Origin of the sequence: Streptomyces sp. WAC05374 (assembly GCF_004353505.1) — a bacterium.
GTDB lineage: Bacteria > Actinomycetota > Actinomycetes > Streptomycetales > Streptomycetaceae > Streptomyces.
The window spans coordinates 1-94593 of record NZ_SMNQ01000024.1; the positions used below are offsets into that span (position 1 = coordinate 1).

The following is a 94593-nucleotide window of genomic DNA, read 5'->3' on the forward strand; positions in this document are numbered from 1 at the left end:
CACCGCGCCCGCCGCGGGCGCGGTGCGCGGGGCGTCCTCGCGGGGCGGGACGGCGTCGGCGTACGGGCCGGCGGCGCCGGTCGCCCGGCCGGTGTACGGCACGGGGGCCGGCTCGTACGCCCGGGCCCCGGCATCGGCCCCGCCGCGCCCGTCGGAGCCCCTGCCGTCGGAGCCCCTGCCGTCGGAGCCGCGCCCGTCGGAGCGGCCGTCCGGGCCCCGGGCGTCCTGGCCCCGGGCGTCCTGGCCCCGGCCCTCGTACCCGCGACCCTCGTAGCCGCCGCGACCCTCGTACTCGCGCGGCCGTCCGGTCTCCGCGTACGCCCGCAGGAGCCGCTCCGCCTCGGCCGCGCCCATCCGCCGCTGCGGGTCACGCTGTAACAGCCCGCGTACGACGGGCAGGAGGGGCCCCGCCGCCGCGGGCGGTCTGAAGTCCTCCTCCACGACCGCGTGGAGCACCCCGCCCAACGAGTCCCGGTGGAAGGGCGACTGGCCGGTCAGCGTCGCGCACAGCAGCGCCCCGAGCGACCACAGGTCCGTCTCCGGACCGGCCTGCGCGCCCCGCATCCGCTCGGGAGCGGTGTACTCGGGCGAGCCGACGAACATCCCCGCCTCGGTGATCGTCGTCGAACCGGCGAGCTGCGCGATGCCGAAGTCCGTGAGGACGACCCGCCCACTGCCCTCCTCCAGCAGGACATTGGCGGGTTTCAGATCCCGGTGCAGCACGCCCAGGGCGTGCGCGGCGCGCAGGGCGCTCAGCAGCGCCAGTCCGACGCGGGCCGCCTCGCGCACGTCCAGCGGGCCGTGGACGGCGATCCGCTCGGCGAGCGAACGCCCCTCGACCAGCTCCATGACGATGTACGGGACGTCGTCCTCCTCGACCACGTCGTGGACGCAGACGATGTGCGGGTGGTGCACGCGCGCGATGGCCCGCGCCTCACGGAGGGTGGGGTACACGGCGGTGCCCACGTCGACGTGGAGCTCCTTGACGGCGACGCGACGGCCGAGCAGCTCGTCGTACGCCCGCCAGACCGTGCCCATGCCTCCTCGCCCGAGCCGGGCATCCAACCGGTAGCGTCCGACGATCCGCCGTTGCTGCCCCGATCCGGACACGGCACATCCCCTCTGCTCGCGCCGAGGGTCACTCCTCGGCGGGACGCCAGCCGCGCAGCATGATGTCGAACTGCTCCCGCGTCACCGGCCAGTCGACCGCGGGGGCGGACATGTACAGCGCGTACTCGGTTCCGTCGTCCGCGTAGTACACCTGGTCGATCGCGCGCCGCTCGCCCGCATGTGCGTTCTTCTCGACCCAGGTGAACTCCCACAGACACGATTCCAGTTGATCACGGAACGTGTTCGCGTGCAGCTCCTTCCGCTCATACCGGGGAAGCCGCTTCTTCAGCCCTTTCTCGATATCGAGCATGTGAAGGCAGGGATTTTCGAAGTCGGGTGAGGCGTCGACACTGATACGGATGAGGTGGCGGCCGTTGTCGGGGGTGTAGTCGATCTGACCGCCTTCCGTCCGGCGCTTCCAGCCCTGAGGCACGAGAAGGCTGAAACCCGACGGGTCCTCGACCCGCTCCCAGCCATCCGGAACGGTCCGCACCGGCCCGTCCAGGCCGGCGGCCGCCCGGGCCGTGTCGTCGTTCCCGTACCGCATGACGGCGAAACCCGCGGCGCTGCCCACGACGGCGGCGAGGACGGTCACGAGCAGGGCCGTGCGCCAACCCCGCCGGGGGTGTGGCGGGTTGTCGGCGCCCCAGTGGCCCCGCGGGCCCGCCGGGCCGGCGGCGCCCGGGCCGGCGGCGGCGCCCGGGCCCGGGGCTCCGTCGCTGCCGGGGCGGGGGTGCCCGGCGGTGCGGGCCGGGCCGGCGGCACCGGAGGCCGCGGGGTGCCCGGCCGCGCCGGCGGTCCCGGCACCGGAGGACGCGGAGGACGCGGGGTCCCCGGCGGACGGGGCGGACGCGGCGGTACGCGACGCGGAGGACGCCGTGGAGGGCGTGGCGCCCGCGGCGGCGTCCTGCTCGGACTCCGGCAGTCGCACGGTGACGGCCGCCAGCTCCTCCCGGCTGATCGACCGTGTCGGGACGTACGCCTGCGCGGCGGCCGGGGCGCGGCCCTCCATGGCCTCCAGCAGCATCCGCTCGGCCTCGGTGGCGTCGGGCCGGTCCGCCGGGTCCTTGCGCAGCAGCGCGATGATGACCGGCCCGAGGGCGCCGGCGTGTTCGGCGGGCGGGGGCTCCTCGGTCACCACGGCCTGCATGACGCTGATCGGCGAGGTGCGGTGGAAGGGCGAGGTGCCCTGGACGGCGGTGTAGAGCGTGGCGCCGAGGGACCAGAGGTCGGAGGCGGGCCCGGGGTCGCCGCCCCGTACCCGTTCGGGAGCCAGGTAGTCGATGGAGCCGACGAGTTCCCCGGTACGGGTGATGGTGGAGTCGCCCTCGATGGCGGCGATCCCGAAGTCGGTGAGCAGGACGCGGCCGTCGTGGGCGAGCAGCACGTTGCCCGGCTTGACGTCACGGTGCAGCACTCCGGCGGCGTGCGCGGCACGCAGCGCGCTGAGGACGTGCAGACCGATACGCGCCGCCTCGCACGCGTCGATACGGCGATTTTCAGCCGCCTTCGCGGCGTCGGCGAGGGACGGGCCGTCGACGTACTGCATCACGATCCACGGGCGGTCGTCGTGCTCCAGCACGTCGTGCACGGTGACCACGCCGGGGTGGGTGATGCGGGCGGCGGCGCGCGCCTCCTTCTGCGTCCGGGCGTGCAGGACGGCCCGGTCGGCCTCCGAGACGTACTTACCGGCCGTGAGCTCCTTGACGGCGACGGTCCGGTGCAGCACTTCGTCGTGGGCGCGCCAGACCTTGCCCATGCCGCCGCGGCCGATGACCTCGCTCAGCCGGTAGCGACCGGCCAGTACGAGTCCCGCGCCCATGCCTTGAGAGTGTTCCACTGTCCCCCGCTCTTCCTTCGGAGGCCAGGTTACGGAGGGTTGTGCCGTGGCCGAAACCTCGGGGTTGCCAAGGAGACCGCTCCGTGATCCGTTTCAGCGCGTGGAGCGGTAGGCCTGCACGGCCTGTTGATAGATCTCGGACACCTTGTCACGCTCGCTCTCCGGGCCGATGACCTGGATGACGTGGTAACGGTCGGCTACCACGAGTGCCAGGTTACGGACGTACACCTCACGGCCGTTGACGTCCGACCAGGTGAACTGGCCCTCCGCCATGACCTGTCGGCCCACGTCGATCCGCCGCAGCCCTGATGCGGTGGCCCAGCTCGAGTCGCGCCAGGGCTGGAGTTCGCGCTCCTTGGTGCGCTGGTACTCCAGGGGGTCGCTGCCGCCCTCCCGCACGGTGTCCCGGCCGGGTACGACGACGAGGGTGAAGTCCCCGCCGGTGTAACGGACCTGGCCCACGTCGTTGATGGGGCTGCGCCGCCAGGTCTTGTCGACGCCGACGCGGAAGCCCTCCGGGTCGTCGCGCACCGTGTACCCGGCCGCCACGCCGGGGCTCGTCCCGCCGGGGTCCGTCCCGCCGGGCGAACCGGGCGTGACGGTGTTGGTCGAGGGCGCCTGGCCGCCGGGGCTGGGGTGCTGCTGCTGGGGGTCCTGCGGATCGGTGGACTGCTGCGGCGGGCCCGGCTGTTGCGGCCGCGGCGACTGCTGGGGGGCCTGGGGCGCCTGCCCCCCGTTCCGGGTGTCCGCCTTGGGCATGAACATCACGGCGTACGCGATGGCGGCGGCCAGCGCGAGCAGTATGACGAGCAGGAGCGTCCGGCCGAGGGCGCGCGGGGTGCGGGAGCGCGACGCGCGCTCGGCCTTCCTGGAGTGGCGGTGGCGGCCGTGCGTGGTGCCGGGCGCGCCCGCGCGGCGTCTGCGCACCAGCTCGCCCCGGCGGCGCACGACGGGCAGGCGGGCGGCGTCGACGGACGGCATCGGCACCACCTCGGTGCCCGCGTCGGGCTCCGGTGCCGACCGGACGAGCGAGCGGAGCCAGCCCCGCAGCTCCTCGAAGTCCGGCCGCTCGGTGGGGTCCTGGCGCAGCAGCGACTCGACGACCGGGCGCAGCGGACCGCACTCCTCGGCGAACGCGGGCGGCTCCGAGCACACCATCTGGACCAGTTCGGCGGCGCTCTCCTCGGGGTACGGGGCATGCCCCTGGACCGCCCGGTAGAGCAGCGCGCCGAGCGCCCACAGGTCGGTGGCGGGGCCGATGGGCGGTGCGAGCTGCCAGGTGTCGTGGACCGGCCCGGCCTGCTCGGGCGCCCAGCGCTCGGTGACGGCTCCGACGACGGCGATCCGGGCCTGGCGGGCCCGCTCGGCGGCGAGGGGCGTGGCGGGGCCCTTGTAGCGGGGGGCGGTGGCCCGGGTGTCCTCGACGACGTCGTCCCAGCGGCCGCCCGGTTCGACGGGTGCGGTGGGGCCGGTGGGTGCGCCCGGCCCGGCGCCGGAGGGGGCGTGGGCACGGCGCTGGGCGTCGGCGCGCAGGGCGTCGCGGGTGCCGTACGGGGAGACGCCGCCGCCCGCCGGGACGGAGCCGTGCCCCGTGCCCGGCCCGTCGCTCCAGGTGCCGGTCAGCAGGGCGCGCCGGGGTGCCTCGCCCCGGCCGCCGGTGTCGTCGTCCTCGCCGTCGTCGCCCTCGTCGTCCTCCAGGTCCGCGGTCTGCGACCACCACTGGGGCTCGTAGTCGTCCGGGGTGCCGCCCGCCGGGGCGGCGGGGCCCGTCGGCGGGGGCGGCAGGGGGAGGGCGGCGCCCGCCTCGTCGGCCCGGGCGACGGCTCGCATCCCGGCCCGGTAGGCGGCGATGGCCCCGGCCGCGCCGGTGGCTCCGGTGCCCTGGGGCGTGCCGGCGGGGCGGGGTGCGGTGGCCGGGTGGGGTGCGGTGGTGCGGCCCTCCGGCGCGTACGGCTCGGGGCGCGTCGGCGCGTAGGGCTGCGGGAGGGTGGGCGCGGCCAGTTCGTAGCCGGGCGCGAGGGCGGGCAGCGGGGCGGGCGGGAGCCCGGGAGGCGGCTCGGGTGTGCCCTCGGGGCCGGCCGGTGCGTACGGGACGTCGTCGTCGGCGTCCTGGTCCGCGTCGGGGTCCGGCACGGGCGCGTACCCGCACAGGGCCTCCTCCGCGGCCCCCGCCGCGAGCCCCGTCAGCACGACCCGCCCGTCGTCGCAGACGAGCACCGTACGGACCGTGATGTTCCGGTGGACCCAGCCGTGCGCGTGGAGCGCGCGCAGCGCGGTGAGCACGTCGGAGCCGATCTCGGCCGCCCGGTACGGGCTCAGCGGCTTCTCCGCGAGCAGTGCCGCCAGCGGCCGGGCCGCCACCAGTTCGCTCACTATCCACAAGGACCCGGCCTCGGCGAAGACGTCGAAGACCTGGTCGAGCCGTGGATGGTCCGGGATCTGCGCCGCCGCCTGGGCGGCCTCGATCGCCCGCCGGACGGCCGGGTCGGAGGACCGGCGGACGGCTCGGGCGGCCGGCGCCCTGCGCGGTGGCACCCGCGCCCCGGAGGCCCCGGCAGGCCCGCCCGGTGCCCCGGCCCCGGGCTCCACGACCTCGGCGTCGACGACCTCCGGCAACGGCAACTGCCGGACCAGGACTTCCTGGCCGCTGTAGGTGTCGAAGGCGCGCGTCTCCACGAGCTCGTACTCGTCGGAGGGCGGCAAGGGCAGGCGGTAGCGGTCGGCGAGCACCCTTCCCGCGTAGTCGTCCACGACGCCGCCTCCCCACGAGCGCGCTGTCCCCCGGCTTCACAGACCGTACGAACCCGTCAATTCTGGTCGTCTCGCGTGCAGTTACCCGCTGATTCCGGCTGCGTACGGTCTACGAGCTCTCACGATACGTGGCCCTGGTCAGTCCTTGGGGCTGAACGTCGCGAACGCCGTGTCCCGCAGCGTCTTGCACTCCGCGCCGTCCCACTCGGCGGACTTGCACGTGATCATGATCGAGTACCCGCGCTTCGCGTCGACCTTGAAGCCACGGTTGAGCACGCGTACCCGCTCCCCGCTCTGGTCGCGCTCGAACTGCCAGTCGGCGACCGTCGGATAACCCTTGTAGTCGACCTTGTCGATTCCATGATGCCGGTAGCCACTGACACTCGCCTTCAGGCCGACCCACGCGGCCGCCCAGGCAGCGGCGGCATCGTCACCGGGGCTGTCGGTGAAGTCGACCTGGACGCGCGGGAACCCGCCGCTCTGGCTGAATATGCCGCCCGAGTTCTGTCCCGCTATGCCGGTCATGCGGAAGTTCGACGGCATGGCCATGGTGAAGTGGAACCGGTCGTCGCTGACCATGGCGTACCCGCTCGGCAGCGTCGCCGCCCCGGTGCCCGTCCCGGCTCCCGTACCGCCGGACGGCTTGACGCCGCCACCGCCGTCGCCGCCACCGGTGCCGGGCTGCGCCCCGCCGCCCTGCTCCTTGCCCTGCTCGCCGTCGGGCTTGCCGTCGTTGCCCCCCGAGCCGCTCGGGCCGGCCGTGGAACCGGCCGACGCCGTACGGTCGCCGCCCGGCGTGCCCTGGCCCTTGGCGCCCGGCTCGTCGTCGCCGCCCAGGCTGAGCGCCAGCACGGTGGCGATCACGGCCAGCACGACGACGACCGCGATCACCACGAGCGTGCGGCGCGACACCACGTCCGTGAGCGGTGCCCGCACGGGCGCCGCCGGACCGGAACGCTCCGCCGACCGCGGGCGGGGACCCGGCCCCGGCTCCGCCTTGGTGGACGCCGCGGCGTTGCGCACGGAACGCAGCGCGCCGCGCATCCGCTCCGCCGCCGCGTCCGCCACCTCCTGGGGCTTGGTGGCCGGGCCCTCGCCCGGCAGCGGCAGGAGCGGCACGATCCGCGTGACCTCGGGCGACGGCTCGGCGGCCGGCGCCACGGACTGCTCGGGCGCGTGGATCACGTCGTTGAGCAGCGCACGGGCGCCCGCGTCGTCGAGCCGCTTGGCCGGGTCCTTGTGGAGCAGGCCGTAGATGACCTCCTCCAGCGGACCCGCGTTCTTCGGCGGGTCGAGCTGCTCGGTCATCACGGCGGTCAGCGTCGCGATGGCGGAGCCCTTGTCGTACGGCGGGCAGCCCTCCACGCACGCGTACAGCAGGCCGCCCAGCGACCACATGTCCGCCGCCGGGCCCGGCTTGTGACCGCGGGCCCGCTCCGGCGAGATGTACGAGGGCGCGCCGACGAGCATGCCGGTCGAGGTGATGGACGGGTCGCCCTCGACCTGCGCGATGCCGAAGTCGGTGAGCACGACCCGGCCGTCGTCCGCGATGAGGACGTTGGACGGCTTCACGTCACGGTGGAGGATGCCCTCACGGTGCGCCGAGCGCAGCACGTCGAGGATCGCCAGGCCCACCTCGGCGGCGCGCCTGGGCGTGAGGACGCCGTCCTCGCGCACGGCGTCGGCGAGCGACTTGCCCTCGATCAGCTCCATGACGATCCAGGGGCGGTCGTCCTCGTCGACGACGTCGTAGACGGTCACGGCGCCGTTGTTGCGGATGCGGGCGATCGCCTTGGCCTCGCGGAGGGTACGCGTGATGAGGCGGCGCTTCTCGTCCTCGTCGATGCTGCTGGGGAAGCGCAGTTCCTTGACGGCGACGGTACGGCCGAGCGTCTCGTCGACCGCCCGCCACACGGTGCCCATGCCGCCGCGCCCGAGGACGCCGCCGAGCCGGTAGCGGCCCGCGAGCAGCCGTCCCTCGCTGGTCGGCCGCGCCCCTGACGCCGTGTCGGCCCGGCCGTCGCCGCGCGCGGCCCCGGCTGCCGGCTTCGCCCCGGAGGTTTTGGTGTCCTTCGGCTCCTTGGACTGCGCGGGCTTCCTGGCACCCTCGGGCGCCTTGGAGCCCTTGGCGGCCCTGGCGCCGGCGGGGTCGCCGGGGGCGGTGGGGCTCGCGGAGCCGGTGGGGCCTGCGGAGTCGGTGGGGCTCGCGGCGGACTTGGGGCTGGTGGGGCTCGCGGCGGACTTGGCCTTGCTGAGGCTCGCGGGGTCCTCGGAGTCCTTACGGGCCGCGGGCTCCTTGGAGCGCTCCTGACCCTTGGCCCCCTCCGGAGCCTGCGCACCCTCGGCGGCCTTGGCTCCCTCGGCGGTGCCGGACGCGCCCGTGGACGGCGGCGTCACCGGCGTACCCGACGCCTCGTCACCGCTACCGGTACCGGCGCCGGTGGCACCGCGCGGGTCGGCGTCCCGCCGCGCGTCCGCGTCCTTGCCGGACCGGGGCCCGGGAACGGTGCCGTCCGCGTCCTTGCCCGAGGGGCCGCCGGACTCGCCGGCCGCCTTCTGGGGCCGGCCCGCGCCCAGCTTGATGGTCGCGTCCTTGACCGGTTCGGTGCCCGGCGGGACGGAGGCGTCCCCGGCCGCTCCGGCGCCCGGTTCCGTGTCCGGCCCGTCCGTCCCGACGCCCGGCTTCGCCGCGTCCCGCTGAGGTTCCCGAGCCGCGTTCCGCGACTGCTCCGCTCCCGACATGCGTCCCCTCTGCGATCCCTGATCCTCGCCCGCGCCTGCCGCTTCCGCGCGATGCGGTAACCCGCCCTGGAAGAGCGTCCATTGTCTCTCACTCCGGGACCGGCGAATCTCCCGGGTCCTTCGTCCGTCAGTATGGGCCCCGAAGAAGGGACGCCACCATGCCACTGCCCCGCGCGCGGCTCGCCGTTCCGCTGGTCACCGCCCTGGTCGCGCTGGGCGCCGGCCCGCTGTCGGGGGAGCCCTCCCCCGCCCCTCCCTCCCCCGTGCTGCCCCGGCTGGTCGCGGAGGGCCACGCTCCGGCCGCCGCGATGCTGTCCGCCTCGCCCTCCGGGTCGCAGTTCCAGACGGCCGGTCACGGCATCCGGCGCGCCGACCGTTTCCGCGCGGGCAGCATCACCAAGACGTTCGTCGCCACCGTCGTGCTCCAACTGGACGCCGAGGGCAGGCTGGACCTCGACGACCCCGTCGGCCGCCACCTGCCCGGCCTGGTCCGCGGCGAGGCCGCCCGGCGCGTCACGCTCCGCGCCCTCCTCACCCACACCAGCGGCCTGCCCGACTACGCCCCCGGCACCACTCACGCGTCACCCCCGGCACGCACCAGTGCGCGTGAGGCCGTGCGCCGGGTGCTGGCGGGGCCGTGGCGGCCCGTCGGGCACTACGCCTACTCGAACACCAACTACGTCCTGCTCGGTCTCGTCATCGAACACGTCACCGACCGCCCCTACGCGACCGAGGCGCTCCGACGCATCATCAGACCCCTCCGCCTCACCGGCACGTCGTTCCCCGGCACCCGTGCGGCCCTTCCCTCACCGCACGGCCGGGCATATGACGCCGCCGGCCGGGACGTCACCGTACTGGACCCCCGCACCGCCGACGCGGCGGGCGAACTGGTCAGCACCCTCGACGACCTGAACCGCTTTTACGCCGCCCTCCTCTCCGGCCGCCTCCTCCCCCCGCCCCAGCTCCGCGAGCTGCTCAGCACCCGGCCGGCGAGCGGCCCCTACGGCATGGGCATCTACCGCCACACCCTGTCCTGCGGCACGACGGTGTGGGGCCACAACGGCCTCATCACCGGCAGCTACGTCCGCTCGGCCACGAGCCCGGACGGCCGACGCACCGTCACCTTCCGGGTCAATACGGACGCCGTTCCGCGCGGGACCCTCGCGGAGCTGGAACCCGCGCTCCTCGACGCCGAGTTCTGCCGCGGCGCGCAAGGCCGGCGCGGCCACGAGACGGCGCGGCCCGCCGCGTTCCGCGCCTCGTAGAGCCGCACGGTCCGGGGCGCGCACCGGGCGGTCGCGCACGGTGGTTACTCTCGTCGTCCCATCGATCGCGACTCCAGGAGATCGGACTGTGCGCAGCGTCGCCGTAACGCCCGAGGGTGACCGCATCCGCTGGGTGGAGCTGCCGGGGCAGGAGCCGCCGCGTGTCTACGTGCACGGCTTGGGCGCCACCTCGCCCGCCTACTTCACACAAGTCGCGGTGCATCCCCTGCTGGCCGGCCGCCGGTCACTGCTGATCGACCTGCTGGGCCACGGCATCAGCGACCGGCCGGCGAGCTTCGACTACACGCTGGAATCGCACGCCGACGCGCTCGCCGCCGCCCTGACCGGCGCGGGTGTCACGGGTGCCGAGTTCGTCGCGCACAGCATGGGCGGCTCCGTGGCCATCGTCCTGGCAGCCCGCCACCCCCACCTGGTCTCCCGGCTGGTGCTGATCGACGCCAACCTCGACCCGGTTCCGCCCATGCGCCCCGGGGAAGGCAGCAGCGGCATCGCCTCCTACTCCGAGGAGGAGTTCCTGGAGGGTGGCTGGGAAGAGGTCCGCGACCGGGTCGGTGCCCACTGGTGGTCCACGATGCGCCTGGCCGGCCGGGAGGCCCTGCACCGCAGCGCGGTCCACCTCACCCGCGGCACCGTGCCCACCATGCGTGACCTCCTGCTGGACATGCGGATGCCCCGCACCTACCTGCTGCCCGAGGCCGCAGGACCGCTCCCGGGCACGGACGCGCTCACCGAGGCCGGGGTGCGTGTCGTCGCGATCCCGGACTGCGGACACAACATCATGCTGGACAACCCGGAAGCCTTCGTGCGGGCCACCGCGGCGGCCCTCACGGACCGCGAACCGAGCGCGTCACGCCCCGCGTGAGGCCGCGGCCGTGCCGCCGGTGGCCGAGGCCCTGACGGGCCGGTGGCCGAGGCCCAGACGGGCCGGTGGCCGAGGTGACCGCCGGGCACGCGCCCGGCGGGGCGGGCGACCGCCCGCACGAAGCGGGGCCGCACGCTCAGAGCGGCACGATGTCGGGTGCGCCGAGCCGGGCCGCGTCCGCCGTCAGGTCGTCCGGCTGGAGCTGCGACTCGCGCTCCGCCTCCACCCGCTTCGCGTAGTGCTCCACCTCCTTCTCGATGTGCGCCTCGTCCCAGCCGAGTACCGGTGCCATCAGTTCGGCGCACTCCCGCGCGCTGCGCGTGCCGCGGTCGAACGTCTCGATCGAGATGCGGGTCCGCCGGGTCAGCACGTCGTCCAGGTGCCGGGCGCCCTCGTGCGACGCGCCGTAGACGATCTCGGCCCGCAGGTAGTCCTCGGCGCCGCCCAGCGGTTCGCCGAGCTTCGGGTCGGCGACGATCATCTCCAGCAGCTCCTCGGCCAGGGAGCCGTACCGGTTCAACAGGTGCTCCACGCGCGCCACGTGAAGCCCCGTCCGGGCCGCGATGCGGGCGCGGGCGTTCCACAGGGCGCGGTACCCCTCGGCGCCCAGCAGGGGCACGTCCTCGGTGACGCAGGCGGCCACCCGCGTGTCGAGGGCGTGCACCGCCTCGTCCACGGCGTCCTTGGCCATCACCCGGTACGTCGTGTACTTGCCGCCCGCGACGACGACGAGGCCGGGCACGGGGTGGGCCACGGTGTGCTCGCGCGACAGCTTGCTCGTCGCGTCGGACTCGCCGGCCAGCAGGGGCCGCAGTCCCGCGTACACGCCCTGCACGTCGTCGCGGGTCAGCGGCACGGCGAGCACGCTGTTCACATGCTCCAGCAGGTAGTCGATGTCGGCGCTCGACGCCGCCGGGTGGGCCTTGTCCAGGTCCCAGCCGGTGTCGGTGGTCCCCACGATCCAGTGGCGCCCCCAGGGGATGACGAAGAGGACCGACTTCTCGGTGCGCAGGATCAGACCGGTGCTCGAGTGGATGCGGTCCTTGGGCACGACGAGGTGGATGCCCTTCGACGCCCGGACGTGGAACTGCCCCCTCTCCCCGATCAGGGCCTGTGTGTCGTCCGTCCACACCCCGGTCGCGTTGACGACCTGCTTGGCGCGGACCTCGTACTCGCCGCCCCCTTCCACGTCCTGGACCCGGGCGCCGACGACCCGTTCCCCCTCGCGCAGGAAGCCGATCACCCGGGCCCGGCTGGCGACGTGCGCGCCATAGGCGGCGGCCGTCCGCACGAGCGTGGCCACGAACCGGGCGTCGTCCATCTGCGCGTCGTAGTACTGCAACGCCCCGACGAGCGCGTCCTTGCGGAGCGCGGGTGCCACGCGCAGCGCCTGGCGCCGTGACAGGTGCCGGTGCACGGGCAGCCCGCGCCCGTGGCCGGACGAGACGGACATCGCGTCGTACAGCGCGACGCCCGAGCCGGCGTAGAACCGCTCCCAGCCCCGGTGCTGGAGCGGGTAGAGGAACGGCACCGGTTTGACCAGGTGGGGGGCGAGGCGCTCCAGCAGCAGGCCGCGTTCCTTCAGCGCTTCCCGTACGAGCGCGAAGTCCAGCATCTCCAGGTAGCGCAGCCCGCCGTGGATGAGCTTGCTGGAGCGGCTGGAGGTGCCCGACGCCCAGTCACGGGCCTCGACCAGCCCGGTGGCCAGCCCGCGTGTCACCGCGTCGAGAGCCGTCCCCGCGCCGACCACTCCGGCGCCGACGACCAGCACGTCCAGTTCGCGATCGGCCATGGCCGCCAGCGCCTGCACGCGCTCGGCGGGTCCCAGTGTCGCTGTCCTCACCGCTGCCTCCCGTCGCCCCCGGTGTGGTCGGGCTCACAGACTCGATTCTGTCCCGGCCCCCCGACTTCAGCCACCGCCTGTGGACAACACTCGGCCGAACCACAGCCCGCAATGCCGCATAACGGTCATATTTACGCCTAGTCTGACATTGCATACCGCTCGTTCTGTCCACAGGACTTGCGTGCCTCGTCCACTCCGGCTACTGGGAAGGACGGCATCACCCATGCCCGCAGACCTCGCCGTCATCGGCCTCGGCCACCTCGGCCTGCCCCTCGCCCAAGCCGCCACAGCCGCCGGTATCGACACCATCGGCTACGACACCGATCCCCGTCCCGTGGCGGAACTGGCGGCCGGCCGGCCACCGGTCGACGGCTCGCTCACCGCCTCGGAGATCCGCCGGATGCTCTCGGGGGGCTTCCGGCCGACCACCGACACCGCCGAACTCGGCCGCGTCCGCACCGCCGTCATCTGCACCCCCACCCCCGCCGGTGCCGACCGCACCCCGGACCTGACCGCCGTCACCGACGCGGCACGCGCGCTCGCCGCCCGGCTGCGCCCCCACACCACCGTCCTGCTCGAATCCCCCGTGCATCCCGGCACCACCGAGGACGTACTGCGCCCGCTGCTGGAAGCCGGGTCGGGGCTCAGGGCCGGACGCGACTTCCACCTCGCCTACTCCCCCGGCCGCCTCGACCCCGGCAACCGCGCCCACGACTTCGCCCACACCCCCAAGGTCATCGGCGGCCTCACCCCCGCCTGCACGGAGTCGGCCGCCGCCTTCTACGGCCGCCTCACCGACAAGGTCGTACGGGCCCGGGGCCTGCGCGAGGCCGAGACCGTCAAGGTGCTGGAAACCAACTTCCGCCACGTCAACATCGCCCTCGTCAACGAGATGGCGGTGCTCTGCCACGAACTCGGCGTCGACCTGTGGGACGTCATCCGGTGCGCCGAGACCAAACCCTTCGGGTTCCAGGCGTTCCGCCCCGGCCCCGGCGTCGGCGGCCACGGCGTCCCCGTCGACACCATCGGCCCCCACCGCCCGCTGCGCCTGGTGGAACTGGCCGGCCAGGTCAACGAACGCATGCCCCAGTACGTCATCCAGCGCTGCGCCACGCTCCTCAACGAGCACGGCAAGTCGGCCCGCGGCGCCCGCGTCCTGCTGCTCGGCGTCACCTACAAGCCGGACCTGGCCGACCAGGAGGCCGCCCCCGCCGCCGAGATCGCCCGCCGCCTGATGGACATGGGCGCGGCGGTCAGCTACCACGACCCGTACGTCGCCGACTGGCGCGTCCGCGACCTGCCCGTCCCGCGGGCGGACTCCCTGTACGAGGCGGCGGCGGCGGCCGACCTGACGGTGCTGCTCCAGCACCACCGCACCTACGACCTCCAGGGGCTGGCCGTGAAGGCGCAGCTCCTGCTGGACACCCGGGGCGTCACCCCGGCGGGCGCGGCGCACCGCCTGTGACAGCGGAAAGGGCCCGCACCTGCGAAGGTGCGGGCCCCTGGCGAACCCGATCGGCTGCCCCTGCTCGGGCAGGCGGCGCGAAGGCTCAGCGCTTGTGCTCGGCGTCCGCGACCGTGACCTCGACGCGCTGGAACTCCTTGAGCTCGCTGTAGCCCGTGGTGGCCATCGCCCGGCGCAGCGCGCCGAAGAAGTTCATGGACCCGTCCGGCGAGTGCGAGGGACCGGTCAGGATCTCCTCGGTCGTGCCGACGATGCCGAGGTCGACCAGCTTGCCGCGCGGCACGTCCTCGTGGACGGCCTCCATGCCCCAGTGGTGGCCCTTGCCGGGCGCGTCGGTCGCGCGCGCCAGCGGGGAGCCGATCATCACCGAGTCGGCACCGCACGCGATCGCCTTGGGCAGGTCGCCCGACCAGCCCACACCGCCGTCGGCGATGACGTGGACGTACCGGCCGCCGGACTCGTCCATGTAGTCCCGGCGCGCGGCCGCGACGTCCGCGACGGCGGTCGCCATCGGGACCTGGATGCCCAGCACGTTGCGCGTGGTGTGCGCGGCCCCGCCGCCGAAGCCGACGAGGACGCCCGCCGCGCCGGTGCGCATCAGGTGCAGGGCGGCGGTGTAGGTGGCGCAGCCGCCGACGATGACGGGGACGTCGAGCTCGTAGATGAACTGCTTCAGGTTCAGCGGCTCGGCCGCGCCCGAGACGTGCTCGGCGGAGACCGTCGTACCGCGGATGACGAAGATGTCCACACCGGCGTCGACGACGGCCTTGGAGAACTGGGCGGTGCGCTGCGGGGAGAGCGCGGCCGCGGTGACCACGCCCGAGTCGCGCACCTCCTTGATGCGCTGCCCGATCAGCTCCTCCTGGATCGGGGCCGCGTAGATCTCCTGCAGACGGCGGGTCGCGGTCTCGGCCGGCAGCTCGGCGATCTCGTCCAGCAGCGGCTGCGGGTCCTCGTACCGGGTCCACAGGCCCTCGAGGTTCAGGACGCCGAGGCCGCCGAGCCGGCCGATGCGGATCGCGGTCTGCGGGGAGACCACCGAGTCCATCGGAGCGGCCAGGAACGGGAGCTCGAAACGGTAGGCGTCGATCTGCCAGGCGATCGAGACCTCCTTCGGGTCCCGGGTGCGCCGGCTCGGTACGACGGCGATGTCGTCGAACGCGTACGCCCTGCGGCCGCGCTTGCCGCGCCCGATCTCGATCTCAGTCACGATGTGTGGCCTTTCCCTCTACGTCTGCGCCTACCAGTATCCCCGACGCACGCCTGAGGGGCGGTTCCGGCCGGATGCCGGACCGCCCCTCACGCGCGCGTGGATCACTTCCTGCTGTAGTTGGGCGCCTCGACGGTCATCTGGATGTCGTGCGGGTGGCTCTCCTTGAGGCCCGCCGACGTGATCCGGACGAACCGGCCGCGCTCCTGGAGCTCGGGGACGGTCCGGCCGCCGACGTAGAACATCGACTGGCGCAGGCCGCCGACCAACTGGTGGACGACCGCGGAGAGCGGGCCGCGGAAGGGCACCTGGCCCTCGATGCCCTCGGGGACCAGCTTCTCGTCGGAGGCGACGCCCTCCTGGAAGTACCGGTCCTTGGAGAAGGACCGCTGCTCGCCGCGGGACTGCATGGCGCCGAGGGAGCCCATGCCACGGTACGACTTGAACTGCTTGCCGTTGATGAACATCAGCTCGCCCGGGGACTCCTCGCAGCCCGCGAGGAGCGAGCCGAGCATCACCGTGTCGGCGCCCGCGACCAGGGCCTTGGCGATGTCGCCGGAGTACTGCAGGCCGCCGTCGCCGATGACCGGGACACCGGCCGCCTTGGCGGCGAGGGAGGCCTCGTAGATGGCGGTGACCTGCGGGACGCCGATGCCGGCGACCACGCGGGTGGTGCAGATGGAACCGGGGCCGACACCGACCTTGATGCCGTCGACGCCGGCGTCGATCAGGGCCTGGGCGCCGTCACGGGTGGCGACGTTGCCGCCGATGACGTCCACCGCCGCGTTCGACTTGATCTTGGCGACCATCTCGCCGACCAGCCGGGAATGGCCGTGCGCGGTGTCGACGACGATGAAGTCGACGCCCGCCTCGATCAGCGCCTGGGCGCGCTCGAAGGCGTCGCCCGCGACGCCGACGGCGGCGCCGACGAGGAGCCGGCCGTCCTTGTCCTTGGCGGCGTTCGGGTACTTCTCCGCCTTGACGAAGTCCTTGACGGTGATGAGGCCCTTGAGGATGCCCGCTTCGTCGACGAGCGGCAGCTTCTCGATCTTGTGGCGGCGCAGCAGCTCCATGGCGTCCACGCCGGAGATGCCGACCTTGCCGGTGACCAGCGGCATGGGCGTCATGACGTCGCGCACCTGCTGGGTGCGGTCGGTCTCGAAGGCCATGTCGCGGTTGGTGACGATGCCGAGGAGCTTGCCCGCCGGGTCGGTGACGGGGACGCCGCTGATGCGGAACTTGCCGCAGATGGCGTCGGCCTCGGCGAGCGTCGCGTCCGGGTTGATGGTGATCGGGTCGGTCACCATGCCGGACTCGGAGCGCTTGACCAGGTCGACCTGGTTGGCCTGGTCCGCGATGGAGAGGTTGCGGTGGAGCACGCCGACGCCGCCCTGCCGGGCCATGGCGATCGCCATGCGGGACTCGGTGACCTTGTCCATCGCGGCGGACAGCAGCGGGATGTTCACCCGTACGTTCTTGGAGATGTACGAGGAAGTGTCGATCTGGTCGGGCGCCATGTCGGACGCGCCCGGCAGCAGCAGCACGTCGTCGTAGGTCAGCCCGAGTGTCGCGAATTTTCCGGGCACTCCGTCGACGTTGGCAGTCATGACACCTTCCCCAAATGGCCTTGATCGGTGCGGATGTCCATGCTAACGGCCTGCGGCCGTGTCTCATTCCACGAGCAAGATCACCCGGAAGGTTTGTACGTTCACACGTACGGCCGTACACGGACGGACGCGCGGGCGGGTGCGTGTCCGGTCCGGACGGGCGGCCGGTGCGTGCCCGCGCGGTGCGCGGGCCACGCGTCACTGTTCGGCCAGCGCCCGCAGCCGGCTCAGCGCACGGTGCTGGGCGACGCGGACCGCGCCGGGGGACATGCCGAGCATCTGGCCGGTCTCCTCGGCGGTCAGGCCGACGGCGACCCGCAGGACCAGCAGTTCGCGCTGGTTCTCCGGGAGGTTGGCGAGCAGGCGCTTGGCCCACTCGGCGTCGTCACTGAGCAGCGCCCGCTCCTCGGGGCCGAGGGAGTCGTCGGGGCGCTCGGGCATCTCGTCGGAGGGCACGGCGGTGGAGCCGGGGTGCCGCATGGCGGCCCGCTGGAGGTCGGCGACCTTGTGGCCGGCGATGGCGAAGACGAACGCCTCGAAGGGCCGTCCGGTGTCCTTGTAGCGCGGGAGGGCCATCAGGACGGCGACGCACACCTCCTGGGCGAGGTCCTCGACGAAGTGCCGCGCGTCACCGGGCAGGCGGTTCAGCCGCGTACGGCAGTAGCGCAGGGCCAGGGGGTGGACGTGGGCCAGGAGATCGTGCGTGGCCTGCTCGTCGCCTTCGACCGCACGGTGTACGAGTGCACCGATGGCCCCGTGGGCATGGGCCGCCTCGTCGTCGCGCATCGGTCCATGGTGCCCTGGCGTCCGTCCGTCCGCGGCACCGCGTCCACTGTTGTGCACCGAAGCGTTATGAGCAGGTGCGCCGGAACTCATCTCCTGCGCCCTCCCCTCCCGCTCGATCGACTCGTCCCCGAGGAACTCCACCCTTCAAGGATGCGGCATCGCGCCGGAAACAGATATCGCGCCTCCGCCGCCCCGTCCGCCGGGCGGCGGACGGGGATCGCCACGGTCACGTGCTAGCGCACCAGGCCCCAGCGGAACCCGAGCGCGACGGCGTGCGCCCGGTCCGATGCGCCCAGCTTCTTGAACAGCCTCCTGGCGTGCGTCTTGACCGTGTCCTCGGAGAGGAACAGCTCACGCCCGATCTCCGCGTTGGACCGGCCGTGGCTCATGCCCTCCAGCACCTGGATCTCGCGCGCGGTGAGGGTGGGCGCGGCGCCCATCTCGGCCGAGCGCAGCCGGCGCGGGGCGAGCCGCCAGGTCGGGTCGGCGAGCGCCTGGGTGACCGTGGCCCGCAGCTCGGCGCGCGAGGCGTCCTTGTGCAGGTACCCGCGGGCGCCGGCGGCGACGGCGAGCGCCACGCCGTCGAGGTCCTCCGCCACGGTGAGCATGATGATGCGGGCGCCGGGGTCCGCGGACAGCAGCCGTCGGACGGTCTCCACGCCGCCCAGACCGGGCATGCGTACGTCCATCAGAATGAGGTCCGAGCGGTCCGCGCCCCAGCGGCGGAGGACTTCCTCGCCGTTGGCCGCGGTCGTCACGCGCTCGACGCCGGGTACCGTCGCGACGGCGCGGCGGAGCGCTTCTCGGGCAAGCGGGGAGTCGTCGCAGACGAGGACGGATGTCATGGCCGTCCTCCGCAGCTAGTGCGCGTCACCTTGAGCCTCCAGGCTGGTTACGTTTCGTCACCTGTGCGGTTGACGCCCCCGGACATCTGCCCGAGCGCTTGTTCTTTCAACCGCCTCCGCACTCTCAACGACGGTCACTCGAAAGAGTTACGGGTCCGCCCTCCCCCTTCGGCACTCTACGTGAGGGAGCGCGTACGGAGCAGAGCGACGCAGGTCACCGTTCCTTCACTCAGAGCTATGCCCCATTTAGCGGCTTTTCCTTCACTTTGTCGGTGTCTGTAGCTAGATTCGCAATGAGTCATATTTACATCTACTAAGACAGTAGTTGTACGGTCGTGGCTGTATCAGCCCACTCACCAGCTCAGTACCGGAACCAAGGGGACATGCGCCATGGCAGATTTCTCCCGCCTTCCCGGACCCAACGCCGACCTGTGGGACTGGCAGCTCCTCGCGGCCTGCCGGGGGGTCGACAGTTCGCTCTTCTTCCACCCCGAGGGGGAGCGCGGCGCGGCGCGGAGTGCGCGCGAGAACTCGGCGAAAGAGGTCTGCATGCGGTGCCCGGTCCGCGCGGAGTGCGCGGCCCACGCACTGGCCGTGCGGGAGCCCTACGGCGTATGGGGCGGCCTCACCGAGGACGAGCGCGAGGAACTCATGGGACGAGCCCGCAACCGTCTCATCACCACATCGTCGGGAACTCCGGCCAGCGCCTGAAGGAACGTTTCTTCTGTTGACTTTCCCGCCGAGCCTCCAGGGGCGGCCGCCCCAGGCCGCCCCTTTGGTACGTCCACGGGCGCCTGTCCCCGGCGCGGTCCTTCACGCGCGGGCGCGTGCGGTCACACCAGGGCGGCCGCGCGGGTGAGCTGGTCGAGGGTGGCGGCGACCGCCGGGACCTTGGCCAGGTCCGGCAGGGTGAGGGCGACGATCTCCCGCTCGACCGCCGGCTCCACCGACACGGTCCGGGCGCCCCGGGGGCGTACCGAGCGGATGGCCAGCTCGGGCAGGACCGCGACGCCGAGGCCCGCGCCGACCAGGCCGATCACCGCCGGGTAGTCGTCGGTCGCGAAGTCGATGCGCGGGGCGAAGCCGGCCCCCTCGCACACCTCCACGAGCTGGCGGCGGCAGCGCGGGCAGCCGGCGATCCAGGACTCCTCGGCCAGTTCCCCGATGGACACGGCGTCGGCGTCCGCGAGCCGGTGGCCCTCCGGGACGAGCCCGACCAGGCGGTCCGCGAGGAGCGGGCGTACGACGAGGTCGTCCCACTCGGCGACGGCCGGCCGGTAGCGGAAGGCGAGGGCCACGTCGCAGTCGCCGTCGCGGAGCATCTCGACCGAGCGGGGCGGCTCTGCCTCGACGAGGGAGACCCGGGTGCCGGGGTGGGCCGCGCGGAGGGCGGCGAGGGCGGTCGGGACGAGGGTGGAGCTGCCGCTCGGGAAGGAGACGAGCCGGACGCGGCCGGCGCGGAGGCCCGCGATGGCGGCGATCTCCTCCTCGGCCGCCGTGAGGCCCGCGAGGATTCCGGAGGCGTGGCGCACCAGTGCCTCGCCGGCCTGGGTGAGGCGCATCTCGCGGCCCGTGCGGATGAGCAGCGGCGTGCCGGCGGACGCTTCGAGCGCCTTCATCTGCTGGCTGACGGCGGGCTGGGTGCAGCCCAGTTCGCGCGCGGCGGCCGAGAACGAGCCGGTGGCGGCGACGGCGCGGAAGACGCGCAGATGACGGGCTTCGATCACCCTTCGACTATAAGGCGCGCTTGGATGCCGCGCGAAATATCGATGCGGCGCTTTGAGCGGCTCCTTTAGCGTGGCGGCATGAGAGTTCTGACCGTCAATGTGGGCCGGCCCAAGGCCGTGGGGTACAGCGACAGCGCGAGCGGCATGACGGGGATCGACAAGCGGCCGGCCGAGGGCCCGGTACGCGTGGCCGACCCCGGACCCAAGGGCGAGGGCGGGAGCGGCGTGGCCGGGGACACGGTCTGCGACCTGCGGCACCACGGCGGGACCCACCAGGCGGTGTACGCGTTCGCCCGCGAGGACCTCGACCACTGGGAGGCCGAGCTGGGGCGTCCGCTGGCGAACGGCTCGTTCGGGGAGAACCTCACCACGGCGGGGTACGACGTCAACGGCGCCCTCATAGGCGAGCGCTGGCGGGTCGGCTCGGCCGTGCTGGAGGTGGCGTCCGGGCGCATCCCGTGCCGTACGTTCGCGAGCTGGCTGGAGCAGAAGGGGTGGGTCAGGCGGTTCACCGCGCACGCCGCCCCGGGCGCGTACCTCAGGGTGGTGGAGGCGGGCGAGATCCGCGCGGGCGACGGGATCGAGGTCGTGCACCGGCCGGACCACGAGGTGACGGTCGCCTTCGCCTTCCGCGCGTTCACGCTCCGGCGGGAGTTGCTGCCACGCACGCTCGCGGCCGGCGAGGCGCTGGACCCGGACGTGCGGGAGGCCGCGCTCGCGTACGCCGAGCGGGCGACGCGCCCCCGCTGAACGCCGCCTGACGGGGCGGCGGATACGGATACTCCGTACATGTACGGCCACCCGTCCGCCACCCCTCGGGACCGGCCGCCGTGATGTCGGCGCGGGGCACTAACGTGCGCGTATGACGACTGCACTGATTACGGGCGCGACGGCGGGAATCGGGGCCGCCTTCGCGCGGCGGCTGGCGGCGGACGGCCGCGACGTGGTGCTGGTGGCCCGGGATGTGAAGCGGCTGCGCGAGCAGGCGACGGAGCTGCACGACCGGCACGGGATCGAGGCCGAGGTCCTGGCGGCCGACCTCGCCGAGGAGGACGGCATCGCGGCCGTGGAGGCGCGGCTGTCCGACCCGAAGCGGCCCGTGGACCTGCTGATCAACAACGCCGGGTTCGGCAACAAGGGCCGGTTCCTGGACGTGTCGATGGCGGACGAGCTGCGCATGCTGAAGGTGCATTGCGAGGCGGTGCTGCGGCTGACGTCGGCCGCCACGGCGTCGATGCGGGAGCGCGGCCGGGGCGGCGTGGTGAACGTCGCGTCGGTGGCCGCGTTCGTGCCGCGCGGCACGTACGGGGCGTCCAAGGCTTGGGTCGTGCAGTTCACGCAGGGCGCGGCGCGGGACCTGGCGGGCAGCGGGGTGCGGCTGATGGCGCTGTGCCCGGGGTTCGTGCGGACGGAGTTCCACGAGAGGGCCGGGATGGGCACGGACAACATCCCGGGCTGGATGTGGCTGGACGCCGACAAGCTGGTGGGTGCGGCGCTGACGGATCTGGCGCGGGGCAGGACCCTGTCCGTTCCGGACCCCCGGTACAAGGCCCTGATGGGTGTGGTGAAGCTGGCGCCGCGCAGCCTGCTCGGTGGCGTGAGTTCCCGGGCGGGCCGCAAGTACGGGCCGCAGTAGCCCCCCGGACCGCTGCCGCCCGTCCCGCGTCGCCGGAAAGCACCGGCGCGTGCCGGAAGCATGGGGCTCCGGCGATCGGGCGTCAATGGGGGCGGAGCGAATGATCGAAACTCCGCCGTTCGATCAGACGGCCTCCCGGGGTGGATTAGGGTGCGACGACGGGCACCGCTCGACCGAGCCACCACACCTCGAGGGGGACTTCCGCCGTGCGCGAGAGTGCTGTTGTACGTCACGACCGACTGCTGGCCCTGGTACGGGAGCGGGGCACCGCGCGGGTCTCGGACCTCGCCGCGCAGCTCGGCGTCTCCCCCGTGACCGCCCGCCGGGACGTGGAGGCGCTGGCCTCCCGGGGCCTGCTGGACCGGGTGCACGGCCAGGTCTCGTGGCCGGGCGGGTCCGGCGGGCCGGGCGCGGCCCCGGGCGCGGCGGGCCGGGGCGCGGCCGGGCGGGCGGGGGCCGAGTGGCGGCCGGGGGGTGAGCCGTCCGGCGCCGCGCCGGGCACCGGTCCGGTGCTGGGCCTGCTCGCGCCGTCGGCGACGTACTACTTCGCCGAGGTGATCCGGGGCGCCCGCGAGGCGGCGGCCGCGGCCGGGGCGCGGCTGGTCCTGCGGATCTCCGACTACCGGCCGGAGGACGACCGCGCCCGCACCGAGGGCCTGCTGGCGGCGGGCGCGGAGGGGCTCCTGGTGGCGCCGGGCTGGCGGGCGCCGGGCGACCAGGCCGAGCACGGCGACTGGATCGCCGGGCTGCCGGTGCCGGCCGTGCTGCTGGAGCGGCGCGCCACGCCGGGTTCGGCCCTGGACGCGCTGGACCGGGTGTCCTCCGACCACCGGCACGGGGTCGTCCTGGCGGTGCGCCACCTGGTGGGGCTGGGCCACCGGGCGCCGCTGCTGGTGGCCCGCGCGGACAGCCCGACCGCGCTGGCGGTGCGGTCCGGGTACGCGGAGGCGCTGGGTGCCCTGGGGCTGGAGGAGCCGGGGCCGGTGATCGATTCGGTGCCGGCCGAGCTGGACCCGGACGGGTTCGAGGCGGCGGTCCGGGCGCTGCACTCGGCGGTCGCGTCGGGCCGGGCGACCGCCGCGCTGGTGCACAACGACGTGGACGCCATCCAGATGGTGCAGCGCCTCGCCGAGCTGGGCGTGCGCGTGCCGGGGGACCTGGCGCTGATCGCGTACGACGACGAGGTGGCCGCCCTGGCCGACACGCCGCTCACGGCGGTCGCCCCGCCGAAGCGGCAGGTGGGGCGGCTGGCCACGGAGCTGCTGGTGGAGCGGCTCGCCCGGGCGGCGGCAGCGGGTGGCGAGGGGGATGACGACGGGTCCGAGAACGAGCCCCGGCGGCATGTGACGCTGCTGCCGCGGCTGCGGGTGCGCGCGTCGTGCGGAGCGGCCGAGGCGAAACCTGTCTGATCTATTTTCGATCAATCAATCTTTCGCTCTTGACTTCGCTCATGAGGGGCTCAATCATCACGGCCACACCATCCGTGTCGCCGTCCGTCCAGGAGCCCCGCCATGAGCCGCAGCATGCGCCGCAGCACCAGCCGCAGCCGCAGCCGGACCGGAACGTCCCCCGCCCTGACCGGCACCGTCGCCGCCGTCGCCGCCCTCGCCCTCCTTCCCGCATGCGGCAGCGGTGGTGACGACCCGTCAGCGAGTGCCACCGGCGGCGGAAAGCCGGTGACCATCACCTTCTGGGGCTGGGCCAAGGGCTCCCGGGAGGTCGTCGACGCGTTCAACGCCGCGCAGAAGGACATCCGGGTCAGGTTCGAGGAGATCCCCTCCGGCAACGCCGGCGGATACGCCAAGATCTCCAACGCGGTGAAGGCGGGCAACGCCCCCGACCTGGTGTCCGTCGAATACCCGTCGCTCCCCGAGTTCGTCAGCCAGGGCGCGCTCCAGGACATCGGCGCCCACCTGCCCGAGGACGTCCGCGGCCAACTGCTGCCCCAGGCCGTGGAGCTGACCACCCTCGGCGGCAAGAACTGGGCCGTCCCCTTCGACGCCGCCCCACAGGCCTTCTACTACCGCAAGGACCTGTTCGCCAGGTACGGCGTCGACGTGCCCACCACCTGGGCCGAGTTCGAAGCGGCGGCCGAGAAGGTGAGGAAGGCCGACGCCAGGGCCCGGATCGCCACCTTCTTCCCCGACGACCCGACCACCTTCGAGGCGATGGCCTGGCAGGCCGGCGCCCAGTGGTTCAAGGCCGAGGGCGACACCTGGAAGGTGAACACCACCGACGCCGCCACCAACAAGGTCACCGCCTACTGGCAGGGCCTGCTCGACGACGGCCTCGTGCACGACGACGCCTCCTTCAGCCCCGAGTGGACCAGCTCCCTGAAGAACGGCACCACCCTCGGCTACCTCGGCGCCTCCTGGGGCGCGGGCGTCCTCAAGGGCACGCTGCCCGAGCAGAGCGGCAAGTGGGCCGTCGCCCCGGTGCCCACCTGGGACGGCGGACCCGCCAGCGGCATGCTCGGAGGCTCCACCTTCGCGGTGCCCAAGGGCAGCGAGAAGGCCGGTGCGGCGGTCGAGTTCGCGACCTGGATGGCCACCACCGAGGAGGGCGTCAGGGCACGGATAGCCTCCGGCACCTCCAGCGCCTTCCCGGCCGCCACCGCCCTGCGCCCGGTCGCCAAGGAGGCGTTCGACGCCGGCTTCTACGGCGGCCAGGACATCTACCGGCTCTTCGAGGGGGCCGGCGCGTCCATCAACCCGAACTGGGCCTGGGGGCCCGCCACCGGCACCACCAACCTCGCCATCAAGGACCGGCTCGGCAAGGCCGCCCGTGGCGGCACCACCCTCGCCGACGCCGTGCGGGCCGGGCACGACGCGACCGTCGCCGAGCTGAAGAAGCGCGGGCTGAAGGTCGAGGGCTGACCGGCGATGAAGGCCCGCGTCACCCCCGCCGCGCCAGCCGCCCGTCGCCGTACCGCCGGCGCCCCTGCCCGTACCGGCGGACCTGCCCGTACCGGTGCCCGTGCCCGTACCGGTGCGGCCGCCGTCCTCCTGGCCCCCTTCTTCACCCTGTTCACCGCGGTGATGGTGGTGCCGATCGGATACGCGCTCTGGCTCAGCCTGTTCACCGAGAAGCAGTCGGGGCTGGGCTTCGGCGGCACCGAGACCGTCTTCAGCGGCCTCGACAACTACCTGGCGGCACTGGGCGACCGGGCCTTCCGCGAGGGCTTCGGCGTCCTGGTCGGATACAGCCTGCTCTACATCCCGCTGCTGCTCGCCGGGGCCCTCGCACTCGCCCTGCTGCTCGACTCGGCCCTCGCCCGCGCCCGCCGCTTCTTCCAGCTCGCGCTGTTCCTGCCGCATGCCGTGCCCGGCATCATCGCCGCGCTGATCTGGGTGTACCTCTACACACCCCAGCTCAGCCCGGTGGTGAAGGCCATGGAGTCCGGCGGCATCGGCTTCGACTTCTTCTCGCCCGAAGGCGCCCTCCCCTCCGTGGTCAACATCGCGCTGTGGGAGTGGCTCGGCTACAACATGGTCATCTTCTACGCGGCGCTCCAGGCCATCGACCGCTCCGTCCTCGAAGCGGCGACGGTCGACGGGGCGGGTGCGTGGCGCACCGCGTTCGCCATCAAACTCCCGCTGATCCGCGCCTCCTTGACGATGGTCGCGCTGTTCACGGTCATCGGCTCGCTCCAGCTCTTCACCGAGCCGCTGATCCTCAACAAGGGCACCGGTTCGGCCGTCACCTCCACCTGGACGCCGAACATGTACGCCTACAGCGCCGCCTTCGACCGCAACGACTACGGACTCGCGGCGGCCGCCTCCGTCCTCCTCGCGCTCACCGCCGCGCTGCTGTCCTTCGCCGTCACCCGCTTCACCGGCCGCCGGAAGGGGAAGCACGCATGAGTGCGACCGCCACCACCGCGCCACCCGCGCGCACCGCCCCCACGCCCGCCCGTGGCTCCGCCCGTGCCCACCGTCCGCCGCGCCGCCGGCTGTCGAAGGCCGCCGTCAACGGGGCCCTGCTGCTGTCCGCCGCCTACATGCTCTTCCCCCTGGTCTGGCTGGTCACCGCCGCCACCAAGGACGCGGGCGGGCTGCTGGCCGGGAACGCCCTCTCCTTCGACGGCTCCGACCTCGCGGGCAACCTCGCCCGGCTCGCCGACCACGGCGACGGCGTCTACTTCCGCTGGTACCTCAACAGCCTGCTGTACGCGGGCGGCGGGGCGCTGGTCTGCTCGCTGATCTGCGTCGCCGCGGGGTACGCCTTCGACAAGTACGAGTTCCGGGGCAAGGAGAAGCTGTTCGGCGCCGTCCTGATGGGCGTCCTGGTCCCCACCACCGCGCTCGCCCTGCCCCTGTACCTGCTCGCCAGCACGGCCGGCCTCGTCAACACCTACTGGGCCGTGCTCGTCCCCGTCCTGGTCAACCCGTTCGGCGTCTACCTCGCCCGGGTCTTCAGCGCCGGCTACATCCCCGACGAGGCCCTGGAGGCCGCCCGTATCGACGGGGCCGGCGAGCTGCGGGCCTTCTGGTCGATCGGACTGCGCATGATCATGCCCGGCCTCGTGACCGTCTTCCTCTTCCAGTTCACCGCCATCTGGAACAACTTCTTCCTCCCCCTGGTGATGCTCTCGGACCAGCGGCTCTTCCCCCTGAGCCTCGGCCTGTACGCATGGAACAGCAACGCCCACGCCGAGCCGGACTTCTACCCCCTCGTCGTCACCGGCTCCCTGCTCGCCGTCGTCCCCCTGGTCATCGCCTTCGTCTCGCTCCAGCGCCACTGGAAGGCCGGTCTGACCGCCGGCAGCGTCAAGTGAGGAGCGCACCTCCCACCATGCACCACACCACTGACAACCGGCCGCCCGAGCGCCCCGCCCTGCTGCTGGCCATGGCCCCCGGCATCGCCGGCCGCCTGCTCACCGACGCCCACCGCACCCGGCTGGCCGCCCTCGCGCGCACCGACCCGCACCTGGTCGCCCACGACCTGGCCGCCCCCACGCCCCGGATCGCGGCCGCGCTCGAGGAGGCCGAGGTGCTGTTCACCTGCTGGGGCGCGACGCCGCTCACCGCGGCCGTCCTGGACCGTGCCCCGCGCCTGCGCGCCGTCGTGCACGCCGCCGGATCGGTCAAGCACCACATCACCGGCGCCTGCTGGGACCGCGGCATCGCCGTGACCTCGGCCGCCGCGGCCAACGCCCTGCCGGTCGCCGAATACACGCTCGCCGCCATCCTCCTGGCCGGCAAGCGCGTCCTGCGCGCCGCCCGGCGGTACGCGGAGCTGCGCGCCGAGCACGACTGGCTGAGCGAGCTCGCCGACAGCGGCAACCACTGCCGCACGGTCGGCATCGTGGGCGCCTCGCGCATCGGGCGCCGTGTGCTGGAGCTGCTGCGCCCCTTCGACATCCATGTCCTGCTCTACGACCCGTACCTCACCCCCGGCGAGGCCGCGGCGCTCGGCGCCGTACCGGTGGGGCTCGACGAGTTGTGCTCCCGCGCGGACATCGTCTCCGTGCACGCCCCGCAACTGCCGTCCACGCGCCATATGATCGGCGCCCCGCAGCTCGCCCTCATGCCGGACGGCGCGACGCTCATCAACACCGCCCGGGGCTCCCTCGTCGACGAGGGAGCCCTGCTCCCGCACCTCACCGCGGGCCGCCTGCACGCCGTGCTCGACGTCACCGACCCCGAGCTGCCGCCCCCCGACTCACCGCTCTACACCCTGCCCAACGTGCTGCTCACCCCGCACATCGCCGGCTCGCTCGGCAACGAGCTGCACCGGATGGCGGACCATGCGCTGGACGAGCTGGAGCGCTACGCGAAGGGGGCGCCGTTCCGGGACCCGGTGCGCCCCTCGGAGCTGGACCGCTCGGCGTAAGCCCCCGCACAACGCACCGGCCCGGTGCCCCCGCGACGGGGGCACCGGGCCGGTGTGCGACCGACGTGCGTCAGTGGGCGTGGCCGTGACCGTGGCCGTGGCCCGCGTCCGCCGGCTCCTCTTCCTTCTTCTCGACGACCAGGGTCTCGGTCGTGAGCAGCAGGGAGGCGATGGAGGCGGCGTTCTCCAGGGCGGAGCGGGTGACCTTCACCGGGTCGATGACGCCGGCCTTGACCAGGTCGCCGTACTCGCCGGTGGCGGCGTTGAAGCCCTGGCCCTTGTCGAGCTCGGCGACCTTGGAGGTGATGACGTAACCCTCCAGGCCGGCGTTCTCGGCGATCCAGCGCAGCGGCTCGACGGCGGCGCGGCGGACGACCGCGACACCGGTGGCCTCGTCGCCGTCCTTGCCGAGGTTGCCCTCGAGCACCTTGACGGCGTGGACGAGCGCGGAGCCACCACCGGAGACGATGCCCTCCTCGACCGCGGCGCGGGTCGCGGAGATGGCGTCCTCGAGACGGTGCTTCTTCTCCTTCAGCTCCACCTCGGTGGCGGCGCCGACCTTGATCACGCACACGCCGCCGGCCAGCTTCGCGAGGCGCTCCTGGAGCTTCTCGCGGTCCCAGTCGGAGTCCGTGGTCTCGATCTCGGACTTGATCTGCGCGACGCGGCCGGCCACGTCCTCCGACTTGCCACCGCCGTCGACGATCGTGGTGTCGTCCTTGGTGACGGTGACGCGGCGGGCGGTGCCCAGCACGTCCAGACCGGCCTGGTCGAGCTTGAGGCCGACCTCCTCGGCGATGACGGTGGCGCCGGTGAGGGCGGCCATGTCGCCGAGCATCGCCTTGCGGCGGTCACCGAAGCCGGGGGCCTTGACCGCGACGGCGTTGAACGTGCCGCGGATCTTGTTGACGACCAGGGTCGACAGGGCCTCGCCCTCGACGTCCTCGGCGATGATCAGCAGCGGCTTGGAGGAGCCGGCCTGGATGACCTTCTCCAGCAGCGGGAGCAGGTCGGTGATCGCGGAGATCTTGCCCTGGTGGATCAGGATGTACGGGTCGTCGAGGACGGCCTCCATACGCTCCTGGTCGGTGACCATGTAGGGGGACAGGTAGCCCTTGTCGAAGGCCATGCCCTCGGTGAAGTCCAGCTCCAGGCCGAAGGTGTTGGACTCCTCGACGGTGATGACACCGTCCTTGCCGACCTTGTCCATCGCCTCGGCGATGAGCTCGCCGACCTGCTGGTCCTGCGCGGACAGCGCGGCGACGGCGGCGATGTCGGCCTTGTCGTCGATCGGGCGGGCGGAGGCGAGAAGGTCGTCGGAGACCGCCTTGACCGCGGCGTCGATGCCCTTCTTCAGGGCGGCCGGGGAGGCACCCGCGGCGACGTTGCGCAGACCCTCGCGGACCAGGGCCTGGGCCAGGACGGTGGCGGTGGTGGTGCCGTCACCCGCGATGTCGTTGGTCTTGGTCGCCACCTCCTTCACCAACTGGGCGCCGAGGTTCTCGTACGGGTCCTCGACCTCGACCTCGCGGGCGATGGTGACACCGTCGTTGGTGATGGTCGGCGCGCCGAACTTCTTGTCGATGACGACGTTGCGGCCCTTGGGGCCGATCGTCACCTTGACCGTGTCGGCAAGCTTGTTGACGCCGCGCTCAAGGGCGCGACGGGCGTCCTCGTCGAACTTCAGGATCTTCGCCATGGGAGCGATTCAGCCCTCTCGGAAACTCGGGTTAACGAACCGCGCCCCTCGCCGCCCGGCAATGTGTCATCAGCGGGGGCCAGGGGCGCAGCTCAGAAGCAATCTCTGCGGTGACTTACTTCTCGACGATCGCGAGCACGTCGCGAGCCGAGAGGACGAGGTACTCCTCGCCGCTGTACTTCACCTCGGTGCCGCCGTACTTGCTGTACAGCACGATGTCGCCGGTCTTGACGTCGAGCGGCAGACGCTCGCCGTTCTCGAAGCGGCCCGGGCCAACGGCCAGGACGACGCCCTCCTGGGGCTTCTCCTTGGCGGTGTCCGGGATGACCAGGCCAGAGGCGGTGGTCTGCTCGGCGTCGAGCGGCTGGACCACGATGCGGTCCTCGAGCGGCTTGATGGCAACCTTGGAGCTGGTGGTCGTCACGATCCGACCTCCCCCTTCGGAGATCTCACGGGGTTAACTGTCTGAGGTGGCGACCAGGTGGATCCGTCGTCGCGGGTGCCGGACCTGCCCGTCGCTGTGTTGGCACTCTCCAGTGGGGAGTGCCAGAGCCGAGACTATGACCGCGATTAGCACTCGGTCAAGCGGAGTGCCAATTCACCGCGGGCCGTGGCGTGCACCGGCCGTTCGCCGGCGGTCCGCGGAGGGCGGCGCGGGCCGGCGGGCGGGCCGGGGCGGGCGGGTCAGACGTAGTCCTCCAGCCGGGCCACCGCGTACCCCTTGGCCGTGACGACGTCCATCACCTGCCGGATCATGTCCGGCATGGTGCCGTTCCAGTCCTCCCGGCCCCGGAAGTGCGTGAGGATGATGTCGCCGGGGTGCAGGTCCCGGTCCCATTCGCGCCACTCCATGTGGTCGGGGAAGGCCTCGGCGGCCCACAGGGGCACGGCGGTGACCCCGCACGACCGGGCGGCCCGCAGGGTGTCGGCGTTGTAATTGCCGTAGGGCGGGCGGAAGAGGGTGGGGCGCTTGCCGTACCGCTTCTCGATGGTGGCCTGCTGGCCGCAGATCTCGTGCTTCTGCTCCTCGTACGACAGGGCCGGCATGTAGCGGTGGTTGAGGGTGTGGTTGTGCAGCGCCACCCCCTGGTCCTGCATCCGCTTGAAGTAGCCGTAGTCCTCCTTGACCAGGTAGTCGCTGAGGAAGGCGCTGTAGGGGATGCCCAGTTCGGCCATCATGCGCAGCAGCCGCGGGTCCTTCTCCGCGCCGTCGTCGATGGTGAGGAAGACGACCCGGTCCGTGGTCGGGACGGTGGTGAAGACCGGCGGCAGGGTGGGGTCGCCGACCTCGAAGCCCCGGCGGAAGGTGATGTGCGGCTTGTCGCCGGGCGCCGGGGGCGGGGGCGCGGCCAGGGGGGTCGCCCTGAGCCCCCACTTCCTGGCGGCGAGGACGCGGGCCGCCTGGGCGCGCCGGGTCCTCTCCACGTACGCCGTGAGGGCGTCGGAGGCGTTGGGGGGCCGCTGGGCCTGCTGTCCGGCGGCGGGCCCGGCCCGGCCCCCGGCGCCCGCCCCGGCACCTCCGGCACCGGTTTCGGCCGCGCAGGCGGTGCCGAGCGCCGCGACCAGCAGGGCGCCCAGGACGATCCGGGCCCGCTTACTTACCCTTTGACCTTTTTGTCGTACTAGCTGCATGGCGCCGCATCCTGTCAGCGCACCGCCCCCGCCACCGGCCGACACCGCCGCCTGACGCGCACCATCCCCCGCCTGGCCCACAATGGGCCGGGTGACCGATCTCGCCGCCTTCTCCGCGCTCCTCACCGACGAGGGCCAGGCCCTGCTCGCCGCCCTGCGCGACTACACCCCCTCCCAGGAGCTGGCCGTCGCTTCCCGGCTGCGCCGCGACCACCCGGCGGACCTGGTCACGGCGGCGCTCGGGCAGGCGCGGCTGCGGCAGCGCGCGGTGGCGAAGTTCGGCGAGCGGGACGCGCACCGGATGTACTTCACGCCCAACGGCGTGGAGCAGTCGACCCGGGCCACGGTCGCGGCGTACCGGGCCGCCCGCTTCAGGGAGCTCGGCGTCCGTGGCGTCGCCGACCTGTGCTGCGGGATCGGCGGGGACGCGATCGCGCTCGCCCGCGCCGGGGTCCGTGTCCTGGCGGTCGACCGTGACCCGCTGACGGCCGAGGCCGCCCGCGCGAACGCCGCCGCGCTCGGCCTCGCCGACCTGATCGAGGTGCGCTGCGCGGACGTCACGGAGGTGGACACCTCCCCGTACGACGCGGTCTTCGTCGACCCCGCGCGGCGCGGCGGCCGGGGCCGCGTGTTCGACCCGGAGGCGTACTCACCGCCCCTGTCGTGGGCCATGGACGCGGCCCGCAAGGCCCCGCACGCCGCGCTGAAGATCGCCCCGGGCATCCCGCACGAGACGGTCCCGCCGGAGGCGGAGGCCGAGTGGGTCTCGGACGGCGGCGACGTGAAGGAGGCGGTGCTCTGGTTCGGCACCCGCCCCGGCGCGGTCACCGCGACCCTCCTTCCCGGCCCGCGCACCCTCACCGGGCGGGGCCTGCCGGACCCGCGAGTGCGCCCGGTCGGCCGCTTCCTGTACGAGCCGGACGGCGCCGTCATCCGCGCGCACCTGGTCGCGGAGGTCGCCGACGACCTCGCGGGCGGCCTGGTCGACGAGACGATCGCGTACATCACGGCGGACGAGCTGCGCCCCACGCCGTACGCCACCGCGTACGAGATCACCGACCAACTGCCCTTCAACCTCAAGAGGCTGAAGGCCCTGCTGCGCGAGCGGGAGGTCGGCACCCTGACGGTGAAGAAGCGCGGCTCGGCGGTCGAGCCGGAGGAGCTGCGCCGCAAGCTCAAGCCCAAGGGCCCGAACGCGGCCACGGTGTTCCTGACCCGCGTCGCCGGTGCCCCGACGATGCTGGTCGGCCGGCCGGTCTAGGGGTTGCGCAGTACCAGGCGGCGGTGGCCGAGTGCCTTGGTGGCGGCGATCAGGCCGCTGATCCAGAAGATGAGCCCGGCGCCCAGGGCGTAGGCGACCTCCGTGTACGTCGTGGCGCCGGGGCGGGCGGTGGCCGGGACGACGAACGAGAGCCACAGGCCGGCCACGCACTGCGCGAAGCCGAGCAGCAGCCACGCCAGGCTCGCGCCCGGAGCCCGGAAGCGGGCGTCGCGGACCGGGGCCGGGTCCAGGGCCACCCACTGGAGCAGCCGGGCGCGCAGGGTGCGGTCGCGGCGGACGCCGAGCACGACCACGACGACCAGCGGCACCACGACGGCCAGCCCCAGGCAGGCGGCGAGGGCGCCCGCCATGGCCGTGAGCGGGTCACCGGGCCCCTCGAACGCGAGGAGCCCGCCGCCGACGCAGGCCCAGCCGAACTGGAGCCCCAGCAGCGTCAGCAGGGACAGCGTCAGCCGCTGCCCGCCCACCATCCGCCGCACCAGTTCCCCCACCGCCAGGGCCCGGTCGGCGAGCAGTGCCTCGCGTCCGGGCCAGGTGCGCAGGTGGACGGGCGGCGGAGGCGGGGGCAGGACGTTACGGCTGGGCATGGTCCGAGGCTAGCGCCCGTGATCGTTCCTCCAGCATGGCCCTCTCACGGGCGTCGCGGGTCCCGTGTCCTCGGGAGCGCGGGGACTTCGGGGACTTCTCCGCGGGACGCCGGTGCGCGCGGGGCGCGGTCCTCAGACGTAGTCCTCCAGGCGCGCGACCGTGAAACCCTGCTCCTGGACCCGGCGGAGCATGGTGGCCGTCATCTGCGTCATCGTCGTGCCCTTGAGGTCCTCCGGGCCCCGGAAGTGGGCCAGGATGATGTCGCCGGGCCGGAGCTTGTGGTCGGCGCGCTGGTACTGCATGTCGGTGATCTGCATGGACTCGCGCCACAGCACGATCGCGTCGACACCGCACTGGGCCGCCGCGGCCCGGGTGTCCTCGTTCCAGTTGCCGTAGGGCGGGCGGAAGAGGCGCGGGGTGGTGCCGTACGCCCGCTCGAGCCTCTCCTGCTGGCCGCATATCTCCCGCTTCTGGGCGGCGGCGTCCAGGGTGCGGAGGTCGGGGTGGGTGAGGGTGTGGTTGGCGACCCCGGCGCCCAGTGCGGCCAGCGGCGTGAAGTAGCCGTAGTCCCGGCTGATGGCGGAATCCGTGAGGAACATCGTGAAGGGCACCTTCAGGTCCCGCATCATGGCGACGAACTCCGGATCCTTCTCGGCGCCGTCGTCGAAGGTGAGGAAGACGACCTTGTCCTTGGTCGGTATCTCGCTGATGACCGGAACCGGGCCCCCGTCCGCCCTCTTCACCGGCTTGACGGCGGGCGGCGCGGGCGGGGCGGCGAAGGGCTTCAGCCCCCATTTCGCGTACGCCGCGGAGGGGTCGGGCGCCTTGTCCGGCGCCTTGGGCGGCACCGCCGCGACGGTGGTGGGCGCGGGCTGCGGTGCGCTCTGCGTGTCGCACCCCGATATGAGCAGGGCCACGGCGGTCAGCGCCGCCGCCCCCACGATGTACTTCCCCACCCGTGCCCCCGTCCGAACGCCTGATCAGCTCCGTAGTGCTTGAGGGCCGATCGGTGCCGGGGGTTCCGTCAGGCGGTCCCGTGTGACGTGAAACGCCACCGGTGCACCGGGCGGGTGACCAGTTCCGCGGCGGGCTCCGGGAGTTCGGGGAGGTCGGCGTCGTTGGGGGCGTCCCACCAGGTCAGGACCAGCACCCGGTCACCGGGGGCCGTGAAGGTCTCGCGGCGGAGCGGCTCGGCGGGCAGCGGCTGGGCGCGGGCCCACTGCAGCAGCTCGCCGCCCCGGCCGTCCGCCGCGCGGGCCTCCCACATGAGGGTGACCGCGGTCATGAGTAGAGGTTGTCCTTGCTGATCTCGTGGACGTGGTCGTGGTCGTGGTTCCCGGGCACGTGCGGGTCCGTCACCGGCAGGGACGAGTCCGCCGACAGCTCCAGGTCCGAGGCCGGCCGGTTGCGGGCGACCATCTCGGCGCCCAGGGCCGCGACCATCGCACCGTTGTCGGTGCACAGCCCCGGGCGCGGCACGCGCAGCCGGATGCCGGCGCGTTCGCACCGCTCCTCGGCCAGTGCCCGCAGCCGGGAGTTGGCGGCCACGCCGCCGCCGATCATCAGGTGGTCGACGCCCTGGTCCTTGCAGGCCCGCACGGCCTTGCGGGTCAGGACGTCGACGACCGCCTCCTGGAAGGACGCCGCCACGTCCCGTACGGGCACCTCCTCGCCCGCCGCGCGCTTGGCCTCGATCCAGCGCGCCACGGCCGTCTTCAGGCCCGAGAAGGAGAAGTCGTACGCGGGGTCCCTCGGCCCGCTCAGCCCGCGCGGGAACGCGATGGCGGCCGGGTCGCCCTCCTTGGCCAGCCGGTCGATCACCGGCCCGCCCGGGAAGCCCAGGTCCAGCACGCGCGCGATCTTGTCGAACGCCTCGCCCGCGGCGTCGTCGATCGTCGCGCCCATGGGGCGGACGTCGGAGGTGATGTCCGGGGCGAGCAGCAGTGACGAGTGGCCGCCGGAGACCAGCAGCGCCATCGTCGGCTCGGGCAGCGGCCCGTGCTCCAACTGGTCGACGCAGATGTGCGAGGCCAGGTGGTTCACCCCGTACAGCGGCTTGTCCAGGGCGAACGCGTACGCCTTCGCCGCCGACACGCCCACCAGCAGCGCGCCCGCGAGGCCGGGCCCGGCGGTGACGGCGATGCCGTCCAGGTCGCGGGCGGAGACGCCGGCCTGCTCAAGGGCGCGCTCGATGGTCGGGACCATCGCCTCCAGGTGGGCGCGGGAGGCGATCTCGGGCACGACGCCGCCGAACCGGGCATGCGTGTCCACGCTCGACGCGACGGCGTCCGCGAGCAGGGTCGTGCCGCGGACGATGCCGACGCCGGTCTCGTCGCAGGAGGTCTCGATGCCGAGGACGAGGGGTTCGTCAGCCATCACTCTCAGTTCCTTGTACGTGGTGAACGTTCAGGCGCATGACCAGCGCGTCGATGTTGCCCGGCTGGTAGTAGCCGCGGCGGAAGCCGATCGGCTCGAAGCCGAAGCGCTCGTACAGCTTCTGGGCGCGGGTGTTGTCCACGCGCACCTCGAGCAGGACCTCGTCGCACTCGAAGGCGGTGGCGTGCTGCAGCAGGTCGGTCAGCAGCCGGGCGCCGAGCCCGGTGCCCCACTGGTCGCGGGCGACGGCGATCGTCTGGACGTCGCCCAGTCCGCCCGCCGCCGCGAGGCCCGCGTAACCGACCACCCGGCCGTCCGCCTCGGCCACCACGTAGTGGCGGGTGGCGTGCGGGCCGCGGGCGTGGGCGAGCTCGGACCAGAACATGCCCTCGGACCAGGCGTCGTCGGGGAACAGCTCCCGTTCGAGCTCCAGGACCGGCGCGATGTCCCACCAGCGCATCTCGCGCAGGACCGCGCTCTCTGCGGTCACTTCGGGGTGACCACCTTGTAGTTCTTCGGCACCTGGGCGTCGGGGCGCCGCAGGTACAGCGGCCGCGGTTCCAGGAACGGCTCCCCCGCCCTCAGCCGCTCGGCGGCCAGTGCCGCGAGCGCGGCGGCCGACTGGTGCTCGGGGTCGCGGGCGTCCGGGAACACCTCGCCGTACAGCCGGGCGCCCGCGCCGACCGCCGGGAGGCCGGCGACCCGGTCGGCGATGTCGGCGGGCCGGTCGACGGCGGGGTCGGTGGCGCGGGTGCGGCGGTCGTCGTACCGCGCCCAGTAGACCTCCTTGCGGCGCGCGTCGGTCGCCACGACGAACGGCTCCTCGATCCCGGAGGCGTACGCGAGGCCGTCCAGCGTGCACAGCCCGTGCACCGGGACGCCGCCGAGCGCGGAGGCGAAGGTGGCGGCGGTCACGAGGCCGACCCGGAGTCCGGTGTACGGGCCCGGCCCGACGCCCACGACGATGCCGGTGACGGCGTCCAGCTTCAGCCCGGCCTCGCGGAGCACCCCGTGCACGGCGGGCAGCAGCAGTTCCCCGTGGCGGCGCGCGTCGACCTGACTGGACCGGGCGAGGACGGAGTCCCCGTCGTGCAGGGCGACGGTGACGGCGGGTGTGGCGGTATCCATGGCGAGCAACAGCACGCGAACAGCCTACGGCTCCGCGGCGGCGGGCACGGCGCCCCCGGTGCACGCGCGTGATCCTGCTACGGTCACACCGCATACGTACGTGGGAGAGGTGGGCAGCAGCGTGGCAAGGAGCAGCTCGGGATTCGTGGCCGGGCTCACCGCGGCGGCTCTGGCCGCGGTCGGCTTCCTCGCCTACCAGGCGTCGGCCACCGCCCCGGCCGACCTGTCGGCCACGGCGCCCGCCCCGGCCGCCTCGCCGACGGCCCCCGCCCCGGGCGCGGCGCCGAAGGACCCGGCCGCCGCGGCGCTCGCGGTGCCGAAGCAGTCGGGCACGGGCGTGCGGGTGGTGTACTCGCTCGGCGAGCGGCGGGTGTGGCTGGTGGGCGAGAAGAACGCGGTGACGCGTACGTTCGCGGTGATGCCGAGCACGGTCCACCCCGCCCCGGGGACCTACGCGGTGACGTCCCGCTCCGGGACCGTGCCGGGCTCCGACGGCGTCCAGATCGAGCACGTCGTGCGGTTCGCGACGGTGGAGGGCGTGACGGTCGGCTTCAGCGCGGCGGTCGACGGCACCCTGGCCAGCCCGGACCCCTCGCGCCGCACGGGCGGCATCCGCATGAAGCGGGCGGACGGTGACGCGATGTGGACCTTCGCGACGGTCAGCACCAAGGTGGTCGTCGTCCCCTAGACGGGATGCCCGCGTGACGTACGCCGTCGGACGCCGTCGTACGGCTGTGCGTCAGGCGGCGCGGCGGCGTTCCGGGGCGGGGCCGGGAGTGTCGGTGCGCGCGTCCCGGACGTCGGGCACGTCGTCCGGGGTGACCGGGGCGTCCCCGGTGTCCGTGTCCGTGACCTTCGGCGGTGTGGAGACGGCGCTGGCCGCCGCGCACGACGCCAGCAGATCGCGCATCGACACATCCTGCTTCGACGTCGGCATGGTCGCCTCCTCGGGCTGCGGGGCAGGCATGGTTAGGTAGACCTAACCGGTCCTGGTATCCATGTGACCACGCCCTGGACGTACGGCGCAACATCATGCCGACGTCTTGTCGGAAAGTAAGGCCCCCCGTTACCCCAGCGCCAGGTCCACTCCCGCCCAGCGCGCGCCGTGTCCGGTCAGCGTCACCATCCGCCGCTCGTCGTCCGTGGAGCCGACGACCCGGTGGATGACGACGTGCAGCCGGTCCTCCGTGAGGTCCTCGACCTTGCCCTCGCCCCACTCCACGACCACCACCGAGTCGGGCAGCGAGACGTCGAGATCGAGGTCCTCCATCTCGTCGAGCCCGCCGCCCAGGCGGTAGGCGTCGACGTGGACGAGCGCGGGGCCGCCCACCAGGGACGGGTGGACACGGGCGATGACGAACGTGGGGGACGTCACCGCGCCGCGCACCCCGAGGCCCTCGCCGAGCCCGCGCGTCAGCGTCGTCTTGCCGGCGCCGAGCTCGCCGGTGAGCATCACCAGGTCGCCGGGGCGCAGCAGCTTGGCGAGCGTGCGGCCCAGTTCCTGGGTCTGGTCGGGTGAGTGCAGGGTGAGACGGGCGGTGGCCGTGGCCCCGTCAGGTGCCGGGCTGTGCGGTGCTTCCATACGTGCCAACGTTAGTCGCTGCCGGCACGGCGCCCACCCGTACCAGGAGGTCCGCGAGCCGGTCCGTGACCGCCTCCGGGTGCTCCAGCATCACCAGGTGCCCGGCGTCGGGCACGATGACCAGCTCGGCGTCCGGGAGCAGGCCGGCGATGGCCTCCGTGTGCGAGCTGGGCGTCACCAGGTCCTGGTCTCCGGCGAGCGCGAGCACCGGCACCTCGGCGAAGATGCTCAGGGCCTCCGCCTTGTCGTGCTCGGTGAAGGCCGGGTAGAACTCGGCGACCACGTCGATGGGCGTCCCCTCGATCATCCGCTCCGCGAACCGGGCGACCGCCGGGTCCACGTCCCTCGACGAGAACGAGTAGCGCTTGATGAGCCCCGCGAACAGGTCAGCGGTCGCCCGCCGTCCCCGCTCCACCAGCTCCGCCTGCGAGCCCAGCGCCCGCAGTACGCCGGGCAGCACCCGCCGTACGGCGTTCACACCCGCGACCGGCAGCCCGTAGTTGACCTCGCCGAGGTTGCCGCACGAGGTGCCCACGAAGGCGACGCCGACGACCCGCTCCCGGATCAGCTCCGGATACTGCTCGGCCAGCGCCATCACCGTCATGCCGCCCATCGAGTGCCCCACCAGCACCAGGGGCCCCTCCGGTGCGGCGGCGTCGACGACCGCCTTCAGGTCGCGGCCGAGCTGGTCGATGGAGACCGGCACGCGGTCCGGCCCCCGCTGGGCGGCGCCCCGCCCCGAGCGGCCGTGGCTGCGCTGGTCCCAGTGGACCGTGCGCACCAGCCCCCGCAGCGCGGCGCGCTGGAAGTGCCAGGAGTCCTGGTTGAGGCAGTAGCCGTGGCTGAAGACCACCGTGACGGGGGCGGGCGTCCGGCGCCCGAACAACCGGCGGCGGCGCGGGGCGCCGGCCTCGGCCTCCACCTCGTCGACCTCGTAGTACAGCTCGGTGCCGTCGTCGGCCGCGGCCCGGCCCGGCGTACCGCGCAGCGAGCCGTACGGGCCGGCGGCGTCCAGCGCGAGGCGGGCCTTGCGGCGCATGCCGCGCCCGACGGTGAGCCGCTCGATGGCCACCCCCGCCGCCGCGCCGGCCGCTATCACCCCTATCGCGGCACCGGCGAAACCGGCGCGGCGCCAATTGCCGGCCGCGGCGGCGGAAACCGCTTCCGCCGCCGCGTCCACCGAACTGGTCTCACTCACTACGGCTGCTCCCTAGCTCCCGCTACAGCTCCCGCCGGGCGTTCAGATAGACGCGCGGTACCCGCGGACCGATGCGCGTGACGATCTCGTACGCGATCGTGTCGGCGGCACGTGCCCAGTCCTCGGCGGTCGGCTCACCGTCATCGCCTGCCCCGAAAAGCACGGCTTGCGCACCCGGTTCGACCTCGTCCCCCTGGAGGTCGACGACGAACTGGTCCATCGCGACCCGCCCGGCCACCGTGCGCACCTTGCCGCCGACCAGCACCGGGCCGCGGCCCGACGCGTGGCGCGGGACGCCGTCGGCGTACCCCAGCGGGACGAGACCGAGGGTGGTGGCGCCCTCGGTGACGTAGTGGTGGCCGTAGCTGACGCCGTGGCCGGCCGGCACGTCCTTGACGAGTGCGACGCTCCCCACCAGCCGCATCACGGGCCGCAGTCCGAAGTCGGCGGGCGTGCCGACCTCGGGGCTGGGCGAGACCCCGTACATCGCGATGCCGGGGCGCACGAGGTCGAAGTGGGTCTCCGGAAGGGTGAGCGTGGCCGGGGAGTTGGCCATGTGCCGCACCTCCGGCTCGACGCCCGCCTTCTCGGCGTCCTCGAGCATCTCGTGGAACGTCTCGAGCTGGGCGGCGATCGAGGGGTGCCCGGGCTCGTCGGCGCACGCGAAGTGCGACCAGACGCCGGTGACCTTCACCAGGCCCTCGGCCTGGGCCGTGAGCGCCTCGCCGACGAGCCGGTCCCAGTCGGCGGGCTGGCAGCCGTTGCGGCCGAGCCCGGTGTCGGCCTTGAGCTGCACGCGCGCCGGCTGTGCGGTCCGGCGCGCGGCCTCCTTGACCTCGTCCAGGGCCCACATCCCGCTGACGGCCATGTCCAGCCCGGCGCGGATGCCCTCGTCCCAGGGGTCCCCGGGCGTCCACAGCCAGCACAGGACGGGCGCGTCGATCCCGGCCGCCCGCAGGGCGAGCGCCTCGTGCGGGGTGGCGGTGCCGAGCCAGGTGGCCCCCGCCTCCAGCGCCGCCCGGGCACAGGGCACGGCCCCGTGCCCGTACGCGTCGGCCTTCACGACGCCCATGACCTGGACGTCGGGCCCCACGCGGCCCCGCAGGGCACGCACATTGGCGCGCAGCGCCCCGAGGTCGATCTCGGCGCGGGCGCGAAGGGTCTGCGGTGTCTTACTCATCGCGCCCAGTCTCTCAGGTGCGCGCCCCGGCCCGGCCGACCGAGGCTGTCGCCCCGGTCACGCGCGCACGTCCCGCCACGCGCCCGGCAGTGCCTCGGCCACGTCGTACGCCGCGACGGGCGCGCCCCGGGAGGCGCGCCGGGCCGCCAGGCCGTGCAGGTAGGCGGCGGCCGAGGCGGCGTCACGCGCGGCCAGGCCCGCCGCGAGCAGCGAGCCCGCGAGGCCCGACAGGACGTCGCCGCTGCCCGCGGTGGCGAGCCAGGGGGTGCCCGTCGGGTTGACCCGCACCGGCCCGTCGGCGGAGGCGACCAGGGTGGTGGAGCCCTTGAGCAGCACCGTCGCGCCGTACCGCCCCGCCAGCTCCCGGACGGCCTCCAGGCGCCGGGACTCCACGTCCTGCCGCTCGGTGCCCAGCAGCGCCGCCGCCTCGCCCGCGTGCGGGGTGAGCACCGTGGGCGCCGGGCGGGCGCGCACCGCCGAGGGGTCCAGGTTCCGCAGCCCGTCGGCGTCCACCAGGACGGGGACGCCGGAGGCCAGGACGTCGTCCACGCCGGGCGTGTCGCCCAGGCCCGGGCCGATCACCCACGCCTGGACGCGCCCCGCCCTGCCGGGCGGACCCGCGTGCACCAGGGTCTCCGGGTGGCGGGCGAGCACGGCGTCGCCGGCCGGCCCGACGTACCGCACGGCCCCGGCGCCGCCGCGCAGCGCGCCGGACACGGCGAGGACGGCCGCGCCGGGGTAGCGCGCCGAACCGGCGACGACCCCGACGACGCCGCGCCGGTACTTGTCGCTCTCCCCCGTCGGCACGGGCAGCAGCCGTGCCACGTCCGCGTGCTGGAGGGCCTCCACGTCCGGCCGGGCCGGCAGGTCGAGCCCGATGTCGACGAGCCGCACCGCCCCCGCGTACTCCCGTGCCGGGTCGATCAGCAGCCCCGGCTTGTACGTCCCGAACGTCACCGTGGCGTCCGCCCGTACCGCCTCGCCGTGCACCTCGCCGGTGTCGGCGTCCACACCGCTCGGCAGGTCGACGGCCACCACCACGGCGCCGGAGTCGCGGGCCGCCCGCACCACGGGCACGGCCTCCGGGCGCAGCCCGCCGCGCCCGCCGATGCCGGTGATCCCGTCCAGGACGAGGTCGGCGCGCGCCAGCGCCGCGTACGGGTCGCCGGGCACCCGGCCGCCCGCGCCGGTCAGCGCCGCGAGCCCCGCCTCGTGGGCGCGCGAGCCCAGCAGCACGGCGGACACGCCCGCGCCCCGGCGCGCCAGCCGGGCACCCGCGTACAGCGCGTCACCCCCGTTGTCACCGCTGCCGACCAGCAGCACCACCCGGGCGCCGGAGACCCGCCGCAGCAGTCCGGCGCACGCGGCGGCCAGTCCCGCCGCCGCCCGCTGCATCAGCGCGCCGTCCGGCAGCCTCGCCATCACCTCGGCCTCGGCGGCCCGTACTGTCTCCACGCGGTAAGCGGTACGCATGGGCTCAACCCTCCGCGATCACCACCGCCGACGCCACCCCCGCGTCATGGCTGAGCGAGACGTGCCACTGCCGGACGCCCAGTTCGGCGGCGCGCGCGGCGACCGTGCCGCGCACCCGCAGGCGTGGCCGGCCGCTGTCCTCGACGTACACCTCGGCGTCCGTCCACTGGAGCCCGGCCGGCGCGCCGAGCGCCTTGGCGAGGGCCTCCTTGGCCGCGAACCGCGCCGCGAGCGAGGCGATCCCGCGCCGCTCCCCGCTGGGCAGCAGCAACTCGGGCTCCACGAACAGCCGCTCCGCCATGTGCGGCGTGCGCTCCATCGCCGCCGCGAACCGGTCGATCTCCGCCACGTCGATCCCCACCCCGATGATCATTCGACGGTGACCGACTTCGCCAGGTTGCGCGGCTGGTCCACCTCGTTGCCGCGTGCCGTCGCCAGCTCGCAGGCGAAGACCTGCAGCGGCACGGTCGACACCATCGGCTGGAGCAGCGTCGGGGTGGCCGGGATGCGGATCAGGTGGTCCGCGTACGGCGTCACCGCCTCGTCGCCCTCCTCCGCGATCACGATGGTGAGGGCGCCCCGGGCGCGGATCTCCTGGATGTTCGACACGATCTTGTCGTGCAGGACCGAGCGGCCGCGCGGCGAGGGGACCACGACGACGACCGGCAGGTCCTTCTCGATCAGCGCGATCGGCCCGTGCTTGAGCTCACCGGCCGCGAAGCCCTCCGCGTGCATGTACGCGAGCTCCTTCAGCTTCAACGCGCCCTCCAGGGCCACCGGGTAGCCCACGTGCCGCCCCAGGAACAGCACCGTGTCCTTCTCCGCCAGCGAGCGCGCCAGCTCCCGCACCGGCTCCATGGTCTCCAGCACCCGGTCGACGTCGTCCGCGATCCGCGCCAGGTCCTTCACGACCGCCCGGATCTCGTCGCCCCACTTCGTGCCGCGCAACTGCCCGAGGTACAGCGCGAGCAGGTACACCGCCACGAGCTGGGTCAGGAACGCCTTGGTGGACGCCACCGCCACCTCCGGCCCGGCGTGCGTGTACAGCACGCCGTCCGACTCGCGGGGGATCGTCGAGCCGTTGGTGTTGCAGATCGCCAGCACCCGGGCCCCCTGCGCGCGGGCGTGCCGCAGCGCCATCAGGGTGTCCATGGTCTCGCCGGACTGGGAGATGGCGAGCACCAGCGTCCGCTGGTCCAGGATCGGGTCCCGGTAGCGGAACTCGCTCGCCAGCTCCACCTCGCACGGGATGCGGGTCCAGTGTTCGATGGCGTACTTGGCGATCAGGCCGGCGTGGAAGGCCGTGCCGCACGCCACGATGACCACCTTGTGCGCCTCGCGCAGCACCTCGTCGGGGATGCGCAGCTCGTCCAGCCGCAGCTCGCCGCCCGCGTCGATGCGGCCCAGGAGCGTGTCGGCGACCGCCTTGGGCTGCTCGGCGATCTCCTTGAGCATGAAGTAGTCGTAGCCGCCCTTCTCGGCCGCCGAGGCGTCCCAGTCGACGTGGTAGGCGCGCGTATCGGCGGGCGCCCCGTCGAAGTCGGTGACGCTCACCCCGTCCCGGCGCAGCTCCACCACCTGGTCCTGGCCGAGCTCGATCGCCGACCGGGTGTGGGCGATGAACGCGGCCACGTCCGAGGCGAGGAAGGCCTCGCCCTCGCCGACGCCGACCACCAGCGGCGAGTTGCGCCGCGCCCCGACGACCACGTCGGGCTGGTCGGCGTGCACGGCCACCAGGGTGAAGGCGCCCTCCAGCCGCCGGCACACCAGACGCATCGCCTCCGCCAGGTCGCCGCACGAGGAGAACTCCTCGGCCAGCAGGTGCGAGACGACCTCGGTGTCCGTCTCGGACTCCAGGATGTGCCCCCGCTCGGCCAGTTCGGCGCGCAGCGGCGCGAAGTTCTCGATGATGCCGTTGTGGACGACGGCGACCCGACCGGCGTTGTCGAGGTGCGGGTGCGCGTTGGCGTCGGTCGGCCCGCCGTGCGTGGCCCACCGGGTGTGCCCGACGCCCGCGCTGCCGGTGGGCAGCGGCCGGCTGTCCAGCTCCTTCTCCAGGTTGGCGAGCTTGCCCGCCTTCTTCGCCGCGGCCATCGAGCCGTCGGCGAGCACCGCGACACCGGCCGAGTCGTAGCCCCGGTACTCGAGCCGCTTGAGGCCCGCGATCACCACATCAAGCGCCGACTGCCCGCCGACGTACCCCACGATTCCGCACATGCGGATCAGCCTAGGGCCTGTCTTCGGGATCGGGCCGGATCAGGCTTTGGCCCGGTACGCCCGCATGGCCAGCGGGTAGAAGACGGCGGCTATGCCCGCCGCCCAGACCAGCGACCACATCAGCGGCCGGCCCACCTCGCCGCCCAGCAGCAGCCCGCGGAACGCGTCCGACAGGTGCGTCACCGGGTTGACGTTCACCCAGGCCTGGAGCCAGCCCGGCATGGTGTCGACCACGACGAACGCGCTGCTGGTGAAGGTGATCGGGAAGATCAGCGTGAAGCCGAACGCCTGCACCTTCTCCGCGTCACCGGCGAGCATCCCGATGAGCACCGCGCACCACGACACGGCCGCCGCGAAGGCGACGACCAGCAGCAGGCCGGCGAGGAATCCGCCGAGGCCGCCGGTGACGCGGAAGCCGAGCGCCAGGCCGAGGCCGATCATCAGCAGCACCGCCCACACGTGCTTGGCCAGGTCGGCGGTGATGCGGCCGAACAAGGGAGCCGACCGGGCTATCGGCAGGCTCCGCAGCCGGTCGAACACGCCCTTCGTCAGGTCGGTGTTGAGGGCCATCGCCGTGTAGATGGTCATGAACAGGGTGTTCTGGACGATGATCCCCGGCAGCGCGTACTTCAGGTACGCCTCCGGGGACCCGGCCATCTGCCCGCCCATCACGTACGTGAAGAGGAGCACGAACATGATGGGCGTGATGCTGAAGTCGACCAGCTCCAGCGGATTGTGCTTGACGGCCACCAGGCTCCGCCACGCCATCGTGGCCGTCTGCCGCAGGCCGGCACCCGGCCGCACCCGGCCGCTCGCGGTCAGGGGCGCGCCGCCGATCGTCGTGGCGGTCATGCCGAACTCACCACCTTCTCGATGTCACTGTCGTCGGGCTCGGCCGGCTCCCCGGAGGAGTCCGGCTCGGCACGGTGCCCGGTCAGCGCCAGGAACACCTCGTCCAGCGACGAGCGGCGCAGGGTCAGCTCGCCCACCGCGATCCCCGCGCCGTCCAGCCGCCGCACGACGGCGGGCATCAGCTCCGGGTCGTTGACCGGGGCGGTGATCACATCGCCCTCGATCTGCGTCTGCGTCCCGGCCGTCTCGGCCACCAGCGCGTGCGCGCCCGCCAGGTCGTGCGCCCGCACCGGCCTGACCTGGAGCACCTGGCCGCCCACCTGGGACTTCAGCTCGTCGGGCGTGCCCTCGGCGATCACCCGGCCCCTGTCGATCACCACGATGTCGTCGGCGAGCGTGTCCGCCTCGTTCAGGTACTGCGTGGTCAGCAGGGCGGTCACCCCCTCGGCGACCAGGCCGCGCAGCATGTCCCACAGCTCGCCGCGGCTGCGCGGGTCCAGGCCCGTGGTGGGCTCGTCGAGGAAGAGGATGCTCGGCCGCCCGACCAGGCTCGCCGCGAGGTCCAGCCTGCGCCGCATGCCGCCCGAGTACGTTTTCACCGCGCGCCCCGCCGCGTCGGCCAGCCCGAACCGGTCCAGCAGCTCGGCCGCCCGGGCCCTGGCGTCCCGGCGCGGCATGGCCAGCAGCCGCCCGATCAGCAGCAGGTTCTCGGTGCCCGTCAGGTTCTCGTCGACCGCCGCGTACTGCCCGGTCAGGCCGACGAGCGAGCGCACCAGCCCCGCCTCGCGCACCACGTCGTGCCCCGCGACCAGCGCCCGGCCAGCATCCGGCTGGATCAGCGTGGCGAAGATCCGTACGGCCGTGGTCTTCCCCGCCCCGTTGGGCCCCAGCAGCCCCAGCACCGTGCCGGTGCGCGCGGCCAGGTCCACGCCGTCCAGCGCCCGGGTCTCCTTGAACCGTTTGGCCAGGCCGTCCGCCTGGATCGCGTACGTCATGGGACTGTCCCCTCGGCTCGGGTCGTCGTGCGGCGCGAGCGCCGGAGCTCCGACGCCCACCCTTCCCACAACTGTGACGCACGCCACTGACATTCCAGTGGCCCCGAGGGTGACCGAGCACACGACCCACAACACCCCGCCAAGGACGACAATGGCGTGTGTGATCACTTCGCCGCCACGAAGCGCCGCCGCCCACCGCCGTGCGGAGACCACTCCGTACGTCGACCTCACCCGCGAGGAGTGGAGCGCGCTGCGCGACAAGACGCCGCTGCCCCTCAGCGCCGACGAGGTCGAGCGGCTGCGCGGTCTCGGCGACGTCATCGACCTCGACGAGGTCCGCGACATCTACCTCCCGCTCTCCCGCCTGCTCAACCTGTACGTCGGCGCCACCGCGAACCTGCGCGGCGCGCTGAACACGTTCCTGGGCGAGAAGAGCGCCCAGCGCGGCACCCCGTTCGTCATAGGGGTGGCCGGTTCGGTCGCGGTCGGCAAGTCGACCGTGGCCCGGCTCCTGCAGGCCCTGCTCGCCCGCTGGCCCGAGCACCCGCGCGTGGAGCGGGTCACCACCGACGGGTTCCTGCTGCCGATGAAGGAGCTCCAGGAGCGCGGCCTGATGTCCAGGAAGGGCTTCCCCGAGTCGTACGACCGGCGGGCCCTGACGCGGTTCGTCGCCGACATCAAGGCCGGGAAGGACGAGGTCACCGCCCCCGTCTACTCGCACTTGATCTACGACATCGTCCCCGGGGAGCGGCTGACGGTCCGGCGCCCCGACATCCTGATCGTGGAGGGGCTCAACGTCCTCCAGCCCGCGCTGCCCGGCAAGGACGGCCGCACCCGGGTGGGCCTGGCCGACTACTTCGACTTCTCGGTGTACGTCGACGCCCGCGCCGAGGACATCGAGGCCTGGTACCTGAATCGTTTCCGCAAGCTGCGTGAGACCGCGTTCCAGGACCCCTCCTCGTACTTCAGGAAGTACACCCAGGTCGGCGAGGACGAGGCGCTGGACTACGCCCGCACCATGTGGCGGACCATCAACAAGGTGAATCTGCTGGAGAACGTGGCACCGACGCGCGGGCGTGCCACCCTCGTCGTACGCAAGGGACCGGACCACAAGGTCCAGCGCCTCTCCCTGCGCAAACTCTGAAGGGATCCGCGGCCGTGCTGCACCTGCGCCTGATCGTTCCCGCCGACCGCACCGACGAGGTGGTCGGCACCATCGAGAAGACGGTCGGCACGACGCACCTCGCCGTCATCCCCGGCGCCGCCCGTGAGCCGGCCGGCGACCTGGTGCTGTGCGACGTGGCGCGCGAGGCGGGCGACGGCCTGATCTCCGACCTGTGCGCGCTGGGCCTGGACCGGTCCGGTTCGATCGCCGTGGAGGACATCGGCCTGTCGCTGTCGAAGCGCGCCGAGAAGGCCGAGGACGACGCGCCCGGCGAAGGCGCGGACGCGGTGCTGTGGGAGCACCTCCACGAGGCCACGCACGAGGAGTCGACGCTCTCCGTCACCTACGTGGCGTTCCTGACGCTCGCCACGATGATCGCGGCCTGCGGCGTGGTGCTGGACAACGCCATCCTGATCGTGGGCGCGATGGCGGTGGGCCCGGAGTTCGGCCCGCTGGCCGGCGTCTGCACGGCGCTGGTGCAGCGCCGGCCGCGCCTGGCCGTGCGGTCGCTGGCGGCCCTGCTGGTGGGCTTCGCGGTGGCCATGGCGCTGACGGTGCTGTTCAGCCTGGGCATGGACGCGGCGGGCCTGTTCAGCGAGGGCATGCTGCACGGCGACCGCCCCAATACCGGGTTCGTCTACGCGCCCGACTGGTTCTCGTTCGTCGTCGGTCTGCTCGCGGGCGCCGCCGGGACGCTGTCGCTCACGTCCGCGAAGTCCGGCGCGCTGGTCGGGGTGGCCATCTCGGTCACCACCGTCCCGGCCGCGGCGAACGCGGCGGTGGCCCTGGGGTACGGCGACCTCGGCCAGACCAAGGGCTCCGTCGAGCAGCTCCTGCTGAACCTGCTGGCCATCGTGCTCGCCGGCACGCTGACCCTGCTGGCGCAGAAGTACTTCTGGGCGCGGCAGCGCCGCCGTACGCGGCGGGCCTGAGGACGCGGAAAGGGGGCGCCCGGCGGGGCGCCCCCTGTCACGGCACGCTCTAGCCGAGCGCGGACTTCACCACGTCGGCGAGCTCCCCGGCGACCGACCGGGCCTGCTCGATGTCGGCGGCCTCGACCATGACCCGGACCAGCGGCTCGGTGCCCGAGGGGCGCAGCAGGACGCGGCCGGTGCTGCCGAGGCGGCGCTCGGCGTCCGCGACGGCGCTGCCCAGCTCGGCGGAGGTCTTCACCCGCGTCTTGTCGACGTCCTTGACGTTGATCAGGACCTGCGGCAGCCGCTCCATGACCCCGGCCAGCTCCGCCAGCGACCGGCCGGTCGCCGCCACGCGCGCGGCCAGCAGCAGACCGGTCAGGGTGCCGTCGCCGGTGGTGGCGTGGTCCAGGACGATGACGTGCCCGGACTGCTCGCCGCCCAGCGCGTAGTCGTGCTCCTTCATCGACTCCAGCACGTAACGGTCACCGACCGCCGTCTGGACGAGCTGGAGGCCCTCGCGCTCCATGGCGAGCTTGAAGCCCAGGTTGGACATGACGGTCGCGACGACGGTGTCCCCGCGCAGCGTGCCGGCCTCGCGCATGGCGAGCGCCAGGACGGCGAGGATCTGGTCGCCGTCGACCTCGGCGCCCGTGTGGTCCACGGCCAGGCAGCGGTCGGCGTCGCCGTCGTGCGCGATGCCGAGGTCGGCGCCGTGCTCGACGACGGCGGCCTTCAGCATCTCCAGGTGGGTGGAGCCGCAGCCGTCGTTGATGTTGAGCCCGTCCGGGGTGGCGCCGATGGTGACGACCTCGGCCCCGGCCTGCTGGAACGCGGCGGGCGACACACCGGACGCGGCGCCGTGCGCCTCGTCCAGGACGATCTTGAGCCCGTCGAGCCGGTTCGGCAGGACGGAGAGCAGGTGGGCGACGTACTGGTCGAAGCCCTCCTTGTAGTCGGCGACGCGGCCGACGCCGGCGCCGGTGGGCCGGTCCCACGGCTCACCGGTGCGGTGCTGCTCGTACACCGCCTCGATGCGGTCCTCCAGCTCGTCGGCCAGCTTGTGCCCGCCGCGCGCGAAGAACTTGATGCCGTTGTCCGGCATGGCGTTGTGGCTGGCGGAGAGCATCACGCCCAGGTCCGCGCCGAGCGCGCCCGTCAGGTACGCGACGGCCGGCGTGGGCAGCACACCGACCCGCATGACGTCCACGCCCGCGCTGGCGAGGCCCGCCACGACGGCGGCCTCCAGGAACTCTCCCGACGCACGCGGGTCCCGCCCGACCACGGCGGTCGGCCGGTGTCCTTCAAAGGTCCCCGCTTCGGCGAGTACGTGCGCCGCCGCGACCGACAGGCCGAGCGCCAGCTCCGCCGTCAGATCCGCGTTGGCGACACCGCGCACACCGTCCGTGCCGAAGAGTCGTCCCACAGTCGTCCTCCGAGTTACTCCGAAAAAGCAAGGTGAAGCGTATAGACGTACGCCCCGGCAGCACGAAGGTGCCGCCGGGGCGTACGTTGAGCAGACCGAGCAGGCGTGATTAGCGCTTGCTGTACTGCGGGGCCTTACGGGCCTTCTTCAGACCGGCCTTCTTGCGCTCGACGGCACGGTCGTCGCGGCTCAGGAAGCCGGCCTTCTTCAGCGGGCCGCGGTTGTTGTCCACGTCCGCCTCGTTCAGCGCGCGGGCCACACCGAGGCGCAGGGCGCCGGCCTGGCCGGAGACGCCGCCACCCGAGATGCGGGCGATGACGTCGTAGCGGTTGTCGAGCTCGAGCACCTTGAAGGGCTCGTTGACTTCCTGCTGGTGCACCTTGTTCGGGAAGTAGTCCTCGAGGGTGCGACCGTTGATCTTCCACTTGCCGGTGCCCGGGACGATCCGGACGCGGGCGATGGCGTTCTTGCGGCGGCCCAGGCCGGCGGCCGGCTGCGGCTCGCCGAAGCGGGACGCGAGGGACTCCGAGGTGTACTCGCCCTCGACGGGGACCTCGGACTCGAAGGTGGTGACCTCGGCGTAGGTCTCCTCGCCCTCGATGGGGTTCTCAACAGTGGTCTCGGCCACGATGCTCCTCAGATTTCTTTCGTTCTTAGGGGGTGGCCGGAACTACTGCGCGACCTGGGTGATCTCGAACGGGACCGGCTGCTGGGCAGCGTGCGGGTGGTTCTCGCCCGCGTAGACCTTCAGCTTCGAGAGCATCTGACGGCCGAGGGAGTTCTTGGGGATCATGCCCTTGATGGCCTTCTCGACGGCCTTCTCCGGGTTCTTGTCCAGCAGCTCGTCGTAACGGACGGAGCGCAGACCACCCGGGTAGCCGGAGTGGCGGTAGGCCATCTTCTGGGTCTTCTTGTTGCCGGACAGGTGGACCTTGTCAGCGTTGATGATGATGACGAAGTCGCCCATGTCCATGTGGGGGGCGTACACGGGCTTGTGCTTGCCTCGGAGGAGGTTCGCAGCCGTGGTCGCCAGACGGCCCAGGACAACGTCCCGCGCGTCGATGATGTGCCACTGGCGAGTCACGTCGCCGGGCTTGGGGCTGTACGTACGCACTTCGTAGCCTTCGCTTCTTCAGTGGATGGAGTCCAGACACACCTGAAGCGATCATGCAGCTGGGGCCCACACTGCCGGGAACACCGCCCGTATGCGAGCCACTGGTAACTGCTCCAGGGAACTTGCGTAAGGGCTCTTCGCACAAGAACGACGAAGCCAATACGCATAACAAACGGCAACAGTACCCGCGCCGCCCCCGACGGGTCAAAACCGGTGCCCCGCACGGCACGCGGACCGGGCGGAACCGGTCAGGGCGCGCCCAGCGCACGGGCGAGCGCGTCCGCCTGGTTCCGGTTGAACTCCCCGGTGATCTCGGCGTTCCCCCCGGTCAGCGCGCTCATGATCAAAAAGCTGCTGACCAGCCGGTCGTCACCGAGCACGAAGGCCAGCCGGTTCTCCGGCTCGGGCCGCCCGGCCACCTTCCCGGTCAGCTCGGCGAAGGCGGCCCGGTCGGCATCCAGGAAGGTGACGGCCACCTTCCAGCCGTCCCCGGGCTCGGCCCGCACGACCCGGACGTCCTGGAACCGCTGGACGGTCATCCCGCCGGAGTCCTTCGCCACCACGCACTCGTCCCGGTTGTCGGAGGTGAAGGACCGGCCCTCCGGGGGCGGGGACTCGCCCGGGGGGAGCTGCGCCCATTCCTTGTCCGGGTAGCACAGCCCCTGCCGCACGCTCTCCACCTCCAGGATGCGCAGCGGCTCCACCGGCGCGCCGATCGCCCCGTCCGCCTCCCAGGGCCGGACGACCGCGAGCAGCGCCCCCGCCACCACCACCGCCGCCGCCCACCACAGGCGGGTGCGCCGCCCCAGTGGGCCGGGCAGGCGCCCGGGGCCGCCCGGAGCCGTCGCCAGCGCCGCCGTGCGGCCCGGCGCCGGCACCGGACCGGTCGGGGCCTCGGGGTCCACCAGGCGCCGGGCCTCCTCGACCACCCGGAGCCGCTCCGTGCGGTGACGCTCGATCTCCGCCGTCCACGCGGGGCTCAGCCACCCGCGGTGGGCGTCCGCCGCCCCGTCCAGCCGCTGCGAGCAGTACGCCAGGAGGTCGGCCGGGGCGGGCCTCCGGGCCGGGTCCAGCGCCAGGCACGGCAGCACCAGCGCCTCCAGCTCACCCGGCAGCCCCGTCACGTCCAGGTCGCCGGTGGCGGCCCGCACGAGTTGCTCCAGCGCCGGGCCGGCCCCGCCGTCGCGGTACGGCGCCCGGCCGACCGCGAGGTGGAACAGCGTCGCGCCCAGCGAGAACACGTCCGAGGCGGTGGTGGTCGGCTCGCCCCGGGCCTGTTCGGGCGCCGCGTAGGCGACGGTGCCCAGGGCCACCTCGGTCCGGGTCACGTCATGCGCCTGCGAGATACCGAAGTCGATCACCCGGGGGCCGTCGAGCGGGAGCAGCACGTTGGACGGCTTGACGTCCCGGTGCACCAGCCCCGCCGTGTGGAGGGACACCAGCGCCTCGGCCATGCCCGCCGCCACCCAGTACAGGGCCCGCGGGGCGAGCGGTCCGCACCGCTCCACGAGGTCCTTCAACGAGGGCGCGGGGACGTACTCGGTCGCCATCCACGGCACCTCGGCCGTGGCGTCCGCCTCCACCACGCTCGCGGTGTAGACGCCCCGCACGCGCTGGGCCAGGCCCACCTCCCGCGCGAACCGGCGCCGGTCGTCCTCGCCCACGGTGAGCAGCGTCTTGACCGCCACCAGCCGCCCGCCCGGCGACCGGGCGAGGTAGATCCGGCCCATCCCCCCGCTGGCGAGCTCGGTGAGCACGGTGAACGGACCGAATCTGTGCCCCGGCTGCATGGCCCCACCCCCGGCCGGGACGATACCCGCCCGCGGCCCGCTCCACGCGGTGCAGGGACTGGGGCGTGTTTTTCGGATCTTGGCGGGCTCGCGGGCCCTGGCACGCGCTCCCCCTGCCTGCGGCGGGGGGACCCCCAGCGGCGTTGTCGTCGGTCGCCAATGTCCCCCGTAGCCCTACGGGCACGGGAGGTGCCCCCACCGCAGTGGCTCCTCCCCCTGCCTGCGGCGGGGGGACCCCCACCTCCGCCTTGCATCCACACGCACCAGACCCCGCTCCCTGATCCGGCCTGATCCAAAAGACACGCCCTACCGCGCCCGGTCCACCCGCCGCTCGTCCCACACCGGCTCCGGCGTCTCCCGCACCACCCCGTCCGTGCCGAAGACCAGGTACCGGTCGAAGGAGCGCGCGAACCAGCGGTCGTGCGTGACGGCCAGGACCGTCCCCTCGAACGCCTCCAGGCCCGCCTGGAGCGCCTCGGCCGACTCCAGGTCCAGGTTGTCCGTCGGCTCGTCCAGCAGCAGCGCCGTGGCGCCGGACAGCTCCAGCAGCAGGATCTGGAACCGGGCCTGCTGCCCGCCCGACAGCCGGTCGAACACCTGGTCGCCCTGCCGTTCCAGCTCGTACCGCCGCAGCACCGACATCGCCCCGCCCCGGTCCTTGGCGTGCTCCGTCCACAGGATGTCGACCAGGGTGCGCCCCACGAGCTCCGGGTGGGCGTGCGTCTGGGCGAAGTGGCCCGGCACGACCCGGGCGCCCAGCTTCCACGCCCCCGTGTGCGCGACGCCCTCCCCCGCCAGCAACCGCAGGAAGTGCGACTTCCCCGACCCGTTCGACCCCAGGACGGCGACCCGCTCCCCGTAGAAGACCTCCAGTGAGAAGGGCTTCATCAGGCCCGTGAGCTCCAGCTCCGCGCACGTCACGGCCCGCACACCGGTGCGCCCGCCGCGCAGCCGCATCCGGATGTCCTGCTCGCGCGGCGGCTCCGGCGGCGGACCGGCCTCCTCGAACTTGCGCAGCCTGGTCTGGGCGGCCTGGTACCGGGAGGCCAGCCCGTCGTTGAACGCGGCCTTGTTCTTCAGGGTGTTGACGAGCTGCTTGAGCTGCGCGTGCTTCTCCTCCCAGCGCCGCTGGAGCTCCTCGAACCGGGCGAACCGCTCCCGCCGCGCCTCGTGGAACGTCCCGAAGCCACCGCCGTGCACCCACACGTCCGACCCGGCCGGGCCCGGCTCCACGGCCACGATCTTCTCGGCGGCCCGCGCCAGCAGCTCCCGGTCGTGCGAGACGAACAGCACCGTCTTGCGGGTCTCGGCCAGCCGCTCCTCCAGCCACCGCTTGCCCGGGACGTCCAGGTAGTTGTCCGGCTCGTCGAGGAGCAGCACCTCCTCGGGGCCGCGCAGCAGCGCCTCCAGCACGAGCCGCTTCTGCTCGCCGCCCGAGAGCGTCCGCACGTCCCGGAACTGCGCCTTCTCGTACGGCACGCCCAGCGCCGCCATGGTGCACATGTCCCAGACGGTCTCGGCCTCGTACCCCCGGGCCTCCGCCCAGTCGCTCAGGGCCTGCGCGTACGCGAGCTGCGCGGCCTCGTCGTCGACGGTCATGATCCGGTGCTCGGCCGCGTCCACGGCGGCCGCCGCCTCACGGATGCGGGCGGGCGCGACCGACGCCAGCAGGTCCCGTACGCTCCGCTCGTCGCGGACCGACCCGACGAACTGCGGCATCACCCCCAGCCCGCCGCTGACGGTCACCGTCCCCCCGTGCGGCTGGAGCTCCCCCGAGATCAGCCGCAGCAGCGTCGTCTTGCCCGCCCCGTTCGCGCCGACGAGCGCCACCACCGCGCCCTCGCCCACCCGGAACGACACGTCTCCGAGCAGCACCCGCCCGTCCGGCAGGTAGTACTCCAGGTGCGCGGCCTCCACATGTCCCATGGCCCGCATTGTCGCCGGGGACATGCCCCCGGCCCAACCGGTTTAGGATGCGCGGCATGAGCTATGGGGGACCGCAGTGGCCGCAGCAGCCGCAAGATCCGTACCAGCAGGACCCGTACGGGCAGAGCCGGCCGTACACGGCCGACACCCCGGACTGGAGCGCCCTCGCCGAGGCGTCGGAGAAGCGCACACGCCGTAGGCGCCTGCTGCTCGCCGGCGGCGCCGTGCTCGCCACCGGGCTCGTGGGCACCGTGATCGCGGCGGCCATCGTCTCCACCAACAAGAAGGACGACGACGGCGAGAACATCGCCGGCACCGTCAGCGGGGCCCCCGAACTGCCCACCGACACCGCCAAGCCCCAGCCGTCCTTCTCCTCGGTCGCTCCCCCGCCGCCGCCGAACCCGATGGACTTCATCTCCAGCGCCCAGAAGGACAAGGCCCCGCTCAGCGCGGAGTCCCTCTTCCCCGGCAAGAAGCTCACCGTCGGCGACCGCGTCTACAAGAAGGGCGCGACCGCCTCCACCACGGACTGCGCGGCCGCCGCCGAGGACGGCCTCGGCGCGATCCTCGACCGGCACGGCTGCCGTCGCGTCATCCGCGCCACCTACGAGAGGGACGGCGTCGCCATCACGGTCGGCGTCGCGGTCTTCGACACCAAGGCCGTGGCCCTCCAGGCCAAGGACGACGCCCGGGGCGGCGTCACCCCGCTCGCCGGGTCGGGCGTGGGCGGCTTCTGCCAGGCGCAGACGGTGTGCCTGCGCCGCGCGAACGCCATCGGCCGGTACGCCTACTTCACCCAGGCCGGCTTCACCAGCGGCAAGAAGGTCACCAAGAGCGACGCGGCGGTCTTCCGGACCAGCGACGACCTCGGGACCTTCGCCTTCAACCAGATCTACGCCCGGGGCCGCGCCCAGGCCTCAGCAGCAGCCACCGCGCCCAGCCAGTGAGCGCTTGTTGCGGGCCTCCAGGTTCCTGGCGGCCAGCAGCTCGTCGGCCGGGTAACCGACCTCCTCCAGCGTGAGCCCGTGCGGCCGTACGACATGGACGGCCGAGTCCCGCACGCCCGCCGCCAGCACCTTCCCGGGCCAGTCCACCGGCCGGTGCCCGTCGCCGACGAAAAGCAGGGCCCCCACCAGCGAGCGGACCATGTTGTGGCAGAAGGCGTCCGCCCGGACCGTGGCCTCCAGGACGCCGGAGGGCAGCCGCTCCCACCGCAGCTCCTGGAGCGTGCGGATGGTGGTCGCCCCGTCCCGCTTCTTGCAGTACGCGGCGAAGTCGTGCTCGCCCACCAGCCGCTCGGCGGCGGCGTTCATGGCGTCGACGTCCAGCGGCCAGTCGTGCCACAGGATGTGCCCGCGCAGCAGCGGGTCGACGCCGCCGGGGGTGTCGGTGACGCGGTAGGCGTAGCGGCGCCAGATCGCCGAGAACCGCGCGTTGAAGCCGGCCGGCGCCTCCTCGACCCTCCAGATCCGCACGTCGTGCGCGAGGCGCCCGGCCAGCCGCCGCAGCAGCTTGTCGCGGTGCTCGGCCCAGACGGCCTCGGGCAGGTCGACGTGGGCCACCTGGCCACGCGCGTGCACCCCCGCGTCCGTGCGGCCCGCGACGGTCAGCTCGTACGTCTCGGACGACCGCGTCACCGTGCGCAGGGCGTCCTCGATGTCGCCCTGCACGGTCCGCTGCCCGCCGGCCTGCTTGGCCCAGCCGTGGAAGTCCCTGCCGTCGTACGACAGGTCCAGCCGTACCCGTACGAAGCCGGGCTCCACCTCATCGCTCACGCGACAGATCCTCTCAAAGCAGTGCAATGCGGAACGGGCCCGCCCCCGTGAGGGAGCGGACCCGTCCGTCAGCCTTGTCGGCAGACGCGTCAGGCGTCCTTCGACTCCTCGGCCGGAGCCTCGGCGGCGTCCTCGGCCTTGGTGTCCTCGGCGGCCTTGGCCTCGTCGGACTCCTTCACCGCGCGCTTGGTCGCGGCCTCGGCCTCGGCGACGGTCGCCTTCTTGGCGATCTCACCCTCGACCAGCTCGATCACGGCCATCGGGGCGTTGTCGCCACGACGGTTGCCGATCTTGGTGATGCGGGTGTAGCCACCCGGGCGCTCGGCGTAGCGCGGAGCGATCTCGGTGAAGAGCGTGTGGACGATGCCCTTGTCCGTGATCGTCTGCAGCACCAGGCGACGGTTGTGGATGTCGCCCTTCTTCGCCTTGGTGATCAGGCGCTCGGCGACCGGACGCAGGCGGCGGGCCTTGGCCTCGGTCGTGGTGATGCGGCCGTGCTCGAAGAGCGACTTCGCGAGGTTCGCGAGGAGCAGCTTCTCGTGCGCGGCGCTGCCGCCCAGACGGGCACCCTTGGCGGGCTTCGGCATGGTGTTTCTCCTTGTGATCTGCCCCGGCCGTATCAGGTACCGGGGTCAGGGCCCCGCAGGCGGTCGCCCGCGGGCAGCAATCAGTACTGCTCGGTCTCGACGAAGCCGGCGTCGGCGTCGTCGTCCGCGCCGAAGGCGTCGGCGGCGGCGGTCGGGTCGAACCCGGGCGGGCTGTCCTTCAGGGCCAGGCCCATGCCGGCCAGCTTCGCCTTGACCTCGTCGATCGACTTCGCACCGAAGTTGCGGATGTCGAGCAGGTCGGCCTCGGAACGCGCCACGAGCTCACCCACGGAGTGGATGCCCTCGCGCTTGAGGCAGTTGTACGAACGAACGGTGAGCTCGAGCTCCTCGATCGGCAGCGCCAGGTCGGCGGCCAGGGCGGCGTCCGTCGGGGACGGGCCCATGTCGATGCCCTCGGCGTCGATGTTGAGCTCGCGGGCCAGACCGAACAGCTCGACCAGGGTCTTGCCGGCCGACGCCATGGCGTCACGCGGGCGCATGGCCTGCTTGGTCTCGACGTCGACGATCAGCTTGTCGAAGTCGGTGCGCTGCTCGACACGGGTCGCCTCGACCTTGTAGGTGACCTTGAGGACCGGCGAGTAGATCGAGTCGACCGGGATGCGGCCGATCTCCTGGCCGACCTGCTTGTTCTGCACGGCGGAGACGTAGCCGCGACCGCGCTCGACGGTCAGCTCCATCTCCAGCTTGCCCTTGCCGTTCAGCGTGGCGAGCACCAGGTCGGGGTTGTGCACCTCGACACCGGCCGGCGGGGCGATGTCCGCGGCGGTGACCAGGCCGGGGCCCTGCTTGCGCAGGTACATCACGACCGGCTCGTCGTGCTCGGAGGAGACGACGAGCTGCTTGATGTTGAGGATGAGGTCGGTGACGTCCTCCTTGACGCCCGGCACGGTGGTGAACTCGTGCAGGACACCGTCGATGCGGATGGACGTGACGGCCGCACCCGGGATCGAGGAGAGGAGCGTACGGCGGAGCGAGTTGCCGAGCGTGTAGCCGAAGCCCGGCTCCAGCGGCTCGATGACGAACCGCGAGCGGTACTCGTCGACAACCTCTTCGGTCAGCGAGGGACGCTGAGCGATCAGCATGGTGTGTTTCCTTCAGTCGTGGACGCCCGCTATTTGACGTCCTCTGGTACTGCAAGGGTACGGGCGGCACGCCCCCGAAGAGCCGTACCGCCCGAAGCCTCAGGTCAAGCGAGCGTCAGACGCGACGGCGCTTGGGGGGACGGCAGCCGTTGTGCGGCGTGGGGGTGACGTCCTGGATCGAGCCGACCTCGAGGCCGGTGGCCTGGAGGGAGCGGATCGCGGTCTCACGGCCGGAGCCCGGACCCTTGACGAAGACGTCGACCTTGCGCATGCCGTGCTCCTGCGCGCGGCGGGCGGCCGACTCGGCGGCCATCTGCGCGGCGAAGGGGGTGGACTTGCGCGAGCCCTTGAAGCCGACGTGGCCGGCGGAGGCCCAGGAGATCACGTTGCCCGAGGGGTCGGTGATCGAGACGATGGTGTTGTTGAACGTGCTCTTGATGTGGGCGTGCCCGTGAGCGACGTTCTTCTTTTCCTTGCGGCGCACCTTCTTGGCAGCGCCCTGACGACCCTTGGGGGGCATGTCTTAACTCCTACGGGAGGTGGTCGGTCCTACAGCGAAGACCGTGGACAGTCGTCCGCTGCGGACTACTTCTTGCCCGGCTTCTTCTTGCCGGCGATGGCGCGACGCGGGCCCTTGCGGGTACGAGCGTTCGTGCTGGTGCGCTGGCCGTGGACCGGCAGACCGCGACGGTGGCGCAGACCCTGGTAGCAGCCGATCTCGACCTTGCGGCGGATGTCGGCCTGGATCTCGCGACGGAGGTCACCCTCGGTCTTGAGGTTGGCGTCCACGTACTCGCGGATCTTGACCAGGTCCTCTTCGGACAGGTCACGAACGCGGGTGTTCGGGTTCACACCGGTGGAGGCGAGGGTCTCCTTCGCCAGGGTGCGGCCGATACCGAAGACGTAGGTGAGTGCGACCTCCACACGCTTGTCGCGCGGGATGTCAACACCGGAAACGCGTGCCATTCAATGGCTCCTGTGTGTTCGGGGGTCTACCGCAGTGCCGCTCCGTGGCCGCCGACCCCTTCCGGTCGGAAGGAGTGGTACGTCCAGGTCCCCGGCCCCCGCCGGAGGTGTCGTCAGCCCTGTCAGGGCTTGGACGGGCACTGCGTATGTACGAAATTGCTCGCGTCGCGCGAAGAACTGCTCAGGTGCAGGTCGGCGTGCGTCAGCCCTGGCGCTGCTTGTGGCGCAGGTTGTCGCAGATGACCATGACCCGGCCGTGACGGCGGATCACCTTGCACTTGTCGCAGATCTTCTTGACGCTCGGCTTGACCTTCATGGGATGTGAGGTTCTCCGGGTCAGTGCCACCGCCCCGCGGAAGGGGCGCGACAAGATCTACTTGTATCGGTAGACGATCCGCCCACGCGTCAGGTCGTACGGAGACAGCTCCACGACGACCCGGTCGTCCGGGAGGATACGGATGTAGTGCATCCGCATCTTGCCGGAGATGTGCGCGAGGACCTTGTGACCGTTCTGGAGCTCCACCTTGAACATGGCGTTCGGCAGGGACTCGATCACGGTGCCCTCAATTTCGATGGCACCTTGCTTCTTGGCCACGCTTCGCCCTTCGAATCGGCTACCTTGATCGACTCTCGTCGCCGTATGCGGACACACGGGTACACGAGAGCCGACGCATCAGTCTACGTCAGGCCCCTGGAAAAGACGAATCCGGAGAGCTTGCCCATCGCCGTAGATCGTTACCCCACCCCGGCCGCCCGGCCCGCGCCGGCGCCCCTCGGGGCCGGCCGGGCCCGCGGGCGTCAGGCCGGCGGGCGTCAGGCCAGCGGGTCGGGGGCGGCCGTGACACCGAGCTCGGCGAGCTTCGCCCTGCCCCCGTCCGGGGCCGTGAGGACCAGCGGGCCCTGCTCCGTGAGGGCCACCGAGTGCTCCCAGTGGGAGGACCAGGTGCCGTCCGTCGTGATGACGGTCCAGTCGTCCTCCAGGACCTCCGTGCGCGGCGTGCCGAGCGACACCATGGGCTCGATCGCCAGGCAGAAGCCGGGCACCAGCTTCGGGCCCTTGCCGCGCTTGCGGGAGACGTAGTTCAGCAGGTGCGGGTCCATGTGCATCTCGGTCCCGATGCCGTGGCCGCCGTAGTCCTCGATGATCCCGAACTTGCCCAGGCTGTGCTCGCCGGTGGACGGACGCGGCTGGCGGCGGATGTAGGTCTCGATCGCCCGGGAGATGTCCACCAGGCGGTTGCCGTTCCGCATCGCGGCGATGCCGTGCCACATCGACTCCTCGGTCACCCGGGAGAGCTCGATCAGCTCCGGTGCGTGACCCGAGCCCACGAAGGCCGTGTAGGCCGCGTCGCCGTGCCAGCCGTCGACGATCGCGCCGCAGTCGATGGAGATGATGTCGCCGTCCTTGAGGACGACGTCGTCGCTGGGGATGCCGTGGACGACGACCTCGTTCACGGACGTGCAGATCGTCGCGGGGAACCCGCCATACCCCAGGAAGTTCGACTTCGCCCCGTGATCGGCGATCACCTTGCGTGCGACCTCGTCCAGGTCCTTGGTCGTCGCCCCGGGCACGGCCGCCTCACGCGTCGCCGCGTGGATGGCGGCGACGACGAGCCCCGCCTCGCGCATCTTCGCGATCTGCTCGGGAGTCTTGAGCTGCACCATGACGGCTGACGCCTTTCCAGAGGGATGGAACCCGTGTTCCAGGAGTACGGAGTAACCCCCACCACGATACGGCCGTCGTGACCCCGTCACGTCCCGGACGGCCGCCGGGAACGGCTTCGGCCGCGGTGCCCACCCGGGGCACCGCGGCCGAAGCTCGAGAATCCGGCGGTCGCGGAGGTTACGCGGCCTGCTCGCCGCGGCCCTTGAGGGCCTCCATCGCCCGCTCGGTCACCTCGTCCACCTTGCCGAGCGCGGTGATGGTGACCACCAGGCCCTGGGCCCGGTAGTAGTCGATGATCGGCTCGGTCTGGGTGTGGTAGACCTCCAGCCGCTTGCGGACGGTCCCCTCGGAGTCGTCGTCGCGCTGGTACAGCTCACCACCGCAGACGTCGCAGACGCCCTCGGCCTTCGGCGGCGCGTACGACACGTGGAAGACGTGCGCGCTGTCGTTGCGGCAGATGCGGCGCCCCGCGATCCGCTTGACGACCTCGTCCTCCTCGACCTCCAGGTCGAGGACGGCGTCCAGCTTCATGCCCTCGGCGTCCAGCATGGTGTCGAGCGCCTCGGCCTGGGCCACGTTGCGCGGGAAGCCGTCCAGCAGGAAGCCGTTCACGGCGTCCGGCTGCTCCATGCGGTCCTTGGCCATCCCGATGGTGACCTCGTCGGGTACGAGGTTGCCGGCGTCCATGTACGCCTTGGCCTGCTTGCCCAGCTCCGTGCCCTGACTGATGTTGGCGCGGAACAGGTCGCCCGTGGAGATGTGCGGAATCGACAGGTTCTTGGCGAGGAACGCGGCCTGCGTTCCCTTGCCGGCACCGGGCGGTCCGACGAGGACGATTCGCATCAGCGGAGGAACCCTTCGTAATTGCGCTGCTGGAGCTGGCTCTCGATCTGCTTCACGGTCTCCAGCCCCACACCCACGATGATGAGGATGCTCGTCCCGCCGAACGGGAAGTTGGCATTGGCGCCACCGAAGCCTGCCAACGCCATCGTCGGCACAAGAGCGATCAGACCCAGATACAGCGAGCCCGGCCAGGTGATCCGGTTGAGCACGTAGCTCAGGTACTCGGCAGTAGGTCGACCAGCCCGGATACCCGGGATGAAGCCACCATACTTCTTCATGTTGTCCGCGACTTCCTCGGGGTTGAACGAGATCGCCACGTAGAAGAAGGCGAAGAACACGATCAACAGGAAGTAGACGGTGATGTAGTAGGGGTGGTCACCCTTCACGAAGTGGGCTTCGATCCAGGTCTTCCACCCGGAGGTGGAGTTCGAGAACTGGGCGATCAGGGCCGGGATGTAGAGCAGCGACGAGGCGAAGATGACAGGAATCACACCTGCCTGGTTCACCTTGAGCGGGATGTAAGTGGACGTACCGCCGTACGACCTGCGGCCGATCATGCGCTTCGCGTACTGGACCGGGATGCGGCGCTGGGCCTGCTCGACGAAGACCACCAGGGCGACCATCACGAAGCCGATGAGGATGACGGTGCCGAACTCGATCCAGCCCTGAGCGAGCTTGCCGCTCACCTTGATGGCCCACAGGGCGCCGGGGAAGCCGGCGGCGATCGAGATGAACATCAGGATCGACATGCCGTTGCCGATGCCGCGGTCGGTGACGAGCTCACCGAGCCACATCACGACGGCGGTGCCCGCGGTCATGGTGACGACCATCAGGATGGTGACGAAGATCGACCGGTCCGGGACGACCTGGCCGGCCACCGTGCAGCCGCTGAAGAGGGCGCCGGTGCGGGCCGTCGCCACCAGGCCGGTGCCCTGGAGGATCGCGAGGGCGATCGTCAGGTAACGGGTGTACTGCGTGATCTTGGCGGTACCGGCCTGACCCTCCTTCTTGAGGGCCTCGAGGCGCGGGATGACCACGGTCAGCAGTTGCAGGATGATGCTCGCCGTGATGTACGGCATGATGCCGAGCGCGAAGATGGTGATCTGCAGAAGCGCCCCGCCGCTGAACAGGTTCACCAGGCCGAGCAGGCTGTTGCCGCCCTTGCTGGCCTCGTCCACGCACTGCTGGACGGACTGGTAGTCGACACCGGGGACCGGGATGTGGGCCCCGAGCCGGTAGATCACGATGATGCCCAGCGTGAAGAGCAGCTTCTTGCGCAGGTCGGGCGTCTTGAACGCCCGGGCGAACGCGGTGAGCACGGTGCCTCCTGCGACCCCCGCGTTACGCGCGTGAGGGTGACGGTTTGGTAAGTGAGTAGATACAAACACGGCAGCCTTACGCCACGGGGGCAGACTGCCGGGACACTAACAGCGGCTACCATACCCGGCTGCCACGCCCGCGTGAAACGTCACTCAGGCACGTCAACTGCGGGTAACCCGAATCATCCCCGGGCGCCCGGTCGCCACGGTCCCCCACCAGGACAACGGCCGAGCGACACGTTTGGCGCCCGACGGGGGCCGGCCACGGTGAAGATGTCCGAAAGTCGATGTGAACAGGCGTGAACCGGCGTGGAGCCGCCTCCCCGGTACCGCCATGAAAAGAGCCTGGCCGACGCCCACGAGGGGCGCCGGCCAGGCTCTTTGCCGTCGGTGTGCGACGGGTCCGTCAGGACGAGGCTCAGACGAGCTCGGTGACGGTGCCGCCCGCGGCGGTGATCTTCTCCTTGGCGGAGCCGGAGACGGCGTCGACCGTCACCTGCAGCGCCACGGAGATCTCGCCCTGGCCCAGGACCTTGACGAGGCTGTTCTTGCGCACGGCACCCTTGTCGACCAGGTCGGCAACGGTGACCTCGCCACCCTGCGGGTACAGGGCCGCGAGCTTGTCCAGGTTCACGACCTGGTACTCGGTGCGGAACGGGTTCTTGAAGCCCTTCAGCTTCGGGAGGCGCATGTGGAGGGGCATCTGCCCACCCTCGAAGCGCTCCGGAACCTGGTAACGGGCCTTGGTGCCCTTGGTACCACGACCGGCCGTCTTACCCTTCGACGCCTCACCACGACCCACACGGGTCTTGGCGGTCTTGGCGCCCGGGGCGGGACGGAGGTTGTGGACCTTCAGCGGGTTCTGCTCCGCCATGTCAGTCGACCTCCTCGACCGTCACGAGGTGGCGGACGGTGTGCACCATGCCGCGGAACTCGGGGCGGTCCTCCTTGACGACCACGTCACCCAGGCGCTTGAGGCCCAGGGAACGCAGAGTGTCGCGGTGGTTCTGCTTGCTGCCGATGTACGACTTCGTCTGCGTGACCTTGAGGCGAGCCATTACGCACCCGCCCCCGCACGCGCACGGAGAAGAGCCGCGGGGGCGACGTCCTCGAGGGGCAGACCACGGCGAGCCGCGATCTCCTCGGGACGCTGCAGGCCCTTGAGGGCCTCCACGGTCGCGTGCACGATGTTGATCGCGTTGTCGGAGCCGAGCGACTTCGACAGGATGTCGTGAACGCCGGCGCACTCGAGCACGGCACGCACCGGGCCACCGGCGATAACACCGGTACCGGGGGAAGCCGGCTTGAGCAGGACGACGCCCGCGGCCTTCTCACCCTGGATCGGGTGCGGGATGGTGCCCTGGATACGGGGAACCTTGAAGAAGTGCTTCTTGGCCTCCTCCACACCCTTGGCGATGGCGGCCGGCACCTCCTTGGCCTTGCCGTAACCGACACCCACGGTGCCGTCACCGTCGCCCACCACGACCAGCGCGGTGAAGCTGAAGCGACGACCACCCTTCACAACCTTGGCGACGCGGTTGATCGCGACAACGCGCTCAACGTACGCGGTCTTCTCGGCGGCAGCAGCGCCGCCGTCACGGCCCTTCCGGTCCCGCCGCTCGCCGCCACCGGCACCGCTTCCGCGGCGCTGGGGTCCAGCCATTGGACTTTCCCTTCCTAGTCTTCCTTGCGGAACCGGCTCAGAACTTCAGGCCGGCTTCACGGGCGGCGTCCGCCAGGGCGGCAATGCGCCCGGCGTACTGGTTGCCGCCACGGTCGAACACGACAGCCTCGACGCCGGCGGCCTTGGCACGCTCGGCCACGAGCTGGCCGACCTGCTTCGCCTTCGCCGACTTGTCGCCTTCGCCGCCGCGGATGGACGCGTCCAGGGTGGACGCCGACGCCAGGGTGTGACCCTTGAGGTCGTCGATGACCTGAGCGGTGATGCCGCGGTTGGACCGGGTCACGACGAGGCGCGGACGCTCCGCCGTACCCGCGATCTTCTTGCGGATGCGGATGTGGCGACGCTTCAGAGCAGCGCCCTTGTAGGCCTTGCCCTTGGCAATCTTCACGCCGTATGCCATGGCTTACTTACCAGCCTTTCCGACCTTGCGGCGGATGACCTCACCCGCGTACTTCACGCCCTTGGCCTTGTACGGGTCGGGCTTGCGAAGCTTGCGGATGTTCGCGGCGACCTCGCCGACCTTCTGCTTGTCGATGCCCTCGACCGAGAACTTGGTCGGCGACTCGACCTTGAAGGAGATGCCCTCAGGGGCCTCCACCAGGATCGGGTGGCTGTAGCCGAGCTGGAACTCCAGGCTGGAGCCCTTCGCGGCCACGCGGTAACCGACACCGCTGATCTCGAGCGCCTTCGTGTACCCCTGGGTCACACCGGTGATCATGTTGGCCACCAGCGTGCGGGACAGGCCGTGCAGGGCCTTGTTCTGACGCTCGTCGTTCGGGCGGGTGACGTTCAGAACGCCGTCCTCGCCCTTGACGATCTCGATCGGCGCGGCGACGGTGTGGCTCAGGGTGCCCTTGGAACCCTTCACCGTGACCGTGCGGCCCTCGATGGTGACGTCCACGCCGGCGGGAACCGTGATGGGGAGCTTGCCGATACGCGACATTGGCTTTTCCTCCGTTCCCGACTACCAGACGTAGGCGAGGACTTCCCCACCCACGCCCTTCTTCTGCGCCTGCTGGCCGGTCAGGAGGCCGTGGGACGTGGAGATGATCGCCACGCCCAGACCGCCGAGGACCTTCGGCAGGTTGGTGGACTTCGCGTAAACCCGCAGACCGGGCTTCGAGATCCGCTTGATGCCCGCGATGGAGCGCTCACGGTTCGGACCGAACTTCAGCTCGAGGACGAGGTTCTTGCCAACCTCGGCGTCCTCGACACGCCAGCCCGTGATGAAGCCCTCCTGCTGGAGGATTTCCGCGATGTGAGACTTGATCTTGCTGTGCGGCATCGTCACGGTGTCGTGGTACGCCGAGTTCGCGTTCCGCAGACGCGTAAGCATGTCTGCGATCGGATCAGTCATGGTCATGAATTGGCCTTCGGCCTCTCTCGCCGGGGTTTCCTGTATGCGCCATCCCTCTCCCCGCTCATGGGCGGGACGGGTGCGGTGCGGGGACCTACGGCGTAGTAAGTCGTACGGGCGGCAGGCGCCCAACCCCACAAGCCTACGACATGTGGAGAAGGGCTCCTGCCGACCAGATGCTTACCGAGAGACTCCGGTCATCCCAAGTACGGGATTACCAGGAGCTCTTGGTCACGCCCGGCAGCTCGCCACGGTGAGCCATCTCACGGAGGCACACGCGGCACAGGCCGAACTTGCGGTAGACGGAGTGCGGACGACCGCAGCGCTGGCAGCGGGTGTACGCGCGCACGCCGAACTTGGGCTTGCGGGCAGCCTTCGCGATGAGAGCCTTCTTCGCCATCTCGCTTACGCCTCCTTGAACGGGAAGCCGAGGTGACGGAGGAGCGCACGGCCCTCTTCGTCGTTGGTCGCCGTGGTCACCACGGTGATGTCCATACCCCGGACACGGTCGATCTTGTCCTGGTCGATCTCGTGGAACATGACCTGCTCCGTGAGACCGAAGGTGTAGTTGCCACGGCCGTCGAACTGCTTGGGGGACAGGCCGCGGAAGTCGCGGATGCGCGGGAGCGCCAGCGACAGGGTGCGGTCCAGGAACTCCCACATGCGGTCGCCACGGAGCGTGACGTGGGCACCGATCGGCTGGCCCTCACGCAGCTTGAACTGCGCGATGGACTTGCGGGCCTTGGTGACGGCCGGCTTCTGACCGGTGATCGTGGTGAGGTCCTTGATGGCACCCTCGATCAGCTTGGAGTCGCGGGCGGCGTCGCCCACACCCATGTTGACCACGATCTTCACGAGGCCGGGAACCTGCATGACGTTCTCGTACGAGAACTCCTCACGCAGCTTGCCCGCGATCTCCTCGCGGTACTTCGTCTTGAGACGCGGAGTGGTGGTGGTAGCCATCAGATGTCCTCACCCGTCCGCTTGGCAACGCGGATCTTGTTGCCCTCGTCGTCGAAGCGGTAACCGACGCGGGTCACGACCTTCTTGCCGTCCTTCTCCACGACGAGCTGAACGTTGCTCACGTGGATCGGGGCCTCGGTGGTGACGATGCCACCGGTCTGCGAACCGCGAGCGGTCTGACCGGCCTTGGTGTGCTTCTTGACCCGGTTGACACCCTCGACCAGGACGCGGTCCTCGCGGGGGAAGGCCGCGATGACCTTGCCCTGCTTGCCCTTGTCCTTGCCGGTGATGACCTGAACCAGGTCGCCCTTCTTGATCTTCATGCTTACAGCACCTCCGGCGCGAGCGAGATGATCTTCATGAACTTCTTCTCGCGCAGCTCACGGCCGACGGGGCCGAAGATACGGGTGCCGCGAGGGTCGCCGTCGTTCTTCAGAATGACGGCGGCGTTCTCGTCGAAGCGGATGTACGAGCCGTCCTGGCGGCGGCGCTCCTTGACGGTGCGAACGATGACCGCCTTGACGACGTCACCCTTCTTCACGTTGCCACCGGGGATCGCGTCCTTGACGGTGGCGACGATGACGTCACCGATGCCCGCGTAGCGGCGACCGGAGCCACCGAGCACACGGATGCAAAGGATTTCCTTCGCACCAGTGTTGTCGGCGACACGCAGTCGCGACTCCTGCTGGATCACGTCTATCTCCTGATTGTCTGCCGGTTCCCGGCGCCCGTGGGCGAACCCACGGGACGCCGAGCCTGGCGGAACGAACCTGAAGGGTTACCCCTTCAAGTGATTACTTGGCCTTCTCGAGGATCTCGACGACGCGCCAGCGCTTGGTCGCGGACAGCGGCCGGGTCTCCATGAGGAGGACGCGGTCGCCGACACCCGCGGCGTTCTGCTCGTCGTGCGCCTTGAGCTTGTTCGTACGGCGGATGACCTTGCCGTACAGCGCGTGCTTGACACGGTCCTCGACGGCGACGACGACGGTCTTGTCCATCTTGTCGCTGACGACCAGACCCTCACGGGTCTTGCGGAAACCGCGCGCTTCCTTGTTCTCAGTCACGTTGCTCTCGCTCATCAGGCGCTCTCCACCGTCTCGATGCCCAGCTCGCGCTCGCGCATCAGGGTGTAGATCCGGGCGATGTCCTTACGGACGGACTTGAGCCGACCGTGGTTCTCGAGCTGCCCGGTCGCCGCCTGGAAGCGGAGGTTGAACAGCTCTTCCTTGGCCTCGCGGAGCTTGGCGACAAGCTCCTCGTTGCCCAGCTCGCGCAGCTCGGACGCCTTGGTACCGGCCGACATCACAGCTCACCTGCCTCGCGCTTAACGATCTTGCACTTCATCGGCAGCTTGTGGGCGGCACGAGTCAGAGCCTCACGCGCGATCTTCTCGTTCGGGTAGGACAGCTCGAACATCACCCGACCGGGCTTGACGTTCGCGATCCACCACTCCGGAGAACCCTTACCGGAACCCATGCGGGTCTCGGCAGGCTTCTTCGTCAGCGGACGGTCCGGGTAGATGTTGATCCAGACCTTGCCGCCACGCTTGATGTGGCGGGTCATCGCGATACGCGCGGCCTCGATCTGGCGGTTGGTCACGTAGGCCGGAGTGAGGGCCTGAATGCCGTACTCGCCGAACGCAACCTGCGTGCCACCCTTGGCCATGCCGTTGCGCTTCGGGTGGTGCTGCTTGCGGTGCTTGACCCTACGGGGGATCAGCATGTCGGTCAGGCCTCCGTTCCGGTGCTCTCAGCCGGAGCAGCGGCAGCGGCCTCGGCCTTGGGGGCCTCGGCAGCGGCGTTCTGCTGCGGCTTGCGACCGCGACCGCCACGCTCGCCACCACGGCCACCACGGGCCGGGCGGTCAGCGCCACCACGGGCCGGGCGGTTGCCGGCGCGGGCAGCGGCGTTCTCGGCGCGGACCTCGGCGATGTTCTTGACGTCGCCCTTGTAGATCCAGACCTTCACGCCGATGCGGCCGAAGGTGGTCTTGGCCTCGAAGAAGCCGTACTCGACGTTCGCGCGGAGCGTGTGCAGCGGCACACGGCCCTCGCGGTAGAACTCCGAGCGGGACATCTCGGCGCCGCCGAGACGGCCACCACACTGGATCTTGATGCCCTTGGCGCCCGCCTTCATGGCCGACTGCATGCTCTTGCGCATGGCGCGGCGGAAGGAGACGCGAGAGGAAAGCTGCTCGGCCACGGCCTGGGCCACGAGCTGAGCGTCGACCTCGGGGTTCTTGACCTCGAGGATGTTGAGCTGGACCTGCTTGCCCGTGAGCTTCTCGAGGTCACCGCGGATGCGGTCGGCCTCGGCGCCACGGCGGCCGATGACGATGCCCGGACGCGCGGTGTGGATGTCCACGCGGACACGGTCACGGGTGCGCTCGATCTCCACCTTCGAGATGCCGGCGCGCTCCATGCCGGACGTCATCATCCGACGGATGGCGACGTCTTCCTTGACGTAGTCCTTGTACAGCTTGTCGGCGTACCAGCGCGACTTGAAGTCGGTGGTGATGCCGAGCCGGAACCCGTGCGGGTTTACCTTCTGGCCCATTACCGGGTTCCTTCCTTGCTGCTGACGACCACGGTGATGTGGCTGGTCCGCTTGCGGATCCGGTAGGCACGGCCCTGGGCACGCGGACGGAACCGCTTCAGGGTCGGGCCCTCGTCGACGTACGCCTCGCTGATGTACAGCGAAGAGGCGTCCGTGTGGTCGTAGTTGTGCGCGGCGTTGGCAATGGCGCTGTCCAGCACCTTGCCCACCGGCACGCTCGCGGCCTGCGGGGCGAAACGCAGGACCGCCTGAGCCTCCGTGGCGTCCATGCCACGGATGAGGTCCACCACGCGGCGGGCCTTCATGGGCGTGACGCGGATGTACCGCGCCTGGGCCCTGGCTTCCATGGTTGTCCCTTCAGTGTCTGACACGTTCGTCATGGTCTTTCACCCCGCTACTAGCGGCGCTTCGACTTCCGGTCTTCCTTGACGTGACCCCGGAAGGTGCGCGTCGGCGAGAACTCGCCGAGCTTGTGGCCGACCATCGACTCGGTGACGAACACCGGGATGTGGGTCTTGCCGTTGTGCACCGCGATCGTGTGGCCGAGCATGGCCGGGACGATCATCGAGCGACGGGACCAGGTCTTGATGACGTTCTTGGTGCCTGCTTCGTTCTGGGCGTCCACCTTCTTGCTCAGGTGGTCGTCGACGAAGGGCCCCTTCTTGAGACTGCGCGGCATCTAAACCCGCTCCTAGCGCTTCTTGTTCGTCTTGCGGCGGCGGACGATGTACTTGTTGCTCGCCTTCTTGGGAGAACGAGTACGACCCTCCTTCTGACCCCAGGGGGAGACCGGGTGGCGACCACCGGAGGTCTTGCCCTCACCACCACCGTGCGGGTGGTCAACCGGGTTCATGGCGACACCACGAACGGTCGGGCGAACGCCCAGCCAGCGCTTGCGGCCGGCCTTGCCCCAGTTGATGTTCGACTGCTCGGCGTTGCCGACCTCGCCGATGGTGGCGCGGCAGCGGACGTCGACCAGGCGGATCTCACCGGACGGCATGCGCAGGTGGGCCATCTGGCCCTCCTTCGCGAGCAGCTGCACGGAGGCACCCGCGGAGCGGGCGAACTTGGCGCCACCGCCGGGACGGAGCTCGATCGCGTGGATCGTGGTACCGACCGGGATGTTGCGCAGCGCCAGGTTGTTGCCGGGCTTGATGTCGGCGCCGGGGCCGTTCTCGACCCGGTCGCCCTGGTTCAGGCCACGCGGGGCGATGATGTAGCGCTTCTCGCCGTCCACGTAGTGGAGGAGCGCGATGCGCGCGGTGCGGTTGGGGTCGTACTCGATGTGAGCGACCTTGGCCGGCACGCCGTCCTTGTCGTGACGACGGAAGTCGATCACGCGGTAGGCGCGCTTGTGGCCACCGCCCTGGTGACGGACGGTCACACGACCGGTGTTGTTACGGCCGCCCTTGCTGTGCAGGGGGCGGACCAGCGACTTCTCCGGCGTGGACCGCGTGATCTCGACAAAGTCGGCGACGCTGGAGCCACGACGGCCCGGAGTCGTCGGCTTGTACTTGCGGATACCCATTTCTCAGTCCTCGTCCGATATTCGGACGATCCAGACCGCCGTTAGGCGGTCGGACCGCCGAAGATGTCGATACGGTTGCCCTCAGCAAGGGTCACGATGGCGCGCTTGGTGTTCGCGCGCTTACCGAAACCGGTGCGGGTGCGCTTGCGCTTGCCCTGACGGTTGATCGTGTTCACCGACGTGACCTTGACCGAGAAGACCGCCTCGACGGCCTGCTTGATCTGGGTCTTGTTCGCGGTGGGGGCCACGATGAACGTGTACTTGTTCTCGTCGAGCAGCGCGTAGCTCTTCTCGGAGACAACCGGCTTGACGAGAACGTCACGCGGGTCGGAGAAGGTCTTGCTGGTGATCTCGGCCATCAGGCCTCGCTCCCCTCGTTGTCAGCGGCCTTGGGGCCAGACACGAAGGACTCGAAGGCGGCCTTGGTGAAGACCACGTCGTCGGAGACGAGCACGTCGTACGTGTTGAGCTGGCCCGGCTCCAGGATGTGCACCTGGGGCAGGTTGCGGGCGGACAGCCACGCGGCCTCGTCGGAGCGCTCGGCGACCAGGAGCAGGTTCTTGCGCTCCGAGATCTTGCCGAACAGCGTCTTGGCGGCCTTGGTGGACACCGCGCCCTCGACCACGCCGGAGACGACGTGGATGCGGGAGTGACGCGCCCGGTCCGAGAGGGCACCGCGCAGGGCGGCGGCCTTCATCTTCTTCGGGGTGCGCTGCGAGTAGTCACGCGGCACGGGGCCGTGGACGACGCCACCGCCGGCGAACTGCGGCGCACGGGTCGAACCCTGACGGGCGCGGCCGGTGCCCTTCTGGCGGTACGGCTTCTTGCCGCCACCGCGGACTTCGCCACGGGTCTTGGTCTTGTGCGTGCCCTGACGGGCAGCGGCGAGCTGGGCGACGACGACCTGGTGGATCAGCGGAACGCTGGTCTTCGCGTCGAAGATCTCCGCGGGGAGCTCGACGGTCCCGGCCTTGTCGCCTGCCGGCGAAAGGATGTCAATGGTGCTCATCGGTTACCTCAGGCCCCCTTGGCCGCGGTACGGACCAGGACGAGGCCGCCGTTCGGACCAGGAACCGCACCCTTGATCAGGAGCAGACCCTTCTCCGCGTCAACGGCGTGGACGGTCAGGTTCTGGGTGGTGACCCGCTCGTTGCCCATGCGGCCCGCCATGCGGAGGCCCTTGAACACACGGCCCGGGGTGGCGCAGCCACCGATGGAACCGGGCGAGCGGTGCTTGCGCTGGGTACCGTGTCCGGCGCCCAGGCCACGGAAGTTGTGGCGCTTCATGACACCGGCGAAGCCCTTGCCCTTGCTCTTGCCGGTGACGTCGACCTTGACGCCCGCCTCGAAGACCTCAGCGGTGATCTCCTGGCCGAGGGTGTACTCGGAGGCGTCAGCGGTGCGGATCTCCACCAGGTGGCGGCGCGGGGTGACGTCGGCCTTGGCGAAGTGACCCTTGAGGGGCTTGTTCACCTTGCGCGGGTCGATCTCGCCGAAGGCGATCTGGACCGACTCGTAGCCGTCAGTGTCGTTGCTGCGGACCTGGGTGACGACGCAGGGCCCGGCCTTGACGACGGTCACCGGGACAACCCGGTTGTTCTCGTCCCAGACCTGGGTCATGCCGAGCTTCTCGCCCAGGACGCCCTTAATGTTCTTAGCCATCTCGCGCGTCACCTCAGAGCTTGATCTCGATGTCGACGCCGGCCGGCAGGTCGAGGCGCATGAGCGAGTCAACCGTCTTCGGCGTGGGGTCGAGGATGTCGATGAGGCGCTTGTGCGTGCGCATCTCGAAGTGCTCGCGCGAGTCCTTGTACTTGTGCGGCGACTTGATGACGCAGTACACGTTCTTCTCAGTGGGCAGCGGCACCGGGCCCGCGACCGACGCACCAGTGCGCGTCACCGTCTCGACGATCTTCTTCGCCGAGGAGTCGATGACCTCGTGGTCGTAGGCCTTGAGCCGGATGCGGATCTTCTGTCCCGCCATGGCTACTCAGTAGTCCTGTCTCTCGTAACGCTCTGGAACCTGGTGGGCCGCGCCCGCCGGGCCTGACGGCCCTGACTGTGCAGCCCCTCCTCCGACCCACGCGGTCGGGCGTGTCGCATCCCCTCTACGCGGATCTCCCGAAGGATTTCCCAACCAAGGGGGTGCGGGCCCGAGGACCGCGAGACCGGGGGCGGAACACCCACCGGGTGCCTGGTCGGCGCCCCGCTGACACTTCCCGGAAGATTCCCGTACGTCCGCCCCTGATCAGGGGCGACGAGTACTGTGGGACTCGCTTCCGGTCCTCCCGGCGGGAGGCGCGCAGCATCGGCACTCAACCGAGCAACCCCGACAGTCTGCCATACGGGGCAGACGCGGCGCCAATCGAGCCGAAGAGATTACCCCACGCCAAGGCGAGATACGCGTCACCCCTCGATCGGATGCGCGTCACCCCTCGATCAAGCGGGCGATCCCGTCCAGCAGGGGCTCCAGACCGAAGTCGAACAGCGCGTCGAGGTCCAGGTCGTAGCCGTCCTCGAAGCCGGCGAGCGTACGGGCGAGGGCCGGGTGGCGCCCCGAGCCGACGATCTTCCGCATCGCCGCCTCCTGCCCGTCCATCCACTCGTCCTCGGTGAGCCCGGTCGCGGCCCTGGCGTGCGCCTCGCGCTCCAGGTTGACGGCGAGGCCCTGCACGTAGCTGTAGACCAGCAGGTGGATGTCGAAGCGCGTCTTCGCGTCGAGCCCGCAGCCCTCCAGGGCGGCGAGCGCCCATTCGGCGTGCGCCATCAGGTTCGGCAGGACGAGCGGGCGGGTGAGCGGCCCCACCTGGGCGACCCACGGGTGGCGGCGGCACACCTCCCACAGCCCGCGCGCGCCCGCCTCCAGGCGGGCCCGCCAGCCCTCCGGCGGCACGCCGGCGTGGGTGACCTCGCCGTACGCGGCGTCGACCATGAGCGCGACGAGCTCGTCCTTGCCGCCGACGTGGCGGTACGGGGCCATCGCGGCCACCCCGAGGCGGGCGGCCACACCGCGCATCGACAGGGCGGCGAGGCCCTCCGCGTCGGCGATCTCGATGGCGGCGCGTACGACCCGGGCCTGGGTGAGCTCCGGTTCGGCGGGCCGCCGGGGAGCCGGTGCCGTGGCGGGGGCCCCGGTTCCGGCGACCACGGTGCCGACGCGGGGGCGGGCCTCGACGGCGCCTTCGAGGCGCAGGGCGGTGAGTGCCTTGGTGGCGGTGGCGAGGGCGACGCCCCACTCCCGGGCGATCTGCCGGGTGGAGGGGACGCGGTCGCCGGGGCGGAGGTCCCCGTCGGCGATGCGCTGCCGGATCCGGCCGGCGATGCGGAGGTAGGGGGGCTGGTCGTCCATGGCCGCCTCGATTCTTTTCCGTCTTTTCTCGCCCGGGGATGCTCCTGTACTAGGGCAGAGCCTACCGGCGGCGATGGCGGGGAAAGCCCTGCTGACCTAGTACAGAGCGGTACAGAGCGTGGTTCTGAAGGGCTTGGCGAGGGTGTGTGTACGCCGTACATTCAGTCGCGTACACCGTCTCGAAGGGAGCTCGGCCATGCAGTCCGTCCTCATTTCCGGTGCCGGGATCGCCGGAGCGGCGCTCGCGCACCTGCTCTGCCGCAGAGGCTTCGCGCCCACCGTCGTCGAGCGCGCCCCGGGCCTCCGTGCGGGCGGCCAGGCGATCGACGTCCGGGGCGTCGCGCTGGACGTGCTCGACCGGATCGGTGTCCTCGGACAGGCGCGCGAGGTCCGTACCCGCGTCCGCGGCATGTCGGTCCTGGACGCGGACGGCACCGAGATCGACCGCTCCACCGAGTACGCGCTCAGCAGCGGCCGCCTCGACGGCGACGACATCGAGGTGCTGCGCGAGGACCTGGTGCGGCTGCTGTACGAGCGGACGCGCGAGGACGTCGCCTACGTGTTCGGCGACAGCGTCGGCGCGCTGACCGAGGACGCCGACGGGGTCGTGGTGGAGTTCGCGCACGCCCCGGCGCGCCGCTTCGACCTGGTCGTCGGCGCCGACGGGCTGCACTCGGCGGTGCGGAGGCTCGCCTTCGGCCCGGAGGAGCACTTCACCCGGCACCTGGGCAGTTACCTGTCGGTCTTCGGCGCCGCCAACTTCCTGGGCCTGGAGGACTGGCAGGTCTGGATGCGGGACGGGGACGCGGGGTTCGGCATCATGCCCGTACGGGACAACCGGGAGCTGCGGGTCGCCTTCGGCTTCGAGTCGGCGCCGCTGGAGCGGGGCACCGACCTGAAGGCGCTGGTCGTGGAGCGGCTCGCCGGGCTCCGCTGGGAGGGCGACCGGCTGGCGAAGGCCGCGCTGGAGGCGCCGGACTTCTACTGCGACGCCATGGCCCAGATCCACCTGGACCGCTGGTCCCGGGGGCGTGCGGTCCTGATCGGCGACGCCGGCCACTGCCCCTCGCCCCTCTCCGGGCAGGGCACCAGCCTCGCCCTGGTGGGCGCGTACGTCCTGGCCGACGCGCTCGCGGCGGCGGCCGGCGACCACGCGGCGGCCTTCGCCGCGTACGAGTCCCGCATGCGCCCCTTCGTCACCGTGAACCAGGCGCTGGCCACGGAGAACCCGGGCGGTCCGGCGTCGGAGGAGTCCGTCGCCCGGGCGAAGAACGCGATCGCGCTGGACGGCTGACCGGGCCACAGTGGGGACGTGCGCACCAGCGAGGAGATCTACCACCGGGTCCTGTGGGACGCGCGGTTCGATCCCGAACGGTTCGTGATCGGCGTCCGGCTGCGCGAGGGCGCGCCCGGGCGGGTGCCGCTGGCCGACTTCGTACCGGGCGGCGACATCCCGTGGCACCGGGTGCTGTTCTTCGAGGCGGACGGGGAGGTGGTCTGGGACCGGACCACGGGCGTGGACCGCCTCGACGCCACCGGCGCCGGACGGGTGGACGCCCTGGACGCGCCGCCCACGGCCCGCACGGCGGTGGCCTGGCTCCCGCCCGACGCGCTCTGGCCGGCGGTCCAGGCCATCCGCCGGGACCACGACCCGCAGATCCACCGCTGGCCGCCGCACGTGAACCTGCTCTTCGGCTTCGTGCCCGAGGAGGACTTCGGCCGCGCCGCCCCCCTGCTGGCCTCGGCGGCCGCCCAGGTGGAGCCCTTCGAGGCCCGGCTCGCCGGCGTCCGCACGTTCCGCCACCGGCACGGCGCCACCGTGTGGCTGGACCCTGCCGCGGCCGGCGCCCGTCCGTGGGCCGGCCTGCGGCAGGCCCTGGAGCGGCGCTTCCCGTCCTGCCGGGGGCACCGCGAGGGCTTCACCCCGCACCTGAGCCTGGGCCGCACCCGCCACCCCCGGGAGGTCGCCGCCGAGTGCGCCGAGCGGCTGGGCGCCTGGGGCCCCCTGATGGCACGGGTGACGGAGGTGGCCGTGCTGTCACGGCGGGCCGAGGAGCCCATGCGGGTCCGGATGCGGGTCGCCCTGGGCACGGGCGAGGTGCGGTGGGGGTGAGCCACCGGGCAGGCGCCCCGGCCCTGGTGCGTCACCGCCCGTGCGCCCCGGCCGTGCGGGCGTAGCGCCCGGGGGTGCTGCCCACGACGCGCTTGAAGTGGCGGGCGAGGTGCGACTGGTCGTGGAAGCCGGCCGCGGCCGCCACCTGGGCGGGGGCCTGCCCGTCGAGCAGCAGCCGCCGGGCGCGGTCGACCCGGCGGGCCGTCAGGTACTGGTGGGGGGCGATGCCGAAGGCGGCGCTGAACGCCCGTACCAGGTGGGCGGGGTGGGCGTGCACCACCTTCGCCGCCTCCTCCAGGGTCAGCCCCTGGAGCAGCCGTTCGTCGAGCAGTTCCCTCAGGCGGTGCGCCACGCCCCGGTCGGCCCTGGGCGGCCGGACGGCGAGCCGGGGCCGCAGGTGGTCGCGGAGGCGTTCGCGGATCAGGGCGAGGCGGCTCTCCGCCTCCAGTTCGTCGCCCCGGTGCGCCAGGGCGGTGTGCAACTGCCCGACGCGGCGCCTCAGTACGGGGTCGACCAGGTCGGGACCGTCCACGGCGGGGCCGACGAAGCTCTCGTCGAGCTGGGCCGCGTCGAGGTAGAGCACCCGCTTGCGGAACCCCCGCGCGGTGGCCGGTGCGCCGTTGTGCGGCACCTGCGGCGGCAGCAGGGACACCGTGCCGGACGGGGTGCCCCGCTCCCGGCGGTCCAGGTCGTAGCGGACGGCGCCGTCGTCGACGACCAGCAGCGTCCAGGAGTCGTGGACGTGCATCGGGTACGCGTGCTCCGTGAAGCGGGCGTGGAAGACCTCCACCACGCCCGGCACGTCCGGGCGCCACGCGGAGACCTCCTCGCGGACCACCATGCAAAGAACGTACAAGACCGTCCGGCGCGGCGGTCGGCACGCTCGGGGCATGACCACCGCGATGACGCCCGTGCGTCCCGACACCAAGATCGCCGTCCTGCTCCGCCACGACCTGGAGCCCTGGCAGCGGCTGAACGTGACCGCGTTCCTCGTCAGCGGCCTCGGCACCGAGCTGCCCGAGGTCGTCGGCGAACCGTACGCCGACGCCGACGGCACCCCGTACCTGCCGATGTTCCGCCAGCCCGTCCTGGTGTTCGAGGGGACGAAGGAGATGCTGACCGCCGCCCACGGACGCGCCCTGTCCCGCTCGCTCCCCCGGTCGGTGTTCACCTCCGACCTCTTCGCCACGGGCAATGACCACGACAACCGGGCGGCGGTGCGCGCCGTGCCCACGGACCGGCTCGACCTGGTCGGCCTCGCGGTGTACGGGCCGCGCAACGCGGTCGACAAGGTGCTCAAGGGCACCCGGATGCACCCCTAGGCGGCCGGTCGGCGCGCCCATGGCCCTCCACGGACGGGGGCGCTGCCCGGGGACGGGCCAGGCCGGTGTCGTAGGCGAGGATCGTGGCCTGGACCCGGTCGCGCAGGCCCAGCTTGCCGAGCACCGCGTTGACGTGGGACTTCACCGTGCCCGTCGTCACGCCCAGCGTGTCGGCGATCTCCGCGTTGGTGAGGCCCGCCGCCACCAGGGCGAGCACCTCCCGCTCGCGCGGGGTCAGCGCCCGCAGGGGCTCGGGGTCCGGGGCGGGCGGGGCCGTGTGCGCGAAGGCGTCGATGAGGCGGCGGGTGACGGCGGGGGCGAGCATGGCGTCGCCCGCCGCCACGATCCGTATGCCGGCGAGCAGTTCCTCCGGCTGGGCGTCCTTGAGCAGGAAGCCGGACGCGCCCGCGCGGAGCGCCTCGTGGACGTAGGCGTCCTGGTCGAAGGTCGTCAGCACCAGGACGCGGGGCGCGCCGCCCCGGGACGTGAGCAGGCGGGTGGCGGTCAGGCCGTCGATGCCGGGCATGCGGATGTCCATCAGCACGACGTCCGGCGCCACCTGCCCGGCCAGCTCGACGGCGCGGGCGCCGTCGTCGGCCTCGGCCACGACGTCCAGATCGGGTTCGGCGTCGATGATGGCCACGAATCCGGCGCGGATCATGGCCTGGTCGTCGACGACCATCACTCGGACGGTGATGGGGACACCTCCTCACGCAGTGCGGCCAGGAGGTCGCGCATCGCGGCCAGCCCGGCCCTGGCCTGTTCGGCGACGCCGTCGAGGTCGCCCTTCTCGGCACGGGCGACCAGCCGGCCCGCGTGGCCCAGCACCGGACCGCGCAGCTCCGCGGCGATGCGCTGCCTCTCCCGGTACGCCTCGATCACCGCCGCCCGGACGGCCGCCGCGAGCGCGCCGTCGTCGCGGCCCAGGGCCTCCTCGCGGCGTGCCCGTACGAAGACGCCCAGGCCCCACACCGCGGCCGCCGGGAGCAGGAGCAACGCCCCGAGGACGTAGGCCAGGAACACCACGAACGCCCCGCCGTCCCCCTCGGCCGCGGCCGTCCCGTCGAAGAGCGCCATGACGGCGGCCGTGACGCTCCAGCCACCCGCGACGACCGCGATGGCGGGGAAGGTGACCCGTGCGGGCCCGGCGAAGGACGCCACCGCGTGCAGGGCGACGCACTCCGTGACGCCGCCTCCCACGACCAGGGCCCAGGCCACCCCGGCGGGCAGGACGCCCGTCGCCAGGGCGGCGGGGGCGACCAGGCCGGCGGCCAGCCCCACCACGAGCACCGCCCAGGGCGCGCGCCTGCGCCACAGCAGCGGGAGCGCGTGCGCCAGCGCGGGCAGGCAGGCGTGGGCGATCAGGGCGGGGCGTTCGGCGAGGACGGCGAGGACCGGTACGGCGGCCACGGCGAGGACGAGGGCCACGTCCGGCAGCCCGGGCGGCACCGGCCGTGCGGCGCCCTGGCGGCGGGCCGCCGCGGCGGTACGGGGGAGGCGGGCGCGTACGCACCAGCCCGGCCGGTCCGCACGGGGGCCCGCCTCCAGCGTGCCGCCCAGCGCGGCGGCGCGTTCCCGCATCCCGGCGGTGCCCCGGCCGGAGCCCAGCCGCCGGGCGGCCACCAGGGTGCCGCCCGCGCCCCCGGTGCCGCCGGCACCGCCCACGCCGTCGGTGCCGTCGTCCCGCACGGTGACGTCCAGGGTTCCCTCGCGGTCCGCGACGGTGACGTCGACGGCGGCGCCCGGCGCGTACCGCAGCGCGTTGGTGAGCGCCTCGCGCACGATGCCGAAGGCCGCCTCGGCCACCGGGCCCGTCAGGGGCGCGGCGGCCGGGGCGATGTCCAGGCTCACGCGCTGCCCCAGGCGGACGAAGCCGGCGGCGAGTTCGGCGACGCGCCGCTCCAGGCCGCTGCCCTCGTCCGCCGCCGGGGCCTGCATCGCCGCCACCAGCCGGTGCAGCGCCGCCACGGTCTCGCGGCCGCTGTCGGCGGCCAACCGGAGGGCTTCGGCGGCCAGTTCGGGCCTGCGGTCGGCGAGCCGGCGGGCGGCGTCCGCGGCGACCACCACGGAGGTGAGGTGGTGGGCGCTGACGTCGTGCAGCTCACGGGCGAGCCGGTGCCGTTCGGTGACGGCGGCCGTGGACCGCAGGGCCTCGGCCCGCGCGACCTCCTCGGCGGCGGCGCGGCGGGCGGCGAGCCAGCGGCGCCGGCTGTGGCCGAGGCCGACGACGGCGGCGTGGATCGCACCGGTGACCAGCGTCTCGCCCACGATGTCGGCCCGCAGGTCGAACACGGCGACCGAGCGGAGCGCCACCGAGCCGGTCAGGGCGACGGCGACCAGGACGGCGGTCCTGCCCGGGCACCGCACCGCGACCGAGTACAGGGCGATCGCGTCGGCCAGGACGTACAGCACCCAGATCTCGTCCGGGGCCAGGGCCCCGGCGACCAGCGCGGCCTCGGTGGCGAGCGCGGCGGCGACGGGGAAACGGCGGCGTACGCCCAGGGCCACGGTGACCGCCACGGTGACCGCGAGGACGACGGCGAGCCGCCGCGCCTCGACCGGATCGCCGCTCAGCAGCGGATGGCCCGGCCACACGGCGAGCTGCTGCGCCGCGACCAGCACGGGCAGCAGCCAGTTCCGTATGAGCTCCATGATGGCGCTGATGATACGGAGACGTGCGCTCTCTATCCCGGGTTGGAGGGGCCGATCGTGCCGGGGGCCGACGCCGGCGCACCGGCGGGCCGGAATGCTGGGGGCATGACGATCTTCTCCGCCGGCCGGCCCGGCGCGGTTCCGCACGCGTGGGCACAGCCCGTCCCCCTGCCCTACCACCGGCTCGCGCACACGACCGGACGGCACCGCTGGTGGCGGCCTCTGGCGGGGACGGGCCTGGTGGTCGGCGGTGCCGTCGTGGCGATGCTGGTGCTGCTCATCGGCTCCGAGGTGGCGGGGTACGCCCTCGACCGCCCGCTGGACGGTGACGAGTTGCGGAGCTGGGGCGACATCGGCGACACCGCGCTGGGGCTGCTGTCCATAGCCCTGATCACCCCGGTGCTGCTGCTGGCCGCGCACTGGGTGCAGCGGCGCCCGCCGGGGACCCTGTCGTCGGTGGCCGGGAAGCTGCGGTGGCGGTGGCTCGGGATGTGTCTGGCGGCGGCCCTCCCGCTGGTCGCCGCGTCGATGGCGGTGTCCCTGCTGCTGCCCGAGACGGCGGCCGGGGGCACGGCGGACGTGGAGTGGGCGGGGTGGTCCTCCTTCCTGGCGGGGCTCGCGATGGTGTGCGCCCTGGTGCCGTTCCAGGCGGCGGCGGAGGAGTACGCGTTCCGTGGCTGGCTGCTCCAGGCGGTGGGCGCCTGGTGCCGGTCCGCGTGGGTGGCCGTCGTGCCGCAGGCGCTGCTGTTCGCGGCGGCCCATGGGTGGGGGACGCCGTGGGGCTTCGCCGACCTGGTGGTGTTCGGGCTGGTGGCGGGGTGGCTGACGGTACGGACGGGGGGAATCGAGGCGGCGGTCGCGCTGCACGTCCTGAACAACCTGGTGGCGTTCGGTGTCGCGGCGGCGATCGCCGGGGGCCTGGCCTCCGAGGAGACGGCCGCCGACATGGGCTGGATGGCGATGGCCGTCGACGTCCCGATGCTCCTGCTCTACGCGGCCGCCGTCCTGTGGCTCGCCCGCCGGCGCCGGCTGAACCCGCTCGGCGCACCCGCCGACGCACGGCCCGCGCCCGGTGCGCCCGGGCCGACGTGGCCGGACCCGCTCGGCGCACCCGCCGGCGCACGGCCCGCGCCCGGGCCGACGTGGCCGGACCCGCTCGGCGCACGGCCCGAGACCGGTACGCCGGGACCGACGTGGCCGGACCCGCTCGGCGCACCCCCCGGCGCACGGCCCGCGCCCGGCACGCCGGGACCGACGTGGCCGGGCGCTGAACACCGGGCGACCTGAGGGCAAGCAACCCCGGGGGCGTGTTTCCCGTCTGAATGATCGCGGCGCGGTGACCGTACGCGGGGACGTACGGGCGAGGCACCGCGGGGGACGTACGCGGGACGGTTGTGCGGGCGGGGGAGAGCGGGACGTGGACCACATACGGGGGGCAGGGCCGCGCCCTGCCGTTTTCCGGGCGGGCGTGACGGTACGGCGGCGGGGCGTGCTCGCCTCCGCCGCGGCCATGGCGGTGGCGGGGCTCGCCGGGTGTTCGGTGCCCGCGCCCAGGCGCACCGGACCCACCGCGGACCCCGCACCGGGGATGCCGATCAGCAGCTCGGGGCGGGCCCAGCTCATGCAGATCGCGGCGCACCCGGACGACGACCTGTACTTCATGAACCCGGACAGCCAGCGGATGATCGACGCGGGCGTCCCGCTGGTCTCCGTCTACGTCACCGCCGGCGAGCACGACGGCAGGAACCACATACCCGGCCGCCGGGACGTCCCCGCCGACAAGGCCGCCTACTCCTCCGCGCGTCACCAGGGCCTGCGCCAGGCGTACGCGACGATGCTGGGACTGGACGCGTTCACTCCCTGGCAGAAGGGCGTGATGACCCTCCGGGGCGACCGCCGCGCCGAGATCAACACCCTCACCCACGGCAACCGCCGCGTCGAGCTGGTCTTCCTCAACCTCGCCATGCACGCCCCGCGCCGCTGGATGGCCCTGCCGAGCCTGTGGAAGGACCGCGCGCTCGGGCTGAGGACCGTGGTGGCCGACGACTCCCCCGTACGCAGGGCCGACACCTACGACTACGACGCGCTCGTCGACGTCCTCGTCGGGCTCATGGAGCGCTACCGGCCCACCGTGATCCACACGCTGGACCCCGACCCGGACATCCAGCACAGCGACGAGCGGACCCGGAAGAAGGACTCCGAGCAGCCCGGCTACTCGGACCACGCCGACCACACCGCCGTCGCGTCCTTCTCCTGGGCCGCCATGGTCCGCTGGGTGGCCGACGCGACGACGGACGGCGGCGCGATACCCGCGTTCGTGACCACGTCCTTCCGCGGGTACTACAACCGGCACTGGCCCAAGAACCTCCCGGGCCCGGTCCTTGCGGAGAAGGCCGCGCACCTCGTCCCCTACGGCGGCGACCCGTCCTGGGACTGCGGCAACAGCGGCGGCTGCGGCGACTACAACGTGGGCGGGGTCCGTCCTCTGACCAACAAGAAGGGCTGGGTGAGGGCCACCCACCACCGCCACCCGTCGCCGGGGCCGTTCGTGGCCGCCGAGCCGGACGGGCGGCTCGCCGTGTACGGGGTGCTGGGCCTGCGCGCGGTGCGCTGGCGCGAGACGGCACCCGGCAGCGGGCAGTGGGGCGAGCCGGGAGACCTGGGCGGCGGGCCGCTGGCGCCGGGGCTCGGCGGGGTCACCCTCGAGGACGGCCGGCACCTGCTGTTCGGGCTGCGGTTCGCGGCGATCGGCGGGCACGGCGGGCCGAACAGGCGCGAGGTCGTGCTGCTGGAGCAGCGGCAGGCGGGCGGGCCGTTCCTCGCCTGGACCGGGCTGGGCAATCCGGAGCACGGCGACGACCGGGGGCGCCGGCTGGGCGTCCCGGTGGCGGTGGCGGCGCCCGACGGCCGGGTCCACCTCTTCGTGCGCAACGCGGACAAGGGCGTGAGCGGCCGGGTCCGGGAGGCGGACGGCTCGTGGGGGCCCTGGCGGGATCTGGGCGGGGCCGAGGTACAGGACGGGCTGTCGGCCGCAGTGGACGCCACCGGGCGCGTCCACCTGTTCGCGGCGGGCCGCGACACCGTCCACCACTGGGCGCAGGACGCCCCGGGCGGCCCGGTCGCCTTCCGGGCCGGCACCGCCCTGCCGGTGGCGGGCGACCCGGTGGCGGTCACCGCCACACCCGACGCCGGGCCGGTGCTCCTGTACCGCGCGCCCGCCCGCGCGGAGCTGACGGCGGTACGTCTCGACGGCACCCCGCTGCCCGGGGTGCCCCTGGACGGCTACGGCCGGGTCGCCGCGGCGGCCACGCCCGCCGGCCCGGTCCTCCTCGGCACGGACCTGCGCGGCCGCCTCGTGGTCCGCACCCCGGAGGGACGCCAGGTCACGCGTACACAGGGGGCGGTGCCATGGGGGCCGGCAGTCCTCCACGTGAGCCGGGAGCGCGGGACCCTCGCCCTGGGGATGGGCGCGGACGCCCGCCCGTGGTCGTGGGCTCCCGAGCCGCGTACGGAAGGCTGACCCGACGCGTCCCCCGCGTCCGAGGGGCGGGCCGCGAGGGGACACCCGCCTGGCGACACCACACGCGGACACACGCGAAGGGCCCCGCACCTCACGGTGCGGGGCCCTTCTTGCAGCTCGGTGTGGAGCTACCAGGTCAGACCAGAATTACTTCGTGATCTTGGTGACCTGGCCGGCGCCGACGGTCCGGCCACCCTCACGGATGGCGAACTTCAGGCCCTCCTCCATGGCGACCGGCTGGATGAGCTGGACGGACATGGTGGTGTTGTCGCCCGGCATGACCATCTCGGTGCCCTCGGGGAGGGTCACGACGCCGGTCACGTCCGTGGTACGGAAGTAGAACTGCGGGCGGTAGTTGTTGAAGAACGGCGTGTGGCGGCCACCCTCGTCCTTGGACAGGATGTAGGCCTGCGCCTCGAACTCGGTGTGCGGGGTGACCGAGCCCGGCTTGATGATGCACTGGCCGCGCTCGACGTCCTCGCGCTTGATGCCACGGAGGAGCAGACCGACGTTCTCACCGGCCTGGCCCTCGTCGAGCAGCTTGCGGAACATCTCGATGCCGGTGACCGTGGTGGTGGTCTTCTCGGTCTTGATGCCGATGATGTCGACGGTCTCGTTGACCTTGAGGACACCACGCTCGATACGGCCGGTGACGACCGTACCGCGACCGGTGATCGTGAAGACGTCCTCGATCGGCATCAGGAACGGCTTGTCGACGTCACGCTCGGGCTGCGGGATGGACTCGTCGACGGCGGCCATCAGGTTCAGGACCGACTGGCCCCACTCCTTGTCGCCCTCGAGCGCCTTGAGCGCCGAGACCTTGACGACCGGAACGTCGTCGCCCGGGAACTCGTACTCGGTGAGCAGCTCACGAACCTCGAGCTCGACGAGCTCCAGGATCTCCTCGTCGTCCACCATGTCGGCCTTGTTCAGGGCGACGACGATGTACGGAACGCCGACCTGGCGGGCCAGGAGCACGTGCTCCTTGGTCTGCGGCATCGGGCCGTCGGTGGCGGCGACCACGAGGATGGCGCCGTCCATCTGGGCAGCACCGGTGATCATGTTCTTGATGTAGTCCGCGTGACCGGGGCAGTCGACGTGGGCGTAGTGACGCGACTCGGTCTGGTACTCGACGTGCGCGATGGAGATGGTGATACCGCGCTGGCGCTCCTCAGGAGCCTTGTCGATCTGGTCGAACGCCGAGGCCTCGTTCAGGTCCGGGAACGCGTCGTGCAGCACCTTGGTAATGGCGGCCGTGAGGGTCGTCTTACCGTGGTCAATGTGACCGATGGTGCCGATGTTGACGTGCGGCTTAGTCCGCTCGAACTTCGCCTTCGCCACTGGGGTCCTCCTGAGAGTGGTTCTGGTACGCCTTACTCATCGGCGCCAGGTGATCTTTGCTGGGTGGCCACCCGCCGGGGCACCTGCCTCGGGTTGCGGGGCAGAAGCCCCGGCGGATGGTGTCAAGCCTAAAGCGTGAAACCGGGAGAGTTACTCGCCCTTGGCCTTCGCGATGATCTCCTCGGCGACGTTCCGCGGAACCTCGGCGTAGGAGTCGAACTGCATCGAGTAGCTTGCGCGACCCGAGGTCTTGCTGCGGAGGTCGCCGACGTAGCCGAACATCTCCGAGAGCGGCACCAGGCCCTTGACGACCCGGGCGCCAGCCCGCTCCTCCATGGCCTGGATCTGGCCACGGCGGGAGTTGATGTCACCGATGACGTCGCCCATGTAGTCCTCGGGCGTGGTGACCTCGACGGCCATCATCGGCTCGAGGAGCACCGGGGACGCCTTGCGCGCGGCCTCCTTGAAGGCCTGCGAACCGGCGATCTTGAAGGCGAGCTCGGAGGAGTCGACCTCGTGGTAGGCACCGTCGAGAAGCGTGACGCGGACGCCCGTCATCTCGTAGCCCGCGAGGATGCCGAACTGCATGGCCTCCTGGCAGCCGGCGTCCACCGAAGGGATGTACTCCTTCGGGATACGGCCACCGGTGACCTTGTTCACGAACTCGTACGAGGCGTCGCCGCCCTCGATCGGCTCGACCGCGATCTGCACCTTGGCGAACTGACCGGTACCACCGGTCTGCTTCTTGTGGGTGTAGTCCACGCGCTCGACGGCCTTGCGGATCGTCTCGCGGTACGCGACCTGCGGCTTGCCGACGTTGGCCTCGACCTTGAACTCGCGCTTCATGCGGTCGACGAGCACCTCGAGGTGAAGCTCGCCCATACCGCCGATGACGGTCTGGCCGGTCTCCTCGTTGGTGTGGACCTGGAAGGAGGGGTCCTCCTCCGCGAGACGCTGGATGGCGACACCCAGCTTCTCCTGGTCACCCTTGGACTTGGGCTCGATCGCGACCTCGATGACCGGCGCCGGGAAGTCCATGGACTCCAGGATCACCGGGTTCTTCTCGTCGCACAGCGTCTCACCGGTCGTGGTCTGCTTCAGACCCATGACGGCGATGATGTCGCCGGCGCCCACCGACTCGATCTCCTCACGCTTGTTCGCGTGCATGCGGTAGATCTTGCCGATGCGCTCCTTCTTGCCCTTGACCGAGTTCAGCACCGAGGTGCCGGACTCCAGGCGACCGGAGTAGATCCGGACGAAGGTGAGCTTGCCGAGGTGCGGGTCGCTCATGATCTTGAACGCCAGCGCGGACAGCGGCTCGTCGTCGGACGGCTTGCGCTTGACGACCGTCTCCGCGTCCTTGACGTCCTGGCCCTCGATGGCCTCGATGTCGACGGGCGACGGCAGGTAGCGCACGACCGCGTCGAGCAGGGGCTGGACGCCCTTGTTCTTGAACGCGGTGCCACAGAACACCGGGGTGACCGTGGTGCCCTTGCCCTTGCCGGAGGCGATGGTGATACGACGGATCGCGGCGTAGAGCTGCTCCTCGGAAGGCTCCTGACCCTCCAGGTACAGCTCCATGATCTCTTCGTCGTTCTCGGCCACGGCCTCGAGCAGCTTGCCGCGGTACTCCTCGGCAGCCTCGGTGTGGGTGTCCGGGATGTCGACGACGTCGTACATCTCGCCCTTGGCGGCCTCGGCGGACCAGACCAGGGCCTTCATGCGGACCAGGTCGATGACGCCCTTGAAGTCCGCCTCGGCACCGATCGGGAGCTGCATGACGATCGGCTGCGCGCCCAGGCGGTCGCTGATCATGTCGACACAGCGGTGGAACTCGGCGCCGGTGCGGTCGAGCTTGTTGACGAAGCAGATACGCGGAACGCCGTAGCGGTCCGCCTGACGCCACACGGTCTCGGACTGCGGCTCAACGCCGGCGACGCCGTCGAACACCGTCACGGCACCGTCGAGCACGCGGAGCGAACGCTCCACCTCGACGGTGAAGTCGACGTGGCCCGGGGTGTCGATGATGTTGATGGTGTGGTCAACGTCTTCCAGCGGCCAGTGGCAGGTCGTCGCGGCAGACGTGATCGTGATGCCGCGCTCCTGCTCCTGCTCCATCCAGTCCATCGTGGCAGCGCCGTCGTGGACTTCACCGATCTTGTACGAGACACCGGTGTAGAACAGGATCCGCTCGGTGGTGGTCGTCTTGCCCGCGTCGATGTGGGCCATGATCCCGATGTTGCGGACCTTGGCCAGGTCAAGCGAAGTGGTAGCCATAAGGCTTCAGTCTTCTCTCGGTCTCGATGTGGGTGCGACTACCAGCGGTAGTGCGCGAAGGCCTTGTTGGACTCGGCCATCTTGTGCGTGTCCTCACGCTTCTTGACCGAAGCACCGAGGCCGTTGGAGGCGTCCAGGAGCTCGTTCATGAGGCGCTCGGTCATGGTCTTCTCGCGACGGGCGCGGGAGTAACCCACGAGCCAGCGGAGCGCGAGCGTGGAGGCGCGACCGGGCTTGACCTCGATCGGCACCTGGTAGGTGGCGCCACCGACGCGGCGGGACTTGACCTCGAGAGACGGCTTGACGTTCTCGAGGGCGCGCTTCAGCGTGATGACCGGGTCGTTGCCGGTCTTCTCGCGGAGGCCTTCCATGGCGCCGTAGACGATCCGCTCGGCGGTGGAGCGCTTGCCGTTCAGCAGGATCTTGTTGATGAGCGAGGTCACCAGAGGAGAACCGTAGACCGGGTCGATGATGACCGGGCGCTTCGGGGCGGGGCCCTTACGAGGCATTCTTACTTCTCCTTCTTGGCGCCGTAGCGGCTGCGGGCCTGCTTGCGGTTCTTGACACCCTGGGTGTCGAGCGAGCCGCGGATGATCTTGTAACGAACACCCGGCAGGTCCTTCACACGGCCACCACGCACGAGCACGATGGAGTGCTCCTGCAGGTTGTGTCCCTCACCCGGGATGTAAGCCGTGACCTCGATCCCGCTGGTCAGACGCACACGCGCGACCTTGCGGAGGGCCGAGTTCGGCTTCTTCGGGGTGGTCGTGAACACACGCGTGCAGACGCCGCGGCGCTGAGGGGAACCCTCGAGTGCGGGCGTCTTGTTCTTCTCGACCTTGTCCTGCCGGCCCTTACGGACCAGCTGCTGGATCGTAGGCACTACTTCTCCGGTTTCTGTGTGCCGTGTAGTAAAGCTAACCTGGAACGTCGCCGACCCACGCGGTCGGGTGTGTCGAATACTGCGATCTCCCGCCGTGAGGCGGAAAACGAGCGCAGATTGCGGTGGCCGATGCTCGACTCGCCGTGCGGTTGAGGACACGCACAGGAGCCCAGGCACACCCCAGGCACAAGGTCTGAGCGTACCTACCGCACGGACTTCGGTCAAAACAAATGCGAACGGCACCGACACGCCGGATTCGATCATCACGGATACGGCCGTTCGTGGCTCGATCCGGCCATTCGGCCCCCCGCGGAGCCGTGCGTTCAGTACGTTGATCGGTCCGCTCGACGAATCGGGGGACCCATGACGGCGGCGAACTTATCCGGCGGAGGCGGCGGCCGGACCCACGACGCGCCCCAGGACGCGGGCCCCGGCACGGGCCTCGGCACCGGGGGCGGCGGCCTGGACGACCGGGTGCCGTTCCTGGCACGGCTGGAGAAGGAGGACCGGCAGGCCCTGCTGGCGCTCGGGCGCGAGCTCCGCTTCGCCCCCCGCATGGTCCTGCTGCACCAGCACGAGCCCTCGTCCCACGTCCTGTTCCTGCTGCACGGCTGGACCAAGGTCACCGCCTCCGCCGCCAACGGGTACGAGGCCCTCCTCGCCCTGCGCGGGCCGGGCGACATCGTCGGGGAGTCCGCCGCGCTGACCGGCCGCCCCCGCTCGGCGACGGTGACCGCGCTGGAGCCCGTCCGGGCGGTCGCGGTGGAGCACGAGCGGTTCACCGGCTTCCTGGGCCGCTCCCCCGCCGTCTCCTTCGCCCTGCTCGGGCTCACCTCCGACCGCACGCGCGCCGCCGACCGCCGACGGCTCCAGTTCGCGTCGATGAGCGTGCGCGAGCGGTTCGCGGCGCTGCTGCTGGACCTGGCGCGGATGCACGGCCGGCGCACCGAGGACGGCATCGAGGTCGCCGTCCCGCTGAGCAAGCAGGAGCTGGCCGGGTCGGTGGGGGCGTCGCGGGAGATGGTGCAGCGGCTGCTGAAGGAGCTGCGGACCCGGCAGGCGGTGTCGACCGGGCGCCGCACCCTGCTGATCACCCGCCCCGACGTGCTGCGGCGCATCGCCCGCGCCGAGCGCCCCGACGACTGACTCTGTGCACACGGTCACACTTCGAGTGGGTCATCGTTCCTCACCGCACCCCCGCCCCGTTCGCCACTCTGCTGCTGCTCCCCTCCCAGCGGAAAGGCGACCATGACCGACCCCGTGAGCCGGACGATCCTCCTGCTCGACATCGAGAAGTACAGCGACCGGGACGACGTCGAGCAGGCGTACCTGCGCCGGATGCTCTACGGCATCAGCGACAGCGCGCTGGAGAGCGCGGGCATCGACGAAACCCTCCGGCTGCGCGCCGACCGCGGCGACTCCGTGATGGAGCTGATCGACGCCAACGCCTCCGTCACGGCGCTGCTGCGCGCCCTGCTCACCGAGGTGCCGGTCCAGCTCCGCGCCGTGAACCGGATGGCGTCCAGCTCCGCCCAGATCCGGCTGCGCGCGGTCCTCGCCACGGGGTACGTGGCGGTCGACGCGCTCGACGGCTGGGTCGGCTCGGACCTGAACCACGCCTGCCGCCTGCTGGACGCCGAGCTGCTGCGCGCGGCCCTGCGGGAGCGCGCGAACGACTTCGCGCTGTGCGTCTCGGAGGGCGTGCACGCCGGGATCGTGCGGCACGGGCACCCGGGCATCCCGGCCGAGGACTTCCACCCCATCACGGTGACCAGCAAGAACGGCCCCCTGCGGGCCTGGCTGCACGGCCCGGTGCCGGGACAGGCCGGCGACGCCGGCCGCGCCGCGGCACCGGGACGGGACGGCCACCCCGGGACGGCTCCGGTGCCGGGCGGATCGGGGGACCGCCCGGCGCCGGGGCCCGCGTACGACTTCCGGGGCGCGGACGTCCGCATCGACGGCGGGTTCGTCGGAGGCAGCCACCACGGCATCAGCGGCGGCACCTTCAACGGCGACGTGCGCATCGGCGGTGACACGTGAGCGCCCAGGACCCGGGGGCGGGCCCGGCGGCACCCGAGCCGGAGAAGCCGGCCGGCCCGGCCCCCGCTGCCGACGGGGCCGGGGAGGGCACCGGGGAAACCCCGCCCGAGGAGCAGGACCAGCGGCAGAACGCCTGGTCGGCGCGGCGCGACCTGGAGAACCACAGCCCCTGGAGCGTCGCCGGCGGTGTGGTCGGGGCGGACCACCACGGCATCAGCGGCGGCCACTTCACCGGCAGCGTCCACCTGGGCAGCAAGACCGAGATCGTCTACCAGTTCGGCGGCGGGGCGGCGGCCCACTCCTCCGGCGAGGTGCCGGCCCCGACGCTGGAACGGCTCGCCGCCCGGTTCGTCACCGGCGCGGACGGCGCCTTCGACGCGCTGGCCGAGCGGCTGCGCGCCGAACGGGTGCTGGTGCTCTCGGGCGCCCGGTTCACCGGCCGCCGCACCGCCGCCCTGATGCTGCTGCACCGCGTGGGCGCCGTGCCGGTGCGCGTCCTGGACCGTGCCACCGGCCCCGGTGAGCTCGCCGGGCGGGTCGAGGCGGGCGGCCACCTGCTGTGCGACCCGCTCACCCGGCGCGACCGGCCGCTGCGGGAGGCGCACCTGCTGGCCGCCCGGGACCGGCTGGCGGAGAAGGACGCGTACCTGGTGGTCACCGTGGGGCCCACGGCCGCCCTGGAGGACGTCGCGCCCGCCGCCTGGCGGCCGCCCGCCCCGGCCGCCGTGCTGGAGGCGCACCTGCGTGCGGAGACGGACGGTGACGAGGCGACCGTACGCAAGCTGCTGGCCCTGCCCGCCGTGGGTGACTTCCTCGGCCGCCGCCACCAGCTCCGGGAGGCCGCCCGGTACGCGGCAGTGCTCGCGCGGTACGCGGCCGGGGAGGTGGAGGAGCGGCGGATCGAGCGGTTCTCGCTGGACGCGCTGGAAGGCCAGGTCCAGGAGTGGTTCGAGCAGGACGAGGAGGCCCTGCACCTGCGCGACAAGGCGTTCCTGGTCGCGCTGGCCGCCTTCGACGGAAGTCCGTACGCGCTGACGGCCGAGCTGAGCGACCTGCTGTACGCCTTCCTCCAGAAGACCGACGACCCCTCACGGCCCGCCGGGGTCCCGGTCTTCGGCACGCACATCGGCAAGCGCCTCCAGCTCGCCCGGGCGGAGCTGTACCCGGACGTGGAGCAGACCGAGTGGGGCCCGGTCGAGCAGCTCAAGGCACGGTACGAGGACGACCGCGCCGCGCGGGTGCTGCTGCGCGAGGTGTGGACGGGCCACCCGTCCGCCCGGCCCGCCCTGATCGCCTGGCTGCAGCGGCTCGCGGGCGACGGCCGCCCCCTGGTGCGTACGCGCGCGGCCGCCACGGCCGCCGTGCTGGCGTACACCGACCTGCCCTCCGCGATGGCCCTGGTCATCGAGGCCTGGGCGACCTCCGGACGCTTCCGGCACCGCCTGGTCGCCGTCAACGCGCTCACCCTCGCGCATCTGCTCGGTACGCCGAACGTGCCGCGCATCCTCGACGCCTGGTGCGAGAGCGAGGACCGGCGGCTGCGCTGGGTGGCCATCCGCACGCACGGCCTGATCGGCCCGGGGCGGCCCGCTGAGGCCCTGGCCGCACTGCGGGCGGCTGCCCGGCACCAGTACGGCCGGGAGGACCCCGACGAGCCGCTGACGGCCGAGCTCGCCGAGTCGGTGGAGCTGCTGCTGCTCTCCCCCGCCGGTGACCGGGTCCTGTCGGAGCTGATCCGCACCATGTACGACGACCGGGCCGTCCTGGAGCTCGCCGTCCGGGGCTTCGTCAGGGCCTGCCGCCACACCGAGGACGACGAGCGGTACGGCCGGCCCCTGGTCCTGCACTGGTACGCGCGGGCCGCCACCGGCCACCACCCGGCCGCCCACCACATCGCCACCCTCTGGCGCACCGCCCTCGGCGACCGCGCCCACACCGACGACGCGCGCGACGTACTGCACCACTGGGTCCTGGCGGCCGAGCGCGACCGGACCGTCGAGTGGGAGCTCGCGGCGCTGCTGCCCGCGCTGGTCACCACGACCTCCGAACACCAGCGGCTGGACCACCTGCTGCGGACCAAGCCCGGCGAGGACGGGGCTCCCCCGCCGCCCGTCGCGGACCGCCTGCTCACCGTCCTGCCGCGCCCGCCCCACTGACACACCGCGAGGAGTAACGTCCCCATGCCCGACTTCCGCCGACCGTTCGAGTGGGTGCAGGACGCCGACCGGCACACCCAGTTGTCCGACCCGGTGCTCACCGTGCGGCAGCTCTCCCGGTTCGACTTCGCCCGCAAGTCGCTGACCCGCATCGACCACGCCCTCGTCTTCGCCACGCCCAAGGGCTCGTACGACGCCTACCTGCCGCCGCGCCGGCCGTCGCGCTCGGAGGCGGCGGCCAAGCGGTACACCGCGGTGTACGAGGTCGACATGGGCGTCCACCCGGTGCGGGCGGAGATCAGGCTGCCCAGCGACAACGACGCCTTCGAGTTCGGGGTCGTGGCCGAGGTGTCCTGGCAGGTCGCCGACCCGGCGCGGTTCGTGGAGAGCGGCCACCGGGACGTGCCCCGGCTGCTGCTCGGCGAGCTGGAGCAGGCGGCCCGGCCGGTGGCCCGCCGGTTCCCCATCGCCGAGAGCGCCGCCGCCGAGCGGGAGCTGCTGGAGGCCGTGACCGCGCTGGGCCCGCTGGGCGCCTCGGCCGGGCTGACGGCGACCTGGACGGTGCGGCTGCGGCGCGACCAGGAGAACATCGACCACCAGTTGCGGCTCCAGGCCATCGACCACGCGGCGACGGAGCAGATCCACACCGAGCGGCGGGGCATGGAGTACGACGTCGCCCTGGACCGCCGCAGCAGGCAGCAGGACGCCCTCCAGGTGGGCCGCGCCCTTGAGTACGGACAGCAGCAGCAGGAGCTGGTGCTCCAGCAGCAGGCGTGGCACCACGAGCGGGCCGTGCTGGAGGCGCGGCAGGCGGTCGAGATGCAGCAGATCGAGGCGCAGAAGATCGCGTTCTACCAGTGGCACCTCCAGCAGGGCGGCGTCCACGCCTGGGCCCTGCACCTGGCGCAGCACCCGGAGGACTCCCGGCTGGTCATGGAGAGCATGCGCGAGGACCAACTGCGGCTCATCCAGGCCCAGATGAACCTGGTGGGCCAGTTGCTGGGCAGCGACGGCGCGGAGAACTACGAACTGGAGGGCCCCAAGCAGCTCGCGCTGCGGGCGGTCAGCGACATCCTGAACCAGCGCCTCCCGGGCGTCGCCCAGGACGCCGCCCCACCGCTCCCGCCCGGCCCGGCGTACCCGTCACCCGAACCGCCCACGGCGGCGCCCCCGACCCATGCGGCACCCCCGGGGCCGCCGGCCCATGCGGTACCTCCGGAACCACCGCCTGCCCACCCGGCGGCGCCCCTCCCCCACCAGCCCCCGCCGGCCCAGCCGACGCCCCAGGCCCACCCCGCACCGTCGGCCCACCCGGTGGCATCCGCGCCTCACCAGGCCCCGACGGCCCACCCCGCGCCCCCGGCCCACCCGGCGGCGCCCCCGATGAGCGCCCCACCGTTCCCCGGTGGGCCGGCCCCGGCCGCCACGCCGTTCCCCACCCAGCCACCGCCCGCACCGGGCACCTTCAACGGCTGGCAGCCGCCGCCCGGCTACGGCAGCGCTCCGACGATGCCGGCCCCGTCGGCCCCGTCGGCCCCATCGGCCCCGCCGGTCGCGGCAGCCCCGGGCAACCCCCCGGCGCCCGCCACCCCCGCCGGTCCGGCGGACGAGGAAGGACCCGTCCGGGAAGCCGGTGCCCCATGACCGGCACCGCCCCGGAGGCCGCCGCCCGGCTGCTCGCCGATCTGCGCTCGGAGATCGCCCGGGCCGACCACAAGGCGTCCGTGCTGGTCGCCGCCCTGGGCATGACCGCCGGTGTGGTCAGCGGCCTGCTCGCCGGGCGCGGCTGGAACCCCAGCACGCTGTCCGCACCGGGGGCGCTGGTCTGGTGGGCCGGCACGGCCGCACTCGCCCTGGCCCTCCTGGCCCTGCTCATGGCCATCGTGCCGCGGTACGGCGGGGCCGACTGGGAGCCGGGACAGCCCCTTTCGTACTTCGGTGACATCCAGCAGGCCGCACAGCGGGGCCTGCTGGCGGAGGCGCTCGCCGAGACCGAGCGCGCCGGCGCCGCCCCGCTCATCGCGGCGCTGACCGAGAACAGCCGCATCGCCGCTCGTAAGCACCAGTGGATACGCACCGGTGTGCTCGCGTTCTCGGCGGGCGCGGTCCTGCTCCCCGCGTCCCTGCTCGTCGGCTGACGTCCCCACACCGCGAAGGATCTCGAAGGACCACCATGTCGCAGCCACAGGAACCGCCCTACCCGGGCTCCCCGCCCCCGCACCCCGACTCCGCCGCGCCGACCGCGCCCGCGTACCCCGAGCCGCCGCAGCCCCCGCCGGCCGCCGCCCCGCAGTACCCCGGCACCCCGCCGGCCGCGGCCCCGCAGTACCCCGGCACCCCACCGGCCGCCGCCCCGCAGTACCCCGGCACCCCGCCGCCGACGTACCCCACCGCCGCGGCGCCCCCACCCGCGTACCCCTCGCAGCCCCAGGCGCCCATCCCGCCGCAACAAGCACAGCCCCCATACCCCCACCCCGCGCACCCCGCGCAGTACCCCCAACCCCCGCAGTAC

At 72.2% G+C, this 94593-nt stretch carries 98 protein-coding genes and 1 pseudogene; 27 read left to right on the forward strand and 72 right to left on the reverse strand.

All coding sequences use genetic code 11. The annotated features are described in order from the left end of the window. From E2B92_RS29575 to E2B92_RS29590, 4 genes are all read right to left on the reverse strand, one after another. A partial coding sequence (locus E2B92_RS29575; protein ID WP_235024038.1) for a serine/threonine-protein kinase occupies window positions 1–1038 on the reverse strand: 1038 nt, incomplete at its 3' end. 100 nt (window positions 1039–1138) lie between these two features. Next, window positions 1139–2932 carry a serine/threonine-protein kinase gene (locus E2B92_RS29580; protein ID WP_235024039.1) on the reverse strand — a complete coding sequence of 598 codons (1794 nt, stop codon included), beginning with the start codon at window positions 2930–2932 and terminating at the stop codon, window positions 1139–1141. A 111-nt stretch (window positions 2933–3043) separates the two neighbouring features. Then, complete coding sequence (locus tag E2B92_RS29585) at window positions 3044–5701, reverse strand: protein kinase (RefSeq protein ID WP_133087763.1); 2658 nt, start codon at window positions 5699–5701, stop codon at window positions 3044–3046. 138 nt (window positions 5702–5839) lie between these two features. After that, on the reverse strand, window positions 5840–8443 hold the full coding sequence (locus E2B92_RS29590) for a serine/threonine-protein kinase (protein ID WP_133087764.1): 2604 nt from the start codon (window positions 8441–8443) through the stop codon (window positions 5840–5842). Between the two features lie 158 nt (window positions 8444–8601). On the opposite strand from E2B92_RS29590, the gene E2B92_RS29595 reads away from it, so the two are divergent. Both E2B92_RS29595 and E2B92_RS29600 read left to right on the forward strand, forming a co-directional pair. Then, complete coding sequence (locus E2B92_RS29595) at window positions 8602–9708, forward strand: serine hydrolase domain-containing protein (RefSeq protein ID WP_133087765.1); 1107 nt, start codon at window positions 8602–8604, stop codon at window positions 9706–9708. Window positions 9709–9796: 88 nt separating this feature from the next. Next, a complete protein-coding gene (locus tag E2B92_RS29600) occupies window positions 9797–10591 on the forward strand; it encodes an alpha/beta fold hydrolase (RefSeq protein ID WP_126888152.1) in 795 nt (264 codons plus the stop codon). A 136-nt stretch (window positions 10592–10727) separates the two neighbouring features. Here the strand turns inward: E2B92_RS29600 and E2B92_RS29605 are convergent, their stop codons facing one another. Then, entirely contained in the window at window positions 10728–12434 is a 1707-nt protein-coding gene (locus E2B92_RS29605; RefSeq protein WP_126888151.1) for a glycerol-3-phosphate dehydrogenase/oxidase, read from the reverse strand. 223 nt (window positions 12435–12657) lie between these two features. Here E2B92_RS29605 and E2B92_RS29610 point away from each other — a divergent pair, with 223 nt between their 5' ends. Then, a complete protein-coding gene (locus tag E2B92_RS29610; protein ID WP_126888150.1) occupies window positions 12658–13899 on the forward strand; it encodes a nucleotide sugar dehydrogenase in 1242 nt (413 codons plus the stop codon). A gap of 85 nt (window positions 13900–13984) precedes the next feature. Here E2B92_RS29610 and E2B92_RS29615 read toward each other — a convergent pair whose 3' ends face one another. The 4 genes from E2B92_RS29615 to E2B92_RS29630 all read right to left on the reverse strand — a co-directional run bounded on the left by E2B92_RS29615 (window position 13985) and on the right by E2B92_RS29630 (window position 18347). Then, window positions 13985–15109, reverse strand: coding sequence for a GuaB3 family IMP dehydrogenase-related protein (locus E2B92_RS29615; RefSeq protein WP_126888149.1), 1125 nt, complete (start codon window positions 15107–15109; stop codon window positions 13985–13987). Window positions 15110–15213: 104 nt separating this feature from the next. Further along, a complete protein-coding gene (guaB, locus tag E2B92_RS29620) occupies window positions 15214–16716 on the reverse strand; it encodes an IMP dehydrogenase (RefSeq protein ID WP_126888148.1) in 1503 nt (500 codons plus the stop codon). A 198-nt stretch (window positions 16717–16914) separates the two neighbouring features. Then, on the reverse strand, window positions 16915–17502 hold the full coding sequence (locus E2B92_RS29625) for a sigma-70 family RNA polymerase sigma factor (RefSeq protein ID WP_073753561.1): 588 nt from the start codon (window positions 17500–17502) through the stop codon (window positions 16915–16917). 233 nt (window positions 17503–17735) lie between these two features. Then, on the reverse strand, window positions 17736–18347 hold the full coding sequence (locus E2B92_RS29630) for a response regulator transcription factor (protein ID WP_003948568.1): 612 nt from the start codon (window positions 18345–18347) through the stop codon (window positions 17736–17738). A gap of 390 nt (window positions 18348–18737) precedes the next feature. On the opposite strand from E2B92_RS29630, the gene E2B92_RS29635 reads away from it, so the two are divergent. Beyond that, window positions 18738–19058 carry a WhiB family transcriptional regulator gene (locus tag E2B92_RS29635; protein ID WP_126888147.1) on the forward strand — a complete coding sequence of 107 codons (321 nt, stop codon included), beginning with the start codon at window positions 18738–18740 and terminating at the stop codon, window positions 19056–19058. Between the two features lie 122 nt (window positions 19059–19180). On the opposite strand, the gene E2B92_RS29640 is transcribed toward E2B92_RS29635, so the two are convergent. Next, window positions 19181–20074, reverse strand: a complete 894-nt coding sequence (locus E2B92_RS29640; protein WP_126888146.1) for a LysR family transcriptional regulator — start codon at window positions 20072–20074, stop codon at window positions 19181–19183. A gap of 78 nt (window positions 20075–20152) precedes the next feature. Here E2B92_RS29640 and E2B92_RS29645 point away from each other — a divergent pair, with 78 nt between their 5' ends. From E2B92_RS29645 to E2B92_RS29675, 7 genes are all read left to right on the forward strand, one after another. Beyond that, window positions 20153–20824: an MOSC domain-containing protein gene (locus E2B92_RS29645; protein WP_126888145.1), complete on the forward strand. Its 672-nt coding sequence runs from the start codon at window positions 20153–20155 to the stop codon at window positions 20822–20824. A 112-nt stretch (window positions 20825–20936) separates the two neighbouring features. Beyond that, window positions 20937–21710, forward strand: a complete 774-nt coding sequence (locus tag E2B92_RS29650; RefSeq protein WP_126888144.1) for an SDR family NAD(P)-dependent oxidoreductase — start codon at window positions 20937–20939, stop codon at window positions 21708–21710. 206 nt (window positions 21711–21916) lie between these two features. After that, entirely contained in the window at window positions 21917–23119 is a 1203-nt protein-coding gene (locus E2B92_RS29655; protein WP_133087766.1) for a LacI family DNA-binding transcriptional regulator, read from the forward strand. Window positions 23120–23221: 102 nt separating this feature from the next. Continuing rightward, window positions 23222–24586 (forward strand): ABC transporter substrate-binding protein, encoded by a 1365-nt coding sequence (locus tag E2B92_RS29660; RefSeq protein ID WP_235024040.1) that lies wholly within the window; start codon window positions 23222–23224, stop codon window positions 24584–24586. A gap of 6 nt (window positions 24587–24592) precedes the next feature. After that, window positions 24593–25573, forward strand: coding sequence for a carbohydrate ABC transporter permease (locus E2B92_RS29665; RefSeq protein ID WP_235024041.1), 981 nt, complete (start codon window positions 24593–24595; stop codon window positions 25571–25573). Further along, window positions 25570–26487 (forward strand): carbohydrate ABC transporter permease, encoded by a 918-nt coding sequence (locus E2B92_RS29670; RefSeq protein WP_235024042.1) that lies wholly within the window; start codon window positions 25570–25572, stop codon window positions 26485–26487. The genes E2B92_RS29665 and E2B92_RS29670 overlap by 4 nt, the downstream gene beginning before the upstream one ends. A 17-nt stretch (window positions 26488–26504) precedes the next feature. Then, window positions 26505–27545 (forward strand): hydroxyacid dehydrogenase, encoded by a 1041-nt coding sequence (locus E2B92_RS29675; RefSeq protein ID WP_126889018.1) that lies wholly within the window; start codon window positions 26505–26507, stop codon window positions 27543–27545. A gap of 70 nt (window positions 27546–27615) precedes the next feature. Here the strand turns inward: E2B92_RS29675 and groL are convergent, their stop codons facing one another. From groL to E2B92_RS29690, 3 genes are all read right to left on the reverse strand, one after another. Next, on the reverse strand, window positions 27616–29244 hold the full coding sequence (groL, locus tag E2B92_RS29680; RefSeq protein WP_126889017.1) for a chaperonin GroEL: 1629 nt from the start codon (window positions 29242–29244) through the stop codon (window positions 27616–27618). A gap of 115 nt (window positions 29245–29359) precedes the next feature. Beyond that, window positions 29360–29668 (reverse strand): co-chaperone GroES, encoded by a 309-nt coding sequence (gene groES, locus E2B92_RS29685; protein WP_010471835.1) that lies wholly within the window; start codon window positions 29666–29668, stop codon window positions 29360–29362. Between the two features lie 260 nt (window positions 29669–29928). Further along, window positions 29929–30876 (reverse strand): polysaccharide deacetylase family protein, encoded by a 948-nt coding sequence (locus E2B92_RS29690; RefSeq protein WP_126887017.1) that lies wholly within the window; start codon window positions 30874–30876, stop codon window positions 29929–29931. A gap of 91 nt (window positions 30877–30967) precedes the next feature. Here E2B92_RS29690 and E2B92_RS29695 point away from each other — a divergent pair, with 91 nt between their 5' ends. Beyond that, entirely contained in the window at window positions 30968–32137 is a 1170-nt protein-coding gene (locus E2B92_RS29695; RefSeq protein ID WP_126887018.1) for a THUMP-like domain-containing protein, read from the forward strand. Here E2B92_RS29695 and E2B92_RS29700 read toward each other — a convergent pair. From E2B92_RS29700 to tsaB, 6 genes are all read right to left on the reverse strand, one after another. After that, window positions 32134–32745, reverse strand: coding sequence for a hypothetical protein (locus E2B92_RS29700; protein WP_126887019.1), 612 nt, complete (start codon window positions 32743–32745; stop codon window positions 32134–32136). The genes E2B92_RS29695 and E2B92_RS29700 overlap by 4 nt on opposite strands. A gap of 132 nt (window positions 32746–32877) precedes the next feature. Beyond that, window positions 32878–33702: a polysaccharide deacetylase family protein gene (locus tag E2B92_RS29705; protein ID WP_126887020.1), complete on the reverse strand. Its 825-nt coding sequence runs from the start codon at window positions 33700–33702 to the stop codon at window positions 32878–32880. Window positions 33703–33770: 68 nt separating this feature from the next. After that, window positions 33771–34031: a hypothetical protein gene (locus tag E2B92_RS29710; protein WP_126887021.1), complete on the reverse strand. Its 261-nt coding sequence runs from the start codon at window positions 34029–34031 to the stop codon at window positions 33771–33773. Continuing rightward, entirely contained in the window at window positions 34028–35122 is a 1095-nt protein-coding gene (gene tsaD / locus E2B92_RS29715; RefSeq protein ID WP_126887022.1) for a tRNA (adenosine(37)-N6)-threonylcarbamoyltransferase complex transferase subunit TsaD, read from the reverse strand. The genes E2B92_RS29710 and tsaD overlap by 4 nt, the downstream gene beginning before the upstream one ends. Continuing rightward, the gene (gene rimI, locus E2B92_RS29720; protein ID WP_185923645.1) at window positions 35115–35612 is read right to left on the reverse strand and encodes a ribosomal protein S18-alanine N-acetyltransferase; all 498 of its coding nucleotides are present in this window, start codon (window positions 35610–35612) and stop codon (window positions 35115–35117) included. The genes tsaD and rimI overlap by 8 nt, the downstream gene beginning before the upstream one ends. Continuing rightward, on the reverse strand, window positions 35609–36265 hold the full coding sequence (gene tsaB / locus E2B92_RS29725; protein WP_126887023.1) for a tRNA (adenosine(37)-N6)-threonylcarbamoyltransferase complex dimerization subunit type 1 TsaB: 657 nt from the start codon (window positions 36263–36265) through the stop codon (window positions 35609–35611). Before tsaB ends, rimI begins: the two co-directional genes overlap by 4 nt. Window positions 36266–36371: 106 nt before the next feature. Here tsaB and E2B92_RS29730 point away from each other — a divergent pair, with 106 nt between their 5' ends. Continuing rightward, window positions 36372–36938, forward strand: a complete 567-nt coding sequence (locus E2B92_RS29730) for a hypothetical protein (protein WP_235024043.1) — start codon at window positions 36372–36374, stop codon at window positions 36936–36938. Window positions 36939–36989: 51 nt separating this feature from the next. Here the strand turns inward: E2B92_RS29730 and E2B92_RS29735 are convergent, their stop codons facing one another. The 9 genes from E2B92_RS29735 to E2B92_RS29775 all read right to left on the reverse strand — a co-directional run bounded on the left by E2B92_RS29735 (window position 36990) and on the right by E2B92_RS29775 (window position 45747). Next, window positions 36990–37187: a hypothetical protein gene (locus tag E2B92_RS29735; RefSeq protein WP_126887024.1), complete on the reverse strand. Its 198-nt coding sequence runs from the start codon at window positions 37185–37187 to the stop codon at window positions 36990–36992. A 129-nt stretch (window positions 37188–37316) separates the two neighbouring features. Continuing rightward, on the reverse strand, window positions 37317–37832 hold the full coding sequence (gene tsaE / locus E2B92_RS29740) for a tRNA (adenosine(37)-N6)-threonylcarbamoyltransferase complex ATPase subunit type 1 TsaE (protein WP_126887025.1): 516 nt from the start codon (window positions 37830–37832) through the stop codon (window positions 37317–37319). Then, a complete protein-coding gene (locus tag E2B92_RS29745) occupies window positions 37804–39030 on the reverse strand; it encodes an alpha/beta fold hydrolase (protein WP_126887026.1) in 1227 nt (408 codons plus the stop codon). The genes tsaE and E2B92_RS29745 overlap by 29 nt, the downstream gene beginning before the upstream one ends. Window positions 39031–39052: 22 nt before the next feature. After that, on the reverse strand, window positions 39053–40210 hold the full coding sequence (alr, locus tag E2B92_RS29750; RefSeq protein WP_126887027.1) for an alanine racemase: 1158 nt from the start codon (window positions 40208–40210) through the stop codon (window positions 39053–39055). Between the two features lie 57 nt (window positions 40211–40267). Continuing rightward, window positions 40268–41683 carry an NAD(P)H-hydrate dehydratase gene (locus tag E2B92_RS29755; protein ID WP_126887028.1) on the reverse strand — a complete coding sequence of 472 codons (1416 nt, stop codon included), beginning with the start codon at window positions 41681–41683 and terminating at the stop codon, window positions 40268–40270. 4 nt (window positions 41684–41687) lie between these two features. Beyond that, entirely contained in the window at window positions 41688–42056 is a 369-nt protein-coding gene (locus E2B92_RS29760) for a holo-ACP synthase (RefSeq protein ID WP_126887029.1), read from the reverse strand. Beyond that, window positions 42053–43900, reverse strand: a complete 1848-nt coding sequence (gene glmS, locus E2B92_RS29765) for a glutamine--fructose-6-phosphate transaminase (isomerizing) (RefSeq protein WP_126887030.1) — start codon at window positions 43898–43900, stop codon at window positions 42053–42055. The genes E2B92_RS29760 and glmS overlap by 4 nt, the downstream gene beginning before the upstream one ends. A gap of 39 nt (window positions 43901–43939) precedes the next feature. After that, entirely contained in the window at window positions 43940–44752 is an 813-nt protein-coding gene (locus E2B92_RS29770) for an ABC transporter permease (protein ID WP_126887031.1), read from the reverse strand. Further along, the gene (locus E2B92_RS29775; protein WP_126887032.1) at window positions 44749–45747 is read right to left on the reverse strand and encodes an ATP-binding cassette domain-containing protein; all 999 of its coding nucleotides are present in this window, start codon (window positions 45745–45747) and stop codon (window positions 44749–44751) included. The genes E2B92_RS29770 and E2B92_RS29775 overlap by 4 nt, the downstream gene beginning before the upstream one ends. Before the next feature lie 160 nt (window positions 45748–45907). On the opposite strand from E2B92_RS29775, the gene coaA reads away from it, so the two are divergent. Continuing rightward, window positions 45908–46891 carry a type I pantothenate kinase gene (gene coaA, locus E2B92_RS29780; RefSeq protein WP_399431970.1) on the forward strand — a complete coding sequence of 328 codons (984 nt, stop codon included), beginning with the start codon at window positions 45908–45910 and terminating at the stop codon, window positions 46889–46891. 14 nt (window positions 46892–46905) lie between these two features. Next, window positions 46906–47844 carry a DUF389 domain-containing protein gene (locus tag E2B92_RS29785; RefSeq protein ID WP_126887034.1) on the forward strand — a complete coding sequence of 313 codons (939 nt, stop codon included), beginning with the start codon at window positions 46906–46908 and terminating at the stop codon, window positions 47842–47844. A 49-nt stretch (window positions 47845–47893) separates the two neighbouring features. Here E2B92_RS29785 and glmM read toward each other — a convergent pair whose 3' ends face one another. The 5 genes from glmM to E2B92_RS29810 all read right to left on the reverse strand — a co-directional run bounded on the left by glmM (window position 47894) and on the right by E2B92_RS29810 (window position 54091). Continuing rightward, on the reverse strand, window positions 47894–49252 hold the full coding sequence (gene glmM, locus E2B92_RS29790; protein WP_126887035.1) for a phosphoglucosamine mutase: 1359 nt from the start codon (window positions 49250–49252) through the stop codon (window positions 47894–47896). Window positions 49253–49361: 109 nt separating this feature from the next. Beyond that, entirely contained in the window at window positions 49362–49880 is a 519-nt protein-coding gene (gene rpsI, locus E2B92_RS29795) for a 30S ribosomal protein S9 (RefSeq protein WP_031076704.1), read from the reverse strand. A gap of 42 nt (window positions 49881–49922) precedes the next feature. Further along, window positions 49923–50366, reverse strand: a complete 444-nt coding sequence (gene rplM, locus E2B92_RS29800; RefSeq protein ID WP_064069935.1) for a 50S ribosomal protein L13 — start codon at window positions 50364–50366, stop codon at window positions 49923–49925. 248 nt (window positions 50367–50614) lie between these two features. Then, window positions 50615–52156, reverse strand: a complete 1542-nt coding sequence (locus E2B92_RS33630; RefSeq protein WP_235024045.1) for a serine/threonine-protein kinase — start codon at window positions 52154–52156, stop codon at window positions 50615–50617. 306 nt (window positions 52157–52462) lie between these two features. Continuing rightward, complete coding sequence (locus E2B92_RS29810) at window positions 52463–54091, reverse strand: ABC-F family ATP-binding cassette domain-containing protein (RefSeq protein WP_126886739.1); 1629 nt, start codon at window positions 54089–54091, stop codon at window positions 52463–52465. Between the two features lie 47 nt (window positions 54092–54138). Between E2B92_RS29810 and E2B92_RS29815 the strand changes: the two genes are divergently transcribed. Then, window positions 54139–55029, forward strand: a complete 891-nt coding sequence (locus E2B92_RS29815) for a hypothetical protein (protein WP_126886738.1) — start codon at window positions 54139–54141, stop codon at window positions 55027–55029. Here E2B92_RS29815 and truA read toward each other — a convergent pair. The 32 genes from truA to E2B92_RS29980 form a co-directional block, all read right to left on the reverse strand. Further along, window positions 55000–55857, reverse strand: coding sequence for a tRNA pseudouridine(38-40) synthase TruA (gene truA / locus E2B92_RS29820; protein WP_126886737.1), 858 nt, complete (start codon window positions 55855–55857; stop codon window positions 55000–55002). The two genes, E2B92_RS29815 and truA, sit on opposite strands and share 30 nt — an antisense overlap. Window positions 55858–55946: 89 nt before the next feature. Then, window positions 55947–56444 carry a 50S ribosomal protein L17 gene (gene rplQ, locus E2B92_RS29825; protein WP_126886736.1) on the reverse strand — a complete coding sequence of 166 codons (498 nt, stop codon included), beginning with the start codon at window positions 56442–56444 and terminating at the stop codon, window positions 55947–55949. Between the two features lie 80 nt (window positions 56445–56524). Then, on the reverse strand, window positions 56525–57547 hold the full coding sequence (locus E2B92_RS29830; protein ID WP_003956430.1) for a DNA-directed RNA polymerase subunit alpha: 1023 nt from the start codon (window positions 57545–57547) through the stop codon (window positions 56525–56527). A gap of 115 nt (window positions 57548–57662) precedes the next feature. Next, window positions 57663–58067 carry a 30S ribosomal protein S11 gene (gene rpsK / locus E2B92_RS29835; protein ID WP_003956432.1) on the reverse strand — a complete coding sequence of 135 codons (405 nt, stop codon included), beginning with the start codon at window positions 58065–58067 and terminating at the stop codon, window positions 57663–57665. A gap of 65 nt (window positions 58068–58132) precedes the next feature. After that, window positions 58133–58513, reverse strand: coding sequence for a 30S ribosomal protein S13 (gene rpsM / locus E2B92_RS29840; RefSeq protein ID WP_064069941.1), 381 nt, complete (start codon window positions 58511–58513; stop codon window positions 58133–58135). A gap of 202 nt (window positions 58514–58715) precedes the next feature. Further along, the gene (gene rpmJ, locus E2B92_RS29845) at window positions 58716–58829 is read right to left on the reverse strand and encodes a 50S ribosomal protein L36 (RefSeq protein WP_003956441.1); all 114 of its coding nucleotides are present in this window, start codon (window positions 58827–58829) and stop codon (window positions 58716–58718) included. Window positions 58830–58886: 57 nt separating this feature from the next. After that, entirely contained in the window at window positions 58887–59108 is a 222-nt protein-coding gene (infA, locus tag E2B92_RS29850) for a translation initiation factor IF-1 (protein WP_003956442.1), read from the reverse strand. Window positions 59109–59326: 218 nt separating this feature from the next. Then, the gene (gene map, locus E2B92_RS29855; protein ID WP_126886735.1) at window positions 59327–60178 is read right to left on the reverse strand and encodes a type I methionyl aminopeptidase; all 852 of its coding nucleotides are present in this window, start codon (window positions 60176–60178) and stop codon (window positions 59327–59329) included. A 178-nt stretch (window positions 60179–60356) separates the two neighbouring features. Then, window positions 60357–61022 carry an adenylate kinase gene (locus E2B92_RS29860; protein ID WP_126886734.1) on the reverse strand — a complete coding sequence of 222 codons (666 nt, stop codon included), beginning with the start codon at window positions 61020–61022 and terminating at the stop codon, window positions 60357–60359. After that, the gene (secY, locus tag E2B92_RS29865) at window positions 61022–62341 is read right to left on the reverse strand and encodes a preprotein translocase subunit SecY (RefSeq protein WP_126886733.1); all 1320 of its coding nucleotides are present in this window, start codon (window positions 62339–62341) and stop codon (window positions 61022–61024) included. Before secY ends, E2B92_RS29860 begins: the two co-directional genes overlap by 1 nt. 418 nt (window positions 62342–62759) lie before the next feature. After that, window positions 62760–63215 (reverse strand): 50S ribosomal protein L15, encoded by a 456-nt coding sequence (gene rplO / locus E2B92_RS29870; RefSeq protein ID WP_126886732.1) that lies wholly within the window; start codon window positions 63213–63215, stop codon window positions 62760–62762. Between the two features lies 1 nt (window position 63216). Then, window positions 63217–63399: a 50S ribosomal protein L30 gene (gene rpmD / locus E2B92_RS29875; RefSeq protein ID WP_041130781.1), complete on the reverse strand. Its 183-nt coding sequence runs from the start codon at window positions 63397–63399 to the stop codon at window positions 63217–63219. After that, a complete protein-coding gene (rpsE, locus tag E2B92_RS29880; RefSeq protein ID WP_030201551.1) occupies window positions 63399–64004 on the reverse strand; it encodes a 30S ribosomal protein S5 in 606 nt (201 codons plus the stop codon). Before rpsE ends, rpmD begins: the two co-directional genes overlap by 1 nt. Window positions 64005–64041: 37 nt before the next feature. Then, window positions 64042–64425, reverse strand: coding sequence for a 50S ribosomal protein L18 (gene rplR / locus E2B92_RS29885; protein WP_126886731.1), 384 nt, complete (start codon window positions 64423–64425; stop codon window positions 64042–64044). Between the two features lie 3 nt (window positions 64426–64428). Beyond that, on the reverse strand, window positions 64429–64968 hold the full coding sequence (rplF, locus tag E2B92_RS29890) for a 50S ribosomal protein L6 (protein ID WP_126886730.1): 540 nt from the start codon (window positions 64966–64968) through the stop codon (window positions 64429–64431). 21 nt (window positions 64969–64989) lie between these two features. Continuing rightward, window positions 64990–65388, reverse strand: a complete 399-nt coding sequence (gene rpsH / locus E2B92_RS29895) for a 30S ribosomal protein S8 (RefSeq protein WP_073753488.1) — start codon at window positions 65386–65388, stop codon at window positions 64990–64992. Window positions 65389–65596: 208 nt separating this feature from the next. Next, window positions 65597–65782, reverse strand: coding sequence for a type Z 30S ribosomal protein S14 (locus E2B92_RS29905; RefSeq protein ID WP_003956452.1), 186 nt, complete (start codon window positions 65780–65782; stop codon window positions 65597–65599). 5 nt (window positions 65783–65787) lie between these two features. Then, a complete protein-coding gene (gene rplE / locus E2B92_RS29910; RefSeq protein ID WP_073753487.1) occupies window positions 65788–66345 on the reverse strand; it encodes a 50S ribosomal protein L5 in 558 nt (185 codons plus the stop codon). After that, window positions 66345–66668, reverse strand: a complete 324-nt coding sequence (rplX, locus tag E2B92_RS29915; protein ID WP_073753485.1) for a 50S ribosomal protein L24 — start codon at window positions 66666–66668, stop codon at window positions 66345–66347. Before rplX ends, rplE begins: the two co-directional genes overlap by 1 nt. A gap of 2 nt (window positions 66669–66670) precedes the next feature. Further along, window positions 66671–67039: a 50S ribosomal protein L14 gene (gene rplN, locus E2B92_RS29920; RefSeq protein WP_003956455.1), complete on the reverse strand. Its 369-nt coding sequence runs from the start codon at window positions 67037–67039 to the stop codon at window positions 66671–66673. Window positions 67040–67139: 100 nt separating this feature from the next. Beyond that, window positions 67140–67424, reverse strand: coding sequence for a 30S ribosomal protein S17 (gene rpsQ, locus E2B92_RS29925; RefSeq protein WP_039656223.1), 285 nt, complete (start codon window positions 67422–67424; stop codon window positions 67140–67142). Next, the gene (rpmC, locus tag E2B92_RS29930; protein WP_031076670.1) at window positions 67424–67648 is read right to left on the reverse strand and encodes a 50S ribosomal protein L29; all 225 of its coding nucleotides are present in this window, start codon (window positions 67646–67648) and stop codon (window positions 67424–67426) included. The genes rpsQ and rpmC overlap by 1 nt, the downstream gene beginning before the upstream one ends. Then, entirely contained in the window at window positions 67648–68067 is a 420-nt protein-coding gene (rplP, locus tag E2B92_RS29935) for a 50S ribosomal protein L16 (RefSeq protein WP_126886729.1), read from the reverse strand. The genes rpmC and rplP overlap by 1 nt, the downstream gene beginning before the upstream one ends. Before the next feature lie 5 nt (window positions 68068–68072). Next, window positions 68073–68900: a 30S ribosomal protein S3 gene (gene rpsC, locus E2B92_RS29940; RefSeq protein WP_023587025.1), complete on the reverse strand. Its 828-nt coding sequence runs from the start codon at window positions 68898–68900 to the stop codon at window positions 68073–68075. Further along, window positions 68900–69247, reverse strand: coding sequence for a 50S ribosomal protein L22 (gene rplV / locus E2B92_RS29945; protein ID WP_030685471.1), 348 nt, complete (start codon window positions 69245–69247; stop codon window positions 68900–68902). The genes rpsC and rplV overlap by 1 nt, the downstream gene beginning before the upstream one ends. A gap of 50 nt (window positions 69248–69297) precedes the next feature. Beyond that, window positions 69298–69579 (reverse strand): 30S ribosomal protein S19, encoded by a 282-nt coding sequence (gene rpsS, locus E2B92_RS29950; protein ID WP_126886728.1) that lies wholly within the window; start codon window positions 69577–69579, stop codon window positions 69298–69300. 12 nt (window positions 69580–69591) lie between these two features. Next, window positions 69592–70428 carry a 50S ribosomal protein L2 gene (gene rplB, locus E2B92_RS29955; RefSeq protein ID WP_018847502.1) on the reverse strand — a complete coding sequence of 279 codons (837 nt, stop codon included), beginning with the start codon at window positions 70426–70428 and terminating at the stop codon, window positions 69592–69594. Window positions 70429–70469: 41 nt separating this feature from the next. After that, entirely contained in the window at window positions 70470–70787 is a 318-nt protein-coding gene (rplW, locus tag E2B92_RS29960; protein ID WP_064069950.1) for a 50S ribosomal protein L23, read from the reverse strand. Further along, the gene (gene rplD, locus E2B92_RS29965) at window positions 70787–71437 is read right to left on the reverse strand and encodes a 50S ribosomal protein L4 (protein WP_031076661.1); all 651 of its coding nucleotides are present in this window, start codon (window positions 71435–71437) and stop codon (window positions 70787–70789) included. Before rplD ends, rplW begins: the two co-directional genes overlap by 1 nt. Before the next feature lie 8 nt (window positions 71438–71445). Beyond that, window positions 71446–72090: a 50S ribosomal protein L3 gene (gene rplC / locus E2B92_RS29970; RefSeq protein ID WP_064070111.1), complete on the reverse strand. Its 645-nt coding sequence runs from the start codon at window positions 72088–72090 to the stop codon at window positions 71446–71448. A gap of 13 nt (window positions 72091–72103) precedes the next feature. Continuing rightward, window positions 72104–72412, reverse strand: coding sequence for a 30S ribosomal protein S10 (rpsJ, locus tag E2B92_RS29975; protein WP_003948644.1), 309 nt, complete (start codon window positions 72410–72412; stop codon window positions 72104–72106). 444 nt (window positions 72413–72856) lie between these two features. Further along, complete coding sequence (locus E2B92_RS29980; protein ID WP_126886727.1) at window positions 72857–73777, reverse strand: TetR/AcrR family transcriptional regulator C-terminal domain-containing protein; 921 nt, start codon at window positions 73775–73777, stop codon at window positions 72857–72859. Between the two features lie 196 nt (window positions 73778–73973). Between E2B92_RS29980 and E2B92_RS29985 the strand changes: the two genes are divergently transcribed. After that, window positions 73974–75071 (forward strand): FAD-dependent monooxygenase, encoded by a 1098-nt coding sequence (locus E2B92_RS29985; protein WP_126886726.1) that lies wholly within the window; start codon window positions 73974–73976, stop codon window positions 75069–75071. A gap of 18 nt (window positions 75072–75089) precedes the next feature. Beyond that, window positions 75090–75890: an RNA repair domain-containing protein gene (locus E2B92_RS29990; protein WP_126886725.1), complete on the forward strand. Its 801-nt coding sequence runs from the start codon at window positions 75090–75092 to the stop codon at window positions 75888–75890. Between the two features lie 31 nt (window positions 75891–75921). Here the strand turns inward: E2B92_RS29990 and E2B92_RS29995 are convergent, their stop codons facing one another. Next, window positions 75922–76731 (reverse strand): AraC family transcriptional regulator, encoded by an 810-nt coding sequence (locus E2B92_RS29995; protein WP_126886724.1) that lies wholly within the window; start codon window positions 76729–76731, stop codon window positions 75922–75924. A gap of 49 nt (window positions 76732–76780) precedes the next feature. Here E2B92_RS29995 and E2B92_RS30000 point away from each other — a divergent pair, with 49 nt between their 5' ends. Continuing rightward, on the forward strand, window positions 76781–77212 hold the full coding sequence (locus E2B92_RS30000; RefSeq protein WP_235024046.1) for a DUF2000 domain-containing protein: 432 nt from the start codon (window positions 76781–76783) through the stop codon (window positions 77210–77212). Here the strand turns inward: E2B92_RS30000 and E2B92_RS30005 are convergent. Continuing rightward, complete coding sequence (locus E2B92_RS30005) at window positions 77187–77909, reverse strand: response regulator (RefSeq protein ID WP_133087767.1); 723 nt, start codon at window positions 77907–77909, stop codon at window positions 77187–77189. The two genes, E2B92_RS30000 and E2B92_RS30005, sit on opposite strands and share 26 nt — an antisense overlap. Beyond that, window positions 77894–79864: an ATP-binding protein gene (locus tag E2B92_RS30010; RefSeq protein ID WP_126887990.1), complete on the reverse strand. Its 1971-nt coding sequence runs from the start codon at window positions 79862–79864 to the stop codon at window positions 77894–77896. Before E2B92_RS30010 ends, E2B92_RS30005 begins: the two co-directional genes overlap by 16 nt. Before the next feature lie 105 nt (window positions 79865–79969). Between E2B92_RS30010 and E2B92_RS33890 the strand changes: the two genes are divergently transcribed. Both E2B92_RS33890 and E2B92_RS30020 read left to right on the forward strand, forming a co-directional pair. Beyond that, a complete protein-coding gene (locus E2B92_RS33890; RefSeq protein ID WP_126887989.1) occupies window positions 79970–81151 on the forward strand; it encodes a type II CAAX endopeptidase family protein in 1182 nt (393 codons plus the stop codon). A gap of 223 nt (window positions 81152–81374) precedes the next feature. Beyond that, window positions 81375–83384: a PIG-L family deacetylase gene (locus E2B92_RS30020; RefSeq protein WP_126887991.1), complete on the forward strand. Its 2010-nt coding sequence runs from the start codon at window positions 81375–81377 to the stop codon at window positions 83382–83384. Window positions 83385–83531: 147 nt separating this feature from the next. Here E2B92_RS30020 and tuf read toward each other — a convergent pair whose 3' ends face one another. The 4 genes from tuf to rpsL form a co-directional block, all read right to left on the reverse strand. Then, complete coding sequence (gene tuf / locus E2B92_RS30025) at window positions 83532–84725, reverse strand: elongation factor Tu (protein WP_064069958.1); 1194 nt, start codon at window positions 84723–84725, stop codon at window positions 83532–83534. Between the two features lie 150 nt (window positions 84726–84875). After that, window positions 84876–87002 carry an elongation factor G gene (fusA, locus tag E2B92_RS30030; protein ID WP_126887988.1) on the reverse strand — a complete coding sequence of 709 codons (2127 nt, stop codon included), beginning with the start codon at window positions 87000–87002 and terminating at the stop codon, window positions 84876–84878. Between the two features lie 38 nt (window positions 87003–87040). Then, window positions 87041–87511 carry a 30S ribosomal protein S7 gene (gene rpsG / locus E2B92_RS30035; protein ID WP_031076642.1) on the reverse strand — a complete coding sequence of 157 codons (471 nt, stop codon included), beginning with the start codon at window positions 87509–87511 and terminating at the stop codon, window positions 87041–87043. Window positions 87512–87513: 2 nt separating this feature from the next. Next, the gene (rpsL, locus tag E2B92_RS30040) at window positions 87514–87885 is read right to left on the reverse strand and encodes a 30S ribosomal protein S12 (protein WP_003948652.1); all 372 of its coding nucleotides are present in this window, start codon (window positions 87883–87885) and stop codon (window positions 87514–87516) included. A gap of 363 nt (window positions 87886–88248) precedes the next feature. Here rpsL and E2B92_RS30045 point away from each other — a divergent pair, with 363 nt between their 5' ends. From E2B92_RS30045 to E2B92_RS30070, 6 genes and pseudogenes are all read left to right on the forward strand, one after another. Beyond that, on the forward strand, window positions 88249–89031 hold the full coding sequence (locus tag E2B92_RS30045; RefSeq protein WP_126887987.1) for a Crp/Fnr family transcriptional regulator: 783 nt from the start codon (window positions 88249–88251) through the stop codon (window positions 89029–89031). Window positions 89032–89133: 102 nt separating this feature from the next. Continuing rightward, entirely contained in the window at window positions 89134–89925 is a 792-nt protein-coding gene (locus tag E2B92_RS30050; RefSeq protein WP_126887986.1) for a collagen-like protein, read from the forward strand. Next, window positions 89922–92081: a hypothetical protein gene (locus tag E2B92_RS30055; protein WP_126887985.1), complete on the forward strand. Its 2160-nt coding sequence runs from the start codon at window positions 89922–89924 to the stop codon at window positions 92079–92081. Before E2B92_RS30050 ends, E2B92_RS30055 begins: the two co-directional genes overlap by 4 nt. 24 nt (window positions 92082–92105) lie before the next feature. Continuing rightward, complete coding sequence (locus E2B92_RS30060) at window positions 92106–93725, forward strand: hypothetical protein (protein ID WP_200836990.1); 1620 nt, start codon at window positions 92106–92108, stop codon at window positions 93723–93725. Continuing rightward, window positions 93722–94219 carry a Pycsar system effector family protein gene (locus tag E2B92_RS30065; protein ID WP_133087768.1) on the forward strand — a complete coding sequence of 166 codons (498 nt, stop codon included), beginning with the start codon at window positions 93722–93724 and terminating at the stop codon, window positions 94217–94219. The genes E2B92_RS30060 and E2B92_RS30065 overlap by 4 nt, the downstream gene beginning before the upstream one ends. A 35-nt stretch (window positions 94220–94254) precedes the next feature. Further along, a pseudogene (locus E2B92_RS30070) lies at window positions 94255–94593 on the forward strand (hypothetical protein); the annotation flags it as partial.

Bases quoted from the DNA above. Each gene is read 5' to 3' on its own strand.
- E2B92_RS29580 (WP_235024039.1), bottom strand. From the start codon at position 2,932: ATGGGCGCGGGACTCGTACTGGCCGGTCGCTACCGGCTGAGCGAGGTC.
- E2B92_RS29590 (WP_133087764.1), bottom strand. From the start codon at position 8,443: ATGTCGGGAGCGGAGCAGTCGCGGAACGCGGCTCGGGAACCTCAGCGG.
- E2B92_RS29595 (WP_133087765.1), top strand. From the start codon at position 8,602: ATGCCACTGCCCCGCGCGCGGCTCGCCGTTCCGCTGGTCACCGCCCTG.
- E2B92_RS29610 (WP_126888150.1), top strand. From the start codon at position 12,658: ATGCCCGCAGACCTCGCCGTCATCGGCCTCGGCCACCTCGGCCTGCCC.
- guaB (WP_126888148.1), bottom strand. From the start codon at position 16,716: ATGACTGCCAACGTCGACGGAGTGCCCGGAAAATTCGCGACACTCGGG.
- E2B92_RS29625 (WP_073753561.1), bottom strand. From the start codon at position 17,502: ATGCGCGACGACGAGGCGGCCCATGCCCACGGGGCCATCGGTGCACTC.
- E2B92_RS29630 (WP_003948568.1), bottom strand. From the start codon at position 18,347: ATGACATCCGTCCTCGTCTGCGACGACTCCCCGCTTGCCCGAGAAGCG.
- E2B92_RS29635 (WP_126888147.1), top strand. From the start codon at position 18,738: ATGGCAGATTTCTCCCGCCTTCCCGGACCCAACGCCGACCTGTGGGAC.
- E2B92_RS29645 (WP_126888145.1), top strand. From the start codon at position 20,153: ATGAGAGTTCTGACCGTCAATGTGGGCCGGCCCAAGGCCGTGGGGTAC.
- E2B92_RS29650 (WP_126888144.1), top strand. From the start codon at position 20,937: ATGACGACTGCACTGATTACGGGCGCGACGGCGGGAATCGGGGCCGCC.
- E2B92_RS29660 (WP_235024040.1), top strand. From the start codon at position 23,222: ATGAGCCGCAGCATGCGCCGCAGCACCAGCCGCAGCCGCAGCCGGACC.
- E2B92_RS29665 (WP_235024041.1), top strand. From the start codon at position 24,593: ATGAAGGCCCGCGTCACCCCCGCCGCGCCAGCCGCCCGTCGCCGTACC.
- E2B92_RS29670 (WP_235024042.1), top strand. From the start codon at position 25,570: ATGAGTGCGACCGCCACCACCGCGCCACCCGCGCGCACCGCCCCCACG.
- E2B92_RS29675 (WP_126889018.1), top strand. From the start codon at position 26,505: ATGCACCACACCACTGACAACCGGCCGCCCGAGCGCCCCGCCCTGCTG.
- groL (WP_126889017.1), bottom strand. From the start codon at position 29,244: ATGGCGAAGATCCTGAAGTTCGACGAGGACGCCCGTCGCGCCCTTGAG.
- E2B92_RS29690 (WP_126887017.1), bottom strand. From the start codon at position 30,876: ATGCAGCTAGTACGACAAAAAGGTCAAAGGGTAAGTAAGCGGGCCCGG.
- E2B92_RS29700 (WP_126887019.1), bottom strand. From the start codon at position 32,745: ATGCCCAGCCGTAACGTCCTGCCCCCGCCTCCGCCGCCCGTCCACCTG.
- E2B92_RS29710 (WP_126887021.1), bottom strand. From the start codon at position 34,031: ATGACCGCGGTCACCCTCATGTGGGAGGCCCGCGCGGCGGACGGCCGG.
- tsaD (WP_126887022.1), bottom strand. From the start codon at position 35,122: ATGGCTGACGAACCCCTCGTCCTCGGCATCGAGACCTCCTGCGACGAG.
- E2B92_RS29735 (WP_126887024.1), bottom strand. From the start codon at position 37,187: ATGCCGACGTCGAAGCAGGATGTGTCGATGCGCGATCTGCTGGCGTCG.
- tsaE (WP_126887025.1), bottom strand. From the start codon at position 37,832: ATGGAAGCACCGCACAGCCCGGCACCTGACGGGGCCACGGCCACCGCC.
- alr (WP_126887027.1), bottom strand. From the start codon at position 40,210: ATGAGTAAGACACCGCAGACCCTTCGCGCCCGCGCCGAGATCGACCTC.
- E2B92_RS29755 (WP_126887028.1), bottom strand. From the start codon at position 41,683: ATGCGTACCGCTTACCGCGTGGAGACAGTACGGGCCGCCGAGGCCGAG.
- E2B92_RS29760 (WP_126887029.1), bottom strand. From the start codon at position 42,056: ATGATCATCGGGGTGGGGATCGACGTGGCGGAGATCGACCGGTTCGCG.
- glmS (WP_126887030.1), bottom strand. From the start codon at position 43,900: ATGTGCGGAATCGTGGGGTACGTCGGCGGGCAGTCGGCGCTTGATGTG.
- E2B92_RS29770 (WP_126887031.1), bottom strand. From the start codon at position 44,752: ATGACCGCCACGACGATCGGCGGCGCGCCCCTGACCGCGAGCGGCCGG.
- E2B92_RS29775 (WP_126887032.1), bottom strand. From the start codon at position 45,747: ATGACGTACGCGATCCAGGCGGACGGCCTGGCCAAACGGTTCAAGGAG.
- E2B92_RS33630 (WP_235024045.1), bottom strand. From the start codon at position 52,156: ATGCAGCCGGGGCACAGATTCGGTCCGTTCACCGTGCTCACCGAGCTC.
- E2B92_RS29810 (WP_126886739.1), bottom strand. From the start codon at position 54,091: ATGCGGGCCATGGGACATGTGGAGGCCGCGCACCTGGAGTACTACCTG.
- E2B92_RS29815 (WP_126886738.1), top strand. From the start codon at position 54,139: ATGAGCTATGGGGGACCGCAGTGGCCGCAGCAGCCGCAAGATCCGTAC.
- rplQ (WP_126886736.1), bottom strand. From the start codon at position 56,444: ATGCCGAAGCCCGCCAAGGGTGCCCGTCTGGGCGGCAGCGCCGCGCAC.
- E2B92_RS29830 (WP_003956430.1), bottom strand. From the start codon at position 57,547: ATGCTGATCGCTCAGCGTCCCTCGCTGACCGAAGAGGTTGTCGACGAG.
- rpsK (WP_003956432.1), bottom strand. From the start codon at position 58,067: ATGCCCCCCAAGGGTCGTCAGGGCGCTGCCAAGAAGGTGCGCCGCAAG.
- rpsM (WP_064069941.1), bottom strand. From the start codon at position 58,513: ATGGCACGCGTTTCCGGTGTTGACATCCCGCGCGACAAGCGTGTGGAG.
- rpmJ (WP_003956441.1), bottom strand. From the start codon at position 58,829: ATGAAGGTCAAGCCGAGCGTCAAGAAGATCTGCGACAAGTGCAAGGTG.
- map (WP_126886735.1), bottom strand. From the start codon at position 60,178: ATGGTGCAGCTCAAGACTCCCGAGCAGATCGCGAAGATGCGCGAGGCG.
- E2B92_RS29860 (WP_126886734.1), bottom strand. From the start codon at position 61,022: ATGCGAATCGTCCTCGTCGGACCGCCCGGTGCCGGCAAGGGAACGCAG.
- rplO (WP_126886732.1), bottom strand. From the start codon at position 63,215: ATGGCGGAGCAGAACCCGCTGAAGGTCCACAACCTCCGTCCCGCCCCG.
- rpmD (WP_041130781.1), bottom strand. From the start codon at position 63,399: ATGGCTCGCCTCAAGGTCACGCAGACGAAGTCGTACATCGGCAGCAAG.
- rpsE (WP_030201551.1), bottom strand. From the start codon at position 64,004: ATGGCTGGACCCCAGCGCCGCGGAAGCGGTGCCGGTGGCGGCGAGCGG.
- rplR (WP_126886731.1), bottom strand. From the start codon at position 64,425: ATGGCATACGGCGTGAAGATTGCCAAGGGCAAGGCCTACAAGGGCGCT.
- rplF (WP_126886730.1), bottom strand. From the start codon at position 64,968: ATGTCGCGTATCGGCAAGCTCCCCATCACGGTTCCCGCCGGCGTGGAC.
- rpsH (WP_073753488.1), bottom strand. From the start codon at position 65,388: ATGACCATGACTGATCCGATCGCAGACATGCTTACGCGTCTGCGGAAC.
- E2B92_RS29905 (WP_003956452.1), bottom strand. From the start codon at position 65,782: ATGGCGAAGAAGGCTCTCATCGCGAAGGCTGCCCGCAAGCCCAAGTTC.
- rplE (WP_073753487.1), bottom strand. From the start codon at position 66,345: ATGGCTACCACCACCACTCCGCGTCTCAAGACGAAGTACCGCGAGGAG.
- rplX (WP_073753485.1), bottom strand. From the start codon at position 66,668: ATGAAGATCAAGAAGGGCGACCTGGTTCAGGTCATCACCGGCAAGGAC.
- rpsQ (WP_039656223.1), bottom strand. From the start codon at position 67,424: ATGAGCGAGAGCAACGTGACTGAGAACAAGGAAGCGCGCGGTTTCCGC.
- rpmC (WP_031076670.1), bottom strand. From the start codon at position 67,648: ATGTCGGCCGGTACCAAGGCGTCCGAGCTGCGCGAGCTGGGCAACGAG.
- rplP (WP_126886729.1), bottom strand. From the start codon at position 68,067: ATGCTGATCCCCCGTAGGGTCAAGCACCGCAAGCAGCACCACCCGAAG.
- rpsC (WP_023587025.1), bottom strand. From the start codon at position 68,900: ATGGGCCAGAAGGTAAACCCGCACGGGTTCCGGCTCGGCATCACCACC.
- rplV (WP_030685471.1), bottom strand. From the start codon at position 69,247: ATGGAAGCCAGGGCCCAGGCGCGGTACATCCGCGTCACGCCCATGAAG.
- rpsS (WP_126886728.1), bottom strand. From the start codon at position 69,579: ATGCCGCGCAGTCTCAAGAAGGGGCCCTTCGTCGACGACCACCTGAGC.
- rplB (WP_018847502.1), bottom strand. From the start codon at position 70,428: ATGGGTATCCGCAAGTACAAGCCGACGACTCCGGGCCGTCGTGGCTCC.
- rplW (WP_064069950.1), bottom strand. From the start codon at position 70,787: ATGGCCGAGATCACCAGCAAGACCTTCTCCGACCCGCGTGACGTTCTC.
- rplD (WP_031076661.1), bottom strand. From the start codon at position 71,437: ATGAGCACCATTGACATCCTTTCGCCGGCAGGCGACAAGGCCGGGACC.
- rplC (WP_064070111.1), bottom strand. From the start codon at position 72,090: ATGGCTAAGAACATTAAGGGCGTCCTGGGCGAGAAGCTCGGCATGACC.
- rpsJ (WP_003948644.1), bottom strand. From the start codon at position 72,412: ATGGCGGGACAGAAGATCCGCATCCGGCTCAAGGCCTACGACCACGAG.
- E2B92_RS29980 (WP_126886727.1), bottom strand. From the start codon at position 73,777: ATGGACGACCAGCCCCCCTACCTCCGCATCGCCGGCCGGATCCGGCAG.
- E2B92_RS29985 (WP_126886726.1), top strand. From the start codon at position 73,974: ATGCAGTCCGTCCTCATTTCCGGTGCCGGGATCGCCGGAGCGGCGCTC.
- E2B92_RS29995 (WP_126886724.1), bottom strand. From the start codon at position 76,731: ATGGTGGTCCGCGAGGAGGTCTCCGCGTGGCGCCCGGACGTGCCGGGC.
- E2B92_RS30000 (WP_235024046.1), top strand. From the start codon at position 76,781: ATGACCACCGCGATGACGCCCGTGCGTCCCGACACCAAGATCGCCGTC.
- E2B92_RS30010 (WP_126887990.1), bottom strand. From the start codon at position 79,864: ATGGAGCTCATACGGAACTGGCTGCTGCCCGTGCTGGTCGCGGCGCAG.
- E2B92_RS33890 (WP_126887989.1), top strand. From the start codon at position 79,970: ATGACGATCTTCTCCGCCGGCCGGCCCGGCGCGGTTCCGCACGCGTGG.
- E2B92_RS30020 (WP_126887991.1), top strand. From the start codon at position 81,375: ATGGCGGTGGCGGGGCTCGCCGGGTGTTCGGTGCCCGCGCCCAGGCGC.
- fusA (WP_126887988.1), bottom strand. From the start codon at position 87,002: ATGGCTACCACTTCGCTTGACCTGGCCAAGGTCCGCAACATCGGGATC.
- rpsG (WP_031076642.1), bottom strand. From the start codon at position 87,511: ATGCCTCGTAAGGGCCCCGCCCCGAAGCGCCCGGTCATCATCGACCCG.
- E2B92_RS30045 (WP_126887987.1), top strand. From the start codon at position 88,249: ATGACGGCGGCGAACTTATCCGGCGGAGGCGGCGGCCGGACCCACGAC.
- E2B92_RS30050 (WP_126887986.1), top strand. From the start codon at position 89,134: ATGACCGACCCCGTGAGCCGGACGATCCTCCTGCTCGACATCGAGAAG.
- E2B92_RS30060 (WP_200836990.1), top strand. From the start codon at position 92,106: ATGCCCGACTTCCGCCGACCGTTCGAGTGGGTGCAGGACGCCGACCGG.
- E2B92_RS30065 (WP_133087768.1), top strand. From the start codon at position 93,722: ATGACCGGCACCGCCCCGGAGGCCGCCGCCCGGCTGCTCGCCGATCTG.